The 109,695-nt window shown below is 67.1% G+C and carries 111 protein-coding genes and 2 pseudogenes (2 of these 113 cut by a window edge); 53 read left to right on the plus strand and 60 right to left on the minus strand.

Annotation, left to right across the window (positions count from 1 at the left end; genetic code table 11):
- Positions 1–1,073, minus strand: partial view of a heavy metal translocating P-type ATPase gene (locus ACSFBL_RS13005; protein WP_435516197.1) — the start only. The gene continues 1,174 nt to the left of window position 1, outside the view; only the first 1,073 of its 2,247 coding nucleotides appear in the window; its start codon is at positions 1,071–1,073; its stop codon lies beyond the left edge, outside the window.
- A gap of 144 nt (positions 1,074–1,217) precedes the next feature.
- Between ACSFBL_RS13005 and ACSFBL_RS13010 the strand changes: the two genes are divergently transcribed.
- Together ACSFBL_RS13010 and ACSFBL_RS13015 are read left to right on the plus strand one after the other, a co-directional pair.
- Complete coding sequence (locus tag ACSFBL_RS13010) at positions 1,218–1,688, plus strand: (2Fe-2S)-binding protein (RefSeq protein ID WP_435516198.1); 471 nt, start codon at positions 1,218–1,220, stop codon at positions 1,686–1,688.
- Between the two features lie 2 nt (positions 1,689–1,690).
- Positions 1,691–3,934 (plus strand): xanthine dehydrogenase family protein molybdopterin-binding subunit, encoded by a 2,244-nt coding sequence (locus ACSFBL_RS13015; protein ID WP_435516199.1) that lies wholly within the window; start codon positions 1,691–1,693, stop codon positions 3,932–3,934.
- Between the two features lie 9 nt (positions 3,935–3,943).
- On the opposite strand, the gene ACSFBL_RS13020 is transcribed toward ACSFBL_RS13015, so the two are convergent.
- Positions 3,944–4,216, minus strand: coding sequence for a hypothetical protein (locus ACSFBL_RS13020; protein ID WP_435516200.1), 273 nt, complete (start codon positions 4,214–4,216; stop codon positions 3,944–3,946).
- 140 nt (positions 4,217–4,356) lie between these two features.
- Here ACSFBL_RS13020 and ACSFBL_RS13025 point away from each other — a divergent pair, with 140 nt between their 5' ends.
- The gene (locus tag ACSFBL_RS13025) at positions 4,357–4,866 is read left to right on the plus strand and encodes a hypothetical protein (RefSeq protein WP_435516201.1); all 510 of its coding nucleotides are present in this window, start codon (positions 4,357–4,359) and stop codon (positions 4,864–4,866) included.
- Between the two features lie 177 nt (positions 4,867–5,043).
- Here ACSFBL_RS13025 and ureG read toward each other — a convergent pair whose 3' ends face one another.
- From ureG to ureE, 3 genes are read right to left on the minus strand one after another with little or no spacing between them, the layout of a single operon-like run.
- Positions 5,044–5,694: an urease accessory protein UreG gene (gene ureG / locus ACSFBL_RS13030; RefSeq protein ID WP_435516202.1), complete on the minus strand. Its 651-nt coding sequence runs from the start codon at positions 5,692–5,694 to the stop codon at positions 5,044–5,046.
- Between the two features lie 14 nt (positions 5,695–5,708).
- The gene (locus tag ACSFBL_RS13035) at positions 5,709–6,398 is read right to left on the minus strand and encodes an urease accessory protein UreF (protein ID WP_435516203.1); all 690 of its coding nucleotides are present in this window, start codon (positions 6,396–6,398) and stop codon (positions 5,709–5,711) included.
- The gene (ureE, locus tag ACSFBL_RS13040; protein ID WP_435516204.1) at positions 6,398–6,991 is read right to left on the minus strand and encodes an urease accessory protein UreE; all 594 of its coding nucleotides are present in this window, start codon (positions 6,989–6,991) and stop codon (positions 6,398–6,400) included. Before ureE ends, ACSFBL_RS13035 begins: the two co-directional genes overlap by 1 nt.
- A 72-nt stretch (positions 6,992–7,063) precedes the next feature.
- Here ureE and ACSFBL_RS13045 point away from each other — a divergent pair, with 72 nt between their 5' ends.
- Both ACSFBL_RS13045 and ACSFBL_RS13050 read left to right on the plus strand, forming a co-directional pair.
- A complete protein-coding gene (locus ACSFBL_RS13045; protein WP_435516205.1) occupies positions 7,064–7,291 on the plus strand; it encodes an AbrB/MazE/SpoVT family DNA-binding domain-containing protein in 228 nt (75 codons plus the stop codon).
- The gene (locus ACSFBL_RS13050; protein ID WP_435516206.1) at positions 7,288–7,689 is read left to right on the plus strand and encodes a type II toxin-antitoxin system death-on-curing family toxin; all 402 of its coding nucleotides are present in this window, start codon (positions 7,288–7,290) and stop codon (positions 7,687–7,689) included. The genes ACSFBL_RS13045 and ACSFBL_RS13050 overlap by 4 nt, the downstream gene beginning before the upstream one ends.
- A 2-nt stretch (positions 7,690–7,691) precedes the next feature.
- On the opposite strand, the gene ureC is transcribed toward ACSFBL_RS13050, so the two are convergent.
- The 4 genes from ureC to ACSFBL_RS13070 form a co-directional block, all read right to left on the minus strand.
- Entirely contained in the window at positions 7,692–9,410 is a 1,719-nt protein-coding gene (ureC, locus tag ACSFBL_RS13055) for an urease subunit alpha (protein WP_435516207.1), read from the minus strand.
- Positions 9,411–9,412: 2 nt separating this feature from the next.
- Positions 9,413–9,718, minus strand: a complete 306-nt coding sequence (locus tag ACSFBL_RS13060) for an urease subunit beta (protein WP_435516208.1) — start codon at positions 9,716–9,718, stop codon at positions 9,413–9,415.
- Between the two features lie 10 nt (positions 9,719–9,728).
- The gene (locus ACSFBL_RS13065) at positions 9,729–10,328 is read right to left on the minus strand and encodes a HupE/UreJ family protein (protein WP_435516209.1); all 600 of its coding nucleotides are present in this window, start codon (positions 10,326–10,328) and stop codon (positions 9,729–9,731) included.
- Positions 10,329–10,449: 121 nt separating this feature from the next.
- Positions 10,450–10,752: an urease subunit gamma gene (locus ACSFBL_RS13070; protein ID WP_435516210.1), complete on the minus strand. Its 303-nt coding sequence runs from the start codon at positions 10,750–10,752 to the stop codon at positions 10,450–10,452.
- 110 nt (positions 10,753–10,862) lie between these two features.
- Between ACSFBL_RS13070 and ACSFBL_RS13075 the strand changes: the two genes are divergently transcribed.
- The 3 genes from ACSFBL_RS13075 to ACSFBL_RS13085 all read left to right on the plus strand — a co-directional run bounded on the left by ACSFBL_RS13075 (position 10,863) and on the right by ACSFBL_RS13085 (position 16,150).
- Positions 10,863–14,405 carry a hybrid sensor histidine kinase/response regulator gene (locus ACSFBL_RS13075; protein ID WP_435516498.1) on the plus strand — a complete coding sequence of 1,181 codons (3,543 nt, stop codon included), beginning with the start codon at positions 10,863–10,865 and terminating at the stop codon, positions 14,403–14,405.
- The gene (locus ACSFBL_RS13080) at positions 14,402–15,409 is read left to right on the plus strand and encodes a response regulator (protein WP_435516211.1); all 1,008 of its coding nucleotides are present in this window, start codon (positions 14,402–14,404) and stop codon (positions 15,407–15,409) included. Before ACSFBL_RS13075 ends, ACSFBL_RS13080 begins: the two co-directional genes overlap by 4 nt.
- A 69-nt stretch (positions 15,410–15,478) precedes the next feature.
- Positions 15,479–16,150 carry a hypothetical protein gene (locus ACSFBL_RS13085; protein WP_435516212.1) on the plus strand — a complete coding sequence of 224 codons (672 nt, stop codon included), beginning with the start codon at positions 15,479–15,481 and terminating at the stop codon, positions 16,148–16,150.
- 3 nt (positions 16,151–16,153) lie between these two features.
- Here the strand turns inward: ACSFBL_RS13085 and recJ are convergent, their stop codons facing one another.
- Together recJ and ACSFBL_RS13095 are read right to left on the minus strand one after the other, a co-directional pair.
- Positions 16,154–17,863: a single-stranded-DNA-specific exonuclease RecJ gene (gene recJ, locus ACSFBL_RS13090; protein ID WP_435516213.1), complete on the minus strand. Its 1,710-nt coding sequence runs from the start codon at positions 17,861–17,863 to the stop codon at positions 16,154–16,156.
- Positions 17,864–17,865: 2 nt separating this feature from the next.
- Positions 17,866–18,834, minus strand: coding sequence for a hypothetical protein (locus tag ACSFBL_RS13095; protein WP_435516214.1), 969 nt, complete (start codon positions 18,832–18,834; stop codon positions 17,866–17,868).
- A 33-nt stretch (positions 18,835–18,867) separates the two neighbouring features.
- Here ACSFBL_RS13095 and ACSFBL_RS13100 point away from each other — a divergent pair, with 33 nt between their 5' ends.
- A complete protein-coding gene (locus ACSFBL_RS13100) occupies positions 18,868–20,124 on the plus strand; it encodes a lipoprotein-releasing ABC transporter permease subunit (protein WP_435516215.1) in 1,257 nt (418 codons plus the stop codon).
- The gene (gene lolD / locus ACSFBL_RS13105; protein ID WP_435516216.1) at positions 20,117–20,794 is read left to right on the plus strand and encodes a lipoprotein-releasing ABC transporter ATP-binding protein LolD; all 678 of its coding nucleotides are present in this window, start codon (positions 20,117–20,119) and stop codon (positions 20,792–20,794) included. The genes ACSFBL_RS13100 and lolD overlap by 8 nt, the downstream gene beginning before the upstream one ends.
- A gap of 6 nt (positions 20,795–20,800) precedes the next feature.
- Here lolD and ACSFBL_RS13110 read toward each other — a convergent pair whose 3' ends face one another.
- The 3 genes from ACSFBL_RS13110 to ACSFBL_RS13120 all read right to left on the minus strand — a co-directional run bounded on the left by ACSFBL_RS13110 (position 20,801) and on the right by ACSFBL_RS13120 (position 22,991).
- Positions 20,801–21,364, minus strand: coding sequence for a DUF4124 domain-containing protein (locus ACSFBL_RS13110; RefSeq protein WP_435516217.1), 564 nt, complete (start codon positions 21,362–21,364; stop codon positions 20,801–20,803).
- Between the two features lie 85 nt (positions 21,365–21,449).
- Positions 21,450–21,782, minus strand: coding sequence for an SH3 domain-containing protein (locus ACSFBL_RS13115; RefSeq protein ID WP_435516218.1), 333 nt, complete (start codon positions 21,780–21,782; stop codon positions 21,450–21,452).
- Between the two features lie 102 nt (positions 21,783–21,884).
- Positions 21,885–22,991: a calcium:cation antiporter gene (locus tag ACSFBL_RS13120; protein WP_435516219.1), complete on the minus strand. Its 1,107-nt coding sequence runs from the start codon at positions 22,989–22,991 to the stop codon at positions 21,885–21,887.
- Between the two features lie 370 nt (positions 22,992–23,361).
- On the opposite strand from ACSFBL_RS13120, the gene ACSFBL_RS13125 reads away from it, so the two are divergent.
- Positions 23,362–23,532 carry a hypothetical protein gene (locus ACSFBL_RS13125; protein ID WP_435516220.1) on the plus strand — a complete coding sequence of 57 codons (171 nt, stop codon included), beginning with the start codon at positions 23,362–23,364 and terminating at the stop codon, positions 23,530–23,532.
- Between the two features lie 8 nt (positions 23,533–23,540).
- Here the strand turns inward: ACSFBL_RS13125 and ACSFBL_RS13130 are convergent, their stop codons facing one another.
- Both ACSFBL_RS13130 and ACSFBL_RS13135 read right to left on the minus strand, forming a co-directional pair.
- Positions 23,541–23,948, minus strand: coding sequence for a DNA-binding transcriptional response regulator (locus ACSFBL_RS13130; RefSeq protein ID WP_435516221.1), 408 nt, complete (start codon positions 23,946–23,948; stop codon positions 23,541–23,543).
- Between the two features lie 122 nt (positions 23,949–24,070).
- On the minus strand, positions 24,071–25,084 hold the full coding sequence (locus ACSFBL_RS13135) for a fatty acid desaturase family protein (RefSeq protein ID WP_435516222.1): 1,014 nt from the start codon (positions 25,082–25,084) through the stop codon (positions 24,071–24,073).
- Between the two features lie 63 nt (positions 25,085–25,147).
- Between ACSFBL_RS13135 and ACSFBL_RS13140 the strand changes: the two genes are divergently transcribed.
- From ACSFBL_RS13140 to ACSFBL_RS13150, 3 genes are all read left to right on the plus strand, one after another.
- Positions 25,148–26,185, plus strand: coding sequence for a GlxA family transcriptional regulator (locus ACSFBL_RS13140; RefSeq protein ID WP_435516223.1), 1,038 nt, complete (start codon positions 25,148–25,150; stop codon positions 26,183–26,185).
- A 107-nt stretch (positions 26,186–26,292) separates the two neighbouring features.
- Positions 26,293–26,715 (plus strand): hypothetical protein, encoded by a 423-nt coding sequence (locus ACSFBL_RS13145; RefSeq protein ID WP_435516224.1) that lies wholly within the window; start codon positions 26,293–26,295, stop codon positions 26,713–26,715.
- Between the two features lie 216 nt (positions 26,716–26,931).
- Positions 26,932–27,255 carry a hypothetical protein gene (locus ACSFBL_RS13150; protein ID WP_435516499.1) on the plus strand — a complete coding sequence of 108 codons (324 nt, stop codon included), beginning with the start codon at positions 26,932–26,934 and terminating at the stop codon, positions 27,253–27,255.
- Positions 27,256–27,273: 18 nt separating this feature from the next.
- Here ACSFBL_RS13150 and ACSFBL_RS13155 read toward each other — a convergent pair whose 3' ends face one another.
- Positions 27,274–28,203, minus strand: a complete 930-nt coding sequence (locus ACSFBL_RS13155; protein WP_435516225.1) for a LysR substrate-binding domain-containing protein — start codon at positions 28,201–28,203, stop codon at positions 27,274–27,276.
- 117 nt (positions 28,204–28,320) lie between these two features.
- Here ACSFBL_RS13155 and ACSFBL_RS13160 point away from each other — a divergent pair, with 117 nt between their 5' ends.
- The 8 genes from ACSFBL_RS13160 (at position 28,321) to ACSFBL_RS13195 (ending at position 37,414) form a co-directional block, all read left to right on the plus strand.
- Positions 28,321–29,409, plus strand: a complete 1,089-nt coding sequence (locus ACSFBL_RS13160) for a tartrate dehydrogenase (protein ID WP_435516226.1) — start codon at positions 28,321–28,323, stop codon at positions 29,407–29,409.
- A 141-nt stretch (positions 29,410–29,550) separates the two neighbouring features.
- The gene (locus ACSFBL_RS13165; RefSeq protein WP_435516227.1) at positions 29,551–30,903 is read left to right on the plus strand and encodes a dicarboxylate/amino acid:cation symporter; all 1,353 of its coding nucleotides are present in this window, start codon (positions 29,551–29,553) and stop codon (positions 30,901–30,903) included.
- Positions 30,904–30,920: 17 nt separating this feature from the next.
- Positions 30,921–32,234 carry a glycerate kinase type-2 family protein gene (locus tag ACSFBL_RS13170; protein WP_435516228.1) on the plus strand — a complete coding sequence of 438 codons (1,314 nt, stop codon included), beginning with the start codon at positions 30,921–30,923 and terminating at the stop codon, positions 32,232–32,234.
- A 1-nt stretch (position 32,235) separates the two neighbouring features.
- Positions 32,236–33,651, plus strand: coding sequence for a pyruvate kinase (gene pyk / locus ACSFBL_RS13175; RefSeq protein ID WP_435516229.1), 1,416 nt, complete (start codon positions 32,236–32,238; stop codon positions 33,649–33,651).
- A 13-nt stretch (positions 33,652–33,664) separates the two neighbouring features.
- Positions 33,665–34,951: a phosphopyruvate hydratase gene (gene eno / locus ACSFBL_RS13180; protein WP_435516230.1), complete on the plus strand. Its 1,287-nt coding sequence runs from the start codon at positions 33,665–33,667 to the stop codon at positions 34,949–34,951.
- Positions 34,948–35,934, plus strand: coding sequence for a Bug family tripartite tricarboxylate transporter substrate binding protein (locus tag ACSFBL_RS13185; RefSeq protein ID WP_435516231.1), 987 nt, complete (start codon positions 34,948–34,950; stop codon positions 35,932–35,934). Before eno ends, ACSFBL_RS13185 begins: the two co-directional genes overlap by 4 nt.
- A gap of 36 nt (positions 35,935–35,970) precedes the next feature.
- Positions 35,971–36,123, plus strand: coding sequence for a hypothetical protein (locus ACSFBL_RS13190; RefSeq protein WP_435516232.1), 153 nt, complete (start codon positions 35,971–35,973; stop codon positions 36,121–36,123).
- A gap of 139 nt (positions 36,124–36,262) precedes the next feature.
- On the plus strand, positions 36,263–37,414 hold the full coding sequence (locus ACSFBL_RS13195; protein ID WP_435516233.1) for a serine hydrolase domain-containing protein: 1,152 nt from the start codon (positions 36,263–36,265) through the stop codon (positions 37,412–37,414).
- Between the two features lie 26 nt (positions 37,415–37,440).
- Here the strand turns inward: ACSFBL_RS13195 and ACSFBL_RS13200 are convergent, their stop codons facing one another.
- Positions 37,441–37,743: a high-potential iron-sulfur protein gene (locus ACSFBL_RS13200; protein WP_435516234.1), complete on the minus strand. Its 303-nt coding sequence runs from the start codon at positions 37,741–37,743 to the stop codon at positions 37,441–37,443.
- Between the two features lie 180 nt (positions 37,744–37,923).
- Between ACSFBL_RS13200 and ACSFBL_RS13205 the strand changes: the two genes are divergently transcribed.
- From ACSFBL_RS13205 to ACSFBL_RS13215, 3 genes are read left to right on the plus strand one after another with little or no spacing between them, the layout of a single operon-like run.
- Complete coding sequence (locus ACSFBL_RS13205) at positions 37,924–38,133, plus strand: hypothetical protein (RefSeq protein WP_435516235.1); 210 nt, start codon at positions 37,924–37,926, stop codon at positions 38,131–38,133.
- A complete protein-coding gene (locus ACSFBL_RS13210) occupies positions 38,134–39,141 on the plus strand; it encodes an extracellular catalytic domain type 1 short-chain-length polyhydroxyalkanoate depolymerase (RefSeq protein WP_435516236.1) in 1,008 nt (335 codons plus the stop codon).
- 58 nt (positions 39,142–39,199) lie between these two features.
- On the plus strand, positions 39,200–40,306 hold the full coding sequence (locus ACSFBL_RS13215) for a zinc-binding metallopeptidase family protein (RefSeq protein WP_435516237.1): 1,107 nt from the start codon (positions 39,200–39,202) through the stop codon (positions 40,304–40,306).
- Between the two features lie 24 nt (positions 40,307–40,330).
- Here the strand turns inward: ACSFBL_RS13215 and ACSFBL_RS13220 are convergent, their stop codons facing one another.
- The 3 genes from ACSFBL_RS13220 to msrA form a co-directional block, all read right to left on the minus strand.
- Complete coding sequence (locus ACSFBL_RS13220; protein ID WP_435516238.1) at positions 40,331–40,831, minus strand: hypothetical protein; 501 nt, start codon at positions 40,829–40,831, stop codon at positions 40,331–40,333.
- A gap of 22 nt (positions 40,832–40,853) precedes the next feature.
- Positions 40,854–41,102, minus strand: coding sequence for a hypothetical protein (locus ACSFBL_RS13225; protein WP_435516239.1), 249 nt, complete (start codon positions 41,100–41,102; stop codon positions 40,854–40,856).
- A 107-nt stretch (positions 41,103–41,209) separates the two neighbouring features.
- On the minus strand, positions 41,210–41,965 hold the full coding sequence (msrA, locus tag ACSFBL_RS13230) for a peptide-methionine (S)-S-oxide reductase MsrA (protein WP_435516240.1): 756 nt from the start codon (positions 41,963–41,965) through the stop codon (positions 41,210–41,212).
- Positions 41,966–42,155: 190 nt separating this feature from the next.
- Here msrA and msrB point away from each other — a divergent pair, with 190 nt between their 5' ends.
- Complete coding sequence (msrB, locus tag ACSFBL_RS13235) at positions 42,156–42,662, plus strand: peptide-methionine (R)-S-oxide reductase MsrB (RefSeq protein ID WP_435516241.1); 507 nt, start codon at positions 42,156–42,158, stop codon at positions 42,660–42,662.
- Positions 42,663–42,807: 145 nt separating this feature from the next.
- A complete protein-coding gene (gene fdhD / locus ACSFBL_RS13240) occupies positions 42,808–43,689 on the plus strand; it encodes a formate dehydrogenase accessory sulfurtransferase FdhD (protein ID WP_435516242.1) in 882 nt (293 codons plus the stop codon).
- A 39-nt stretch (positions 43,690–43,728) separates the two neighbouring features.
- Here fdhD and ACSFBL_RS13245 read toward each other — a convergent pair whose 3' ends face one another.
- Positions 43,729–44,430: a TetR/AcrR family transcriptional regulator gene (locus ACSFBL_RS13245; protein ID WP_435516243.1), complete on the minus strand. Its 702-nt coding sequence runs from the start codon at positions 44,428–44,430 to the stop codon at positions 43,729–43,731.
- 158 nt (positions 44,431–44,588) lie between these two features.
- Here ACSFBL_RS13245 and ACSFBL_RS13250 point away from each other — a divergent pair, with 158 nt between their 5' ends.
- Genes ACSFBL_RS13250 through ACSFBL_RS13260 form a run of 3 tightly spaced genes read left to right on the plus strand, consistent with a single transcriptional unit; the run spans position 44,589 to position 48,144 of the window.
- Positions 44,589–45,392 carry an SDR family NAD(P)-dependent oxidoreductase gene (locus ACSFBL_RS13250; RefSeq protein WP_435516244.1) on the plus strand — a complete coding sequence of 268 codons (804 nt, stop codon included), beginning with the start codon at positions 44,589–44,591 and terminating at the stop codon, positions 45,390–45,392.
- Between the two features lie 36 nt (positions 45,393–45,428).
- Complete coding sequence (locus ACSFBL_RS13255) at positions 45,429–46,562, plus strand: DUF5938 domain-containing protein (RefSeq protein ID WP_435516245.1); 1,134 nt, start codon at positions 45,429–45,431, stop codon at positions 46,560–46,562.
- A gap of 13 nt (positions 46,563–46,575) precedes the next feature.
- Entirely contained in the window at positions 46,576–48,144 is a 1,569-nt protein-coding gene (locus ACSFBL_RS13260; protein ID WP_435516246.1) for an AMP-binding protein, read from the plus strand.
- Positions 48,145–48,160: 16 nt separating this feature from the next.
- Here the strand turns inward: ACSFBL_RS13260 and ACSFBL_RS13265 are convergent, their stop codons facing one another.
- The 19 genes and pseudogenes from ACSFBL_RS13265 to ACSFBL_RS13355 form a co-directional block, all read right to left on the minus strand.
- Positions 48,161–49,639 carry an alpha-amylase family glycosyl hydrolase gene (locus ACSFBL_RS13265; protein WP_435516247.1) on the minus strand — a complete coding sequence of 493 codons (1,479 nt, stop codon included), beginning with the start codon at positions 49,637–49,639 and terminating at the stop codon, positions 48,161–48,163.
- A 4-nt stretch (positions 49,640–49,643) separates the two neighbouring features.
- A complete protein-coding gene (locus ACSFBL_RS13270) occupies positions 49,644–52,415 on the minus strand; it encodes an MGH1-like glycoside hydrolase domain-containing protein (RefSeq protein ID WP_435516248.1) in 2,772 nt (923 codons plus the stop codon).
- 105 nt (positions 52,416–52,520) lie between these two features.
- Complete coding sequence (locus ACSFBL_RS13275) at positions 52,521–52,928, minus strand: VOC family protein (RefSeq protein WP_435516249.1); 408 nt, start codon at positions 52,926–52,928, stop codon at positions 52,521–52,523.
- The gene (locus ACSFBL_RS13280; protein WP_435516250.1) at positions 52,925–53,416 is read right to left on the minus strand and encodes a helix-turn-helix transcriptional regulator; all 492 of its coding nucleotides are present in this window, start codon (positions 53,414–53,416) and stop codon (positions 52,925–52,927) included. The genes ACSFBL_RS13275 and ACSFBL_RS13280 overlap by 4 nt, the downstream gene beginning before the upstream one ends.
- A gap of 23 nt (positions 53,417–53,439) precedes the next feature.
- Positions 53,440–53,817, minus strand: a complete 378-nt coding sequence (locus ACSFBL_RS13285) for a VOC family protein (protein ID WP_435516251.1) — start codon at positions 53,815–53,817, stop codon at positions 53,440–53,442.
- A 31-nt stretch (positions 53,818–53,848) separates the two neighbouring features.
- A complete protein-coding gene (locus ACSFBL_RS13290) occupies positions 53,849–55,330 on the minus strand; it encodes an SRPBCC family protein (RefSeq protein WP_435516252.1) in 1,482 nt (493 codons plus the stop codon).
- Positions 55,330–55,770, minus strand: coding sequence for an SRPBCC family protein (locus ACSFBL_RS13295; RefSeq protein WP_435516253.1), 441 nt, complete (start codon positions 55,768–55,770; stop codon positions 55,330–55,332). The genes ACSFBL_RS13290 and ACSFBL_RS13295 overlap by 1 nt, the downstream gene beginning before the upstream one ends.
- Positions 55,771–55,773: 3 nt before the next feature.
- Positions 55,774–57,465 (minus strand): flotillin family protein, encoded by a 1,692-nt coding sequence (locus ACSFBL_RS13300; RefSeq protein WP_435516254.1) that lies wholly within the window; start codon positions 57,463–57,465, stop codon positions 55,774–55,776.
- 20 nt (positions 57,466–57,485) lie between these two features.
- Entirely contained in the window at positions 57,486–58,316 is an 831-nt protein-coding gene (locus tag ACSFBL_RS13305) for a phosphoenolpyruvate hydrolase family protein (RefSeq protein ID WP_435516255.1), read from the minus strand.
- Between the two features lie 28 nt (positions 58,317–58,344).
- Positions 58,345–59,577, minus strand: a complete 1,233-nt coding sequence (locus tag ACSFBL_RS13310; protein ID WP_435516500.1) for a Tm-1-like ATP-binding domain-containing protein — start codon at positions 59,575–59,577, stop codon at positions 58,345–58,347.
- A 519-nt stretch (positions 59,578–60,096) separates the two neighbouring features.
- A pseudogene (locus ACSFBL_RS13315) lies at positions 60,097–60,591 on the minus strand (ABC transporter ATP-binding protein); the annotation flags it as partial.
- On the minus strand, positions 60,591–61,409 hold the full coding sequence (locus ACSFBL_RS13320; RefSeq protein ID WP_435516256.1) for an ABC transporter ATP-binding protein: 819 nt from the start codon (positions 61,407–61,409) through the stop codon (positions 60,591–60,593). The gene ACSFBL_RS13320 and the pseudogene ACSFBL_RS13315, both read right to left, overlap by 1 nt.
- 112 nt (positions 61,410–61,521) lie before the next feature.
- Positions 61,522–62,775 carry an ABC transporter substrate-binding protein gene (locus ACSFBL_RS13325; RefSeq protein WP_435516257.1) on the minus strand — a complete coding sequence of 418 codons (1,254 nt, stop codon included), beginning with the start codon at positions 62,773–62,775 and terminating at the stop codon, positions 61,522–61,524.
- A 16-nt stretch (positions 62,776–62,791) separates the two neighbouring features.
- Complete coding sequence (locus ACSFBL_RS13330) at positions 62,792–63,934, minus strand: branched-chain amino acid ABC transporter permease (protein ID WP_435516258.1); 1,143 nt, start codon at positions 63,932–63,934, stop codon at positions 62,792–62,794.
- Between the two features lie 88 nt (positions 63,935–64,022).
- Positions 64,023–64,964, minus strand: coding sequence for a branched-chain amino acid ABC transporter permease (locus tag ACSFBL_RS13335; RefSeq protein ID WP_435516259.1), 942 nt, complete (start codon positions 64,962–64,964; stop codon positions 64,023–64,025).
- Positions 64,961–66,244, minus strand: coding sequence for a metal-dependent hydrolase family protein (locus ACSFBL_RS13340; RefSeq protein WP_435516260.1), 1,284 nt, complete (start codon positions 66,242–66,244; stop codon positions 64,961–64,963). The genes ACSFBL_RS13335 and ACSFBL_RS13340 overlap by 4 nt, the downstream gene beginning before the upstream one ends.
- Positions 66,245–66,254: 10 nt before the next feature.
- A complete protein-coding gene (locus ACSFBL_RS13345; protein ID WP_435516261.1) occupies positions 66,255–67,544 on the minus strand; it encodes a metal-dependent hydrolase family protein in 1,290 nt (429 codons plus the stop codon).
- A gap of 2 nt (positions 67,545–67,546) precedes the next feature.
- Positions 67,547–68,344 carry an alpha/beta fold hydrolase gene (locus ACSFBL_RS13350; protein WP_435516262.1) on the minus strand — a complete coding sequence of 266 codons (798 nt, stop codon included), beginning with the start codon at positions 68,342–68,344 and terminating at the stop codon, positions 67,547–67,549.
- On the minus strand, positions 68,341–69,213 hold the full coding sequence (locus tag ACSFBL_RS13355; RefSeq protein ID WP_435516263.1) for a fumarylacetoacetate hydrolase family protein: 873 nt from the start codon (positions 69,211–69,213) through the stop codon (positions 68,341–68,343). Before ACSFBL_RS13355 ends, ACSFBL_RS13350 begins: the two co-directional genes overlap by 4 nt.
- A 179-nt stretch (positions 69,214–69,392) precedes the next feature.
- On the opposite strand from ACSFBL_RS13355, the gene ACSFBL_RS13360 reads away from it, so the two are divergent.
- The 4 genes from ACSFBL_RS13360 to ACSFBL_RS13375 all read left to right on the plus strand — a co-directional run bounded on the left by ACSFBL_RS13360 (position 69,393) and on the right by ACSFBL_RS13375 (position 72,376).
- A complete protein-coding gene (locus ACSFBL_RS13360) occupies positions 69,393–70,058 on the plus strand; it encodes a TetR/AcrR family transcriptional regulator (protein ID WP_435516264.1) in 666 nt (221 codons plus the stop codon).
- A gap of 8 nt (positions 70,059–70,066) precedes the next feature.
- Positions 70,067–70,915 (plus strand): alpha/beta hydrolase, encoded by an 849-nt coding sequence (locus ACSFBL_RS13365; RefSeq protein WP_435516265.1) that lies wholly within the window; start codon positions 70,067–70,069, stop codon positions 70,913–70,915.
- 109 nt (positions 70,916–71,024) lie between these two features.
- Positions 71,025–71,645, plus strand: coding sequence for a murein L,D-transpeptidase catalytic domain-containing protein (locus tag ACSFBL_RS13370; RefSeq protein ID WP_435516266.1), 621 nt, complete (start codon positions 71,025–71,027; stop codon positions 71,643–71,645).
- Positions 71,646–71,722: 77 nt separating this feature from the next.
- Complete coding sequence (locus tag ACSFBL_RS13375; protein WP_435516267.1) at positions 71,723–72,376, plus strand: hypothetical protein; 654 nt, start codon at positions 71,723–71,725, stop codon at positions 72,374–72,376.
- A gap of 4 nt (positions 72,377–72,380) precedes the next feature.
- On the opposite strand, the gene ACSFBL_RS13380 is transcribed toward ACSFBL_RS13375, so the two are convergent.
- Positions 72,381–72,752: a hypothetical protein gene (locus ACSFBL_RS13380; protein ID WP_435516268.1), complete on the minus strand. Its 372-nt coding sequence runs from the start codon at positions 72,750–72,752 to the stop codon at positions 72,381–72,383.
- 50 nt (positions 72,753–72,802) lie between these two features.
- Positions 72,803–73,051 (minus strand): DUF3297 family protein, encoded by a 249-nt coding sequence (locus ACSFBL_RS13385; protein WP_435516269.1) that lies wholly within the window; start codon positions 73,049–73,051, stop codon positions 72,803–72,805.
- A 183-nt stretch (positions 73,052–73,234) separates the two neighbouring features.
- Here ACSFBL_RS13385 and ACSFBL_RS13390 point away from each other — a divergent pair, with 183 nt between their 5' ends.
- The 6 genes from ACSFBL_RS13390 to ACSFBL_RS13415 are packed head-to-tail and all read left to right on the plus strand — an operon-like array spanning position 73,235 to position 78,602.
- On the plus strand, positions 73,235–74,101 hold the full coding sequence (locus ACSFBL_RS13390) for a branched-chain amino acid ABC transporter permease (protein WP_435516270.1): 867 nt from the start codon (positions 73,235–73,237) through the stop codon (positions 74,099–74,101).
- Complete coding sequence (locus ACSFBL_RS13395) at positions 74,101–75,114, plus strand: branched-chain amino acid ABC transporter permease (protein ID WP_435516271.1); 1,014 nt, start codon at positions 74,101–74,103, stop codon at positions 75,112–75,114. Before ACSFBL_RS13390 ends, ACSFBL_RS13395 begins: the two co-directional genes overlap by 1 nt.
- A complete protein-coding gene (locus ACSFBL_RS13400) occupies positions 75,107–75,871 on the plus strand; it encodes an ABC transporter ATP-binding protein (RefSeq protein ID WP_435516272.1) in 765 nt (254 codons plus the stop codon). The genes ACSFBL_RS13395 and ACSFBL_RS13400 overlap by 8 nt, the downstream gene beginning before the upstream one ends.
- Positions 75,858–76,565, plus strand: coding sequence for an ABC transporter ATP-binding protein (locus tag ACSFBL_RS13405; RefSeq protein ID WP_435516273.1), 708 nt, complete (start codon positions 75,858–75,860; stop codon positions 76,563–76,565). Before ACSFBL_RS13400 ends, ACSFBL_RS13405 begins: the two co-directional genes overlap by 14 nt.
- A 41-nt stretch (positions 76,566–76,606) precedes the next feature.
- Positions 76,607–77,791 (plus strand): ABC transporter substrate-binding protein, encoded by a 1,185-nt coding sequence (locus tag ACSFBL_RS13410; protein WP_435516274.1) that lies wholly within the window; start codon positions 76,607–76,609, stop codon positions 77,789–77,791.
- A 43-nt stretch (positions 77,792–77,834) separates the two neighbouring features.
- A complete protein-coding gene (locus tag ACSFBL_RS13415; RefSeq protein WP_435516275.1) occupies positions 77,835–78,602 on the plus strand; it encodes a crotonase/enoyl-CoA hydratase family protein in 768 nt (255 codons plus the stop codon).
- A 16-nt stretch (positions 78,603–78,618) separates the two neighbouring features.
- Here ACSFBL_RS13415 and ACSFBL_RS13420 read toward each other — a convergent pair whose 3' ends face one another.
- The 11 genes and pseudogenes from ACSFBL_RS13420 to ACSFBL_RS13470 form a co-directional block, all read right to left on the minus strand.
- Complete coding sequence (locus ACSFBL_RS13420) at positions 78,619–79,854, minus strand: acyl-CoA dehydrogenase family protein (RefSeq protein WP_435516276.1); 1,236 nt, start codon at positions 79,852–79,854, stop codon at positions 78,619–78,621.
- A 38-nt stretch (positions 79,855–79,892) separates the two neighbouring features.
- On the minus strand, positions 79,893–80,657 hold the full coding sequence (locus tag ACSFBL_RS13425; RefSeq protein ID WP_435516277.1) for an SDR family NAD(P)-dependent oxidoreductase: 765 nt from the start codon (positions 80,655–80,657) through the stop codon (positions 79,893–79,895).
- A gap of 151 nt (positions 80,658–80,808) precedes the next feature.
- The gene (locus ACSFBL_RS13430; protein ID WP_435516278.1) at positions 80,809–81,204 is read right to left on the minus strand and encodes a hypothetical protein; all 396 of its coding nucleotides are present in this window, start codon (positions 81,202–81,204) and stop codon (positions 80,809–80,811) included.
- A gap of 17 nt (positions 81,205–81,221) precedes the next feature.
- Entirely contained in the window at positions 81,222–81,383 is a 162-nt protein-coding gene (locus ACSFBL_RS13435) for a hypothetical protein (RefSeq protein ID WP_435516279.1), read from the minus strand.
- Positions 81,384–81,512: 129 nt separating this feature from the next.
- A complete protein-coding gene (locus ACSFBL_RS13440) occupies positions 81,513–81,836 on the minus strand; it encodes a hypothetical protein (protein ID WP_435516280.1) in 324 nt (107 codons plus the stop codon).
- Between the two features lie 136 nt (positions 81,837–81,972).
- The gene (locus ACSFBL_RS13445) at positions 81,973–82,605 is read right to left on the minus strand and encodes a response regulator (protein ID WP_435516281.1); all 633 of its coding nucleotides are present in this window, start codon (positions 82,603–82,605) and stop codon (positions 81,973–81,975) included.
- Between the two features lie 98 nt (positions 82,606–82,703).
- Positions 82,704–84,359, minus strand: a complete 1,656-nt coding sequence (gene pgm, locus ACSFBL_RS13450; RefSeq protein WP_435516282.1) for a phosphoglucomutase (alpha-D-glucose-1,6-bisphosphate-dependent) — start codon at positions 84,357–84,359, stop codon at positions 82,704–82,706.
- A gap of 11 nt (positions 84,360–84,370) precedes the next feature.
- Positions 84,371–86,446 (minus strand): transketolase, encoded by a 2,076-nt coding sequence (tkt, locus tag ACSFBL_RS13455; protein ID WP_435516283.1) that lies wholly within the window; start codon positions 86,444–86,446, stop codon positions 84,371–84,373.
- The gene (gene gnd, locus ACSFBL_RS13460; protein ID WP_435516284.1) at positions 86,443–87,456 is read right to left on the minus strand and encodes a phosphogluconate dehydrogenase (NAD(+)-dependent, decarboxylating); all 1,014 of its coding nucleotides are present in this window, start codon (positions 87,454–87,456) and stop codon (positions 86,443–86,445) included. The genes tkt and gnd overlap by 4 nt, the downstream gene beginning before the upstream one ends.
- Before the next feature lie 127 nt (positions 87,457–87,583).
- Positions 87,584–88,192, minus strand: a complete 609-nt coding sequence (locus ACSFBL_RS13465) for a phospholipase D-like domain-containing protein (protein WP_435516285.1) — start codon at positions 88,190–88,192, stop codon at positions 87,584–87,586.
- A 335-nt stretch (positions 88,193–88,527) separates the two neighbouring features.
- A pseudogene (locus tag ACSFBL_RS13470) lies at positions 88,528–89,205 on the minus strand (phospholipase D-like domain-containing protein); the annotation flags it as partial.
- 133 nt (positions 89,206–89,338) lie between these two features.
- Here ACSFBL_RS13470 and ACSFBL_RS13475 point away from each other — a divergent pair.
- The 4 genes from ACSFBL_RS13475 to ACSFBL_RS13490 all read left to right on the plus strand — a co-directional run bounded on the left by ACSFBL_RS13475 (position 89,339) and on the right by ACSFBL_RS13490 (position 93,569).
- The gene (locus tag ACSFBL_RS13475) at positions 89,339–90,523 is read left to right on the plus strand and encodes a PepSY-associated TM helix domain-containing protein (protein WP_435516286.1); all 1,185 of its coding nucleotides are present in this window, start codon (positions 89,339–89,341) and stop codon (positions 90,521–90,523) included.
- Positions 90,520–90,723 carry a hypothetical protein gene (locus tag ACSFBL_RS13480; RefSeq protein WP_435516287.1) on the plus strand — a complete coding sequence of 68 codons (204 nt, stop codon included), beginning with the start codon at positions 90,520–90,522 and terminating at the stop codon, positions 90,721–90,723. Before ACSFBL_RS13475 ends, ACSFBL_RS13480 begins: the two co-directional genes overlap by 4 nt.
- A 75-nt stretch (positions 90,724–90,798) precedes the next feature.
- On the plus strand, positions 90,799–92,913 hold the full coding sequence (locus tag ACSFBL_RS13485) for a TonB-dependent receptor domain-containing protein (protein WP_435516288.1): 2,115 nt from the start codon (positions 90,799–90,801) through the stop codon (positions 92,911–92,913).
- Positions 92,914–92,936: 23 nt separating this feature from the next.
- Positions 92,937–93,569 (plus strand): phosphoribosyltransferase, encoded by a 633-nt coding sequence (locus ACSFBL_RS13490; protein ID WP_435516289.1) that lies wholly within the window; start codon positions 92,937–92,939, stop codon positions 93,567–93,569.
- An 18-nt stretch (positions 93,570–93,587) separates the two neighbouring features.
- Here ACSFBL_RS13490 and metK read toward each other — a convergent pair whose 3' ends face one another.
- Positions 93,588–94,769 (minus strand): methionine adenosyltransferase, encoded by a 1,182-nt coding sequence (metK, locus tag ACSFBL_RS13495; protein WP_028249298.1) that lies wholly within the window; start codon positions 94,767–94,769, stop codon positions 93,588–93,590.
- Between the two features lie 185 nt (positions 94,770–94,954).
- On the opposite strand from metK, the gene ACSFBL_RS13500 reads away from it, so the two are divergent.
- Together ACSFBL_RS13500 and ACSFBL_RS13505 are read left to right on the plus strand one after the other, a co-directional pair.
- Positions 94,955–95,833 (plus strand): lysophospholipid acyltransferase family protein, encoded by an 879-nt coding sequence (locus ACSFBL_RS13500; RefSeq protein ID WP_435516290.1) that lies wholly within the window; start codon positions 94,955–94,957, stop codon positions 95,831–95,833.
- A complete protein-coding gene (locus ACSFBL_RS13505) occupies positions 95,830–96,714 on the plus strand; it encodes an LpxL/LpxP family acyltransferase (RefSeq protein ID WP_435516291.1) in 885 nt (294 codons plus the stop codon). The genes ACSFBL_RS13500 and ACSFBL_RS13505 overlap by 4 nt, the downstream gene beginning before the upstream one ends.
- Before the next feature lie 144 nt (positions 96,715–96,858).
- Here ACSFBL_RS13505 and ACSFBL_RS13510 read toward each other — a convergent pair whose 3' ends face one another.
- Together ACSFBL_RS13510 and yihA are read right to left on the minus strand one after the other, a co-directional pair.
- Positions 96,859–97,773, minus strand: coding sequence for an alpha/beta fold hydrolase (locus ACSFBL_RS13510; RefSeq protein ID WP_435516292.1), 915 nt, complete (start codon positions 97,771–97,773; stop codon positions 96,859–96,861).
- 65 nt (positions 97,774–97,838) lie between these two features.
- Complete coding sequence (yihA, locus tag ACSFBL_RS13515; RefSeq protein WP_435516293.1) at positions 97,839–98,579, minus strand: ribosome biogenesis GTP-binding protein YihA/YsxC; 741 nt, start codon at positions 98,577–98,579, stop codon at positions 97,839–97,841.
- Between the two features lie 69 nt (positions 98,580–98,648).
- Between yihA and ACSFBL_RS13520 the strand changes: the two genes are divergently transcribed.
- The 5 genes from ACSFBL_RS13520 to ACSFBL_RS13540 all read left to right on the plus strand — a co-directional run bounded on the left by ACSFBL_RS13520 (position 98,649) and on the right by ACSFBL_RS13540 (position 104,657).
- Positions 98,649–99,323, plus strand: a complete 675-nt coding sequence (locus ACSFBL_RS13520) for a c-type cytochrome (RefSeq protein WP_435516294.1) — start codon at positions 98,649–98,651, stop codon at positions 99,321–99,323.
- Between the two features lie 105 nt (positions 99,324–99,428).
- Positions 99,429–101,570 carry a cytochrome c biogenesis protein ResB gene (locus ACSFBL_RS13525; protein WP_435516295.1) on the plus strand — a complete coding sequence of 714 codons (2,142 nt, stop codon included), beginning with the start codon at positions 99,429–99,431 and terminating at the stop codon, positions 101,568–101,570.
- Positions 101,567–102,883, plus strand: a complete 1,317-nt coding sequence (gene ccsB / locus ACSFBL_RS13530; protein ID WP_435516296.1) for a c-type cytochrome biogenesis protein CcsB — start codon at positions 101,567–101,569, stop codon at positions 102,881–102,883. The genes ACSFBL_RS13525 and ccsB overlap by 4 nt, the downstream gene beginning before the upstream one ends.
- Positions 102,884–103,000: 117 nt before the next feature.
- Positions 103,001–103,999: a protein-methionine-sulfoxide reductase catalytic subunit MsrP gene (msrP, locus tag ACSFBL_RS13535; protein ID WP_435516297.1), complete on the plus strand. Its 999-nt coding sequence runs from the start codon at positions 103,001–103,003 to the stop codon at positions 103,997–103,999.
- A 13-nt stretch (positions 104,000–104,012) separates the two neighbouring features.
- Positions 104,013–104,657, plus strand: a complete 645-nt coding sequence (locus tag ACSFBL_RS13540) for a protein-methionine-sulfoxide reductase heme-binding subunit MsrQ (RefSeq protein WP_435516298.1) — start codon at positions 104,013–104,015, stop codon at positions 104,655–104,657.
- 18 nt (positions 104,658–104,675) lie between these two features.
- Here ACSFBL_RS13540 and lysA read toward each other — a convergent pair whose 3' ends face one another.
- Complete coding sequence (gene lysA / locus ACSFBL_RS13545; protein WP_435516299.1) at positions 104,676–105,962, minus strand: diaminopimelate decarboxylase; 1,287 nt, start codon at positions 105,960–105,962, stop codon at positions 104,676–104,678.
- Positions 105,959–106,228, minus strand: a complete 270-nt coding sequence (lptM, locus tag ACSFBL_RS13550; protein ID WP_435516300.1) for an LPS translocon maturation chaperone LptM — start codon at positions 106,226–106,228, stop codon at positions 105,959–105,961. Before lptM ends, lysA begins: the two co-directional genes overlap by 4 nt.
- A gap of 12 nt (positions 106,229–106,240) precedes the next feature.
- Between lptM and cyaY the strand changes: the two genes are divergently transcribed.
- Complete coding sequence (cyaY, locus tag ACSFBL_RS13555) at positions 106,241–106,573, plus strand: iron donor protein CyaY (RefSeq protein ID WP_435516301.1); 333 nt, start codon at positions 106,241–106,243, stop codon at positions 106,571–106,573.
- Between the two features lie 4 nt (positions 106,574–106,577).
- Here the strand turns inward: cyaY and ACSFBL_RS13560 are convergent, their stop codons facing one another.
- On the minus strand, positions 106,578–108,980 hold the full coding sequence (locus tag ACSFBL_RS13560; protein WP_435516302.1) for a penicillin-binding protein 1A: 2,403 nt from the start codon (positions 108,978–108,980) through the stop codon (positions 106,578–106,580).
- 241 nt (positions 108,981–109,221) lie between these two features.
- Here ACSFBL_RS13560 and ACSFBL_RS13565 point away from each other — a divergent pair, with 241 nt between their 5' ends.
- Positions 109,222–109,695: the start of a pilus assembly protein PilM gene (locus ACSFBL_RS13565; protein WP_028249285.1), read on the plus strand. Its footprint extends 606 nt past the window's final position; only the first 474 of its 1,080 coding nucleotides appear in the window; its start codon is at positions 109,222–109,224; its stop codon lies off the right edge, out of view.

Raw genomic sequence — 109,695 nt, forward strand, 5'->3', positions numbered from 1 at the left:
AATCGATCGACGAAGCGCTGGGTCGGCGCGCGGGTGCCTTGCGCTTCCTCGACCGCGTGGATGATGCGTGCCAGTGTCGTGTCGTTGGCGCCCGCAGTGACCCGAAACTCGATCTCGCCGGCTTCGTTGATCGTGCCTGCGAAGACGGTGTCGCCCGGCCCCTTGTCGACCGGGATGCTCTCGCCGGTCACCGGCGCCTGGTTGATGGTGCTGTGGCCCTTGGTGGCGACCCCGTCCAGCGCGACGCGCTCGCCCGGCTTGATCCGCACGATGTCGCCCAGGGCAATCTCCGTGGCCCGCAAGCGCGCCCAGGTCCCATCGGCTTGCCGCACCTCCGCATCGGCCGGCGCAAGGTCGACGAGGCCCTTGATCGCATTCCGCGCACGGTCCACGGCGCGGGCCTCGATCAGCTCGGCGATGGCATAGAGCGCCATCACCATCGCCGCTTCGGGCCACTGGCCGATCAGGAACGCACCGGTGACGGCCACCGACATGAGCGCATTGATGTTGAGCCTGGCGTGCCGCAGAGCTTTCAGGCCCTTCGTGTAGGTCTCGAGGCCGGCGAGCCCGATGGCGGTGGCCGCGATGGCCATGCCCGCGGCCTTCCACGCCGAAGTGTCCGGCGCGAAGTACGAAACGCCTTCGGCCACCAGCGCCAATCCCAGCGCAGCACCGAGCCGTACATAGCTGCTGCCGGCGCCATGGTCATGTCCGTGCCCGTCGTCCTGGCTTCCAGGGCCCTGCGCGGCGAGTGCCTCCGGCACATAGCCGGCCTTGCGAATCGCATCCAGTGCCTGCGGAAGCGCCTCGGCGGAGCCATCGATCCTCAATGTCCGCTGGCCGAGCTGGAAGTGCAGGCCCCGGATGCCCGCGATGGGCTCGAGCGCGCGCCGGATGTCCGATTCCTCGGCGCTGCAATCCATCGTCGGAATGCGAAAGGTGTTGGCCGCGACCGGGCCGATCGACACGGGTTCGACGGCGTGGTCGTGCGCGCAGCACGCTGAATGCGCGTGTGCCTCGGTGTCCATTCCATGCAGTGCAACGATCGGTGTGTCAGGGATGCTTCTAGCCATGCGCCCGATTGGAAACCCTGAAGTGACTACAAGGTCAAGCGCGGGCGGGGCGCCGGCTTGATGCAATCGGGCCGGTGTGGCAATCTGCAACGCCGTCGATCCACCCATCCGCCTGTGGATGGGTTTCGATGCGAGGAGGCCCGAATGCCAACCGTCACGGTGATCGTCAATGGCGCGTCGCGGAATATCGATGCCTGGGACCCCGACATGCCCTTGCTCTACGCACTGCGCAACGACCTGGGCCTGCATGCGACCAAGTTCGGCTGCGGCCTCGGCCAATGCGGTGCCTGCACGGTGCTGCTCGATGGCGCGCCGGTGCGCTCGTGCACCGTTCGCGTGGGCGACGCGGGTGGTCGACGTGTCGTCACGGCCGAAGGGCTCGGCACGCTGGACAAGCCCCATCCCGTGCAGGCGGCCTTCATCGCCGAGCAGGCCGCGCAATGCGGCTACTGCACCAACGGCATGGTGATGAGTTCGGTGGCGCTGCTCCAGCGCGTGCCCAGGCCCAGCCGCGAGGAGGCGCAGCAGGCGCTCGCCGGCAACCTCTGTCGATGCGGGTCCCATGACCGCGTTCTGCGTGCCGTCGAACGCGCTGCCGGCACCACGAGGACCTGACCATGACGACGATGCATCTCGACGAAGCGCAGGCCGGCAGGCTCACCCGCCGCGCCCTGCTGGAAGCCGGCGCGCTGGTCGTCGGCTTCGCCCTGTTCCCGGCGAAGTCCGCGCTGGCGCAAGCCGCCGGCGCTCCGCAGACGGCCCAGCGCGCACTGGCGCTCGACCAGGTCGATTCCTTCCTCGCCATCCGCAGCGACGGATCGGTGGTGGTCTATTCCGGCAAGGTCGACCTGGGCACCGGCCACCGCATCGCCATGCGCCAGATGGTCGGCAAGGAACTCGGCGTGCCGGTCGAGCGCATCGACCTGATCGAAGGCGACACGGCGCTGACGCCCAACCAGGGGCCGACGGCCGGCAGCACCGGCGTGATGCGGGGAGGTGTCGAGCTCCGGCAAGCCGCTGCGACGGCGCGCGAGGCGCTGGTCGCGATGGCGGCGCAGCGCCTGCAAGTGCCCGCGGATCAACTCAGGCTGCTCGACGGCGCAGTGCGTGCGCCGGATGGCCGCAGCGTCCCCGTCGCAGCCCTGGTGGGCGGGCGCACCTTCGATGTCAAGATGAACCCCAAGGCGCCGCTGAAGCGCCCGGCGGAGTACACGCTGGTTGGCCGGCCCTTGCCGCGCCCCGACGTGCCCGCCAAGGTGACCGGACGCCATGTCTACGTGCACGACCACGTGGTGCCCGGCATGCTGCATGGGCGGGTGGTGCGGCCGCCGGCCGTCGGTGCGCGGGTGCTGTCGGTCGACGAGTCCTCGGTCGCGCGCCTGCCGGGCGTGCGCGTGGTGCGCATCGTCGATTTCGTCGGCGTCGTGAGTCCCGACGAATGGGCGGCGATACGGGCGGCGCGCGAACTCAAGGTCCAGTGGAGCGACAGCGCGCAGCTGATCGGCCACGAGGCGCTCGTCGACTGGGCGCGCAGCGGGCCCTTCGTGGCCGAGGAAGTCATCGCAACCAAGGGCGATGCGCAGCGCGTGGCCTCGCTGCGCGATGCGTCCGACCTGTTACGGGCCACCTATGTCTGGCCGATCCAGTCGCACGGCTCCATCGGCCCGTCATGCGCGGTGGCCGACGTGCGCGCCGACAGCGGCACCGTGTGGACGGCGTCGCAGGCGAGCCATCGCTTCCTGAACGTCTTCGCGGCGATGGTGGACATTCCGCGCGACAAGCTGCGTGTGATCTATCTCGACGGTGCGGGCTGCTATGGCATGAACGGCCACGACGATGCGGCCGCCGATGCGGTGCTGCTGTCCAGGGCGGTCGGCAAGCCGGTGCGCGTCCAGTGGAGCCGGCAGGACGAGCTGGGCTGGGATCCCAAGGGCCCGCCGCAGTTGCTGGAGATCAAGGCCACGCAAATGCCGGACGGCCGCATCGACGCGTGGGAAACCGACATGTGGGTGCCGCGGGCCACGGCCAACCTGGAGTGGATTCCGCTGCTGTCCCCGCTCGCCGCCGGCATGCGGCAGCCGGTCGGGCAGTCCACCGGCCTCGTTTCGCAGAACGGCGATCCGCCCTATGCCGCGAATGCCGTGAAAGTGACGGCCCACTGGCTCGGCCCGGCGCCGCTTCGACCGTCGAACATCCGGGCACCGGGCAAGGTCGCGAACTGTTTTGCGGTGGAAAGCTTCGTCGACGAATTGGCGTCGAAGGCACGCGTCGACCCGCTGGCCTTCCGCCTGCGCGACGTGTCGAACCCGCGCGGCGCCGAAGTGCTCCGGCGCATGGGGCAGATGATCGGCTGGCAGTCCAGGCCCTCGCCGATGGCTGCGGCGAGCAGCGGCAAGGTTGCAGTCGGGCGCGGCATGGCCTACATCCACTACAAGAACAACGAGACCTTCGTCGCCATGGCGATGGAGGTCGAGGTCGATCGATCGACCGGCGAGATCGCCGTGCGCCGGGTCTGCTGCGCCCACGATTGCGGGCTGATGATCAATCCCGATGCAGTGCGCGCACAGGTCGAGGGCAACATCCTGCAGACGCTCTCGCGCACCCTGTACGAGGAAACCACCTTCGACCGCTCGCGCGTCACGAGCGTCGACTGGGCCAGCTATCCACTGCTGCGTTTCACGGCGGTGCCGCGCCTGGAGATCGAACTGATCGACCGGCGCGACGAGCCGCCACTGGGCGCGGGCGAGGCCGCGTCGAGCCCGGTGCCCGCGGCGCTGGCGAATGCGGTGTTCGATGCGACCGGTGTGCGGTTGCGCAGCGTGCCCTTTACGGGCACCAGGCTGAAGGCGCTGATGGCCTGAGCCGGTTCCTCAGAAGTCGTTGCTGTGCAGGCAGATCGCGACGTTCGGGTTCTCGCGATAGCGCATGGTCGCCAGGGCGTCGATCGAGTCGGCGTTCCGCGCGTAGGCCTGCACCAATTCGGAATCCCCACCTTCGGGCGCCTGGAAGCGATCGTGCAGTGCTTCCTCGTCGATGCGGGCGATGATCCGGGCGCCGTCAAAGCCGTCGGGATAGATGGCAAACTGCACGCTGCCAGTCGCTGGATGGAAGATTGCTTCTGAAGCCATGATGGTTGAGGGCATTTCAACTTCGTTCCGGACAGTGTCTCGCTTCCTTGTTAACAAAAGCATCCGTCCGACGATGTATGCCTGACAGCAAGATGTGGACCATTTCACGGTCCCGGTAACAAATCGACGCGACCCCATCTCCATCTCGTTTTTCGATGCATTTCACGACATTGACGCGCGCGCTCGGCGCCGCCGTTTCCCTCATCGCCACGGTCGCCGCGCACGGCCAGGCCCTGCCGCCCGGCGTGCGCCTGGGCATGTCGGCCGAAGCCCTGCAGGCGGCGCTGCCCGGCGTCGAGCGTGTTCGGCGGCCGCAGCGGCTGGCGGGTGGACTTGCGGGCACCTGGCACGCCGCGCCGACGGCGCTGGCGGGCCTGTCCTTCGATCCCGTCTTCTTTTTCGCGGGCGACGCGTTGCGGCGCGTGGAATGGGCCGCGCCCGCGGAGGCGCAACCGGACCTCGGCGCAGCGGCCTTTGCCGAACTCGTCGCATGGGGGCGGAGCCGCTTCGGCGCCGAACTGGGTTCCAGCGATCCGGGGAGTGCCTATGCCGCCTGGGTGCAGGGCGACACCGATGTGTACGTGCAGCGCACCAGCGATCCGCGACACGCCAGCGTGCGGCTGGTCTACAAGGTGCGCCAGCTCAGGGACGCCGGGGAGCTTTGAGCTCGCCCCCAGGCTTCGCGCACTTCGTGTCGCTTCGCCTACCCCCTGCCGGGGGCAACACCTGCGGCCCGGCAAAGCCGGTTCCGCGGTGTTCCTGAGTTCGCCCCCCTTCCGGGGGCAACACCTGCGGCGCGCGAAACCGGTTTGGCGGTGTTTCTGGAAATGAGCGGCGGCGGGTCAGGCGGTGGTGAGCATGCCTCGCTCTTCGATGAAGGAGACCACCTCGGCCAAGCCAGTGCGTGTCTTCAGGTTGGTCATCACGAAAGGGCGCTGCTTGCGCATGCGCTTGGTGTCGGCCTCCATCACGCCGAGGTCGGCGCCGACGTAGGGGGCCAGGTCGGTCTTGTTGATCACGAAGAGGTCGCTCTTGGTGATGCCGGGGCCGCCCTTGCGCGGGATCTTCTCGCCGGCCGCGACGTCGATCACGTAGATCGTGAGGTCCGACAACTCGGGGCTGAAGGTGGCCGCGAGGTTGTCGCCGCCGGACTCGACGAACACCACGTCCGCATCGGGGAACTGCACCAGCATGCGGTCGATGGCTTCGAGGTTGATCGACGCGTCCTCCCGGATGGCCGTGTGCGGGCAGCCGCCCGTCTCCACGCCCATGATGCGTTCGGCCGGCAGCGCGCCGGCCACCGTCAGCAGGCGCTGGTCTTCCTTGGTGTAGATGTCGTTCGTGATGGCGACGAGGTCGTACTTGTCGCGCATCGTCTTGCAGAGCATCTCCAGCAGCGTGGTCTTGCCGGAGCCGACGGGGCCGCCGATGCCGACGCGCAGGGGCGGCAGTTTCTTGGTGCGATGGGCGATGTGATGGAGGGCGGAGGACATACGTGCTTGACTGCTTAGCTTCTGAAGAGACGCGAGTACTGGGTTTCATGCCGTGACGACAGGATGGCCAGCATGGGCGAGAAGGCCTGCCGGTCGTCATCCGCGAGTGTGATCGCAAGATCGACGGCCGTGGGGATTTCGACGGCCAGTCGGCCGAGCATGCGCTGGCCGGCGCTCTGGCCGAGCGGCACCGCCTTGACCGCGGCGCCCACCATGTTTTCGGCCCAGCCGAAAGCGAAGGCGAGGCAGGCATCGCGCACCGGCGCGTCGGTGCGGCTCGCGGCGAAGGCGAAGGCGACCGGGTAGCTGGCGGGGAGTGCCTCGAAGACGGTCGCCGCGTCGTCGTGGTGCAGCTTGAGCCATTCGACGAACGATCGGCCCATCTGCTCGGTCTGCAGGAGGAACTCGGCCGATTCGCGCGTCTGGAACACCCAGGCATTGAGCGCGTGAATGCGCGTCAAGTCGCCGTCGCGCCAGGCGGGGATCGCCTGGGCCAGCACGGCGAGGTCGGCGCGCGCGAGGCTCAGGTGGAGCTGGTCGAGGAGCCAGTCGGAGGCCGCCTGCTCGGTGCCGAGCCCGGCCCATTCGATGCCCGCCTCCAGCCCTTCGGAATAGGAGAAGCCGCCCACCGGCAGCGCGGGCGATGCAAGCCAGATCAGTTGAAGAAGGCTCGCCGCGGGGAGGGCGGCCGGCGGGTCATCCATCAATGCGAATGGCCGTGCGAGTGGTCATGGTCGTGATCGTGATCGTGATCGTCATGCGGGTGCGAACCTGCGTAGGCATCCGGATGCAGCACCGGCCCGACAGGCCCTGCGCCGTGCGAATGCCCATGCCCGGCGCCATGCGCGCCATAGGCGCCGCCTTCGGGCTCGAAGGCTTCTTCCGCTTCGCGCACGATCAGGTGCATCGATCGCAGCATGCCGGCCAGCACATGGTCCGGCTCGATCTTCAGGTGATCGGGCTTGAGCTCGATCGGCACATGCCGGTTGCCGAGGTGATAGGCCGCGCGCATGAGGTCGAAAGGCGTGCCGTGCTCGCTGCAGTGCGTGATGACCAGCACTGGCTGCGGCGCGGCAATCACCTTGATCAGCGAGCCGTCCTCGGCGACCAGCACGTCGCCCCCGCGCACGGCCGTGCCGCGCGGCAGGAACACGCCGATCTGGCGGCCTTGCGAATCGGTGACGTCGAAGCGACTCTTCTGGCGGACGTCCCAATCGAGTTCGATGGTGGCAGCGCGCTTGAGCAGGACCGGCGCGAGGCCGCCGCCCTGGGGCATGAGTTTGTTGGCGGTGAGCATGGGTACTTGCAGCGTTGAATGGCGTAGAGATAATATAACGCTTGTTATAACTTTGAATGCACGGAGCATCCGATGTCCGCTCTCAAACTGACCCAGATCGGCAACTCCGTCGGTGTGATCCTGCCCAAGGAAGTCCTTGCAAAACTGAATCTCGGCAAGGGCGACACGGTCTACCTCACCGAAGCCAGCAATGGTGGGGTGAATCTGTCGCCGTATGACGAAGAGTTCGAGCGGCAGATGGAGGCGGCACGACGCATCATGAAGAAGCGACGTAACGTGCTGCGCGAGCTGGCCAAGTGACGGCGGCCAACCAGCCATGGATCTGGCTCAGCATACGGACGGTCCATGCGGCGCACGAGGCGCAGTTGGTCGAGCACGGCGGGCCGGGCGGCGTCCGTGACGAGGGCCTTCTCGCTTCCGCCATGGCGCGTCCCCAGCACAGGGCGCTGTATGAAGCGCCCGACGCCGCGACGCTTGCAGCCAGCTACGCGTTCGCGATCGCACGCAATCATCCTTTCGTCGATGGCAACAAGCGGACGGCCTTCGTGGCGATGGAACTGTTCCTGGACCTCAATGGATTCGAACTCAACGCATCCGACGAGGACTGTGTCCTCGCGATGCTGAGCCTCGCAGCCGGCCAATTGAGCGAGGAATCCCTTGCCGAATGGATTCGCGAGCGGCTCTCGCGCTGCGTCTGACATCAGAACAGGAAATACCGCTGCGTCATCGGCAACGAAACCGCCGGATCGCAGGTCAGCAACTGCCCGTCGGCGCGCACCGCGTACGTCTGCGCATCGATCTCCATCTTCGGCGTGAACGCGTTGTGCACCATGTGCTGCTTGCGCACGCCGCGGATGTTCTTCACTGCGCTCAGGTTCTTCGCAAGCCCGTAGCGCCTGCCGATGTCCGCTGCGAGGCCGGCCTGCGAAACGAAGGTCAGCGAGCTCTTCGCCAGCGAGCCGCCGTAGGCGCCGAACATCGGGCGATAGTGCACGGGCTGCGGCGTCGGGATCGATGCGTTCGGGTCGCCCATCGCGGCCATGGCGATGGTGCCGCCCTTCAGGATCGCGAAGGGCTTGACGCCGAAGAAGGCTGGCTTCCACACCACGAGGTCGGCCCACTTGCCGACTTCGATGCTGCCGACTTCGTGCGAGATGCCATGCGAGATCGCGGGGTTGATCGTGTATTTGGCGACGTAGCGCTTGGCGCGGAAGTTGTCGTTGCGCGCATCGTCTTCCGGCAGCTTGCCGCGCTGCGCCTTCATCTTGTGCGCGGTCTGCCAGCAGCGGATGATGACTTCGCCCACCCGGCCCATCGCCTGGCTGTCGGAGCTGAACATGCTGATGGCACCCATGTCGTGCAGGATGTCCTCGGCCGCGATGGTTTCCTTGCGGATGCGGCTTTCCGCGAAGGCGAGGTCTTCCGGGATGCCGGCGTCGAGGTGATGGCACACCATGAGCATGTCGACGTGCTCGTCGAGCGTGTTCACGGTGTAGGGCATCGTGGGGTTGGTTGACGAGGGCAGGAAGTTCGCCTCGCCCACCACCCGCAGGATGTCCGGCGCGTGCCCTCCGCCCGCACCCTCGGTGTGGAAGGCGCAGATCGCGCGGCCCTTCACGGCGGCGATGGTGTTCTCGACGAAGCCCGACTCGTTCAGCGTGTCGCTGTGGATCGCGACCTGCGTGTCGGTCGCGTCGGCCACGTCCAGGCAGTTGCTGATGGCGGCGGGCGTGGTGCCCCAGTCCTCGTGGAGCTTGAGGCCGATGACGCCCGCGTCGATCTGCTCGTGCAGCGCGGCCGGCAGGCTCGCATTGCCCTTGCCGAGGAAGCCGAGGTTCATCGGGAACGCGTCGGCCGCCTGCAGCATGCGCTCGATGTGCCATGGGCCCGGCGTCGCGGTGGTCGCGAAGGTGCCGGTGGCCGGGCCGGTGCCGCCGCCGAGCATGGTGGTCACGCCCGAGGCCAGGGCTTCCTCGATCTGCTGCGGGCAGATGAAGTGGATGTGGCTGTCGATGCCGCCGGCGGTGACGATGTTGCCTTCGCAACTGATCACCTCCGTGCCCGGGCCGATGACGATGTCCACGCCGGGTTGCACGTCGGGATTGCCGGCCTTGCCGATGGCGACGATGCGCCCGTCCTTCAGGCCGATGTCGGCCTTCACGATGCCCCAGTGGTCGAGGATCAGCGCGTTGGTCATGACCGTGTCGACGGTGCCTTCGGCGCGCGTCCGCTGGCCTTGCGCCATGCCATCGCGGATGGTCTTGCCGCCGCCGAACTTGACTTCCTCGCCGTAGCCGCCGGCATGCAGCGTGTAGTCCTCCTCGACTTCGATCACCAGGTCGGTGTCGGCGAGTCGGACGCGGTCGCCCACGGTGGGGCCGAAGATTTCCGCGTAGGCGCGGCGGCCGATCGTTGCCATGTCTAGAGTTTTCCTTGCACGAGGCCACGGAAGCCGTAGACCACGCGGTCGCCGGCAAAGTCCACGAGTTCGACGGTGCGTTGCTGGCCGGGCTCGAAGCGCACGGCCGTGCCCGATGCGATGTTCAGGCGCATGCCGCGCCCCGCTTCACGGTCGAAGCCCAGCGCGCCATTGGTCTCGGCGAAGTGGTAGTGCGATCCGACCTGGATCGGGCGGTCGGCCGTGTTCTGGACCACCAGAGTCAGCGTGCGCCGTCCGGGGTTGAGGACGTGGTCACCTTCGTCGGTGATGAGTTCGCCGGGAATCATCGGGGCTGCCTCAGGCCAGTCCGCCGAGCAGCGCAACGCCGAACATCGCCACGGCCGCGCCGGCGAGGCGGCGCAGCCAGCGATGGCCGTTGCGCAGCGACCAGCCGAGCGCAATGCCTGCGGCGTGCAGCATGACGGTGGCAGCCAGCATGCCCGCGAGCGTCATTGCCGCGGCGGATTCACCGGCCAGTTCCTGGCCGTGCGCAATGCCGTGGAAGACGGCGAACACGCCGACCAGCGCGGCGGCGGCCAGCGCGGGCAGGCGCCGTTGCGTGGCGACCAGCAGCCCCAGCACCAGCAGCGACGCGGCGATCATCGGTTCGACGGCCGGCAGTTGCGCACCGGCCAGGCCTGCGACGGCGCCGACCAGCAACATCACGGCAAAGCCCAGCGGCGCCCACAGCAAGTCGGGCCACGCACGGCGCGCGGTGAGCGCGCTCCACAGGCCCACGGCCACCATCGCGGCCAGATGGTCGGCGCCGGTCAACGGATGAAGGAGCCCGGTAACGAAGCCATGGTGGTGTCCGCCGTCGAGGCCGGTGTGGGCGCTGGCTGCCAGCGGCAGAGCGGCGAGCAAGGCAAGTGCAGTCGCAAAACGATAAACGCGCATGAAGAATCCTCGGTTGCTATTCAGTTCCAGGAACACCGCGGAACCGGCTCCGCCGGGCTGCCGGTGTTGCCCCCTGCAAGGGGGTGGAGAGTGACACGAAGTGCACGAGCCTGGGGGTGAGTCATGGGATCGGCTGGTGCACGGTGACCAGCTTGGTGCCATCGGGGAAGGTTGCCTCGACCTGGATGTCCGGGATCATTTCCGGGACGCCGTCCATCACGTCGGCCCTCGTGAGTACCGCCCGGCCTTCGCTCATGAGTGCGGCCACGCTCTTGCCGTCGCGCGCGCCTTCCATCACGGCGGCCGAAATCAGCGCGATGGCTTCCGGATAGTTGAGTTTCAGGCCACGGGCGCGGCGCCGTTCGGCCAGCAGCGCTGCCGTGAAGATCAGCAGCTTGTCTTTTTCGCGCGGTGTGAGTTCCATGGATGCGGTGGCGTCTTGTCGGCCATTGTGGTCAGTTTTTACCCGTTGCAACAGTCGTGCCGCAGGGTCACTCCGGAGAGGCCGTGGCATGAAAGCTGCACCTGTTGCACGTGCACTCCACCGCCGTCCCACCCGCTCCGAGCGACGAAGCGCCGCAGCGCATCGTCAAGGTCCGGCGCGACTACAACAGCTGGGTCGCCAGCGAGACGCTGGAAGATTACGCGCTGCGCTACACGCCGCAGCGCTTCCGGCGCATGTCGGAGTGGCGCGTCGCGACGACGGCCTTTGGCGGTGCTGCTTCGTTCCTGATCCTGGAAGCGGTCGGGGCCACCTTGTTGGTGCAGTACGGGTTCGTCAACGCGTTCTGGGCCATCCTGGTGACGGGGCTCATCATCTTCCTGGCCGGGTTGCCGATCAGCGTCTATGCGGCGCGCTACGGCGTCGACATGGACCTCCTGACCCGCGGCGCGGGCTTCGGCTACATCGGCTCGACGCTCACGTCGCTGATCTACGCCTCCTTCACCTTCATCTTCTTCGCGCTCGAGGCGGCGGTGATGGCCTATGCGCTCGAACTCGCGCTCGGGATTCCGCCCGTCTGGGGCTACCTGGTGTGTGCGCTGGTGGTGATTCCGCTGGTCACGCACGGCGTGTCGGCGATCAGCCACTTGCAGGTCTGGACGCAGCCCATCTGGCTGATCATGCTGGTCGTGCCCTTCGGCTACGTGCTCGCGCGCGATCCTGGTGCGTTTTCCGGTATCTCGCACTATGTCGGGGTCAAGTCGGCATCCATCGATTTTGATCTGCACCTGTTTGGTGCTGCTTTGACCGTGGGCATTGCGCTGATCACCCAGATGGGCGAGCAGGCCGACTACCTGCGCTTCATGCCGGCGCGCACCTCTGCCAACAAGGGACGCTGGTGGGCCGGCGTGCTCGCGGGCGGGCCGGGGTGGGTCGTGCTCGGGGTGCTCAAGATGCTGGGTGGCGCGTTGCTGGCCTACCTCGCGATCAGCCATATGGTGCCGCCCGAGCGCGCGGTCGATCCGAACCAGATGTACCTGGCCGCCTACGAGTACGTCTTTCCCAACTTCGGGTGGGCGGTCGTGGCGACGGCGGTGTTCGTCGTGATCTCGCAGCTCAAGATCAACGTCACCAATGCCTATGCCGGCTCGCTCGCGTGGAGCAATTTCTTCTCGCGCGTGACGCACAGCCATCCGGGCCGCGTCGTGTGGGTGGTGTTCAACGCGCTCATCGCCTTCATGCTCATGGAGATGAACGTGTTCGAGGCCCTGGGCGACGTGCTCGGCCTCTACGCCAACATCGCCATCGCGTGGATGATGGCGGTGGTGGCCGACCTGGTCATCAACAAGCCGCTGGGGCTTTCGCCGCCGGGCATCGAGTTCAAGCGTGCGCACCTCTGGGACATCAACCCGGTCGGTGTCGGCGCGATGGCGCTGGCTTCGGTGCTGTCGATCACCGCGCACCTGGGCTTCTTCGGACCGCTGGCACAGGCTTTCTCGGCCCTGATCGCGCTGGGCACGGCCTTCGTCACGGCGCCGCTGATCGCCTGGGCCACGCGCGGCAAGTACTACATCGCCCGCATCTCCGACGAGCGCGGGGCCGCACCCTTCGTCCCGGCCGCTCGCCGCTCGACGGTGCGCCGGGCCCGCGTCGAATCCGATGCCGGCAGCTACCGGCGCCTCAGCACGCAGCGCTGCGTGATCTGCGAGCGCGAATACGAGGGCCCGGACATGGCGCACTGCCCGGCCTACCAGGGGCCGATCTGCTCGCTGTGCTGCACGCTCGATGCGCGCTGCGGCGACCTGTGCAAGCCCGAGGCAAGCCTGTCGGCGCAGTGGTCGGGCGCGTTGCGATGGCTGCTGCCGCGCCGCGTGTGGCCGTACCTCGACACGGGCCTCGGCCACTTCCTGCTGTTGATGCTGATCGTCGTGCCGCTGCTGGCCGCCGTCTTCGGCGTGCTGTACCAGCAGGAACTGCGCGCGTTTGGCGAAACCGCGCTGACCGAGAGCGCATTGGCCGACCTGCAGCCCGCTTCGTTGCGATCGGGATTCCTCAAGGCCTACATGGCGCTGCTCCTGATCGCCGGCATCGTCGCCTGGTGGCTGGTGCTCGCGCACCAGAGCCGCAAGGTCGCGCAGGAGGAATCGAACCGCCAGACGCACCTCCTGGTGCGCGAGATCGAACTGCACCGCGAGACCGACCGCGCCCTGCAGGCCGCCAAGCAGACCGCCGACCAGGCGCGCGAACAGGCCGACCAGGCCAACCAGGCCAAGAGCCGCTACATCAGCGCCATCAGCCACGAACTGCGCACGCCGCTCAACAGCATCCTCGGCTACGCGCAACTGATGGGCGAGGACGCCGCCGTGCCGGCGCATCGCAGGCAGGCGGTCGCGGTCATCAAGCGCGGGGGCGAACACTTGCTGTCGCTGATCGAAGGCACGCTCGACATCGCCCACATCGAAGCCGGCAAGCTCACGCTCAATGCCAAGCCGATGCAGTTCGCCGAACTCATGACCGAGCTCGCCGACATGTTCGAGCTCCAGGCTGAGGAGAAGGGCCTCGCCTTCCGATTCGAGCCGACCGGCACTTTGCCGCAGCTCGTGCGTGCCGACGAGAAGCGGGTTCGGCAGATCCTCATCAACCTGCTGGGCAACGCGATCAAGTTCACCGCAAGCGGGCAGGTCACGCTGCGCCTTCGCTATGCGCGCGAGTTCGCGGCGGTGGAGATCGAGGACACGGGGCCGGGCATGTCGGCCGAGGAACTGGGGCGCATCTTCGAACCCTTCGCGCGTGGCGCGATCGCAGGGCCCGCCGCGCCTGGCGCCGGCCTCGGATTGACGATCGCGAAGATGCTGATCGACCTGATGGGCGGCGAGATGACGGTGCAAAGCACGCCCGGCGTCGGATCGGTGTTTCGCCTGCGCCTCTTCCTGCCCCACGTGCACGAGGTGCCCGCCGCGAGCGTGCGCCGTGTCTCGGCACCCGTGGTGCGCGTGCGCAGGGGCTACGAAGGTCCGCGCCGCCGGCTGCTGGTGGTCGACAACGAGGAGGCCGATCGCGAGCTGCTCGCGCATGTGCTCTCGCCCTTGGGCTTCGAACTGCGGACGGCCGCGAGCGGCCACGATGCGCTCGACCTGATCGCCGCCGGCTGGCGACCCCATGCCATGTTCGTCGACCTCGCGATGCCGGGCATCGACGGGTGGGAGACGATCCGCCGTTCGCGTGCGCTCGGGCTGACGGAGGCTGCCGTCGCGATCGTGTCCGCCAATGCCTTCGACAAGCGGCTGGACAACGATGTCGGCATCACGCCAGAGGACTTCTTCGTCAAGCCGGTGCGCCACAGCGAACTGCTCGACTGGCTGGAACGCCGGCTGGAGCTGCGCTGGAACGACCAGGCCGCGGTGTTGCCCCCGTCCGAAGCCGCATCGGCCGCGGTGCCTTCCGCCGAGCGCCTGCGCGCGCTCGAAGAGGCCGTGGGCCTTGGTTACTTTCGCGGAATCATGAACCAGCTCGACGACATCGACGCGGCACAGCTCGAGTGCGCCGCCTGGACGGCGACACAGCGTGCCCTGGCACGGCAATTCCAGTTCGAGGCGATGAGCCGTGCGCTGACCGCCGCGGTGGGAACACCATGATTACCCCCACGCCACTCGTCAGCACCCTGCGCGGCAGCGCGGGCAACAGCGACCTGGTCCTGATCGTCGACGACGTGCCCGACAACCTCGCGGTGTTGCACGATGCGCTCGACGAATCCGGCTACACCGTGCTCGTCGCCACCAGCGGCGAACAGGCCTTGCAGCGCGCCGCGCAGGCGCGGCCCGACATCGTGCTGCTCGACGCGATGATGCCGGGGATCGACGGCTTCGAGGTGGCGCGACGGCTCAAGGCCGATGCCGCGACCGCGCACATCCCGATCGTCTTCATGACCGGCCTCACCGAGACCGAACACCTCGTCGCCGCGCTCGAAGCGGGCGGCGTGGACTACGTCACCAAGCCCATCAAGCCCAAGGAAGTGCTGGCGCGCATGAACGTGCACTTGCAGGGCGCCCGGCGCGCGCGGCAGGAGGCGCAGCAGGCCGGCCAGGCGCGCAATGCGCTCGATGCCTTCGGCTACGCGAGCTTCACCGTGCGCATGCCCGAGGGCAAGCTGATCTGGCAGACGGTGCTGGCGCGTGACCTGTTGCTGCGCTATTGCGGCACCAGCGCGCCGGTGACGCCGCCCGCCGTGCTCGCCTGGCTGCACCGCCACCTCCCCGATGCACAGGAGCGCCAGATCGAACCGCCCGTGCTGACCATCGAACAGGGCGCGACCAGCCTCAACCTGCGCCTGCACCAGCAGACCGGTCACGACGACGGCGGCGACGACTGGCTGATCATCATGCGCGAGGTGTCCGACACGGCGGTCATCGAGGCCATGAGCCTCAGCCTGAAGCTCACGGCGCGCGAGGCCGAGGTGCTCTACTGGGTCGTCAAGGGCAAGACCAACAAGGACATCGGCGAGATCCTGGGCAGCAGCCCCGCAACGGCAAAGAAGCATCTGGAACGCGTGTACGTCAAGCTCGGCGTCGAGACCCGCACGGCGGCGGCCGGCGTGGCGATGAAGCGCATCCGCGAACTGCAGCCCCAGTTCGAAATCTGAAGGGCGCCCCGCAGGGCGGGCGCATGATGGCCGCAGAACCGACATGCGTCGCTTCTAGAATCCGCCGCCATGCGTCGACACGTCCTCGTCCTCCTCCTGTGGCTGACCGCGGCCACCGCCCGGGCGGGCGGGCATTTCGACGTCGACGACGCCTTCACGCTGGATCCGGGTCAATGCCAGTACGAAGCCTGGTACGGCCGTTTCGGTACCGAGCCGCTCACGGACTTTCACCTGGGGCCTGCTTGCCGTGTCGGGCCGGTCGAGCTGGGCCTGAACATCGATCGCTATGCCATCCCGGACCTGTATGGCTGGGTGGTGGGGCCGCAGGTGAAGTGGACCTATTTCGGCCAGGGTGCGGATTCGAAGCTGGTCGCGGCGGTGTCCGCGGGCGTGGGCTTCGATGTCACGCACGGCGGGTACACGGGGCGGCAGTTCGTGCTGCCCGTGAGTTGGCGTGCGCTCGACAGCCTGTGGATTCACGCCAACCTCGGCTACGACTGGTCGACGGTGACCGGCGACCGCACGGGGCGAGGCGGCCTTCAGGGCGAGTGGGCGCTGAACGACAAGGTGAGCCTGATGTTCGAGCGATTCCGCGCCTTCGACCTTTGGACTTCACGCGTGGGCGCGCGATACAGCTTGACGCCCTTGATCAGCATCGATGTGAGCGCCGCCCGGACCACGGCTCCAGGCAGCCCATGGGTGTACGTGATCGGGCTGAATCACGAGTTCAAACGCCCCTGAGCCTCAAACCTCCGCGCCTTCCACCAGAAAGCGCACGCGCCGCACACCCTGCCATTCATCGGCGTCGAGTCGGTAGGCGATCACCACCTTCGGCGGCAGCGGCTCGGTGTGGCCGAACCAGATGCCGTCCACCGGCTTGCCGCGGTGCTTGAGCTTCAGCGCCAGGTGCTTCTCGCCGACGAGCCGCTGCGAGACCACTTCCACTTCCTCGCTGAAGGTCGGTGGCGCAAAGCCCTGGCCCCACACCTCGCGGTGCAGCGTGTCCACCAGGTCCACGCGCAGGTACTCGGGTGAGAGCGGGCCGTCGGTGTCCAGCCGCCGCGTGAGGGTTGCGGCGCCGAGCCATTCCTGGGCCACCTCGGCCAGCGCCTGTTCGAAGGCCGGGAAGCGCTCCCGCGCGACGGTGCAGCCGGCCGCCATGGCGTGGCCACCGAAGCGAAGCAGCACCCCCGGGTACCGCTTGGCGACGAGGTCGAGCGCATCGCGCAGATGAAAGCCGGGAATCGAGCGGCCCGAGCCCTTGAGCTCGTGCGACTTGCCGTCCGCGCCGCTGGCGGCAAAGACGAAGGTCGGCCGGTGAAAGCGCTCCTTGATGCGCGAAGCGACGATGCCGACCACGCCTTCGTGGAAGTCCGCGCCGAACACGCTGATCGCAGCGGGCGGTGCCTGCGTGTCTGCGAACAGCGATTCCGCGAGCACCAGCGCCTTGTCGCGCATGCCGCCTTCGATGTCGCGGCGTTCGCGGTTGATGCCGTCGAGCGTGCGGGCGAGTTCGTCCGCGCGACCGGCGTTGTCGGTCAGCAGGCATTCGATGCCGAGCGTCATGTCGGCGAGCCGGCCGGCCGCGTTGATGCGCGGGCCGAGCGCGAAGCCGAAGTCGAAGGTGGTCGCAACCGCTGCGTTGCGGCCTGCGGCCTTGAACAGCGCCGCGATGCCCGCAGGCATCGCGCCCGCGCGGATGCGGCGCAGCCCCTGCGCGACCAGGCGGCGGTTGTTGGCGTCGAGCCGGACCACGTCGGCCACCGTGCCGAGCGCGACCAGCGGCAGCAGCGTGTCCAGCTTCGGCTGGTTGGCCACGTCGAACACGCCGCGCGCACGCAGTTCGGACCGCAGCGCGAGCAACACGTAGAACATCACGCCGACGCCGGCGATGCTCTTGCTCTCGAAGGTGCAGTCGGGCTGGTTCGGGTTCACGAGCACGTCGGCTTCGGGCAGCGCCGGGCCCGGAAGATGGTGGTCCGTGACGAGCACCGACAGGTGGCGCGCCTTGGCGGCGGCCACGCCCTCGACGCTCGCGATGCCGTTGTCCACGGTGATGAGCATGTCCGCGCCGCTGTCCGCCACGCGCTCGGCGATCGGCGGCGTGAGGCCGTAGCCGTCGGTCACGCGGTCGGGAACGAGGTAGGCCGCGTGCTTCGCGCCGAGCAGGCGCAGTCCGCGCACGGCAACGGCACAGGCGGTCGCGCCGTCGCAGTCGTAGTCGGCGACGACGCACAGGCGTTTGTCGTCGCGGATCGCATCGGCCAGCAGGACGGCCGCTTCGCGTGTGCCGCGCAGGGTGTCCGGCGGCAGGAGACGCGCGAGGCCGTCGTCCAGCTCTTCCTTGGCAAGCACGCCGCGGGCCGCGTAGAGCCGTGCCAGCAGCGGATGCACGCCAGCCTGTTCGAGCGCCCAGGCGCTGCGCGGCGGGATGTCCCGGGCGATGATCTTCATGCTCACAGCGCCTCGAGTGCGGTGGCTGCATTCGGCCGGTTGAAGAGGCTCTTCGCCCACTGCAGCACGCCGCGCGACTGCACGCCGAAGCTTCGCGCCCCGCGGTCGCCGCACAGCGTCAGCATGACCGGTGTGCCGCGGGTATAGGCGTCGAGCAGTTCCGCGACCGGGCCGGCATCCAGTGCCTGCCAAGCGGCGGCCCATGCCACGCCGTCATCACGCAGCGCGGGCGTGCGCAGGGCATCGGCGACGGTGGGGGCCGGACCATTGGGCGCGAACGAACTCGGCAAGCTGCCCGAGCCGCTAAGCCAGAAGGAATTGATCGGCGGCACGCCGCGCGCGGTCCGCGCGTCGTTCACGCGTTCGGTATAGAGCAGCATCTGCATCTCGTTCTGAAGCCGGCGCAGTGGGCGGGCGCCGTCGGACAAGGGCGACCACTGCGAAATGGGGTAGCCGACCGCACGGTCGATCGATGCCGTGGGCAGGCCGTCGAACACCTTGCCACGCGCAAGCCAGCGGCCGGGCGTGCCGGAAGCATGCAGCGCGATTCCGTCTTCCTCGAAGAAGGGCTGGGCAGCCGCCTGAAGTGCGGCGGATTCGGATTCGCTGATCTGGATCGCGGCCGGGTCGCCCAGCGCCACGTCGTCGATGCCCACCTGCCAATGGCACAGCGTCGCCATGGCCCAGCTCTCGCCGCCGTCAGTGGCGGCGAGCCCGGCCTGCCTGGCCTCCAGCGCTGCCCAGGGAATGCAGCCGTCCGCCGCGGAGATGCCCAGGGCTGCGGCCAGCGCGCGCTCGTGCGGGGGGGAAAGGGTGCTGTCGTCCTGCACATCCTCGTGCACCAGCGCGAGCCGCGAAAGAAGGGCTTCGAGCTTCGGAAGGCGCAATCCCGCCAAGGCCTCGCGGCAGGCAGGCGAGCCGCGGCCGGCGAAGGGAATCAGGAGATGGCGGGAGATGGCAGGGGATGACATGGGCCTATTGTCCGGGATGCCACAATCCTCGCGATGCGACTCCCCTACGAACTGCAACTCGGCTGGCGCTACACGCGCGCGGGCCGGGCCACGCGGCGCAACGGCTTCATCTCCTTCATCTCCGGCGTCTCGATGTTCGGCATCGCGCTGGGCGTGGCGGCGCTGATCATCGTGCTGAGCGTGATGAACGGCTTCCAGAAGGAAGTGACCGACCGCATGCTCGGCGTGATCTCGCACATCGAGATCTTCTCCCGCGACGGCCAGGCCCTCGGTGACCTCGACGCGATCATGGCCGCGGCGCGCAAGAACCCCCAGGTGATCGGCGTGGCGCCTTTCGTTGCCGCGCAGGCGCTGATCGCGCGCGGCGAGGACATGAAGGGCGCGCTCGTGCGCGGCATCGAGCCGTCGCTGGAGCCGCAGGTGACCGACATCTCCACCACCGCGCAGCAGGGCGCGCTCGACAAGCTGGTGCCCGGCGAGTTCGGCATCGTGCTGGGCGTCGAACTGGCGCGCTCGCTGTTCGTTCGCGTCGGCGACCAGGTCACGCTGGTCGCGCCGGGCGGACAGGTCACGCCGGCCGGCGTGCTGCCGCGCTTCAAGCCCTTCACCGTGGTCGGCACCTTCGATTCGGGCCACTACGAATACGACTCGGCGCTCGCGATGATCCACGAGCAGGATGCCGCGCGCGTGTTCCGCCTCGAAGGCCCGACCGGCGTGCGCCTCAAGCTCAAGGACCTGCACCAGGCGCGCGAGGTGGCCGACGAACTGGCCGCGACGCTGCCGGGCTCCTTCCTCATCCGCGACTGGACGCGCGCGAACAAGACCTGGTTCGCCGCCGTCCAGGTCGAGAAACGCATGATGTTCATCATCCTTACGCTGATCGTCGCCGTCGCGGCCTTCAACCTCGTCTCGACGCTGGTGATGACGGTCACCGACAAGCGCGCCGACATCGCGATCCTGCGCACGCTCGGTTCGAGCCCGCGCAGCATCATGGGCATCTTCGTGGTGCAGGGCGCGATGGTGGGCGTCATCGGCACGCTGGGCGGCCTGCTGCTCGGCCTGGGCATCGCCTACAACATCGACGTGATCGTGCCGGCGCTGGAGCGGCTGTTCCACGCGAGCTTCCTGCCGAAGGACATCTACCTCATCAGCAAGATGCCGAGCGATCCGCAGCGGGCGGACATCCTGCCGATCACCGTGATTTCGCTGATCCTTGCCTTTGTCGCAACCCTCTACCCGAGCTGGCGCGCCAGTCGCGTCAATCCCGCGGAGGCGTTGCGTTATGAGTGAGGTGGTCCTGAAGGTTCGCGGGCTGACCAAGCGGTTTCATGAAGGGCGGATCGATCTCACGGTGCTGCACGGCGTCGACCTGGACGTGCATGCGGGCGAGACCCTGGCCATCGTCGGCGCCTCGGGCTCCGGCAAGAGCACGCTGCTGCACCTGATGGGCGGGCTCGACGCGCCCACGGCCGGCAGCGTCGAACTGCACGGCAAGAACATCGCGCACGTCGACGCGGCCGAGCAGGGGCGTCTGCGGAATCTGCACCTCGGCTTCGTCTACCAGTTTCACCATCTGCTGCCGGAGTTCAGTGCACTCGACAACGTGGCGATGCCGCTCAAGATCCGGCGCATGCCGCCTTCGCAGGCGTCCGACGCCGCCGTCTCGATCTTGAAGGCCGTGGGGCTGGGCGAAAGAGTGCAGCATCGTCCGGCGGAACTGTCCGGTGGCGAGCGTCAGCGTGTCGCCATCGCGCGCGCGCTGGTGACACAGCCGGATTGCGTGCTCGCCGACGAGCCGACCGGCAACCTGGATCGCGCGACCGCCGACAGCGTCTTTGCGCTGATGCTGCAACTGGCCCACGACCGTGGTACCGCGTTCGTGATGGTCACCCACGACGAAACCCTGGCCTCACGCTGCGATCGTGTCCTGCGTCTAACGGCAGGAAGATTGGCCAACTGACGCCGCTCAGCGGCAGACCGTCGTCGTACCGATCGGCTGACAAGTCTTCCCGTCGACGCTCTGGTAGCGGTCGAGCTGGCCGGATCGGTTGTAGTGATTGCCTTGCTTGTCCTGGCAGCCCTGTGCGTCGCAGTTTCGGATTCGCGGCCGCATGTCGCGAGGCCGCTGGGGCTGGCCGTAGGCGGCGCCGTAGGGATAGGGGTAGCCGTAGTCGAAAATCGCCGGGTCGTCGCCGCGGTCGCTGTTCCAGCGTGAATCGCTGGTTCTGTCGTCTCCGTTGCTTCCGCGGGAGTCGATGATGGCGGGCCCCGATGGTCCTGGCACGGGCCGGAGCGAGGCTTCACTCGCATCGCGTGGCGGGGCGGGCGGCTGGAGGTAGGCGCCGTCCGGTGGCGGTCTGGTCGGCTCCGGGACGGATACGCGACCGACCGGCCTGGCGCCTGGGGAGCACGCGCCGTCGGTGTAGCTGACATTGCCGGCCGCGTCCGCGCAGCGGATCACTTCGGCGCCGGCCGTGAGGCTGAGCGTGGTCGTGATCGCGAGGATGAGCAACGGGCGCATGGTGTCCATTCTCGTCCTGGCCCGTGCGCCTGGCAAAGAGCGCTTGCGCCGGCCCCACCTGCGCAACGGTCGTTCGCCGGGCCGCCCGGCGGCATCAACCGGCCGGACGGCCGGGTCCGGGGCGTGACGGCGGCCGGCCCCTGTCGTTGATGATCGGCACCCGGCCTCGAACCGAGTGCTGCAGGTAGCTCGAATCCACCCATCCGCGGTGCCGCCTCGAATCGATGCGGCACCAGCGCCAGGTACTGATGCAGCCATTGACGCGGACGGCCGTCCGCGCGGGGAGCACGGCTACCACCTCGAAGGACCGGTCGGGTCCGCCGCGCACGTTGAGCGAACGCGTGGTGGTGGTGTTGAGAGCGAGCGCGGAAAGCGGCACGCAGAGGAGCAGCGCGAGAAGGCACGATTTCGATTTCGCAAGCGACATGGCCAGGAACTCCGGAGGGCGGACCACGGTCCGATCGCCCTCACTATAGGTGCACCCCTGTCGACGCCGCCACAGCTTCGAACAAGCTCGGGACGGACGCATTCAAGGGCTGAAGATCAGGACCACGTACACGAAGAACACGACCAGGTGCACGGCGCCTTCGAGCACGGTCGTGCGCGGCCCGGAGAAGGTGAGCGTGCTGAGAATCAAGGTGAGGGCCAGCAAGGTGATGCCGGTCGGGTCGAGACCCAGGATCATGGTCTTGCCCGTCACGAGCCCGATGACGAGGATCGCCGGCACGGTGAGCCCGATGGTGGAGGCCGCGGCGCCGAGGCACACGTTGATCGAGCGCTGCAATTGGTTCGCCCGCGCCGCAACCAGCGCGGTGATGCCTTCGGGCGCGAAGACGATCACCGCGATGAGCACGCCGCCCAGGGCGGGCGGCGCGCCGAGCGCAGCGGTGCCGTGGTCGATCAACGTGGCGAGACGCCCCGACAGAAGCACGATCGGCAGCAGCGTGATCAGCAGCAGGACGGTATGGCGCACGATCGCGGCGCCGGCAGCACTTCGCTTCGCGGACGCCGGTGTCGGGCCATGTGCGATGCGTTCCGCACGCGCCTCGGTGAAGAACCCCCGGTGTCGCCGCGTCTGTATCAGCAGGAAGATGCCGTACAGCAGGATCGTGAACAACGAGAAGAAGCCCGCCTGCAGCGTCGTGAGGCTCCCGGACGGCACGGCCTGCGTGAAGTTGGGCAGGATCAGCGCGATCGACGACAGCGGGATGATCACTGCGAGGTACGCCACGGCGCCCTGCAGGTTGTAGTCCTGTTCGCGATGCCGCAGCCCACCCAGCAGCAGGGCCAGCCCGACACCGGCGTTCAGGGCAATCATCACCACGGCAAACATGGTGTCGCGGCCCAATGTCGGCGTGGCCTCGCTGCCAAGCGCCACAGCGGCGATCAGCACGACTTCGATGATCACGATGGACAGGGTGAGCACCAGCGAGCCCAGCGGCTCGCCGAGGATCCCGGCGAGGTGGTCCGCCCGCGCCACCACGCCGAACGCACACCAGAGGATCAGCGCGAACAGCCAGACAAAGAGCGCGGCCGCGCGCAGGCCCGAGCCGGGCTCGGCCAGCCATGCATCGCCAAGGACGAAGAACAGCGCCACCGTAGCCCATGCAATGGCAAGACGCGCGATCAGGATCATGGCTCGCTCCGCATGCGTTGCCTCGCGCAGGGTGCGGGGCCCATGGCTTTTACCGGCGCCGCGCGTGCCTGTAAACCTGAGCGATTCCTGACTGATCGCGCCGGCATCTCTGCCCCAAAGGGCAATTGCACCAAGAACGGCGAAGCAGGAGACTCTGACCGCTTGGGATCGCGATGATGTGCACCGAAGCCGGCGGGGCGCGTTGAAGCCAAACTGATTAAAGTTGCGACAAGCAACAACCAAGAGGAAGCTCGTGGGGTTTCTTGAAAGCCTGAATGACTTTGCGGCTTGCATCGTCGTGGCAGTTGGCACTTCCCCGGACGCGTACCCCGCGTGGAGCGACGGATTCAGGGCCCACTTCGCGGAAATCATGCTGCTGTGGGCCGAAATTCGTCCGCAGCTCCGCGTTGACCTCGAACAGGTGCGTCGGATCGACGTGACGTTGCAGAACATGGCCGCGGCGATCGAAGTCGACGACACGTGTGCCTTTCAGGAGGCCGCCCAGACGCTCCAAGGGCTGGACGTTTCGGCGCTCCGATGATGCAAGCCCTATGAACAGGCCCGGCGTACGGCCGCACGCAACTGTCGCACGCTGATAGGCCGTTCGAGAAAGTCCGTCGCCGCCAGCCGTGCGATCTCCACCGCGGTCCGGAACGCACTGTGCGGACCCAGCACGATGATCGGAAGCGCATTGCCGATCTGCCTGAGTTCGCGCACCAGTTGCAGCGTCGCGGCTCCGTCCTGGTCGGCCGTGAGGATCAGGCAGTGGCCCGGCCCGACCGGCAACTTCGCAAGCTCCGCGACCTCATCGTTCGGGAAGGTCACGGCGTCCACCAGGTCACACGCGAGCGCCGATGCGATCCATGCGCGGTCATGCGGATCGTCGACAACGACGTAGGCGGTGGTCGGTATCAGCTTCGACAAGAAGGCACGCTGTGTCCGACGCAAGGATGCCATCGGCACGTCGCCGGGCGTGCCACCTTGTCGGCCCTTTCCACTGCAGATGGTGAGCGTGCGTCGACTTGACGTCCATCCCGGCGGACACGCACCGCCACGTACGTACCCGTCGCGGGGCTCGCTCAGGAGCGAGTCACAAAGTCGGTCCGGCGCTTGCCGACGAGGCTGCGGACGACCTGCACGTAGCCGCTGGCGATGTGGGCCGACTGCAGGGCGCCCTTGTCCCGGAGCAGCCGATGCATGCGGCGCAGGTTGTACGAGGGCACCGTGGGCGCGAGGTGGTGCTCCACGTGGTAGTTGACGAAGTTCGGTGCAAACAGGAGCCGCTCCCACCAGGCCGCACGCACCGTGCGGGTGTTCGACCAGATGTCCTGACTCATGGTGCCGGGCAGCGCGCCATGCTCGGCGGCATTGCGGATGCGGCTGATCAGCATGTAGGTGGTCAGCCAGGTCGCAGGCCACAACAGATAGGCCATGGGGTGGCCACAAGCCCACAGCAGCGCGAGCGCGAGTGCGTGCACCAGCAGGATGCGGCGGGCGTTTCGCAGCAGATGGCGCAGGCCTCGCTGGCCCGGCGCGCCGCCGCCCGTCGTCGCGGATTCGGCCCCCAGCTTCTTGTAGGCGTAGCCGAAGCGCAGCTTCTCCGGCTCCGCATGGGCATACAGCACGGCCAGCGTGGCAGCAGCCTTCAGGCCCGTGAGGCCGAGCAGGTCGCGCAGGACCTTGCGACCCAGCGAAGCCGCGCTCACCGGGTAGCCACGGTAGTTCGGCAGGTCCGGGTCATCCGCCGTGCCGGTTTTTACGTGGTGGGTCATGTGATAGCTGCGATAGATCGTCAGGTCGGCGAACACCGGCGCGGCGCACAGCCACTGGCCGATCCAGTCGTTCAGCGGTCGCGAAGGTGTGAAGGAGCGATGCGCGCACTCGTGCATGAGGATGCCGAGCCCCAACTGGCGCCCTGCCAGCACCAGCATGGCAAGTGCGACGGTCGCGACGCCGGGCCACACGATGACCAGGCCGAAACTGGCCACGATCAGGCTCCAGTTAACCGCCAGCATCCAGGCGGCCTTCCAGCTGGACTTGCGCTGCAGCAGCAACAACTCTTCGCGGTCCAGCAGTTTGCGTACGTCATTCATTGGAAACATCCAGTGCGGTTTCGATGATCCGATTGAATCAGGGAGCGCGCAGAATCTGTTGTCATGAAGCGCCAGATTGATGACATGAACGCAGGAGCCTCTGCCCCGGTGCGCGTGGCCATCCTGCTCCCCGACCGGCCATGGGCAGGATCGGTGCTGCTGGTGCGCGACCTGCTCCAGGCGGCCGGGACCCTGGTGGCGCGCAACGACGACATTGCCGCGAACGCGCTGTTCGACGTACGGCTGGTGGCGCGCAGCAAGGCCCGCGTCATCAGCTTAGGCGGCCTGCCGCTGACGCCGGACCTGACGCTGGGCAGGGCAGGGGACTTCCGCGTCGTCGTCGTGCCCGCCCAGTTCGCACCGGCCGCCGAGACGACCGAAGACGATGCGGCGTACGGCGACTGGCTGCGCCGGCAACACGCCGCCGGCGCACTGCTGGTGAGCTTCGGGGGCGCACTGCTGCTGGCCAAGTCGGGGTTGCTCGACGGGCGCGAGGCCACCGGGCTGCTGAGCGAGCGATCGATCATCCAGCGGCGCTTTCCGGAAGTTCGCTACCAGTCCACCCGCCGGATCGTGGCCGCGGCCGACATCGTCACGGTGTGCGGCATCGGCCCCACGGTCGATGCCTGCGCCCACCTGATCGAGCGATTCTTCGGCGTGCAGCGCGCACGCCGCTTCCTGCGCCACACCAGCACCGAGGTGCTGCCTGCCGACAACAAGCTCGCGCTGTGGAGCGCCCCGTACAAGGGCCACGGTGACCCCCAGGTGCTCGCGGTGCAGGAAATACTCGAACGGGAAATGGATCCGGTGCCAAGCCTCGCCGCACTGGCGCAGCACGCCGGCCTGAGCGAACGCAGCCTGTCCCGCCGCTTCGTGGCGGCCGTCGGCTTCAACCTGCGGCAGTACGTGGCGAATCTGCGACTGGAGCGCGCGGACCATCTGCTCACCACAAGCCGCCTGCCCCTGGCCCACGTCGCACGCGAGTGCGGCTATGCGAGCGCCAGCGCCCTGAGCCGCGCCTTTGCGGCGGCGCGCGGCAAGGCGCCCCGTCGCCATCGGCTGGAGCATGCGGTCGGGCAGCGGCGGCCCGTACGGCCCTGAATCCGACGGCGCGGGGCAGGGCTGCCACCAGTGACTGCCAGCAAACCGGCGTCGATAATTCGCCGACCGGCGGGGTTCCAAGTCCCACGCCTGGAGGAAAAATCAAGATGTCTGCTGCCATGTTTGCAGCCCTGGGCTTTACCGTGGCACTCCTCGTCACGACGGCCTACTTCATCATGGGCTCCATCCCGCTTCTCATCCTGAAGCACGACACGCCGCTCGACGCCCGATTCGTGCGAGGCTTCTTCAACATCTACTACGTCGCCGCGTTCATCACCGCCACTGCAACGGGGATCAGCTATGCGGTGGCGGGCCGGTTGGCCCTCGCCGGGGGTGCCGGGGCGCTGGCACTGATTGCCGTCGTCCTGCGCAGGAAGGTCATTCCCAAGATGGACGCGCTCGGCGCGCAGATCCAGTCCAACTACATGGACGCCATCCCGGGATTCCGCCGGACGCACGTCACCGCGATCCTGATCAACCTCGCGCAGCTCGTGGCGATCGTGTGGAGCCTCATCGGCCTGGGCCGGTAGACGTTCGGCACCCGCCGGATGGTGGATGCGGCCGATGAACGAGTGGCGTAGCCTGAAGCCGGTATGGCACAGATCGCCCGGGAGGCGCTGCCGAAGGCGATGATGCCCATCCTGGCAAAGTCGCTGTACGGCCGGCCTTCAGGGGGCGGCGGTGTTTCCGATACGCTGTGGAAAAAACGACTGGGACAAAGCACCGCTGTCAGAAGGAAATGGATCGTGCATGAGCTGACCTTCCGTACTCTCCTTTACCGCTACTTCTTTTTCGAGTGGCTCTTCATGGACGTCTCGCGAGGCAGCCTGCTGGAGCGCTCGGCCGCCTTTCGTCACAACCAGACCCAGGCTCATTGGCTGCTCACCTACATGCGACGCTGGCTGTGGTGCGCCGTGCTGTTGTACGGATTGGGCGGCATTGTCGAAATCCAGATGGCCGCGCCGGCGGTCTCGGCGCTGTTCTACGTGCCGAGCGCCTTGAGCGTGTCGGTGAATGCGGTGATCGCCACGGCCTGGCTGGGGCTCAAGATGCTGTCGAAGCCGCTCTGAGGGCGCGTTGCGCCTGCGCTAGGGTCTGGCGGCCGCCGCCCGCTGGGTGAACGTCAACGCCAGGAAGTCCACGAAGGCGCGGACCCGGGCGGCGAGCTGGTGCCGTTGCGGGTACACCGCGTAGATGTCCGCATCGGGCGTGAAGTACTGCGGCAGCACCTGCACCAGCCGGCCGTTGCGCAGGAAGCGTTCGATGTCCCACTCGGCCCGCATCAGGATGCCGTGGCCGTCGAGCGCCCAGTTGACCGCGATCTCGCCGTCGTTGGTCGCCAGGTTCCCGCGTGTCTTGACGGCCTCGGTATGCGCGCTGCGGCCCCGCCCGCTGGCCAGTCGCCAGACGCCGTAGGCTTCCTCACCCTGGCGGATGCCGATGCAGTTGTGCTTCGTCAGGTCGTTCGGCACCCTGGGCGTGCCATGCTTCTCCAGGTAGGCCGGCGCCGCGCACAGCAGGCGACGGTTCGCCGCGACGTGCCGCGCGATGACCCGGCTGTCCGGCGGCGCGCCGAAGCGCACGCAGACATCGAAAAGGTCTTCGGTCAGCGCCGGCGGGTTGACCGACAACTGGAACTGCACCTCCACGTCCGGGTACTTGCGAACGAACCGGGAGATCAGCGGCGCGACGTGACTGCGCCCGAAGCCGAGCGTGGCGTTGACCCGCAGCAGGCCCTTCGGGGTCGCCCTCGACACCCCGAGAAGCTCCTCCATGCCGTCGATGTCGCCCAGGATCCTTCGTGCGTGCTCGAGGTACACCTCGCCTTCGGGCGTCAGGCTCATGCGGCGCGTCGACCGGTTGATCAGCGACACGCCGACGCGCGACTCCATCAGCGCCAGGTGCTTGCTCACCGCGGGCGTGGTGACGCCGAGTTCACGCGCCGCCGCGCTGAGGCTTCCGGCGCTGGCCAGCGTCGAGAAAAAGCCAAGGTCCGCCGGCAGGATCGCAGAAGTCATGGCCGCTCCACTGTTGAATCCAGGTTAACAATGGATTCACTTTAGCGCCGAGCCGAAGGGGCGTCGAGTTTCTACAGTACCCATACCCCTTCACCACCACCCCTCGGAGACAAAGCCATGAAGACGTACAAGATCGCAACCATTCCCGGCGACGGCATCGGCAAGGAAGTCGTGCCCGCCGGCCAGCAAGTGCTCGAAGCCCTGGCTTCGGCCAGCAACAGCTTCAAGTTCGAGTTCGAGAACTTCGACTGGGGCGGCGACTACTTCCGCCAGCACGGCGTGATGATGCCCGACGACGGCCTGAACGCCATCCGCGACAAGGACGCGATCCTGTTCGGTTCCGCCGGCGACCCGCACATCCCCGACCACATCACGCTCTGGGGCCTGCGCCTGAAGATCTGCCAGGGCTTCGACCAGTACGCCAACGTGCGCCCGACGCGCATCCTTCCCGGCATCGACGGCCCGCTCAAGCGCTGCGGCCCGGACGACCTGAACTGGGTCATCGTTCGCGAGAACTCGGAAGGCGAATACTCCGGCGTCGGCGGCCGCGTGCACCAAGGCCATCCGATCGAAGCCGCGACCGACGTGTCGATGATGACCCGCGCCGGTGTCGAGCGCATCATGCGATTCGCCTTCAAGCTGGCCCAGTCGCGGCCCCGCAAGCTGCTGACCGTCATTACGAAGAGCAACGCCCAGCGCCACGCGATGGTCATGTGGGACGAGATCGCGGTGCAGATCGCCAAGGAGTTCCCGGACGTCAAGTGGGACAAGGAACTGGTCGACGCCTCGACGGCCCGCATGATCAACAACCCGGCATCGCTCGACACCATCGTCGCGACCAACCTGCACGCCGACATCCTGAGCGATCTTGCCGCCGCGCTGGCCGGCAGCCTGGGCATCGCGCCCACCGGCAACATCGATCCCGAGCACCGCTATCCGTCGATGTTCGAGCCGATCCATGGCTCGGCCTTCGACATCATGGGCAAGGGCCTCGCCAACCCGGTCGGCACCTTCTGGTCGGTTGTGATGCTGCTGGAGCACCTCGGCGAGGCCGATGCCGCCCGCCGCGTCATGCAGGCCATCGAGCGGGTCACGGCCGACAAGTCGCTGCACACCCGCGACCTCGGCGGCAAGGCCACCACCGCCGACGTCACCAGGGCCGTGTGCGAGCAGGTCGCCGGCACCGCGCAACGCAAGGCCGCCTGACTGCGCCCGAGCCCGGCCGGCCCAGAGCGGCCGGGCCTTTTCCCTGAACCAGGGGACGGCACGCGCCGCCTCTCATCGCGAAGCAGCCGCCAAGCGCTGCAGGGGCGAACTCGTGCCCACACATCCACCAGGAGACAAATCATGCGCCGCTTCTTCGGAAAGTTGTACGTCCAGGTCCTCGTCGGCGTGTTCGCCGGTGCGGCCCTCGGCTTCTTCGCACCCCACATCGCCGGCGACTTCAAGCCGCTGGGCGACATCTTCATCAAGCTGATCAAGATGGTGTTCGCACCGATCATCTTCGCCACCGTGGTGCTCGGCATTGCGCGGATGGAGAACATGAAGGAGCTCGGCCGCGTCGGCGTGCGGGCCCTGATCTATTTCGAGGTCCTGTCGACCTTCGCCCTGGCGCTCGGCCTGCTGGTCGTCAACGTCGTCGGCCCCGGCAACGGCATGAACATCGATCCCGCGCGGCTCGACACCAAGGCCATCGCCAGCTACACCGCGGCGGGCGCCAAGTCCGAGGGCTTCATCGACTTCGTGATGCACCTGGTGCCGACCAGCGTCATCGACGCGCTGGCCCGCAACGACATCCTGCAGATCCTGGTGTTCTCGACCCTGTTCGGCATCGCGCTCTCACACATCGGGCCGCGCGCCAAGCCGGTGGTGGACTTTCTCGACTCGTTCACGCACGGCGTGTTCTCGATCGTCGGGATGATCATGCGGCTGGCCCCGCTGGCGGCCTTCGGTGCGATGGCATTCACGGTGGGCGCCTACGGACTGGGCTCGATCGTGGCGCTCGGCAAGCTGATGGGCACGATGTACATCACCTGCTTCCTGTTCGTGGCGGTCGTGCTGGGCTTCATCGCGCGGCTGTCGGGCTTCAGCCTGTGGAAGTTCCTGAAGTACATCAAGGACGAACTCTTCACCGTGCTCGGCACCAGCTCGTCCGAGTCCGTGGTGCCGCAGCTGATGCGCAAGCTGGAGCATGCCGGCGTCTCGAAGCCGGTGGTGGGCCTGGTCGTGCCGGCCGGACTGACCTTCAACCCGGACGGCCAGTGCATCTACTACACGATGGCCGCGATCTTCATCGCCCAGGCCACCAACACGCCCCTGACCATGATGGACCAGCTCGTCGTCCTGGGCGTGCTGCTGCTCACGTCCAAGGGGTCGGCCGGCGTCACCGGCTCCGGCTTCATCACGCTGGCGGCGACGCTCGCCTCGATGGGCAAGATTCCGGTCGCCGGCATGGTGCTGCTGCTGGGCGTGGACCGCTTCATGTCGGAGGCGCGGTCGATCACCAACACGATCGGCAACGCGGTGGGCACCATCGCCATCGCCCGCTGGGTCGGTGCGGTGGACCGCCAGCGCCTGACGCAGGTGCTCGACGGCAAGAGCGATCCGGAGGACCTGGACGGGCTCTATGAAAGCGACGACGAGGCCAGCAACATCAAGCCGATTCGCGTCGAGCTGGCCGATGCGCGGATCGCGGCCTGAGCCGGAGGACTGCCGCCATGAACCCCGCAGACCCCCGCAGCGTGCTGCGCGCGATGTTCGACGCCGCGATCGCCGCCGCGCAACCCGCGCTGTGCGTCCCCCGCCACCTGCCGGCGCCGCCCAAGGGACGGCTGGTCGTGATCGGCGCGGGCAAGGCCTCGGCAGCGATGGCCCGCGCCGTCGAGGATCACTGGCCCGGCAAGCTCTCGGGGCTGGTGGTGACCCGCTACGGCTATGCGGTGCCCTGCGAACGCGTCGAGGTCGTCGAGACGGCCCACCCCGTACCCGACGCTGCCGGAGAACTTGCGGCCCGCCGGCTGCTCGCGACCGTCGAAGGACTGACCGCCGACGACCTGGTGCTGTGCCTGATCTCGGGTGGCGGCTCCTCGCTGCTTCCTCTGGCGTTGCCCGGGCTCACCCTGGCCGACGAGCAGGCCCTTAACCGCGCGCTGCTGGCGAGCGGCGCAAGCATCAGCGAGATGAACTGCGTGCGCCGACACCTGTCGGCCATCAAGGGCGGGCGGCTGGCAGCGGCCTGCCGGCCGGCGCGCGTCCTAAACCTGTTGCTGTCGGACGTTCCCGGCGACAACGCGGTCGACATCGCCTCGGGGCCGACCGTCCCCGATCCGAGCACCTGCGCCGACGCGCTCGACATCCTGCATCGCTATGCGATCGACGTGCCGCCACGGGCGCGCGCGCTGCTCGAAAGCGGCGAGGGTGAAACCCTGAAGGCGGGCGATGCGCGGCTGCCCGAGATCGAAACCCGCTTCATCGCGACACCGCAGATGGCGCTCGAAGCGGCCGCCGCCGTCGCCCGGGATGCCGGCCTGCATCCGTACATCCTGGGCGACGCCATCGAGGGCGAGGCCCGCGACGTGGCCAAGACGATGGCCGGCATCGCACTGCAGGTGGCGCGGCGTGGCCAGCCGATGCCGGGGCCGTGCGTGCTGCTCTCCGGCGGCGAAACCACGGTCACCGTGCGCGGCAGCGGACGCGGTGGCCGGAACGTCGAGTTCCTGTTGTCGCTCGGCATCGCACTGAATGGCGAGCCGCGCATTTATGCACTGGCCGGCGACACGGACGGCGTCGACGGCCAGGAAGAGATTGCCGGCGCGCTGCTGGCGCCCGACACGCTGCACCGCGCATGGAAGCAGGGCCTGAGGCCCCGATCGCACCTCGACGACAACGACGGCCATGGCTTCTTCGGGGCGCTCGGCGACTCGGTCGTGACCGGCCCGACCCTCACCAACGTGAACGACTTTCGCGCGATCGTGATCACCGCCGGCACATCCGCTGCGGGCGGGACCGATGGCGCATCCAGGAGAAACTGACATGCGACGCAGCAAGCAAGCGAAGATCGTGGCGACCCTCGGGCCAGCCAGCGACGACCGCAAGACCATCCAGGCGCTCTTCGACGCCGGCGCGGATGTGTTCCGGCTGAACTTCAGCCACGGCAAGCACGAGGACCACAAGCGCCGGCTCGACCTCATCCGCGAGATCGAGCGCGACAGCGGCAGGCCCATCGGCGTGCTGCTCGACCTGCAGGGGCCGAAGCTGCGCATCGGTACCTTTCCCGGCGGTCCGGTCACCCTGGTCGAGGGCACGCCGTTCAGGCTCGATCTCGACACGAAGTCACCGGGCAACATCGAGCGCGTCGCCCTGCCGCACCCCGAGATCTTCGCGGCGCTGGAGACCGGCACGGAATTGCTGCTGGACGACGGCCGGCTTCGCCTGCGCGTCGAAGGCTTCGGCAAGGACTACGCCGACACCCGCGTGGTGAACGGCGGCACCTTGTCGGACCGCAAGGGCGTCAACGTGCCCGGCGTCGTGCTGCCGCTCTCCGCGATGACCGAGAAGGACCGCACCGACCTCGCCTACGGCCTGACGCTCGGCATCGACTGGGTGGCGCTGTCCTTCGTGCAGCGGCCCGAGGACGTCATCGAAGTCCGGAACATCGTCGCCGGCCGCGCGGGCATCGTCGCCAAGCTCGAGAAGCCGGCCGCCATCGCCTCGCTGGACGCCATCGTCGCCGAAACCGACGCCGTGATGGTCGCGCGCGGCGACCTGGGCGTCGAGATGCCGGCCGAGCAGGTGCCGTCGATCCAGAAGCGGATCATTCGCGCATGCCGACGTGCCGGCAAACCGGTGATCGTCGCCACGCAGATGCTCGAATCGATGGTCACCGCGCCGGTCCCCACGCGGGCCGAAGCCTCGGACGTGGCGACCGCGATCTACGAAGGCGCCGACGCGGTCATGCTGTCGGCGGAGTCGGCCAGCGGGCGCTATCCGGTAGAGGCGGTGAAGATGATGAGCAGCATCATCACGCACACCGAGAGCGATCCGAACTACCGCGCCGCGATCGACTCCTCGCGTGCCGAACCGCTCGCGCGCACCGCCGATGCCATCGGCTCCGCGATGCGGGACATCACGGGCCTGCTCAATGCGGCGGCCAGCGTCGCCTACACCAGCTCCGGCTACTCGGCACTGCGCATGGCGCGCGAGCGCCCGCGCGCTCCCATCATCGGCATGACGCCCCGGCTCGCCACGGCACGCCGGCTGGCGCTTGCGTGGGGTGTGCACGCGGTGCTATGCCATGAAGTCGTGGACGTGCCGGAGATGAGCGAGCTCGCCTGCCGCACCGCGCTCAAGGAAGGCTTCGGGGCTTCCGGGCAAACCATCGTGATCTCGGCCGGCATGCCCTTCGGCACCTCCGGCACCACCAACCTCCTGCGCATCGCGCAGATCTGAAACGGGAGCAGACATGGCATCCATCCAACACGTCCGGGGCTTCGAGATCCTGGACTCCCGCGGCAATCCCACCGTGGCGGCCGAGGTCGTCCTGTCGGACGGCGCGAAAGGCTTCGCCGCGTCGCCCTCGGGCGCTTCCACCGGTGCGCGGGAAGCGATCGAACTGCGCGACGGCGATCCGAAACGGTACTTCGGCAAAGGCGTCATGCGGGCGGTAGGTCATGTGAACGGCGAGCTTGGCCAGGCCTTGATCGGCCGGGCGGCCGAAGACCAGGCGGCCATCGATCGCGTGATGATCGATCTCGACGGGACCCCGACGAAGTCGCGGCTGGGCGCGAATGCCATCCTCGCGGTCTCGCTTGCGGCGGCCAAGGCGGCTTCGGCTTCCAGAGGGGAGCCGCTCTACCGCTCCATCGGCGGCGATCGCAAGCCGGTGCTGCCGCTGCCCATGATGAACATCATCAACGGCGGTGCCCACGCCGACAACAACGTCGACATGCAGGAATTCATGATCGTGCCGGTCGGTGCGCCGCGCTTCTCCGAAGCGATGCGTTGGGGCGTCGAGGTCTTCCATTCGCTGAAGAGCCTGCTCAAGGGTCGCGGCATGTCGACCGCGGTCGGCGACGAAGGCGGTTTCGCGCCGGACTTGCCGTCGAACGAGGCGGCCATCGAGGTCATTCTTGCCGCGATCGAACGGGCCGGCTTCAAGGCCGGGACGGACATCGCCCTGGGACTGGACGTCGCGAGTTCGGAGTTCCACAAGGGTGGCCTGTACGAACTCGCCTCCGAAGGAAAACGTTTCGATTCGTCGCAGTTCGTCGACTACCTGGCGCGCTGGGTCGATGCCTATCCCATCGTCACCATCGAGGACGGCATGGCAGAGGACGACTGGGACGGCTGGGAGCTGCTGACCGCCCGGCTCGGCCGTCGCGTGCAGCTGGTGGGCGACGACCTGTTCGTCACCAACACCGAGATCCTGCAGCACGGCATTGCGCGCGGCGCGGCCAACTCGATCCTCATCAAGCCGAACCAGATCGGCACCCTGACCGAGACGCTCGCCGCCATCGCGATGGCGGACAAGGCCGGTTATTCCGCGGTCGTCTCGCACCGCTCGGGCGAGACCGAGGACACCACCATCGCCGACTTGAGCGTGTGCACGGCCGCGACGCAGATCAAGACCGGCTCGCTGTGCCGTTCCGACCGCATGGCCAAGTACAACCGCCTCCTGCTCATCGAGGCCGAGCTGGGCGCCGCGGCGGTTTTCGCAGGTTGCACCACACCCATGAGGAGACAAGCATGAAGACATCGACATCCCGCCCCTTCGGTCCACGCAATGCCTTGACGGCGATCGCCCTCGGACTTGCCGCGTCGCTTGCAGCGGCGCAGACGTGGCCTTCCAAGCCGATCACGCTCGTCGTGCCGTTTCCACCGGGGGGCAGCTCGGATGCGCTCGCGCGTGCCATCACCACGCCGCTGTCACAGAGTCTCGGCCAACCCGTGATCGTCGAGAGCAAACCGGGCGCCGGCGCGACGGTCGGCGCCGACTACGTGTCGAAGGCCAGGCCGGACGGCTACACGCTGCTCATGGGCGCGGTGCACCACACCATCGCCACCAGCGTCTACAAGAAGCTGCCGTACGACTTCGAGAAGAGCTTCGCGCCGATCACCACGGTCGCGATGGTGCCCAATGTGCTGGTGGTCGGTGCCAAGTCGCCTGCCACCGACGTCAAGAGCCTGGTGGCGCTGGCGAAGGCCTCCCCCGGAAAGCTGTCGTACGGATCGAACGGCAACGGCACGGTGCAGCACCTGATCGGGACGCAGTTCTCCAGCATCGCGGGCGTCGAGCTTCTGCACGTGCCTTACAAGGGCAGCGCGCCGCTCACTACCGACCTGCTGGGCGGCCAGGTCGACATGTCGTTCGACACGCTGACGCCGCTGGTACAGCACATCAAGGGCGGCAAGCTGCGTGCACTGGCGGTGACCACCGCCAGGAGATCGAGCACCTTGCCCGATGTGCCGACGCTGGCCGAAGCCGGAATCAAGGATTTCAACCAGGGCACGTGGTTCGGGATCCTGGCACCGGCCGCCACGCCCAAGGAGGTGATCGCGAAGCTCAACGCCGAGATGGTGAAGATCATCCAGTCGCCGGAATTCAGGAAGCGGATGGAAGAGATCGGCGCGGAGCCGGTCGGTGACACGCCGCTCCGCATGGCGACTCAGATCAAGGACGACACGACCAAATACGGCAAGCTGGTGAAGGAAGCCAAGGTAGCCATCGAGTGACTCACGATCGCGCGCCGCAAGGACATGCGGCCGCCCATGCCCTGTTTCACGCTGCGGGCGATGAAGGAGGAAGACCTGCGCGGCGCCTACCTCTATATCCGGACGCTTGGGCCCAAGGGCGCTCCGGCACCGGACTATGTGCCGCCAGGGAAGCTTCCCCATCCGCCCGTCGTCACGTTCCCCGATTGAAGCCTTCGGCACGACGGCGATGGAAGCCGGCACGACGCCGGCCGCAGGTAGCTCCGTCCTGCCTGTTAGGCGCAGAATCTCCCGTCCGTGCCAGCGGGATGCCGCGCGCGGCCCATCACCTCGAACAACGGAGACGATCATGGCATTCAATGGTTCGGCCATCGTGGCATTGCTGGACGGCGCTGTCGCGAAGGGCGCCTTGCATGGTGTGTCGGCGGTCGTGGTCGACCGCAACGGGCAGCTGTTCCACCATGCTGCCGGCGAAGCGCGCGAAGGCACGCTGTTCCGCAACGCGTCGATGACCAAGGCAGTGGCCACGACGGCGGCGCTGCAGCTCGTCGAACAAGGGCGGCTGGGCCTCGATGCCACGGTCGAATCCATCCTGCCGGCGTTCGGCGAGTTGTCCGTGCTGGACGGCTTCGACGGCGACAAGCCACGCCTTCGACCCCCCGCCAGCAAGGCCACCGTCCGCCAGTTGATGACGCACTCGGCGGGCCTGGGCTACTTCTTCCTCAACGAGAAGCTGCTCCGCTACCACACGCTGACGGGCGAGCCGAATCCCCTGTCGGGCCTGAAGCGCAGCCTGTCGGTACCGCTGGTCAACGATCCGGGCACCGCCTGGGAGTACGGCGTCAACACCGACTGGCTGGGACTCATTGTCGAGAAGCTCTCGGGCCACAGCCTCGGCAGCTACCTGCGGGAATTCGTCTACGGGCCGCTGGGCATGAACGACTCGACCTTCGCGCCAAGCGCCGAGCAGCGCGCACGGCTGCTGCGCGTGATGCAGCGTCAAGGCGACGGCACGCTCGCGCCATCGCAGCTCGACTTGCCGCCCACCTCGGAATGGGATGCGGCCGGCCACGGCTCGTACGGAACGGTGCAGGACTATGGCCGCTTCGTGCAGGCATGGCTGAACGACGGCGCCGGCATCCTCAAGCCCGCCACCGTGCAGATGGCGCTGCAGAACCACCTGGGCGAGATCCAGCTACCGGCGCTGCTGAAGTCGACGTTGCCCGAACTCTCGAACGACGTGCCCGCGCTTCCGGTGCCGCAATCGTGGGGGCTGGGCTTCCATCTCACGTTGGCCGACCTGCCGGGCATGCGAAGCAATGGAACCGGCGACTGGGCGGGCGTCTTCAACTCGTTCTACTGGATCGATCGCTCGAAAGGCATCGGCGGCGTGTTGATGACGCAACTGCTGCCCTTCTTCGACATGCCCGTCATCGAGACACTCATCGGATTCGAGATGGCCGTCTACCAGCAGGTCGGCTCGGCTGTACCCGCGGCTTGAATCGCCACAGGGCGGCAGTCCGGGAACTAAGCCTTCTTCACGAAAGCGCTGCACCAGCCCTTCGCCGCCACATTCTTGCCCGCGAACAGCGGACACGGCCCGCTGGCTTCGCCGGGCTTGCCCTGGTAGAGCTGGCAGGACGCGCAGTCCTGTCCGGCAGCGAACTTCGGGAACTTGGCCTTGTCCACCTTCGACGCATCGGGGACGTAGCCCAGCGCCGCGGCCTGTGGATCCTTCGGGTCGAGATCTGCGGCAAGGGCGAGTCGGGTGCCCAGAAGGGCGGCGCCGGCGACGGGGACAACCTGCAGGAACGAACGACGTGAGGTCATGTGGCACCTTCTTCGTGTAGTGGGAACCGTGGGGCCTTTGATTATCCGCGTGAGCCCGCCGCGCGGCGCCTCGCACGACGTAGGACACGGGCGACCTCCGATTGCGCCAAATGCTGCACCGCCGCAATGGGCCCGCTGCCACACTGGATTGCAACGGCCGACAGGTCACCGAGAGGCACCATGAGCAACCCCTGGACCAAGAAAAACCCGCTGATGAGCATGTGGCTCAGTTCCGCCAACAAGGCGATGAGCGCGAGCCGTGGTCAGGTGGCCGGTGCTGCAAAGCGCCAGGTTGCCGCGACCCAGGCCGATGCGGTCAAGCAGATCGTCGATTTCTGGAGCGGCAAGACGGCCGTCAAGGCGCCGGCCAAGAAGCGAAGGCGTCGCTGAATGGCGAGGCGCAAGAAGGTCACGTGGACTGGAATCTTTGCAAAGAACGTCGCGGCGCTTTCGCGCACCGGCTTGCGCATGAACGCGCGGGTCGTGGACGGCGCTGTCAAGCTGGCGATCGACAAGGCCCGCCCGCCGGCCGGCGCGGGGCAATGGATTTCCGGCGTGGCAATGGGCGCTGCGGGCATGCGTCGCTTCCGGCTCTACCGACCGCCCGGCGTCAAGTTCGGGGAGCGGCTGCCGCTGATGGTCATGCTGCACGGTTGCCTGCAGGACGCCAAGAGCTTCGCGACCAGCACCCGGATGAACGGCGTGGCGGCGCGCGAGCGATTCCTCGTGCTCTATCCGGAGCAGGACCGGGTATCCAACGCCCAGGGCTGCTGGAACTGGTACGACACTTCCGCGGGTCGCGCCTATGGCGAGGTCGCGCTCATCATGAAAGCCATCGATCAGGTCTGCCTGATGTACCCGGTGGACCGCACGCGCGTGGCGGTCGCAGGACTCTCCGCCGGCGCCAGCATGGCTGCGCTGCTGGCGAGCAGGCACCCGGAGCGATTCAAGGCGGTCGTGATGCATTCGGGCATCCCGCCGGGGACGGCCCATTCGACGCTCTCCGCGATGGGCGCGATGGTGGGCCATCGAACGACAAAGCCGCTGGTCGCGACGCCGGCGACCATGGCCGCATCGTGGCCCCCGCTGATGGTGATCCACGGCGGACTGGACCGCGTGGTGGCCACGAGCAATGGTCACGCGGCGGTACAGGCATGGGCCGACGCGGCGGGTGCCACGGACGTCAAGGCGCGCAGCGTGCAGAGGGGCAACCGGTATCCGACGAACATCACCGAGTTCAAGCGCAGGGGGCACGCCGTGGCCACGCTCGTAGAGATCGCGCGCCTCGGACATGCGTGGAGTGGCGGCGCTGCCAAGCAGCCCTACAGCGATGGAAAGGGACCCGACGCGTCCCGCATGGCCTGGGCGTTCGCGGCCCGGCAGTTTCGGGCTGGATGAAGTCCAGCGATGCGGCGAGCGCGCTCCCGCCAGTTTGAATGAATACGACAAGGACACCATGAAGCAAATGACCTGCTCGAAATGCGGCAACCGCGTTTTCTTCGAGAACCTGACCTGCGAGACGTGCGGCTCGACACTGGGCTATGCACCCGAGGAGCAGCGCATGCTCGCCTTCGACGCCTCGGAGGAAGACGCGTGGCTGAGGCTGGGCGAGTCGGGCGGCGAGTACAGGCCTTGCGTGAACCGCAAGCAGAACGTGTGCAACTGGATGGTGCCTGCCGAGAGCTCGCACCACCATTGCCTGTCGTGTCAGACGACCCACACCATTCCCGAACTCACCAAGCCAGAGAACCATGGCTACTGGGCCGCGCTCGAACAGGCCAAGCGGCGTCTCTTCTACACGCTGGTCGAACTCGTCCTGCCGACGCCCAACAAGCTGGACGACCCCGACAACGGGCTGTCCTTCGAGTTTCTCGAGCAGGTGAACCCCAAGCAACGGGTGCTCACCGGCCACGACGAGGGCGTCATCACGCTCAACATCGCCGAAGCCGACGATGCGCGTCGCGAGCACATCCGAATGTCGATGCACGAACCCTACCGAACCTTGCTGGGTCATTTCAGGCACGAGATCGGCCACTACTACTGGGACAGGCTGGTGCGCGGCACGCAGTGGATCGACGAGTACCGGTCACTGTTCGGCGACGAGCGCGCGAGCTACGAGGAAGCGTTGAAGAAGCACTACGCCTCGCCGGTGGCGGATTGGCCGCAGCGCTTCATCAGCGTCTATGCCAGTTCGCACCCGTGGGAAGACTGGGCGGAGACGTGGGCCCACTACCTGCACATGGTGGACGGCCTGGAGACCGCTGCCGCGTGGGGCGCGCGACTCGATCTCGCCCTGCCGGCCGGGCCCGCCCTGAAGGTGAACAAGCTCGACCTGAACGCCGAGTCCATCCGGCATACGGTGGTCGAGCAATGGCTGCCGGTCTCCCAGTTCATCAATGCGATGGATCGCAGCCTCGGGGCGCACGACAGCTATCCCTTCATCGTGGTCCCGCCGGTGATCGAGAAGCTCGACTTCATTCATCGCGTCGTGCGTGCGGGAAGTTCCGGGAGCGTTCCCATGAACTTCCTGCCGCGTCGGGCGGTCGAGGCGACAGTGGCATAGCGATCGACGACTCGCCGGCCTGGCCTATTTCAGCTTGGCGTCTTCCCGCTTTGCTTCGGCCATCGCCTCCGGCTCCAGTTCTTCCGCGTAGCGGTTGAGCCGCACGAAGAGTCCCCAGCCGGCAAGGATCACGCCGACAGCGCACAGCAACGCAGCGGCATAGAGGAGCAGCGACGGCGCTTGACGCGCCTTGAAGGTGGCCACGAGCCCCTCGACCGCGACCGCCACGACGATCACGACCATGAAGCGCGAAAGAAAGCGTCGCACGCGAGTAGGTGCGCTGATATGCGCGTCGCGGATGACTTCCTCCTCCGCGATGGTCTGGGAGATCTGCAAGGCGACCACCGCAGCGGCCAGCAGGCCCATGGCCTCGATGATGGTTTCAGCCGACGAGGCGTCCAGCTCGTTGACGAACGCCGCCCAGGCCATGCGCGCCGCGATGGCAATCAGCATGATCGCAGCCATTGCGAAGAGCGCCGCCATGAAGGCGTGAATCGCCGAATAGGCGCCAAGCAGCAGCTTCATGGATGCGGATCAGGCGTTGCGGTCAGCCGGCATCCTTCAAGGCCTGCTTGGCCTTGTCGGCAGAGCTCTTCGACCTGTTCTTGTGGTAGCCGGACTTGACGTTGTTGACCGCCTTGCCGACCGGGCCGCTCTTCTTGGCCTCGCTGTCCGCGCGCTTCTCGTCGATCTTGTGCTTCGTCGCGTCTGTGGCTTCGGAGGCAGCCTTGCCGATCTGGGCGCCAGCGGTCATGACGGTGAGGGAGGCGGCGAGCGCGAACAGGATCTTGTGCATCGGGGTTTCCAGACGTTGAATGAACAACGCCGATGGTTGCCGCGTTGCCGATGCGGCCGTGTCAGCGGTGGCCTCGCCTGTCTTTGGCTGCCGACCTATACGTTGTGTCAGGTTTTCGGTGCGCTGCCGACCAGCACCGGCTCGGCGCGGTAGCGGTCGGGGAACACCTTGTTGAGGTTCTCGATCTTGGGCAGGTCGTTGAAGACGATGTAGGGCTGCGACGGGTTGTGCGTCAGATAGTCCTGGTGGTACGCCTCCGCCGGGAAGAAGCGCTTCTGCAGTTCGATGGTCGTCACGATCGGCTGGCCGAAGCTCTTGGCCTTGCCGAGTTGATCGATGTAGGCCTTGGCGATGCGGGCCTGTTCCGCATTCTGTGCGAAGACGGTGGAGCGGTATTGCGTGCCGTGGTCGGGCCCTTGCCGGTTGAGCTCGGTCGGGTTGTGCGCGACGGAGAAATAGATCTGGAGGATGCGCCCGTAGCTGATCTGCTTGGGGTCGAAAGTGATCGACACCGCTTCGGCATGGCCTGTCCTGCCGGAGCTCACGGTTTCGTACTGGGCGGTCTTTTCATCGCCGCCCGCGTAGCCGGAGACGGCGTTCGTCACGCCCTTCACGTGCTGGAAGACCCCTTGCACACCCCAGAAGCAACCGCCGGCAACGACGGCCGTCTCGGTGGCCGCGCTCGATGCGGCGGCATCTTCGGCGGGCGCGGGAATCACGACCGCGTTCTCCGCCGCCATGGAAGGAAGGACACGCAAAGCGCCTGCGCCCGCCAGGAGGGCCAGTGCGCTCAGCGCTGCGCGGCGGGAGAAGAGGGCGCTGGCCGGGGATGAATGGACGCGGGCTGCGGAGGACTTGATCATCTGTCGTCTTTCGTTGATGGAGCCAGGGCGCGATCTTCCGATGCGCCCGCGCCTTGCGCTTGCCGCGCTCCGAAAGGCCATGGCAGGAGTCGGGGTCGGAAGCAGGGCTGTAACCGGCCGGCGGTTTGAAACGAACTACATCGCGAATACAGATTCACAACCTTCAATCAACCCAAGCAGGGGAATTGCCATGACCGTTCAAGGAAGACGCTTCGCCCTCGTTGCGGGAACATCCACGCTTGGCCTGGCGATTGCCAATGCCCTCGGCTGGAGCCCCCGGCCCGCGGAGGCCGCGGAAGGCAAGTTCGAAGTGACCCACACGGACGAGGAATGGCGCAAGCGCCTGACACCCAACCAGTACGCGGTGCTGCGCAAGGAAGGGACCGAGCGCCCCTTTTCCAGCCCATTGAACGACGAGCATCGCGAGGGCGTCTTCGCGTGCGCGGGCTGCGACCTCGACGCGTTCTCGTCGAAGACGAAGTTCGACAGCAGGACCGGCTGGCCGAGCTTCTGGCAGCCCTTGCCGAACGCTGTCGGCCAGACCGAGGACAAGACCTTCGGCATGGTTCGCACGGAGGTGCATTGCCGCCGCTGCGGCGGGCACCTGGGTCATGTCTTCGACGACGGGCCGAAGCCGACCGGCCTGCGCTATTGCATGAATGGGGTGGCGCTCAAGTTCACGCCGGGCGCGGCCTGAGGGTTTGTCGAAACAGGACCTCCGTAGGGCCGGGATCGTTCGGCCTTGTCGTTTACGAACGGATCACGGAGTCTTTCGCCGGCGAGCCGGTCCGGCTGGGCGAAGTGGCACAGGACGCGGGAGAATCGATTCCTGCCAAAGGAGCATGCCCGTGACCGACGAAGCCATCACCGCCAAAGCCGAGAAGAAGGGGCCCGCCTTCTGCGAGGGCGCGCTTTCACTTCCGGTGCGCGGCGTGCGCGCCGGAAGGGAATTCGCGGCGCAGGACTGGGTTGCCGACGAAGTGCCCGTTGCGCTCGAGTACAACGGCATCTCGCATGCCGTGATGCTCGCGACCCCGCTCGATCTCGAGGACTTCGCCCTGGGTTTCTCGCTGAGCGAAGGGATCCTCGGCGCACCGCACGAGCTGTTCTCCGTGGAGGAGGAACGCTCCGACATCGGCATCACGCTCCATCTGCAGGTGGCCAGCGGTCCCTTCGCGCGCCTGAAGGAACGCCGGCGCTCGCTGACGGGCCGTACCGGATGCGGCCTTTGCGGAACGGAAAGCCTCGGGCAAGTCTGCCGGAACCTGCCTGAGCTGCCCGACAGTCCACCATGGCGCCGCGAGGCCATCAGCCATGCGATGTCCCAGTTCTTCCAATTGCAGGCGCTGCAGCAGGCGACCGGCGCGGTCCACGCCGCCGCCTGGTGTTCGGCCGAAGGCGAAGTACTGTGGCTGCGCGAGGACGTCGGTCGCCACAACGCGCTCGACAAGCTGATCGGCGCGCTGGCCACCAACGACATCGACGCTTCAGCCGGCTTCATCGCCGTCACGAGCCGTGCCAGCTTCGAGATGGTGCAGAAGACGGCCATGGCCCGCGTCTCGCTCCTGGCCGCTGTTTCGGCGCCCACGTCGCTCGCGGTCGCGACGGCGCAGAGCGCCGGCATGACGCTGGTCGGCTTCGCGCGGAAGCAGGACCTAGTCGTCTACTGCCACGACGACCGGTTGGAGTTCGACCCCGTCAGCGGGGATCGCGCTGCACACTGACGCCCTGGTCCGGATGGCCAATCAGATCGGGCGGTTCTTCTATAGGGCAGGCCGCGCGGCCTCCTTACGCATGCGGGTCGGCGCGCGACGTACCGAAGGCGAGCGCGGGCCCCGTTGAACGGGCGCGCTCTCGACGACACCGACCAGTTGACCCACCACCAGCCGCACCTGCGACTGCAGCGCGGCGACGGCGCGACGGTCGCCCGCCAGGTGCTTCAGCAGGCACTGCTGGAACAGGCCGTCGAACATGGCGTAGGCGACGCTGCTCGGCACGCGCACCGGCGTGCCGGTGAGTTCGGCAAAGCGCGACATCACACGCCAGATCATCCGCTCGAGGCTCTTGTCGATCTCCGCGACGTCGTCCCGGAAGGCCGCCTCGAACAGGGATTGCGCCCGCAGGTCGTACCAGAGCCGGTGCATCGTCGCGTCCTTGCGGACGGTTTCAGCCAGGCCTGCGGTGAACCCTTCCAGCAGTTCCTCGTACGAGCTTGCCTCGGTCGTGACCTCGTCGTAGCGCGTCACGCAGCGCGCCTTGTACTGGCGCACGCTGCACAGGATCAGATCGAGCTTGTCGGTGAAGTAGTAGTGCAGCACCCCGTGCGAGAAGGCGGAGTTCTGCGCGATCTCGCGCAGGCTGGTGCGGGCATAGCCGAGTTCGGCGAGGGTCTGCATCGCCGCTTCGCCGAGCTCGGCGCGGCGCTCGTTGAACTTGTCGTCGGGGGCGCGAGGAGTCTTGAGCATGCGCCCATTGTAGAGAGCGATGACCGCATCCGAGCCCACTCATCAGTGCAAACCCGCGTGTCTTGACAACTGTCCTGATAAATCTTGACAGCCGTCAAGGCCACTTCTAGCATCGACTCGCGTTCCTTGACGATCGTCCAAAACAAACAGGAGACAACATGCAGAAGTTCGACTTGTCGGGCCGCAAGGCCCTGGTGACTGGCGGGGCGCGCGGCCTCGGCGAAGGCATGGCACAGGCGCTCGCAGCGGCTGGTGCCTCGGTGATGATCGGCGACGTGCTCGCCTCGCTCGGCCGTGACACGGCCGGCAAACTGTCGGCGGGCGGTGCCAAGGTGGGCTTCGTCCAGCTCGACGTCACCAAGGAAGAGGACTGGGCCGCTGCGGTCCAGGCGACCGTCGACACGCTCGGCGGCTTCGACATCCTCGTCAACAACGCGGGCATCGAAATCACGGCGCTCGTGACCGAGATCGAAGCGGCCGACCTCCGCCGCATGCTCGACGTGAACATCGTCGGCACCGCGCTCGGCATGAAGCACGCATTCCGCGCGATGCGCCCCGGGGGCGTTGCCGGCAAGGGCGGCGCCGTCGTCAACATTTCCTCGGTCGCGGCGACCATCGCCTTCCCCGCGATCGCCGGCTACTCGGCCACCAAGTCCGCGGTCGATCGCCTGACGCGCGTCGGCGCGATGGAGGCCGGCAAGCTCGGCTACGGCGTGCGCGTGAACTGCATCTACCCGGGGCTCGTCCCCACCGAGATGGGCATGAAGCTGGCAGGCGACGTGGTCGCGGCCGGGCTCTTTGCATCGCCCGAAGCGGCGGTGGGCGCGATCATCGAACAGACCCCGGCTGGGCGCCTGGGCGAAGTCGGCGACATGGCCGATGCGGTCGTGTTCCTCTGCTCCGACGCCGCGCGCTTCATCACCGGTGCCGGATTGCCGGTGGACGGCGGCATGGGCACCTGAGCGGCGGTTTCCGCAATCCACCAATAAGGACGAGACATGAGCACCAGCAAGAAACCCGTCGTGGTCTACGGCGCCTCCGGCTACACCGGCCGGCTCATCTGCGAGTACCTGCGCGAGTACAACATCCCCTTCATCGCCGCGGGCCGCAGCAAGGACAAGGTCCTCGATGCGATGAAATCCAACGTCCCGGGCATCGAGACCGCGAGCTACGAGGTGGTCGAGGTCGCGCACAACGTCGACGCGCTGACCGAGCTCTTCACCGGCGCCTCCGTGGTGCTGAACACCGTGGGCCCGTTCGCAAAGTTCGGTCCGGAAGTCGTGCAGGCCTGCCTGGCGGCCAAGACGCACTACACCGACACCACCGGTGAGCAGGACTGGCTGATCACGCTCGACGAGCAGTACGGCGCCAAGTTCGCCGCCGCCGGGCTGCTGCTTTCGCCCGGCCTCGCGCAGATGTACACCACCGGCGAGATCGCCGCGCAGCTGTGCCTGGAGACGCACGGCCTCGATACGCTCGACATCGCGGTGTTCTGGGGCGGGAGCCCGACGATCGCCTCGACGCAGACGATCCTGGTCAACGCCGCGATGGCCAAGGCCTACTTCCTCGAGCAGAACAACTATGTCGAATGGCAGCCGGACGCGGGTCTGTACCACCTGTCGATTCCCGGCCAGCACGAGGCCGCGCTGGCGCTGCCCTGGGGCGGCACATCGCACCCGGTGTGGTTCAAGAAGGACCCGCGCGTCGCCAACGTGAAGGTGCTGGGTGGCGTGTTCAACAAGCCGCTGATGCTGGGCGTGCCGCAGATCGTTGCCGCGGCCCTCAAGGCGACCGAGGGAATGAACCCCGACGACCGTTACGCCGCACTGGCCAAGACGGCAGCGGGCGTCATGAACAGCATGCCGCCGCGAGAGAACCCGCGGATCAACAAGTCGGTGGATTCGGTCCACGCGTCGGGGCCGCTGGGGCGCGCGCACTGCGTCATCTACGGCAACTGCAATTACAAGCAGACCGGCATGCTGCAGGCCTTCGCCGCGGCTTCGCTGCTGCAGCATGCGCCCAAGCGGGTGGGTTTCGCCTCGGGATGCCAGGCCTTCGGCCATCACGAGCTGTTGGGTGCGTTGCGCAGCTTCGGCCTCGTGCAGCCGCCGGTGCTGACCGTTCACCATTGACCGGGCGCACGCCATGCGCCTGATCGACTATCTCGACAAGGGCGCCCAGTTGGGCGGGGGCGCGCCGTGCTTCACGATGGGCGACGCCGACCTGTCCTATGCCGAGGTGCAGGCGCTCAGCCACCGGGTGGGGCGCGCGCTGCAGCGGTCCGGGATTGTTCCGGGCCAGAAGGTCGCCGTGCTCTCCAGCAACGATGCGATCGCCTTCGCCTGCGTGTTCGGCATCTCCCGCGCGGGCGCCGTCTGGTGCCCCATCAACCCGCGCAACGAGGCGAGCGAGAACCGCTTCGTGCTCGATGCCTTCGACTGCGCCTGCCTGATCTTCCACAGCAACTACGCGCCGATGGTCGAGCAGATCCGCGAGGCCTGCCCGAAGCTCGCGACGCTGGTCTGCCTCGACAAGGCGCAGCCCTATGCGCGCTCCTGGGCGCAATGGGTCGAGGAGGCGAGCGACGAGCCGCTGGACGTGGCACCGCCGGACGATCTCGCGATGATCGCGGGCACGGGCGGCACGACCGGCCAGCCAAAGGGCGTCATGCTGTCGGGCCGCAACCTGGAGACCATGTCGGCGCTGACGCTGATGGGCTATCCCTTCGATGGCCGGCCGACCTATCTCGCGCTCGCGCCGCTGACGCATGCGGCCGGCGTCCTGTGCCTTCCTGTGATGGCATTGGGCGGGCGCGTCGTGATCATGCCCAAGCCCGACCTCGGTGACTTCCTCGCGCTGATCGAACGGCACCGCGTGACACACACCTTCCTGCCGCCGACCCTGATCTACATGCTGCTCCAGCACGAGCGGCTCGCGGCCACGCGGCTCGACTCGCTGCAATGCTTCTGGTACGGCGCGGCCCCGATCTCCGCTGCGCGGCTGGAGGAAGCGCTCGGCAAGATCGGCCCGGTGATGGCCCAGCTGTTCGGCCAGACCGAGGCGCCGATGATGATCTCGATGATGTCGCCGCGCGAGCACTTCAACGCCGATGGTTCGGTGGCGCGCGAGCGGCTCACGTCCGCCGGGCGGCCCGGTCCGCTCGTTCAAGTCGCGACGATGAACGCCGACGGCGCGCTGCTGCCCACCGGCGAGACCGGCGAGATCGTGATCCGAAGTTCACTGGTGATGATGGGCTACTACAAGGACCTCGCCGCCACCGAAGCGGCAGGGCGCCACGGCTGGCACCACACCGGCGACATCGGACGGCTCGACGCCGACGGCTTCCTCTACATCGTCGACCGCGCGAAGGACATGATCATCACGGGCGGGTTCAACGTCTACTCGGTCGAGGTCGAGCAGGCGCTGATGCAGCACCCCGATGTGCAGGACAGCGCAGTGGTCGGCCTGCCCGACGAGAAGTGGGGCGAGCGCGTCGTCGCGGTGCTGCAGCTGCACGCCAATCGCAGCAACGACATCGAGCGGACCGCGCAGGAGATCCAGGCCTTCGTGAAGGCGCGCATCGGCAGCGTGAAGACGCCGAAGCAGGTCGAGATCTGGCCGGACCTGCCGCGCTCGAAGGTCGGGAAGGTGCTCAAGAAGGACATTCGCGCCACCCTCATCGAACGGCTCGGTGACGCTGCCGGCAGACCGTGAGCAGGACAGGCACGCATCAGGCGGCGTGAACCTCGAAGGCGTGGCGGCCCCACGGCGGCATGTCGAGGAACAGCCCGCGGGCGAGCAGGTCGTCGCCTGGCCGATCGAAGACAGCCGGGCCGAGCAGATCCTGAAGCCTCAGGGTGCCTTGCGCGATCTCCGGAAAGGGGAGCCGCACGAAGCATTGGGATTGCTGCGGCGAGTAGTTCACGGCCACCAGCATCCACGGTTGACCCGGTGATTCCCAGCGGAAGGCGATGAAGTTGTCCGACGTGGGATTGCCGGCCCATGTCGGAACGCAATCCAGCAAGGACCAACGGCCATCGCGAAACACCGGTCTGCGCAGTACGGCGAGCAGGCCGGCATAGAACTGCGCCAGGTTGTCGTCAACGGCTTCGTCCGGCGCCCGCACCAGATGCGGCGAGATGCGAATGCGCCGCCCCTCGAACTGCCCCTGGTGGAAGAAGCGCAGGCCCGGCGAGAGAAAGGTCAGCACGGCAGCCGCGGGATGGACTTCAGGCGCAAAGGCCGATGCGGCGCGCGGCTCGTCGTGGTTCTCCAGGAAGCGCGCCAGCTTGTCCTGGTAGCCCATGTCCGCGCACAGGTGCTCTCGCACGGGACGCGCACGCCGTTCGTGCAGGCGGTCGTACAGGCGCTTGTCATAGGCGTAGTCGAATCCCTCCTGCTGCAGCGTCCATTCCATGTCCCAGTAGGCCTCCGCCATGAACAGGAAGGCCGGATGCTCGCGCCGCACCGCATCGACCGCCTTGCGCCAAAACGGCTCGGCCCGGATGCCCCAGGTTCGCTCGAACACTTCGGGCAGCACGAGCATCGCCATGTCGCAACGCACGCCGTCGCATTGGCCGGCGATGCGTTCCAGCTCGCCGACCATCGCCGCCTGCAACTTGGGGTTTCCGTAGTTGAGTTGAAGTGTGTCGGGCCAGCCGTCGAAGTACGGGTCGCGGCCATAGGCGAACACCGACAGTCCGCTTTTCGTGGCCAGACGGCAGAAGTTTTGCGGTGAACGCCCCAGGTCTTCTTCCTTGCCGTGCACGAAGTAGCCCGGGTGATCGTCTTTCCATGGGTGATCGGGCGCCATGTGGTTGGGCACGAAGTCGAGCATCAGGCGCAATCCCCGCTGGCGCATGCGCTCGCGAAGTCGAGCGAGCGCCGCGTCGCCGCCGAGGCGCTGGTGCACGGTGTAGCCCGTGATGGCAAAGCCGGAGCCCTCGATGTCGTCCTCGCGGAGGTCGGGCAAGGTCTGCTCGAATTCGCGCCGCCACTGCGGATTGCTGCGCGAGATCCGCTGCGCGGCGGTGCCCGTCTGCCAGACGCTCAACAGCCAGAGCCAGTCGAATCCCGCCGCCGCGAGGCGATCGAGTTCATCGTCCGCAATGTCGTCCAGGGTCGCCGCGCGGCCGAGCGAACGCGACAGGCCCGTCAGCGTGACGCGCGTGTTGATCTGGTACAGCGCCGGGTAGCGAGGCGTGTCCACGGCATCACCGTACCGGGCCGTCAGGACCTGGCGCACCACGCAGCGCGCGGACCGCGGCCGCCTCGGCGCCCGGCATCAGCAGCAGTTCCTTCGTCGCCACCGGGTTCATCTGGATGATGCGCGCCACGCAGCCGGTCCAGCCGGTCTGGTGGCTCGCGCCGATGCCCGCGCCGCTGTCGCCGTGGAAGTACTCGTAGAACAGCAGCAGATCGCGCCAGTGGGGATCGTCGCGGAACCGCAGCGTCGCGCCATGCGCCGGTCGCCGGCCCTCGCTGTCGCGCAGGAAGATCCGGCTCAGGCGCTCGCCGAGTTCCTTGGCCACTTCGAGAAGGGTCATCATCTGCCCCGATCCCGTCGGGCACTCGACCTTGAAGTCCTCGCCGTAGTACGCGTAGAGGCGAAGCAGCGATGTGTAGAGCAGGAAGTTGATCGGCATCCAGACCGGACCGCGCCAGTTGGAGTTGCCGCCGAACATGCCCGAGTCCGAATCGCCCGGCACATAGGCGACGCGATACGACTGGCCCGCATGCTCGAAGACGTAGGGCTGGTCGAGGTGCACGCGGGACAGCGCGCGAATGCCGTACGGACTGAAGAATTCCTTCTCGTCGAGCATGTGCGCGAGGATGCGGCGCAGTTTCTCTTCGTTGACGATCGACAGCATCCGGCGATTGGCCACGCCGGGCTGCTGCGGCAGGTGCATGTTCGCCGCGAGTTCGGGATGCCGCATCAGGAACAGGCGCGCGCGGTCGCGGAACTTCGGCATTCGCGCGGCGATGTCTTCCTCGAAAACCGCGACGCCGGCCAGCGGCAGCAGCCCGACGATCGAGCGCACCTTCAGGCGCCTGGCAGTGCCGTCCGGCAGGCGCAGCACGTCGTAGTAAAAGCCATCTTCTTCATCCCACATCTCGTCCTGGCGTTCGCCGACCCGGTCCATCGCGCCGGCGATGAACAGCGTGTGCTGGAAGAACTTCTCGACGAACTCCTCGTACAGCGGCTCGCTCAAGGCCAGTTCGACCGCGATCCGAAGCATCTGCTGGCTGAAGAACACCATCCAGGCTGTCCCGTCGGCCTGGTCGAGGTAGCCGCCCGTGGGCAGCGGCGCGGAGCGGTCGAACACCCCGATGTTGTCGAGCCCGAGAAAGCCTCCTTCGAACACGTTGGCGCCGGTGCGGTCCTTCCTGTTGACCCACCAGGTGAAGTTGACCAGCAGCTTGGAGAAGGCGTACTTGAGGAACTCGATGTCGCCGCCGTCGCCGCGGCGTTCCTTGTCGACCAGGAAGAGCTGCATCGTCGCCCAGGCGTGCACCGGCGGATTCACGTCGCCGAAGTTCCACTCGTAGGCGGGGAGCTGGCCGTTCGGATGCAGATAGTCGTTGCGCAGCATCAGGTCGAGCTGCTGCTTGGCGAAATCGGGGTCGACCATGCCCAGCGGGATCATGTGGAAGGCCAGGTCCCAGGCGGCGTACCACGGGTACTCCCACTTGTCGGGCATCGAGATGATGTCGTCGTTGAACATGTGGGACCAGTTGATGTTGCGCACGTTGCGGCGCTCCGACTGCGGCAGCTGGCTGCCCGCGCCGTGCTCGTCGAGCCAGAGATCGAGGTCGTAGTAGAAGTACTGCTTGGTCCACAGCATGCCGGCCAGCGCCTGTCGCAGCACATTCGCGCGGTCCGGGTCGTCCCGGACGGCCGGCGGCGCGACGGATGCGTAGAACGCGTCGGCCTCCTTCAGGCGGTCGGCGAAGACGGCATCGAAATCGTCGAAGGGCGCGGGCGATGTGCCGGGCTTCCGGGTCGTCAGTCGCAGCCGCACAGCCTGCGACTGGCCGGGTCCGATGTCGAACTGGTAGTGCGACGCCACCTTGGTGCCCCGGCTCGCGGGATTGATCGCAGCGGCTTCCCCGTGAATGATGAAGTTGTGGAAGGCGTCCTTCACGTAGGGGGAGGCGTTGTTTCCGCCGAACAGCCGGGCATTGTTCGTTTCGTTCTCGGTGAACAGCAGCGGCACGTCGGCGTCGCAATAGAGGTGGTACTCGTCCAGCGATTCCAGGAACAGCGGATCGGTGTGGCGGGCACGGACGGTCGCCGTCCCGCCGGAGGCCACGCGTTCGAGGATCGGCTTCGAGCCGCCGCCCGACTGCGTCCACGTGTTCCGGAACCAAAGCGTCGGCAGCAGGTGCAGCGGCGCCGCATCGGGCCCGCGATTGAAGGCGGTGATCCGCACCAGCACGTCGTCGGGCGCCGCCTTCGCGTATTCGACGAAGACATCGAAATAGCGGTTGTCGTCGAACACGCCCGTGTCGAGCAGTTCGTACTCCAATTCGTTCTTGCCGCGGTTGCGGTTGGTGGTGACGATGTCGTTGTACGGGTAGGCCGCCTGCGGATACTTGTACAGGTACTTCATGTACGAGTGCGTCGGCGTCGAGTCGAGGTAGAAGTAGTACTCCTTGACGTCCTCGCCATGGTTGCCTTCGCTGTTGGCCAGGCCGAAGGCGCGCTCCTTCAGGATCGGGTCGCGACTGTTCCACAGCGCCAGCGCGAAACACAGGATCTGATGGTCGTCGCTGATGCCGGCGAGCCCGTCTTCGCCCCAGCGATAGGCGCGCGAGCGGGCCTGGTCGTGAGTGAAGTAGTTCCAGGCATCGCCGTTGTCGCTGTAGTCCTCTCGGACCGTGCCCCATTGCCGCTCGCTGAGGTACGGCCCCCACTTCTTCCAGGCCGCGCGGTTCGCATATGCTTCGTCGAGCCGTTGCCTTTCTGCGCCTTCGGTGCCCATGGATGTGCTCCTCGGAGCGGATCCGCCCCGTCGCAACATTGGGCCCCATCCCGGCGGGTTAGTTCAAGTCCCGTTACCAGGAACCCGGCGCGATCGGCGCAGGCCTCAGCGGCGCGCCTCGATCAGCTTCCACCCGTTGCCGGACGGATCGCGGAAGCCGGCGTCCACGGTGCCGTAGCGGTCCGTGGGCTCCTGCGTGAACTCGACGCCGTGGGCGCGCATCCGCTCGCAGGCGGCGCGGCAGTCGTCCACCACCAGCACCAGCGGCGGCATCGCGCCCTTGGCCACGAGCGCACGCAGCGCCTGCGCCGTCTCCGCATCGAGCATGGGCGGCCCCGGCGTGAACAGGCCGAGCTGGAACGACGGCTGGTCCGGGTGCTGGACCGTCAGCCAGCGGTAGTCGCCGTTCCGAACGTCCGTGTGAACGCGGAACCCGAGTTTCTCGACGTAGAACGTGAGCGCTTCCTGCTGGTCCCGCACGTACAGGCCAGCCACTTCGACACCTTGAGTCATGGAATCTCCTTTGCTTGGGCGTCGTTTGTAACGTCCGTGAGACGGCGGCGCTTCTCCAAAACTGCGGTCTTGAGGTCGGGCCGGTGCGCGGCGCTGAGAAAGCACGCCGGCACGCGGTCGAGCTGCTGCGCGGCAGCCCGCGCGCGCTCGCGGACCGCGCCCGGGTTCTCGCCGGTGATGTCGCGGAAAGTCCGCCCGAAGGTGCCCAGGCTCGCCCAGCCGGTGACGAAGGCGATGTCGGTCACGGACAGGTCGGTGTCGCGCAGCAGCGCCGTCGCCCGCTCGATGCGGCGCGTGAGCAGGTAGCGGTGCGGCGGCGTGCCGAAGGCCTGCTTGAAGGATCGGGCGAAGTGGGCTTCGGAGACGCCGCTTACCTCCGCCAGCCGGCGGACGGGCCAGTCCTCGTGCGAGGCGGCGTCCATGCGGTCCTTCGCGCGCAGCAGGCGGCGCAACAACCTGGGTTCCTGGCTTGCTGGGACGTCACTCATCCCGGACGACTCGCCTCTGGCCGCTACGGCTTCTCCGATGCATCGAAATCAAGCTCCACTTTGGCCCCATTGGGGTCCAGGCAAAACAACTGCCAGGTTCCGGCCCCGGCCTGCTGCCGCAAATCGTACTTCACGCCACTTTCGTCGAAGCGCTTCTTCACGGCACTCAGGCCTTGCGCCGTGAAAGCCATGTGGTCGATGACCCCCGTGCGCTGCTCAGGCACCGGCCGTCCGAAGTACAGGTGCAGCACCGCCTGCGGCCCGCTGCCGTAGAGCCACGCGCCAGGGAAGCCCAGGTCCGGCCGGTGTCCGACCTTCAGGCCGAGCAGGCCGGTGTAGAAGTCCAGCGTCTTCTTCTCGTCTTCCGCGGTCACGGTGAAATGGTTCATGCCGACGATCATGGGGAGTCTCCTGTTCGGGGTTCGAGCTGCGCTAGGGCAACAGCACCAGTGCGCCGGTGCTGGCGCGCGATTCGAGCCGAGTGTGCGCCTGCGCGGCGGATTCGAGGGAAAAGCGTTCGATCGGCGGCAGCCTGATAGCACCGTCGGCCAGTGCGTTCCACACGCGCTGCGCCCGCTCGGCGAGCGACGCCTGTGTCGACACGTAATCGAACACGACGGGGCGCGAGAAGCTCAGCGACTTGGCCACCAGCGCATCGGGCGCAAGCGGCGTCAGCGGGCCGCTCGCCTGGCCGAGGCTGATCCAGTGGCCGCGGCGGGCGAGGGCGGCGAGGTTCTCCTCGCGGGCCGCATCGCCCAGGCCGTCGATCACCACGTCGGCGCCGCCGCAGGCGCGCTGCACGGCGTCGGCGAAGCGGTAGTCGCGCGTCACGATCACATGCTCGCAGCCGTACTCGCGCGCGATGCGGGCCTTCGCCTCGCTCGACACCGTGCCGATCACCACGGCACCGAGCCGGCGCGCCCAGGCACAGACCAGCAGGCCGACGCCGCCGGCCGCGGCGTGAACCAGCAGGCGCGTACCCCGCTGGATGCGCCCCAGGTCGTGCAGCAGGTAGTCGGCGGTGATGCCCTTGAGCAGCAGCGCGGCGGCCACGTCGTCCTCGATCGCGGCAGGCAGCCGGACCACCCATTCGGCCGGCACGCTGCGCACGCTGCAGTAGGCGCCGGGCGCCGGTCCCAGGTAGGCCACCCGGTCGCCGGGCAGGAAGCCCGACACCTGCGCACCGACATCGACCACGGCGCCGGCCGCCTCCATGCCGGGCACCCCCGGCGACGCGGCGGACACCGGCAGCATCTGCGGCACCCAGCCGCGGCGCAGGTACACGTCGATGAAGTTGACGCCGATCGCGCGCTGCCGGATTCGGATCTCGCCCTCGCGCGGTGCCGCGGCCTCGCCGTCTCGCGGCCGGAGTTCCTCCGGGCCGCCGTAGTGCTCGACGCCGATGCGCCGCGTGGGCAACGGCATGGCCGTCGGCATCGCTGCGGCACCCGGCGCCCGCTGGTCGCTGCCCAGCCGAAGATGCCGCCGCAGGTTCTCGAAGCCGGCCTCGTAGACGCCCTGCGCCACCGTGTCGCGCAGCTCGCGCTCCATGCCGGGCGGCGTCGCGAAGGTCGATTCCCAGTGCCAGAAGGTGCGGTTGCCGTCGGTCACCGGCTTCAGCGTCACGGTAGCCACATAGCGCTGCAGCGGCAAGGTCGCCTCGACGATGCAGTAGGTGCTCTTGTGTTCGCTGTCCGACAGCGTCAGCAGCTGCTCGCGGATGCGGTTGCCGTCGCGGAGCGTGAAGCTGCGCACGCAGCCGACCTGGTCGCTGCGCTCGTTGCCTTCGATGCGGCTGCGCTCCACCACGTCGTGCCACTGGTCGTGGCTGTTGAAATCACGCAGCACCGCCCACACACGCTCGATCGGCGCATCGATGACGGTCGAGCGGACGACGCGTTGCAGGCCCGGCATCAGCGTCCGCCGAAGTGCAGCTTCAGCGCATTGAAGCCGCCCTGGAACACGCCGTGGCTGATGGACTGCGTGAGTTCTCCTTCGCGGCCGGCATCGCAGTCGAACTCCGCGCTCCATTCGGCGAAGCAGCGCGTGCCATCGGTCACCGGCGTGAGCTTGAGCGTCGCGACGTAGTTGGTCACGCCCATCGGGCTTTCGAGGATCTCGTAGGTGCAGCTGTATTCGTAGTCCGAGAGCGCCAGCAGCTTCTCGCGGATCATGCCGCCGTCACGGGTGTGGAAGTGCCGGATGCACCCGACCCGGTCGGACGGCTGCCCGTTCTCGATGCGACTGTCCGCGATCATCGGGTGCCATTGCGGCATGCCGTTGAAGTCGCGCACGCGCGACCACACGTTGTCCGCACTGGCGTCGATGACGCTGGAGACATAGACGCTGACCATGCGCTATTCCTTCGACGTGTCGCTCGACGAAGGCAGTGCGGCATGGGCGCCGCTGGCATCGCCCACCAGCCGCTGGATGTCGCCACCCTGGATGCCGATCTCGCGCAAGAGCTGGTCCACCAGCGGTGCCTGCGCGCGGAAGCGCAGCGCGGAGTTGACCAGCCCGTCGGCGAAGTTGCCATCCCCGTTGCGGGTGCCGTCGCCCGACGATCCGCCGAGCCCCTCCACGTGCAGGATCTTGATGCCCTCGATGTTCTCCAGTGGTCGCACCGACTCGCGGATGATCGCCTCGGCCTTCTCGACGAGCTTCATGCGCAGCGCGGACATTCGCGCCTCGGGCGAGAGCATGTTGTGCGATTCGTTCATCAAGCGCGCCGCGTCGGCCTCGATCTCCGCGCGCAGCTTCATCGCCATCGAGCGGATTTTGTCGGCGTCCGCATCGGCCTCGGCCTGCGCACGCACGGCCGCGCCGCGGGCCGTGCTCGCATCGCTCTCGGCCTGCGCCGCGGAAGTGAGGCGCAGCGCGTCGCGCTCGGCGATCTGGGCGGCGGCGATCAGCTCGATGGCCTTCTTGCGCTCGGCCATCTCGACTTCGCGTGCGGTGAAGACCTTCTCTTCCGCGGACACCGCCGTGGCGCGTGCCAGTTCGGCCTCGGCCTGCGCTTCGCTCTGCGCCTTGCTTTCGCGGGCAATCGATATCGCGCGCTGCTGCTCCGCGAGTTCGAGGGAGAGGCGACGTTCGATCTCGGCACTCTGGATGGCGCGCTCCTTGGTGATGCGGCCTTCCTCGATGGTCTGCTCCGAACGGATGCGGGCCGTGTCGATGCTCTCCTTGGCTGCGATCAGCGCGCCTTCGGCCTGCTGCTCGCGCTGTGCGCGTTCGGTCGACACCTCGGCGCGCTGGCGGGCGCGTGCCATCTCCAGCTCGCGCTGCTGTGCGAGGCGCGCGTGCTCACTCTCGCGGTCGATGTCGAGCGAGAGCTTCTCGGCTTCCAGATTCTTGTTGCGGATGGCGATCAGCGTGTCCTGCTCGACGTCGTTGCGCTGCTTCTTGCGGTGCTCGATCTGCTCGGTGAGGCGGGTCAGGCCCTCGGCGTCGAAGGCGTTGCTTGGATTGAAGAACTCCATGCCGGTCTGGTCGAGCTGGGTGAGCGAGGCGGCTTCGAGTTCGAGGCCGTTCTTGGTCAGGTCCTCGGCCACGGCGTCGCGCACCCGGCGCACATAGGCGCCGCGCTTCTCGTGCAGTTCTTCCATCGTCATTTCGGCTGCTGCTGTGCGCAGGGCGTCGACGAACTTGCCTTCGACCAGCTCCTTGAGCTGCTCCGGTTCCATGGTGCGCAGGCCGAGGGTCTGGGCCGCTGCGGCGACGGCATCCTCGTTGGTGGCGACGCGCACGTAGAACTCGGCGATCACGTCGACGCGCATGCGGTCCTTGGTGATGAGCGCCTTGTCGCGGCCGCGGCTCACTTCGAGGCGCAGCGTGTTCATGTTGACGGGGATCACGTCGTGCACGATGGGCAGCACGAAGGCGCCGCCGCCCAGCACCACCTTCTGCCCGCCGAGCCCGGTGCGCACGAAGGCGCGTTCCTTCGAGCTGCGCAGGTAGAGCCAGTGCAGCAGCCACACCGCGATCGCCACGACGATCGCGACGACGATCAGCCCGAGGATGAAACTTCCGAATTGAGCGCCTGGCATGGGTGTCGTCTCCTGTTGGTCTATCGCGTGATTTGGACGAAGCGTCGCGTGGTGTCGGTGAGCGCCTTCTCTGTCGGCAGGCGCTCCATCGAACTGGCGCCGTAAAAGCCGGCGCACGAAGGGCAATGCGCCAGGACGTACTGGGCGTCTTCCGGTGTCGCGATCGGCCCGCCGTGGCAGAGCACGATGGCATCGGGCTTGACCGCGTGCGCGGCGGCGGCCCACTTGTTGATGCGCGGCACGCAGTCGGCCAGCGTGACGGCGGTTTCCGCGCCGATGGTGCCGCCCGTCGTCAGGCCGAGGTGGCAGACGACGATGTCCGCACCGGCGCCGGCCATCGCGCGCGCGTCGGCTTCGCAGAAGACGTAGGGCGTGGTCAGCAGGTCGAGCTCACGGGCGCGGGCCATCAACTCGACCTCCAGCGCGTAGCCCATGCCGGTTTCCTCCAGGTTCGCGCGGAACACGCCGTCGATCAGGCCGACCGTCGGGAAGTTCTGCACGCCGGAGAAGCCGAGCGAGATGAGCCGGTTCAGGAATTCGTCGGGAATCATGAACGGGTCGGTGCCGTTCACGCCGGCCAGCACCGGCGTGTTGCGCACCACCGGCAGCACCTCGTGCGCCATCTCGCAGACGATCTCGTTGGCATTGCCGTAGGCCATCAGGCCTGCGAGGGAGCCGCGCCCGGCCATCCGGTAGCGGCCCGAGTTGTAGATGACGATGAGGTCGATGCCGCCGGCTTCCTCGCACTTGGCGGACAGGCCGGTGCCGGCGCCGCCACCGATGAGCGGCCGGCCAGCCGCGATCTTGGCGCGGAAGCGTTCGAGCAATGTCGATCGGGCGATGCGGGGCATGGGGGTCTGTCTCCTCGCTTGTTGTTCTTCAGGCGCGCCGCGCGCCGGGTGTCGTGCGCGCCACTTCATGCCATGCGCCGAACAGTGCGTCGGCAAAGGCTTCGTCGTTGATGTGCAGCGGCAGGCGCTGCAGCCTGCGATCCGGCCCCGCGCGGAAGCCGCCTTCGATGGCCGCGAAGAGCGCCCGGTCGGCGTCCGGGTCGTGGAAGGGCTGGCCGGGGCGGTCGATGGCGGACACGCCGCCTTCGGGGATGAGGAAGCGCACCGGCCCGCGCATCGCATTGAGCTTGGCGGCGATGAATTCGCCGATGGCGCGGCATTCGTCGGCCGTGGTGCGCATGAGCGTCACCGTCGGGTTGTGGCGGTAGAGCCTGCGCCCCTTGAAGCGCTCGGGCACCGTGTCCCAGGCGCCGAAGTTCACCATGTCGAGCGCGCCGCAGGAACCGACGTAAGGGACGGCATGTCGCGCGAAGACGTCCAGCCGCGTTGGCCCGGCGGAGAGGGTGCCGCCGGCGATCTCGTCCGCGATCTCCGTGGTCGAGACGTCGATCACGCCCGCCACCAGGCCGGAATCGACCAGCTTCTCCATCGACTGGCCGCCGACGCCGGTCGCGTGGAACACCAGGCAGTCGTACGCGTCTTCGAGGCGCTTGGTGACGGCCTGCACGCAGGGCGTCGTCACGCCGAACATCGTGAGACCGATCGCCGGCTTGGTGACGGTCGAGATGACGGGCGGGTGCGCAATCATCCCGGCCAGCGCGTTGGCGGCATTCGCCAGCACGAGTTCGCTGATGCGGTGGATGCCTTGCACGTCGGTGACCGAATACATCATGCAGATGTCGCTCGGCCCCACGTAGGGGCGCGTGTCGCCGCTGGCCATGGTCGACACCATCAGCTTGGGCACGCCGATGGGCAGCGCCCGCATGCCCTGCGTCGCCATCGAGGTGCCGCCGGAACCGCCCGCCGAGATGATGCCGCCGAGGTCGCGCCGCGTGACGAGGAAGGCCTCGAACGCGGTCGCCATCGCGGCGGTCGCGCTGCCGCGGTCGTCGCTGAAGACGGCCGATTCCCCTTGCGGGTGATGACGGGCCACTTCGCGCGGGTGCACGCTGGCGGGCGAGGGCTTGCCAGAGGTCGCGAGATCGACGGTGACCACGCGCATGCCCAGCTTTTCGAGGCATTGGCGCAGGAAGAAAAGCTCGCGGCCCTTGGTGTCGAAGGTGCCCGCGACGTAGGCGGAGCGTGCGCTGCTGGCGGCCACGGGGAATTCGAAGACCCGGGGTGCCGTGGAAGCCGGTGCGGCCGTTGTCGATGCCGGGCTGGTCGGTGCGGGCGCCGGCGCGACGCGTGCGATGTCTGCCACCGGCGCGGCAGTGCCGCCCGCGTTCCATCGCGTGAAGCCGCGCACCGTGGCGGGCGGCAGGTCGTCGAGCGACGGCGCGCCATCGCCATGGGCGCGACGGACGGTGAAGACCTGCGTGGAGGCCGGCGCGTCGGCCGCGGGCAATGCGCCCAGGCTCTCGACCTCATCCTCGGGGCCGCCGGAGCGCACACCGAGCAGGCGCTCCTGCAGCTCGCGGTCGGCCGCCAGCTGTGACGCCGGCATCTCCTGCGCGATGCGTCCGTTGACCATCAGGCCGATCCGGTCGGCCACCGACACCGCGACGCCGAGGTTCTGCTCGATCAGCAGCACGGCGATGCTGCCTTCCGCCGCCAGGTCGCGCAGGGCCTGCGCCACCTGGTCGACGATCACCGGCGCCAGCCCTTCGGTCGGCTCGTCCATCACCAGCAGCTTGGGGTTGAGCAGCAGCGCGCGCCCGATCGCCAGCATCTGCTGCTCGCCGCCCGACAACTGCGCGCCGCCATGGCCGCGCCGCTCCGCCAGCCGCGGGAACATCGCATAGACGCGATCGACTTCCCGCCTGCGACCAGCCACGAGCCGCAAGGTCTCGTCGACCGACAGCGAAGCCCACACCCGACGCCCCTGGGGCACGTAGGCGATGCCGCGCTTCGTGATCTCGTTCGGCGACAGGCCGAGGATCTCCTCGCCCGAGAGCCGGATGCTCCCCCGCGCCGGCACGAGGCCGGTGATGGCGTTGCACAGCGTGGTCTTGCCCATGCCGTTGCGTCCGACGATGCCGAGCACGCCGCGTTCCAGCGCGAGGCTCACGCCCTGCAGCGCATGCGCGCGGCCATAGAACACGTCGAGCGCCTCGATGACGAGCACCGGCGCGCCGCTGGCCGTGGCCTTGCGATCGGAGCCGAACCATGCCATCAGTGTTTGCTCCCCATGTAGATCGCCTGCACCTGCGCGTCGTTCTCGATCTCGTCCGGCGTGCCGGTGCGCAGCGTGCGCCCGTTGTGCATGACGGTGACGCGGTCGACCACGCGCAGCGCGATGTCGAGGTCGTGCTCGATCAGCACGAAGCTCATGTGCGCCGGCAGCGAGCCCAGCAGCGCGACCAGTTCGCGCCGCTCGACGGGCGACAAGCCGGCGGCCGGCTCGTCGAACAGGATCAGGCGCGGCGCACCGGCGAGCGCCATGCCGATCTCCAGCTGCCGCTGCTGCCCATGCGCGAGATTGGCGACACGCTCGTCGGCGATGTGGCTCAGCCGCGTGCGCTCCAGCAGGTCGTTGGTGGCACGCGTGGAGGCATTGCCCGCGCGCGCCCTCAGGAAACTGAAGCGGCCGCTGGCCACGCCGCGAACCGCGAGAAAGAGGTTGTCCCGCACCGTGAGGTCGCGGAACAGCAGCGAGGACTGGTACGTGCGCCGAAGGCCCTTGCGGATGCGATCGTGCGGCGGCAGGTCGGTAATGTCCTCGCCGAAGAAATGGATGCGACCGGCCGTCGGCGGGAAGTCGCCCGTGATCGCATTGAACAGCGTGGTCTTGCCCGCGCCGTTGGAGCCGAGGATGGCGTACTTCTGTCCGGCCGTGACCGTGATCGATACGTCATCCACCGCGCGCAGCGCACCGAAGGCGCGCGTCACCCCGTCCAGCCGCAGCGCGTCGCCGGAGAGCAACTGCCCGCCGACGCCGCTGGCCATATGCCCGCGCGCAGCAGCAGGCCGGAGCGGGGTGATCGTGGCCACTATGCGCGCCCCATTTGAGAAACACCGCGGAACCGGCTTCGCCGGCCCGCTGGTGTTGCCCCCTCAAGGGGGGAGGCGGCTACACGCAGTGAGCAAGCAACGGGGGTGCTCTTCATTTCCGGCAATCGGGCACGTCGCGCGTGCCGAGGCCCATCTTCTTGAATTCCTCTTCTGGGAGACCGAGCGTCTGCGTGATGTTGGGCACCGACTTGACCACCTTGTTGTAGAAGGAACCATCCGGCGCCTTCGTCACTTCGGTGATGTAGGTGGTGCCGACACCATTGCGATTGCCGTCGATCTTCACCACACCGGCCGGCCCGTTGAAGTTGGTCTTCTGCAGCGCATCGCGATAGGCCTTCTGCCCGTTCGACAGATCGCCCTTGACCGCATCGAGACCGTCGAGCGCCGCCTTGGTGTTGATGTAGTACAGGTAGGCGAAGAGCGAAGGGCTCGGGAAGCCGTCCTTGAAGTTGGCCTTGTAGTCGGCCACGAACTTCTTCCACTCCGGCGTGTCGATCGAATCGGCCATCGGCCCCGCGGACGCGGTGCCCAGCAGCGACTCGCGGCGCTTGCCCTTGAAGTTCAGCACGGTCTGGTCGACGGTGATCGAGCCGCCCACCATCGGCTTGTCGCCGCCGGCCTGTTCATACTGCGTGAGGAAGTTCACCGCGTCCGAGCCGCCGAGCACCACCACCAGCGCATCGACATCCTTCGGGATCTTCGCGATCACCGAGGCGTAGTCCTTGGTGCCCAGCGGCACCCATGCCTTGTCGACCACCTTGCCGCCCTTGGCGCAGTAGCTGGCCATGAAGCCCTGCACCTGCGAATACGGGAAGCCATAGTCTTCGGCGATCAGGAAGGTCTTCTTGTAGCCCTTGGAGAGCGCATGCTCGCCGAGGCCTACCATCCACTGCGCGCCCTCGGTGTTGAAGCGGTAGAAGTTCGGTGCCGGATCGCCCCACGTCGCGGCCTGCGCGCCCGACGATCCGTTGATGAAGGTGATGTTCGGTTGCGTCTTCGCGTAGTTCTTGACGGCGATGCCTTCGTCGCCCGACAGCGGGCCGATCATGATCTGCACCTTGTCCTGCTCGACCGCCTTGCGCGTGGAGTTCACGGCCTTGTCGGGCGTCGCGTCGGACGAGACCTTGACGAACTCGACCTTCTTGCCGCCGGCCATGCCGTTCTTCTCTTTCAGCGCCATGTCCGCGCCACGCATGCCATCCTGTCCGGGCGCCGCAAACGGTCCTTCGAGGGATGCCAGCAGCCCGATCTTGATCGTCTCCTGGGCGTATGCGACGCCGCCCAGGGCGACCAAAGCTGCCGCAGCCACGATGCTGCGCCCGAACGATTTCTTGCCTTTGCTCATGTCTCGCTCCTTCTTGTCATCGATGAATGCGGCCTTGGCCGCGGTGGGTGAAAGCGGAGTCCAGGCGGTTGCGGAGGCCCTGCCACAAGCCGAGCAACCCGTCGGGTGAAAACAGCACGATCGCGAGGAAGACCCCGCCGATCACGAGATTGAAGCGTTCGCGGTCGACCAGGTCGATGGCGAAGTTCTGCAGCAGCACGAAGACGATCGCGCCGACGAAGGCACCGATGGGGTGCTTCATGCCGCCGAGCACGGCGATGATGAGGATGTTGATCATCGCGCCGACACCGACCGTGCCGGGCGAAATCCGGCCGTTGTACCAGACCATCAGGATGCCGCCCACCGCAGCGAGAAAGCCGGCCACAGCGTAGGCGCCGACGCGGTGCGCCGTCACGTTGTAGCCCAGCGCCTGCATGCGGCGCGGGTTGTCGCGGATGCCTTGCAGCGCGATGCCGAAGGGCGCGCGGATCAGGTGCTTGACGAAGAAGTAGCCGGCCAGCGAGCAGGCGAGCACCAGGAAGTAGAAGGGCATCGGCTCGCCGAGGTTCAGGTCGAAGACCGTCGGCGCCGCGATGCGGCTGAAACCCTGGAAGCCGTTGAAGACGGTGTAGTTCTGCTGCGCCAGGTAGAAGAAGGCGACGCCCACCGCCAGCGTGATCATGATGGTGTAGATGCCTTCCGTGCGCACCGACAGCCAGCCGATGCCCGCGGCAACCAGCGTCCCCAGGGAGACCGCGACGATGAGCGCGAGCCACCACGGCCAGCCCAGGCTGATGGCCAGGTTGCTGCTGGTGCCGAAGATCGCCAGCATGTAGGCCGCGAAGCCTGCGACCGTCATCTGCGCCAGCGACACCATGCCGCCGTAGCCGCCGAGGAAGATCAGCGACAGTGCGATGAGGCCGAGCGCCAGCGACTGCGCGCCGATCTGGAAGGTGAAGAAGGGCGTGGCGAAGAAGGGGTAGGCGAAGACGAAGACGAGGACGGCGATGTGGCGCCACTTCACGGCGCGCACGACGGAGCGCCACCAGCTGGAGAGGCGCGCCTCCGTTGCGACGCTGCGCAGAGGGAGCGCCTGCGCAGTCGAATGCACGACCGTCGGCCGGCTCGTATCGCGCGCGCCGCGTGCAGCCTCTGCCGCGGCGGCGGAGGAAGAGTTCATGGCCCGCCGCCACTTCGCCGCGCTCATTCGGAGACCTCCGTGCTTCGCACTGCGGTGCGAGCTCCCTTCGGAGCGGCCGGGCGTGCGCTCACGTGTTTTTCCCCATCAGGCCGCGCGGCTTGAACGCCAGCGCAACCACCATGATCACGAAGGTGAAGACCACGCTGTAGGTCGGCGCGTAGGCGAGACCGAACTGCTCGGCCAGCCCGATCAGCAATGCGCCGATCGCCGCGCCCACCACGCTGCCCATGCCGCCGACGATCACCACGACGAGCGATGCGAGCAGGTAGCGCGTGTCCTCGCCCGGCGAGATCGAAAGCGCCGTACCGCCGACAACGCCTGCCAGCCCGGCCAAGCCGGCACCGATCGCGAAGGTCAGCGCGAAGACGCGCTGCACGTTGACCCCGGACGCGGCCAGCATGCCGCGGTCGTCCACGCCGGCGCGGATCATCATCCCGATGCGCGTGCGCGCGAGCAGCAGCCACAGTCCGACACCGATCACGATGGAGGCGATCAGCACGAAGATGCGATAGGTCGGGAACTTGTTGACCAGCGGCAGCGTGGTCGAACCGTAGATCCACGATGGCGGATCGAAGGTGTAGATCTCCGCACCCCAGGCCCACAGCATCAGGTCGGCGAGCACGATCGACAGGCCGATGGTGACGAGCGTTTGCCGCAGGTCCTGCCCCTGCATGTGGCGGAACACCAGCACCTGCATCAGCAGGCCCAGCACGGCAGCCGACAGGAAGCCGGCGATCACCGCCAGCACCCAGGAGCCGGTGTGCTCGCCCACGTACCACCCGATGTAGGCCCCGAACAGATAGAGCGAGCCATGCGCCAGGTTGACGTTGCGCATCAGCCCGAACACTAGCGTGAACCCGCTCGCGACGAGGAAGTAGAGCGATGCGAGCGTGAGCCCGTTCAGCAGCGTCTTGAAGAACAGCGAGGCGTTGTCGACGATCGCCCAGACGGCGAACACCGCGACCGGAACGGCGAACAGCAGCAGGAGCGCCCAGTTCTTTCGACTCACGCGGCGCGCTCCCAGCTGCGTTGCGACGCGATCTCCGGCGTCTTGGCGAACTCGCCGTCCTTCATCACCGCGAGGATGCGCTTCGGGTCGCGCAGGATCGACAGGTTGGCCAGCGGGTCCCCGTCGACCAGCAGCATGTCGGCGAGGTAGCCGTCCTTGATGACGCCCAGCTCGTCCGGCTTCATCATGATCTGGCCGCCGTAGAACGTGGTCGAGCGGATCGCCTCCATCGGCGTGAAGCCCAGGTACTTGACGAAGAACTCCAGGTCGCGCGCGTTCTGGCAGTGCGGAGTGAAGGCGAAGCCGTAGTCGCCACCCGGCAGCACGCGGATGCCGCGCTTGTGCATCTTCGACAGCGACACGCAGGCGGCTTCCCATTCCGTCTCGTAGCCCATGTCGACGGCCATGGCGTGCGTGACGCCGTAGGGCTCGGCCTCGTAGAGCATGGCGTAGAGGATCGCGATGCCGGGTGCGACAAAGACGCGGTCCTTCGCGGCTTCGAGCATGTCGATCGCCTCGTCATCGACGAAGCTCGCGTGGTAGATCAGGTCGATGCCGTGGCGCAGCGCCTGCTTCACGCTGTCCGACGAGCGCGCATGCGCGATGCCGCGCTTGCCGCGGATGCGCACCTCGCGCATGGCCGCCTCGACCTCCTCGTCCATCATCCATGTCGTCTCGGACGGCGACTGGGGCGTGAAGTTGTCGCCTGACAGGTTGAGCTTGACCGAGTCCACGCCGTACTTGAGGAAGGTGCGGACGGCCTTGCGCATCTCTTCGGGGCCGGAGATGTTCACGCCGAAGCTGAACTCCGGGAAGGGCAGGTGCGGCAGGGTCTCGTCACCCAGTCCGCCCAGCACCGTGATCTCCTGGCTCGCCGCCAGGTAGCGCGGTCCCGGGATCTGCCCGGCGTTGATGGCGTTGCGGATCACCACGTCGAGCCGCGGCTTGGCGCAGGCGGCGCCGACGCAGGAGGTGAAGCCCGCTTCGAGGTAGCGCCGGGCCACCTTGCTGCACCACAGCACGTGCTCTTCGAGCGGCATGGTCTGGATGGCCGCGAGCGTGGCCGCATCGTTCCACGAGAAGTGCGTGTGGGCCTCGCACATGCCGGGCATCAGCGTGGCGCCCGCGCCGTCGATCACCGTCGCGCCGCCGGGGGCGATCGGCGCCGAACTGCGCCCGACCTGCCGGATGCGGTTGCCCCGCACGAGCACGCTGCCGCTGTAGGGGTTCTGCCCCGTGCCGTCGAGGATGCGGACGTTGGTGAAGACGACATCAGCCATGACGTATCTCCTATGCTGCCCAGCGGGTGGTACGTTGTGAACGCACCGGGGGCGCGCGATGAAACTCGCCGTCCTTCATGACGGCCATGATCCGGGACTTGTCCTGCAGCACGGTGATGTCGGCGAGTGGGTCGCCGTCGATCAGCAGGATGTCGGCCAGGTAGCCCTCGCGGATGTAGCCGAGCACCTTTCCCATGCGCATCATCGGGCCGCCCCAGGCGGTGGCCGACAGCAAGGCTTCCATCGTGCTCATGCCGACGTACTTGACGAAGTACTCCAGGTCCTTCGCGTTGGTGCCGTGGGGCGTCCATGCGAAGCCGTAGTCCCCGCCCGGCAGGATGCGGATGCCGCGCCTGCGCATGGCGCGCATGCTCTCGACGGCGGCCTCCAGCTCGCGGTGGTAGCCCATCTTGCGCGTCACCTCGGGGGTCAGTCCCCATTGGCTCGCGTGATGGCAGGTGTTGATGAGCCAGGCCAGGCCGGGCGCGATGAAGTGCTCGGTCTTCTTCGCCTCCAGCATGTCGAGCGCTTCCTCGTCGGTGAAGCTCGCGTGGTAGATCACCTCGATGCCCTGCTTCACGCATTGCTTGATTGACCAGGTGGAGCGCGCATGGGCGGCCACGCGCTTGCCCCATGCCTTGGCCTCCTGCACGCAGACGGTGATCTCCTCCTCGGTGAACTGGCTCATCTCGCTCGGCATGCCCGTGATCGATTCGCCGGAGAGATTGATCTTGAGCGAGTCGACGCCGTACTTGGCGAACATGCGCACGCACCGCCGCATCTCCTCCGCGCCGCTGACGATCGCGCCGAAGGCGAACTCCGGCTGCGGCAGGTGCGGCTGCGTGGTGTCGCCGAGCCCGCCCGGCACGGTGATCTCCTGGCTCGCGGCCAGGTAGCGCGGGCCGATGATGGTGCCGTCGTTGATCGCATTGCGGATGACCACGTCGAGCCGCGGCTTGGCCGTGGCCGCGCCGACGCAGCTCGTCCAGCCCATGTCGAGATAGCGCTTCGCGACCTCGGCGCACCACAGGATGTGCTCCTCCGGCGGCATGCGCTGGATCGCGTCGAGGCTGGGTTGGTCGTTCCAGGAGAAATGGGTGTGCGCCTCGACCATGCCCGGCATCAGGAAGGCGCCCGCGCCGTCGATGACTTGCGCGCCGCTGATGAGTGCGGGCCGCGCGCCGTAGGCCGTCTTGACCACGCGGGCGATGCGGTTGCCCTGCACCAGCACGTCACCGGTGAAGGGCGCTTCGCCGCCACCGTCGAAGATCCGCACGTTCGTGAAGAGCACGTCGGCCATGGTCAGATCCTTGCGTGGGTTGCGAGAAAGTCGCGCAGTTCGCGCTGGCATTCTTCCGGACGCTCGACCGGCGTCCAGTGCCCGCAGCGCGGCAGCACGACCACGCGTTTGCTGGCGGCGCGGTGCAGCCGGTCCGCCATGGCGCGCACGGATTGCGGCGGCGCCACGCCGTCCTCGTCACCCGTCACCAGCAGGAAGGGCGCCTCGATGTTCTCGACCGCCGCGGGTTGCGCGCCGGCCAGTGCTTCGCAACTGCGCGCGTAGCCGTCGCCGTCCTGCCGCATCAGGCTCTCGCGCACGAAGGCCACCGCGACCGGAAGGCGCTCGCGCGTGTCGCGGGAGATCGCGGCCTGGAGCAGGCCCTGGGTGATCTCATGCATGCCGGCCGCGCCTTCGCGGGCCTTGCCGGCCCGGGCCTTCATCGCTGTGCGGGCCGCATCGGGTGGCGCGATGAGCGGCCCGAAGAGCGCGACGCTCGCCACGCGCTTCGGATGCGCCGCCGCGATGTGCTGGCAGACGATGGTGCCCATCGAATGCCCGAGCCAGTGCGCGCGCGGGACGTTGAGCCGGTCGCAGATGTTCAGCATCGTGTCGACGTAGCGTTCGATCGACAACGGGCCTTCCGCGCGCTGCGAGCGCCCGCTGCCCGGCAGGTCGACGCGGATCACGCGATGCCGCGCCAGGGCGGGCATCAGCGGGGTAAAGCTGTTGGAGCTGCCGCCCAGGCCATGCACGCAGACGACGGCAGGGCCTTCGCCTTCCTCTTCCACCGCGATGCGATCGATCAGCTGAAAGCTCATGATGACTGGAACCTGTTCTCGATGACGCCCACGCCGTCGATCTCGATGCGCACCACGTCGCCCGACTTCAGCCATTGCGGCGGCTTCAGTCCCATGCCCACGCCGGAGGGCGTGCCGGTCGCAATCACGTCGCCGGGATGCAGCGTGATGCCGCGCGAGCAGGTCTCGATCAGCGTGGGGATGTCGAAGATCATGTCGCGCGTCTGGCCGTCCTGCCGCAGTGCGCCGTTGACCCATCCGCGCACGCGCGTGGCGCGGCCATCGAGTTCGTCTGCAGTGACGATCCACGGGCCCATCGGGCAGAAGGTGTCGAAGCTCTTGCCCAGGTCCCACTGCTGGTGCCGCATCTGCACGTCGCGGGCGGTCACGTCGTTGACGATCGTGTAGCCGAACACGTGGTCCATGGCGCGCGACGCGGGAATGTCGCGTCCGCCGCGGCCGATGACGACGGCGAGTTCGGATTCGTAGTCGATCTGCACCGATGCGGCCGGCGAGGGCAGGCGCACGGCATCGTGCGGACCGACCACGCATTCGCCCAGCTTGCCGAAGACGATGGGCCAGGGGTCGCTCTCAGGCATGGCCGCGCGGAACACCGAGCCGGCGAGTTCCTCCGCATGCGCCCGGTAGTTGCGTCCGACGCAGAACAGGCTCCGAAGGGGGCGCGGCAGGGGGGCGCGTAGGGTGATGACTTCGACCGGCAGGCGCGTGCCCGAAGGCTGCGGCAGCGGCTCGTCGCGGGCCAGCGCCTGGACGAGGGGGAGAACGCCGAGCAATGCGTCGCGCACGCCCAGGGGCGTGGCTTCACGCCCGTCCGGCGAGATCGTGCCCACGTGGTCGCGACCGCCCCAATTCCAGCTGGCCAAACGCATCGACTTTGTCTCCATGGGGTCCCGCGGTCTTGCTGGTGTGCACCAGTCGCCATGGGATCTCGGAAGTCTCGGAGTTCAGGTTTGAGACTTGCGTCTCAAATCGGGATCGCTGCATCATACGGTCCGGCCACAGCTGTTCACAATAGATTCCGGACCCTTCCGAGCCCCGTACAAACCCCATGGCCCGACTGAAGCACAAGCTGAGCGAACCCCCGACGCCCCCGGAGCGTGGCGTCAGGGCCGCGACCTTCCACTTGCTGCTCGACACCGCCATGACCATCATCCAGGAGAGCGGTCACATCCCGTCGGTGGCGGAGTGCGCCGCGCGGTCGAAGGTCTCGCGGGCCACGGCGTACCGCTACTTTCCCAGCCGCAGCGCGCTGGTGACGGCGGTGATCGACAGCTCGCTCGGCCCGGTGCGGAAGCTCGCTTCGGACAACCCCAACGGCCGCGAGCGCGTGCACGAGCTGTTCCTGCAGACCTTTCCGCGCTTCAAGGAATTCGAGGCGCAACTGCGCGCCGCCGCGCAACTGTCGCTGGAGCAATGGGGCCTGGAGCGTGCCGGGCTGCTGGAGGAAGAACCCTATCGGCGCGGCCATCGCGTGCGCATCCTCGAACACGCCATCGAGCCGCTCGCGCCGCTGATGCGTCCGGCCGTTCGCGACCGGCTGCATCACGCCCTGTCGGTCGTCTACGGCATCGAGCCCTATGTGATCCTCAAGGACATCTGGGGCCTGCGCGATCGCGAAGTCGAGCGCACCGCACTCTGGATGGCCGACGCCCTGATCGATGCGGCGCTGCGCGAATCCGAACAGAAGCCCCATCCGAAGCGCAAGACCCCCTGAGGAGTTCCATGCCCCGTCCCTCGCCAGCCTGGTACGACGCCCAGTACAACGCCCGCGCCCGCATTCCCGAGCATCCGGCCATCCTCCAGCATTGGGCGGATGCGTCGACCCGCGCGCTGTCGCGGCCCGGCTGGGTGCTCGACGTGGCCTACGGGGACGATGCGAGCGAGCGGCTCGACATTCTTCCGGCGGGCCGCGATGCGCCGGTGTTCGTCTACATCCACGGCGGCTACTGGCGCGCGCTCGACAAGCTCGATCACGCCTTTGTCCTGCCGCCTCTCGTGGATGCGGGCGCGATGGTCGTGAACCTCAACTACGCGCTGTGCCCGGCGGTGAGCATCGAGCACATCGTGATGCAGCTCGTGCGGGCGCTGGCGTGGGTCTGGCGGCATGCGGCCGACTTTGGCGGCGACCCCGCGCGCATCGTCCTCGCGGGCCATTCCGCGGGCGGTCACCTGGCCACCATGCTCCTGGCCTGCGACTGGCAGGCCGTGGCATCGGAGCTGCCGCCCGACCTCGTGAAGTCGACCCTGGCCATCTCGGGCCTGTACGAGCTGGAGCCGCTTCGGCATGCGCCGTTCCTCGCAGCTGACATCGGCTTGACTGCTGCGTCTGCCCTGCGCCTCAGTCCCGCGGCCATGCCCGCGCCCTCGCGCGGATCGCTGGTGACCGTGGTGGGCGGCGAGGAGAGCGAGGAGTTTCACCGGCAGGCCGCGCTGATCTCCGAAGCCTGGGGCCCGCGCGTCGTCATCGCGTCCGAAAGCGAAGCGGGGCGCAACCACATGGACGTGGTCCACGAACTCGCCAACCCCGGGTCGACGACGCACCGGCGGGCCCTGCAGCTGCTGGGTCTCTGAGTTCGCTTCCAGCCGCCCTGCCTGCACCAAAGGGCAATTCAAAGCCGACGAGGAAGGGGGTAGGCTGCGCATCGTCTTCAAATGGCGATTGAGCACAGGAGATTGCTGTGTGAGCAGGCGACGGTGGCTTCGGACGGGGCTCGGCGTCATCCTGGGGTGGAATGCCCTGGGCGTGACGCTGGCGCTCGCCCAGCCGGCCGACGAGGTCCAGCCGACGCGTTCGGCCTTGCTGTCCTCGGCCATCGCGTATGTGCTGGCGCAGCCCTCCGAGCATCCCTATGCGGCAGTGCTCGACTTCTCGGTCCCGTCGCGACTGCCACGCTTCCATGTGATCGAACGTTCGACCGGCACGATCGTCCACAGCTTCGCGGTGGCGCACGGCATCGGCTCGGAGCCGGAAGACAACGACGGGATCCCCGAAGTCTTTCTCGACGTCGTCGACAGCTTCGCGAGCAGCCTCGGGCTGTATCGCACGGACGAGGTCTACATGAGTCCGACGGAAAGCAACGGGCTTTCCATGCGGCTGCGCGGGCTGTCCCCGGCCAACAGCAACGCCTACAAGCGCCTGATCGTCATCCACGCGCAGTGGTACGTCGAACCGGAGTTCATCGCGCTCTTCGGCAAGGCGGGCCGGAGCGACGGGTGCATGGTCTTCTCGTCGGCCGACCGCGACACGGTGATCGAGCTGTTGCGTGGCGGCGCGCTCATCTACGCGGTGGCCGGCTCCTGACGCTGGATGTGCCAAAGCGCACATCCAGGTCGCGTGTCCCGCGGCCAGAATGCGGCGACGCACCCGAGGAGAACACCATGCAATGGCCCTCCGCCGCCGACATCGCCCTGCGCGCCCCATTGCCGGCAGGCTACCGCTACGAACTGCTCGACCGGCGGCAGATCCCGTTCCTGATCCCGGCGCTGGAAGCCTGGTATCCGGGCATCGCGGTCGGCAACGCGAGCTGCCACCTGCGGGAAGACTTCTACCTGCAGAAGGTGACCCTGGCGGGTGAGCCCGACCGGGACTTCATCGTGGTCCTGATCAAGCAAGGCGATGAGTTGGCGGGCGTGTTCTCGGGCGAGCGGGATGCCGACAGCGAGGTCCTCTACGGGCGCATCTTCGCGATTTCCCCCAGGCACCGCGGCGCGCGCCTGAGCAGGATCGTCCCACCTCTCGAAGAGGCGCTGGGCCGCGCCATGGGCTTGGGGATGGCTTACGGTCTGGCCACGATGCACTACCCGCACATGCAGGCGACCTTCGAGCGCATGGGGTGGCGGCTGGTCGGCATCACGCCCGGCTTCGACCGGGAACTGGTGGCGCCGGGCGTCGTCAAGCGCGTGTACGAAGCCGTCTATGCCAAGGTGCTGGTCGCGGACGAAGCGCTGCTGCGACCGCACGCCCGCAGCATGACGCCGGCGGTGAGGGCCCTGTTCGGATTTCTCTTTCCGGGCCAGTGCGACACCGCCTGATGCGTCAGATCCAGCGCTGGACGGCTTCCGCCGTATCGCTTGGTTTGGTGTTGAAGCAGAGCCGGGCAGCGGGTGCGTGTCGGTGCACCGCGTTCACAAGCTGCTCGAAAAGCAGGAAATGGACCGGCAGCGTTCGGATGCCGGCGCCGATCACGACGCAGTCGAACGCCTTCTCGGAGAGCCTTCGGGTGACCACGGCTTCCGCCGTGCTGCCGAGGTCGGTCAGGCAGAGTTTGGCGTCGTAGCCGAGCCCGGCGAGCTTCACCTTGTCCGCCTCGAGGCCCGCGTGGACCTTTGCCGCGTTCATGTCCGGCATCGCGCTGAAGTCGACGAGTTCCGGCTGCAGGCCGATCACCAGTACCTGTTTGTTCGCCATGGGTATCTCCAGTCGGAATTCGCGGTTGACGTGACGCCGTCGGGGCGTCCTCAGCGGTAGAACGCCTCGACCTTCCCCTTGAGCTTGATCAGCAGCGGCTTGCCCTTGCGGTCGAGCGTCTTGCCGGCGGGCACCTTGATCCAGCCTTCGCTGATGCAGTATTCCTCGACGTCGGCGCGCTCCTTGTCGTTGAAGCGGATGCCGATGTCGTGATCGAAGATGGCGGCCACGTGGTGCGGGCTTCGTGGATCGACCGACAGGTGGTCGGGCAGGGGTGGCTTGGGGGTGGTTTCGGTCATGGAATTGGGATTCGTCAAGACCTCCATTTTGAAGTACCTACCGGCCGGTAGGAGCAGGTGTCTCAAACGTGACCCGCCCTCAGGTGAAACCTTGAGCCCGCCGAGGCACCGCCACTTCCACAATGGGCGTTTCGCCTCGATGCCGCACCGGCGTCGTTCCCCCCGAGTCAATCCGAGGAACACGTGGAGCTCTTTTTTCAGCAATTCCTGAATGGCCTCACCATCGGCGGCGTCTACAGCCTGGTGGCCCTGGGCCTCACACTGGTCTACGGCATCCTGCACGTGCCCAATTTCGCGCATGGCGCGTTCTACATGACCGGCGCGTTCGCGGGTTACTACCTGATGGCGAAATTGGGCGTGAACTACTGGCTTTCCATGGCCGGGGCCGCAGCGATCGTCGCGGTGATCGCGATGCTCGCGCAGCGGCTGGTATTCCATCCATTGCGCAATGCGCCCGAGCTGCACGACATGATCGCGGCGATCGGCATCCTGCTGTTCCTCGAGGCGAGCGCACAGGCCTTGTTCGGTGCGGACTTCCACCGCATGCCGACGCCCTACGGGCAGGTCGTCGAGATCTTCGGGCTCACCGCACCGCTGCAACGCCTGCTGATCATCGCCGGCGCGTTCGGGCTGATGGTGCTGCTGCACCTGTTCCTCAACCACACCGTGCTCGGCTCGACCATCATCGCGATGGCGCAGAACCGCGACGGCGCCGCGCTCGTGGGCATCGACGCCACGCGGGTGACGCTGTTGGTCTTCGCCATCTCGGGCGCGCTGGCGGCGATCGCCGCCGTGCTCTATGCGCCCATCAACCTCGTCTACCCGGCGATGGGCAACCTGGTCATCACCAAGGCCTTCGTGATCATCATCCTTGGCGGCATGGGCAGCTTTCCGGGGGCGATCGTCGGCGGGCTGATCATCGGCATGGCCGAGAGCTTCGGCGGCTTCTATTTCTCGACGGACTACAAGGACATCATCGCCTTCGTGCTGCTGGTCGTGATCCTGTCCTTCCGGCCGCAGGGCCTCTTCACGGCCAGGGGAGCGCGCTGATGAACTGGCTTCAAGGCAGGACCGGCTGGGCGCTGCTCGCCGCCGTGGCGCTCGCGTTTCCCTTCTTCGCGCACAACAACTACCTGATCTCGGTGGCGACGCAGGCCTTCATCATGGCCATCGCCGCGCTGGGGCTGAACCTGATCACCGGCTACACCGGCCAGTTCAATCTCGCGCATGGCGCCTTCATGGCGGTGGGCGCGTACACGGTTGGCATCCTGACGGTCGATCACCATGTGCCGTTCTGGATCGCGTTCGTGCTGGCCGGCGTTGTGACCGGCGTGCTCGGCTTCTTCATCGGCCTGCTGTCGCTGCGGCTCAAGGGCCACTACTTCTCGATCTTCACGCTGTGCGTGAGCTACATCATGTTCCTGCTGATCGAGAAGTGGGAAAGCCTGACCCACGGGCCGGTGGGGATCATGGGCATCCCCTCGCCGACGGGCATCGGGCCCCTTCAGTTCGGCACCCCGATGTCGCAGTACTACCTGGTGCTGGCCTTCCTGGCGCTGGGCATCTGGGTCATGTCGCGCATCGTGCATTCGCTGCTCGGCCGAAGCTTCATGGCGGTGCGCAACAGCGACGACCTGGCCGAGGCGCTGGGCATCGACCTGATGCGCACCAAGACCCTGTCCTTCGTGCTGTCGGTGGTGTATGCCGGCTTCGCGGGTGCGCTGTATGCCGGGCAGGTCCGCTTTCTCGGGCCGGACCTGGCGAGCGAAGCGGTCACCTTCGACCTGATCATGTTCGTGCTGGTCGGCGGCGTCGGCACCCTGCTCGGGCCGCTGGTCGGCACCTTCCTCGTGACCTGGCTCACGCAGAGCCTGCAGTTCCTGCAGGACTACCGCATGGTCGTGTTCGGCCCCGTGCTGATCCTGCTGATCATCTTCCTGCCCGACGGCATCGTCGGAACGTGGCTCAAGCGGCGTGCGCAGCGCGCGGACGCGAAGGCGGCGCGGCAGTCCGACACGAAAGTCGGCGACGCCGGCACGAGGGAGGCACAGGGCAATGCTTGAGATCAACGACCTGACGAAGCAGTTCTTCGGCCTCACCGCGGTCGACCACGTGTCGACGAGCTTCGAGCGCGGGCAGGTCAGCGCCATCATCGGGCCCAACGGTGCCGGAAAGACCACCTTCTTCAACCTGGTGGCGGGCACGCACAAGCCGACGTCGGGGCGCATCACCTTCAAGGGGCAGGACGTCACCGGCATGCGGCCCGACCACGTAGCCAGGCTGGGCATCGCGCGGACCTTCCAGACCACGCACCTGTTCGACAACGCGACCGTGCTCGACAACCTGATCGTCGGCCACCGTCTGCGCACGAAGTCGGGCCTGTGGGACGTGCTCGCGAACACCAGCCGGCTCAAGGAAGAAGAGCGCCTCTGCCGCGAGAAGGCCCGCGAGGCACTCGACTTCGTCGGCCTCTCGCACATCGCCAACCGCATTGCGGCCGACATCACCCAGGAAGAGCGCAAGCGCGTGGCCTTTGCGCTGGCACTCGCCACCGACCCCGAACTGCTGCTGCTCGACGAGCCGGCCGGCGGCGTGAATCCGGAGGAGACGGTCGGCCTCGCGGCCCTGATCCGCAAGTTGGTGGCCCACGGCAAGACGGTGTGCCTGATCGAGCACAAGATGGACATGATCATGCGACTCGCCGACAAGATCGTCGTGCTGAACAACGGCGCCAAGATCGCCGAGGGCACGCCCGCCGAGATCCGGCGCGATCCGCACGTCATCGAGGCCTACCTTGGAGCCGACCATGCTGCGGTTTGAAGGGGTCGACCTGCACTACGGCAGCTTTCGCGCGCTGAGCGGCGTCAGCCTGCATGCGGCGCCCGGCGAGCTGGTGGTGCTGCTGGGTGCCAACGGCGCCGGCAAGACGTCGATATTCATGGCGGCGAGCGGCATCCAGAAGCCGAGCGCCGGCAGCATCCGTTTCGGCGATCGCGAACTCGTCGGCCAGCGCCCGGCGCAGATCGTCGCATCGGGCCTCGTGCATTGCCCGGAAGGACGCAAGCTGTTCCCGATGATGTCGGTGAAGAAGAATCTCACGCTCGGCGCCTATGTGCACCGGCGCGACAAGGCGGGCATCCAGCGTTCGCTCGACGAGGTGTTCGAACTGTTCCCGATCCTCGAGAAGAAGCAGGACCACCCGGCCGGCTCGCTGTCGGGCGGCCAGCAGCAGATGGTCGCCATCGGGCGCGCCATGCTGGGCCGGCCCAAACTGCTGCTGCTCGACGAGCCCTCGCTTGGTCTCGCACCGCTGATCGTCAAGCAGGTGTTCGAGGTCATCCAGCGCATCAACCAGTCCGGCACGACCGTGCTGCTGGCCGAGCAGAACGCCTATTCGGCACTGGCCATCGCCCATCGCGCCTACGTGATCGAGCGCGGCCACATCACGCTGGAGGGCGACCGCGAATCGCTGCTCCACAACGAGGCCGTGCGCGCCGCCTACATCGGCGCCTGAACCCGAAGCCATTCACCCATCCATCAACCGGAGACTTCCTCATGAAAAGAACCGCAATTTCCCGTCGCCGCATGAACCTGCTGCCCGTCGCCGTGGCGCTCCTGGGTGCGTTCGGCGCCGGCAGCGTGCTCGCGCAGGACACCGTCAAGATCGGCTTCACCGGACCGCTGAGCGGCGGCGCCGCCCTCTACGGCAAGAACGTCGTGAACGGAATGGAGATGGCGATCAAGGAGATCAACGCCGCGGGTCTGGAAGTCGGCGGCAAGAAGGTCACGCTCGAACTGGTGGCGCTGGACGACAAGTACTCGCCGGCCGATGCCGCGATCAACGCGCGCCGCCTCGTGCAGCAGTACCAGAGCCCGGCGGTGTTCGTGCCGCATTCGGGCGGTATCTACGCGATGCAGGCCTTCAACGAGCAGGAGAAGTTCATCGTGATGGCGTACTCCAGCACGCCGAAGATCACCGAGACGGGCAACAAGCTCACCATCCGCATTCCGCCCACCTTCAATTCGTACATCGAGCCCTTCACGAACTACGAGATGAAGAAGTTCGGCAAGAAGGTGGGCATGCTGCCGGGCGACCACGAGTACGCGAAGAACTGGAGCGCGCTCTTCGCACCGGCGTGGGAGAAGGCGGGCGGAACGGTCGTATCGAACAACCCGATGTCCTACAACCGCTCGGCCGACTTCTACAGCGGCGTGAGCCGCGTGCTGGCGGAGAAGCCGGACGTGCTGTTCGTCGGCGGCCCGTCGGAGCCGACGGCGCTGGTCGCCAAGCAGGCGCGTGAGCTGGGCTTCAAGGGCGGCTTCCTGATCATGGACCAGGCCAAGCTCGACGAGATGGCGAAGGTCACGGGCGGCCTGGCGCCGCTTGAAGGATCGATCGGCGTGCTGCCGGTGTCGTACGACGATCGCGTGGGCCCGAAGACCTTCGCGGCGGCCTATCGCAAGGCCTACGGCGCGGACAAGGACCCGACCACCGAGTCCTCGTACAACTACGCACTGGTGCACGCGCTGGCCGGCGCGATGAAGCTGGCCGGCACGACGACCGACGCGGCGGCCATCCGCGCCAAGATTGGCGAGGCGCTGACCAAGCTGCCGAAGGAAACGAATGCGGGCAACTTCAACGGCGTGGACGCGGTCGGTGGCACCATCGTCGACCCGCTGGTCGCCACGGTCGAAGGTGGCAAGATCAAGCCGGTCAACCTGAGCGACCTGGCGAAGTGACGGTGGGCCGCGCCGGGTCCGCGCGAAGGAAGAGAGGCATGCCATGTCCCATGTTTCGTTCGAAGCCGACCAGGCGGTCTGCACCATCACCCTGAACCGGCCGGACAAGCGCAACGCCGTCAACGGCGTGGTCGCCGCCGAGCTGCTTGCCGCGTTCGAGCGCTTCGAGGCCGACGACGCATTGCGCGTCGCCGTGCTGACGGGCGCAGGCGGCCACTTCTGTGGTGGCGCCGACTTGGGCGCGGTCGGAAATCCGGCCGAGCGCAACAAGCTCGATCCTGAAGGCCGTGGCAGCGGTCCGATGGGGCCGACGCGCATGGCACTGTCCAAGCCGCTGATCGCCGCGGTCAATGGCTACGCGGTGGCGGGCGGACTGGAGTTGGCCTTGCTCGCGGACCTTCGGGTGGCGGACGAGGACGCGACCTTCGGCGTGTTCTGCCGCCGCTGGGGCGTGCCGCTGATCGACGGCGGGACCGTGCGGCTGCCGCGCATCGTCGGGATGGGGCGTGCGCTCGACCTGATCCTGACGGGGCGGCCGGTGCCGGCGCCCGAGGCGCACGCGATGGGTCTGGTCAACCGGCTCACGCCACCGGGCGGTGCGCTGGCAGCGGCGCAGGAACTGGCCCGGCAACTCGCCGCCTTCCCGCAGCAATGCATGCTGGCGGATCGCCGGTCGGCCTACGAACAGTGGGATCTGCCGCTCGACCTGGCGCTGCGCCGCGAGGGCGCGCAGGGTGTGCCGATCGTGCTTGCGGAAGGTGAGGCCGGCGCGGCGCGCTTCGTCGCGGGCGCCGGCCGGCACGGCCAGTAGAAGGGAATCCGCAGGCTCAGGCCACGCGGTACTTGCCGTACTCCATTCGCGCGATCGCGCGGTTGTGCACTTCGTCCGGTCCATCGGCCAGCCGCATCGTGCGCATGCTCGCGTACTGCTTGGCGAGGCCGAAGTCGGTCGTCACGCCGCCCGCACCGTGTGCCTGGATGGCATCGTCGATGATCTTCAGCGCCATGCGCGGCGCAGCGACCTTGATCATCGCGATCTCGAGGCGCGCGACCTTGTTGCCCACCCGATCCATCATGTCGGCCGCCTTCAGGCAGAGCAGGCGTGTCATCTCGATGTCGATGCGGGCCTCGGCGACGCGTTGCTCCCACACGGACTGCTCCGAGATCCGCTTGCCAAAGGCCACGCGCGATTGCAGGCGCTTGACCATCTTCTCCAGCGCGACCTCTGCGCTGCCAATGGTGCGCATGCAATGGTGGATGCGCCCGGGGCCGAGGCGTCCCTGCGCGATCTCGAAGCCGCGGCCTTCGCCCAACAGCAGGTTCGACACCGGCACGCGCACGTCGCGGAACACCACCTCGGCATGGCCGTGCGGCGCATCGTCGAAGCCGAACACCGGCAGCATGCGAACGATCTCGATGCCGGGCGTGTCCAGCGGCACGAGGATCTGCGACTGCTGCGAATGCCGCGGTGCGTCGGGATCGGTCTTGCCCATCACGATCGCGATCGCGCAGCGCGGATCACCCACGCCCGACGACCACCACTTGCGGCCGTTGATGACGTAGTGGTCGCCGTCGCGGCGGATCTCGGTCTGGATGTTGGTCGCGTCGGAGGACGCCACGTCGGGCTCGGTCATCAGGAAGGCCGAGCGGATTTCGCCGGCCAGGAGCGGCTGCAGCCAGCGGGCCTTGTGCGCATCGCTGCCATAGCGGATCAGCACTTCCATGTTGCCGGTATCGGGCGCCGAGCAGTTGAAGACTTCGGAGGCAAAGCCGACCTTGCCCATCTCTTCGGCGCACACCGCGTATTCGAGATTGGTGAGCCCCGCACCGCGATAGGGGCTGCCTTCGGGCACCGAATCGCGCGGCAGGAAGAGGTTCCAAAGGCCCTCGGCCTTGGCCTTCGCCTTGAGTTCCTCCACGATGGGAACGACCTGCCAGCGGTTCTCGCCGAAGTCCTTCATCTGCTGCATGTACACCGGCACCGCCGGATAGACATGCTGGTTCATGAAGGCCACGACGCGGTCTCGCCAGTGCAGCTGCGTTTCGGAAAGTGTGAAGTCCATAGGGGAGCTTTCGAGAGGGGGATGTCAATCGGGGCGAGTCAACAGGTGACTCCCCCGTCGATGACGAGACTTTGGCCTGTCATGAAAGCGCCTGCCTGCGAGGCGAGGAAGATGGCGGCGCCGGCGATCTCGTCGGGCTCGCCGATTCTGCGCAGAGGCGTATTGGCGGTTCGATGTTTAAGGTTCTCGGGATCTTCCCAGAGTGCGCGCGCGAAGTCCGTCTTGATGAGACCCGGCGCGATGCAGTTCACCCGCACGTTGTGCGGACCGTACTCGACGGCCAGGTTGCGCGCGAGCTGGAAGTCCGCGGCCTTCGACACGTTGTAGGCGCCGATGACGGGCGAACCGCGCAGGCCGCCGATCGAGGAGACGATGATGATCGAACCCTCCTTGCGCTCGATCATCTGCGGCACCGCGAAGTTGATCAGCCAGTGGTTGGCGATCACGTTGTTCTCGAGGATCTTGCGGAACTGGTCGTCCTCGATGCCGCCGAGCGGGCCGTAGTAGGGGTTGGAGGCCGCGTTGCAGACCACGATGTCCACCTTGCCGAGCTGCCGCGTGGTTTCCTCGACCAGATGCCGCAGCTCCTGCTTCGAGGAAATGTTGGCCGGAATCGAGATCGCGCTGCCCTCGCCGTAGGCGCGGTTGATGTCGTCGCGCACTTCGGCGCAGGCCTCGGGCTTGCGCGACGAGATGACGACCTTGGCCCCGTGCTCGGCCATGCGTTCGGCAATGGCACGGCCGATGCCGCGCGTGGAACCCGTGATGATGGCCACCTTGCCGGCCAGTGAAAACAAGTTCATTGGATGTCTCCTGGATCTGCCAGAAATGCAAAGAGCGGATCTTCGAAGATCGGACGGAAAACGTCGGTCCTCTACGTGACTGGATTGGTGCCGCGGCGCGCCCGGCGGCCCGGCGGATCGCGAAGAGGCCGGTTGCCGGTGCCTTGGTGCTTCAGCGCGCGCTTCGGCGGCGCGGGCGCTTCAGGTAGGCGTCTCGTACCACCAGCGCCATGGTCTCGACCGGCGTGAAGACCAGAGAGGCGCCGGCCAGCACGGCGCAGCAGAAATCGCCCAGCTGGAAGATCGCTGGCGGATGCGGTTGGCTCAGGGAGGGGCTGATCACCACGGCGTGGGCCAGGAAAAGAAGGAAATTAGCGATCACCACCGCGATCAGCAGGCGGCTGCGGAACATCGCCGAGCAGATGAGGGCTTGCAGCGTGGCCGCTGCAAGGAGCGACATGCCCATCGGATAGCCGGCTGCGTACGCCTCCAGGCCGAGCGCCGCGAGCACGAGCGAGGCGGCGGCCAGCAGCGCCGACTTCCGGCGCACGGCCGCCATCGCGGCCACGGGCCGCACCGGCTCCATCAGTCGAGCGGCGCGCCGCGGATCGTATCGGCGGACTTCTGGAGCTGGCGTTGCATCTCCTCGGAGACGTGCGACCGGCCCCACCAGCCGAGGTGATCGATGAGCCATCCGCCCACCAGGACCGCCGCCAGGACACTGAGGGTGTAAAGGTCTGAATCCATGATCCGCTTCCCTGTCGATTCAACGGCCCCAGTCTGTACGGATGCGGCTCCTGTGGGAATCGGCCAATTGGCAGGTGTTGTAAATCTTCGGCGTAGAGCTTTTGACATTGCGCTCGATGCCGCCGGTCGCTACCCTCTGGCCGCCTTGCGCTGGCCTCCGAGCAATTTGGCGCGCTCTTTCTGCACATCCCTCAGCCGCGCGACCTGGTCCGGGCAATCCGCCTGCGTGCCGATCAGCACGACCGGATTCCGGCGGAGGGCGGTCACCGTCTTCTCGACCTGGGCCGGATCCCGGTGCTTGACCACCAGCCCGGCAGCCACCGCCGCCTTCGATTGCTTGTAGAAGCCCTTCTCGAAGGCCGGCGTGCCGCAGCGCGCGGCAATGACCCGGTAATCAGCCTCCTGCTGCTCGCCCGAAAGGTCCGGGCCGGCGATCGCGGTGGGCTGTGACATCGCGTTCCAGGGAAGGCAGAGAGGCAACGTCCCCAGCAAGATTCCAACGTTCAGGCGCGCAGTCATTTCACCCTCACTTCCACATCCGGCGGATGGGAGTGAGAGTGATTTTGCGCCGATCCGTTGCAGTCGGCGATCAACTGATCAGCTGGTTTTTCAGCGCGTAATAGGTCAGGTCGCTGTTGGAGGCGAGGTTCATCTTTTCCATCAGACGGCTGCGGTAGGTGCTGACGGTCTTGACGGACAGCGACAGGTGTTCCGCGATGGTGCCGGCCGTTTCACCGGTGGCCAGTTTCAGGAACACCTGGAACTCGCGCTCCGAGAGCTGCTCGTGGGGCGCGGCGTCGTTCTTGCGATCGAGTTGGCGCGCCAGCAGTTCGGCCACGGCCGGCGTGATGTAGCGACGGCCCAGCGAGATCGTGCGGATGGCCTCCACGATTTCCTTCGGGTCGCATTCCTTGTTGAGGTAGCCGCTGGCACCCTGGCGGATCAGGCTCATCGCGTAGTGCTCCTCGGGGTAGCCGCTCAGGATCAGGATGCCGGTGTCGGGCGCCTTGGCGCGCACCATCGCGATCGCGTCGATGCCGCTCTGGCCGGGCATGGAAAGGTCCATGACCAGCACGTCGATCTCGTTGGATCGCACGAGGTCGATGGCTTCGCGTCCGCTGGCCGCCTCGCCGACGACGCGCAGGTCGACGTGTTGGGAAAAGAAGTCCTTCAGGCCCGAACGCACGATCGCATGGTCGTCCACGATTCCGATCTTGATCATCACTTGCTCCTCGAGTTATTGGCTCGACAGAGCATGAGGCCGGGCGCCCCCTTCGCATGTCTGGAAGCGGCCCGACCGCGCGTAGGACAAGCCGCGAATCAGCGTGCAGGAGAGATGGCCGCGTCGACGATCGTCTGGGCTTCGTCGAGGATGCGGCGCAAATGGTCGGCGCCGCGGAAGCTCTCGCCGTAGATCTTGTAGATGTCCTCGGTGCCGGAGGGCCGGGCCGCGAACCACCCGCCCTGCGAAGTCACCTTGATGCCGCCGATCGCCGCGCCGTTGCCGGGCGCGTGGCTCAGCACACTCTCGATCTTCTCTCCGGCGAGTTCGGTGGCGCCGAGCTGTCGCGGCGACAGCGCGGACAGCTGCCGCTTCTGCTGCGGCGTCGCGGGCGCATCGATGCGGCTGGCCACCGGATTGCCGAACTCGTTGGCGAGGTCGACGTAGAGCGCGCCCGGGTCGCGGCCCGTGCGCGCAGTGATTTCCGCCGAGAGCAGGGCGGCGGTGATGCCGTCCTTGTCGGTGGTCCACACCGTGCCGTCGCGCCTGAGGAAGGTGGCTCCCGCGCTTTCCTCCCCGACCAGGCCGAGGGAAGCGTCCAGCAGGCCCTCCACGAACCACTTGAAGCCGACCGGCACTTCGTACAGACCCCGGCCGAGCCGGGCGGCGAGGCGGTCGATGAGTTCCGTCGAGACGACCGTCTTGCCGATGGCGACCTGCGAGCCCCATTGCGGGCGATGCTGGAACAGGTAGTCGACGACGACCGAGAGGTAGTGGTTCGGCGGCAGCAGCCCTGCGCTGGGGGTCACGATGCCGTGCCGGTCGTGGTCGGTGTCGCAGGCAAAGCCGACGTCGAAGCTGTCCTTGATGTCGAGCAGGCGCTGCATCGCATAGCCGGACGAGGGGTCCATGCGGATCTGCCCGTCCCAGTCGAGCGTCATGAAGCCGAAACGCGGATCGACCGTATCGCTGACGACGGTCAGATCCAGCTTGTAGCGGTCGGCGATGGCTGCCCAGTAGTGCACGCCCGCGCCGCCCAGGGGGTCGACGCCCATCCGGACCTTGGCGCCGCGGATCACGTCCATGTCGATCACATGGCCGAGGTCGCCCACGTAGGTGCCGAGAAAATCGTGGCGGTGCGTGGTGCCGGCCTTCAACGCAGCCGCATGCGGCATCCGCTTGACGCCGTCGAGCCGCTGCTGGATGTACCGATTGGCAGCGGCCTCGACGCCGCCGGTGATGTCCTGTCCCGCCGGCCCGCCGTTGGGCGGGTTGTATTTGAAGCCACCGTCGCGCGGCGGGTTGTGCGAAGGCGTGACGACGATGCCGTCGGCCAGGCCGCCCTGGCGGCCGCGGTTGTAGGTCAGGATCGCGTGCGACAGGGCCGGCGTCGGCGTGTATTCGTCATTCGCCGCCAGCATCACCTCGACGCCGTTCGCCGCCAGCACCTCGAGCGCGCTGGCGCACGCCGGCTGCGACAGCGCGTGCGTGTCGATGCCGAGAAACAGCGGCCCGTCGATGCCCTTCGCCTTGCGGTAGTCGCAGATGGCCTGCGTGACCGCGAGCACATGCCATTCGTTGAAAGACCGCTCGAAGGCCGATCCCCGGTGGCCCGAAGTCCCGAACGCGACGCGCTGCGACGCGACGCCGGGATCGGGGACATCCGCGTAGTACGCCGCGATGAGCGCGTCCACGTCGATGAGCGACTCGGGCGGTGCCGGCTTGCCGGCGAGGGGGCTGATGCGTTCGGCCATGGCAGTGAACCTCAGGCTGGGCGCGCATGCCTTGCCAACTGCTCCTTCGCGGCAGCGACGACATGCGCAGCGTCGAAGCCGAAATGCGCCTCGGCGACCTTGCCGGGCGCGGAGAGACCGAAGGAGCGCATGCCGATGATGGCACCTGCGCGCCCGACATAGCGCTCCCAACCCAGCGGCGAAGCGGCTTCCACGGAGACGCGTGCGGCCACCGATGGCGGGAGCACGCTGTCGCGGTATGCCTCGCTCTGACTTTCGAAGAGATCCCATGACGGCATGCTGACCACGCGCGCGGCAACGCCCTGGCTCTGGAGTTGCTCGTAGGCGGCGATGCAGAGTGCGACCTCGCTGCCGCTCGCCAGCAGCAGCACATCGGGCTTGCCGTCCGGCGCGTCGGCGAGCACGTAGGCGCCGCGGGCGACACCGCTCGCGCTCGCGAAGCGGCTGCGGTCGAGCGTCGGCAGCGCCTGGCGCGACAGGACCAGGCTCGCCGGACGGTCCGTCATCTGCATCACGACGCGCCACGCTTCGACGACTTCGTTCGCGTCGGCCGGGCGCAGCAGGGTCATGCCAGGCATCGCGCGAAACGACGCGAGCTGCTCGACCGGCTGGTGCGTGGGCCCGTCTTCTCCCATGCTGATCGAATCGTGGGTCCAGACGTAGATGACGGGGAGGCCCATCATCGCGGCGAGCCGGACTGAACCCCGGCAGTAGTCGGTGAAGATGAAGAAGGTCGCGGCATAGGCGCGCAGCTTCGACAGCGTCATGCCGCTGGCGATCGCGCACATCGCGTGCTCGCGAATGCCGAAGTGGAAGTTGCGGCCCTGGTAGTTGCCGCGCTTGAATTCGCCGGCCTGTTCGAAGCCCAGTGCCGTCTTCGTCGATGGCGAAAGGTCGGCCGCGCCGCCCAGGAGCCACGGGACATTCTTTGCGATGGCGTTCAGCACCTTGCCGGAGGACTCGCGCGTGGCGATGCCCTTGGCGTCGGCCGGGAAGACGGGCAGGTCGCTGTCCCAGCCTTCGGGCAGTTCGCGACCTTCCAAGCGGTCGATCTGCGCTGCCAGTTCCGGGTACTGCGTCTTGTAGGCGGCATGCATCGCATCCCATGCGCCGCGGGCACTCGCGCCGCGCTGGCCGAACTGCGCCTCGAAATGAGCGCGCACGCCGTCGGGCACGGCGAATTGCGCGTCGGGATCGAAGCCGAAGAATTTCTTCGCGAGGCGGACTTCCTCGACGCCGAGCGGTTCCCCGTGCGCCTCCTTGGTGTCCTGCTTGTTGGGTGCGCCATAGCCGATGTGGCTTCGCACGACGATGAGCGTCGGCCTGTCCTGGGTGGCGTTGAATTCACGCAGGCTTTGCGTGAGCGCGTCGAGATCGTTCGCATCGGCGACGTGAAGGACCCTCCAGCCATACGCTTCGAAGCGCTTGCCCACGTCTTCGTCGGAAGTGATCGACGTCGAGCCTTCGATGCTGATCTGGTTGTCGTCGTAGATCCAGCACAGGTTGGAAAGCTTCAGGTGGCCGGCGAGCGATGCGGCTTCGGCGCTGACGCCCTCCATCATGTCGCCGTCGCCGCACAGGGCGTAGACCTTGTAGTCAAAGAGATCGTGGTCGGGCCGGTTGTAGGTCGCTGCCAGCCAGCGCTGCGCGATGGCCATGCCGACGCTGGTCGCGACGCCCTGGCCGAGCGGGCCGGTGGTGGTCTCGACGCCGGAGGTCCATGCGTATTCGGGGTGGCCGGTGCAGCGGCTGCCTTCCTGGCGAAAGCTCTGCAGGTCGGCCATCGACACCGCGAGGCTGTCCTGCGTCGCGTAGTGCGGCCCCTTGCCCTTGACGCCACACAGGTGCAGCAGGCTGTAGAGCAGCGCCGAGGCGTGGCCTGCCGACAGCACGAAGCGGTCGCGGTTCGGCCAATCGGGGTCCTTCGGGTCGTAGCGGAGGAAACGCTGCCACAGGCAGTAGGCGACGGGTGCCGCGCCCATCGGCGTGCCGGGGTGGCCGGAGTTGGCCTTCTGCACCGCATCGATGGACAGGGTGCGCAGCGTGTTGATGCACAGAAGGTCGAGGGCCGGCGCGTCGCTGCTCATGATTTCTTCTCCGAATGGCCGCCGAACTGGGCCCGCAGGGCGGACAGCACGCGATTCGAAAAGTCGGCTTCGCCGCGCGAGCTGAAGCGGGCGTACACCGCTGAACTGAGCACGGGCGCCGGCACGCCCTCGTCGATCGCAGCCTGCAGTGTCCAGCGGCCCTCGCCGGAATCGGAAACGCGGCCCTGGAAGTTCGAGAGGTCCGGATCGGCGGCCAGCGCGGATGCCGTCAGGTCGAGCAACCAGGAGCCGATCACGCTGCCGCGCCGCCAGAGCTCGGTGATCTCGGGCAGGTTCATGTCGTACTGGTAGGCCGTGGGGTCGCGCAGCGGTGTCGTCTCGGCGTCAACGTCATGCGAGCGTTTGCCGATGTTCGCGCCGCGCAGGATGTTCAGTCCCTCCGCATAGGCGGCCATGATTCCGTACTCGATGCCGTTGTGGACCATCTTGACGAAGTGCCCGGCGCCGTGCGGTCCGCAGTGCAGGTAGCCCTGGTCGGCGGTGCCGCTGCCGGGGGCGCGGCCGGGGGTCGGCGGGTGGTCGCCCGCGCCGGGCGCCAGCGTGGCGAAGATCGGCGAGAGGTGCTGCACGGTCTCGGTTTCGCCGCCGATCATCAGGCAGTAGCCGCGATCGAAGCCGGCAATGCCGCCACTGGTCCCCACGTCGACATAGTGCAGGCCCAGGGCACGCAGTTCGCCGGCGCGGCGGATGTCGTCGCGGTAGTAGGAGTTGCCACCGTCGATGACGATGTCGCCGGGTTCGAGCAGCGGGGTCAGCGTTGCCAGCGCGGAATCCACGACCGCGGCGGGCACCATGAGCCAGACCGCGCGTGGCCGCGTGAGCTTGGCGACGAAATCCTTCAGCGTGGCCGCGCCGGTGGCGCCCTGAGCGACCAGGCGCTCGATGGAGGCGGGGGCGTTGTCATGCACGACGCATTGGTGGCCTCCACGCATCAGGCGGCTGGTCATGTTGGCGCCCATGCGTCCGAGTCCGATCATGCCGAGTTGCATCGTGTTGCTCCTGTGTCCTGTTGGGTTGATGTGTGAGCGTACGCCTGTCGTCGAGTTCCGGCGACGGCAGACCGCGGCCGGGGATCATCTTCCCGCCCACCGGAAAAGTCGAGTGCGCCTTCGGCTCTCAGAGCAGGTCGCTCGGCACGAACCACGAGAAAAGGAGCAGCTTCAGTCGCACCAGTGCATTCGCGTCCGGCTCCTCGTCGAGGACGATGTTCTCGCCGTCGGTGGTCACCCACTGGATCTGGCTGGTCTCCGGCTTGAGGCGAACTTCGTAGACGCTTTCGACGTTGTCGATCTGGAACGCATCGACCAGCCGGTGCGCGACTTCATAGCTTTCGAAGCGCACGCCCAGTTCGGTGTTGATGTTGGCCGAGCGCGGATCGAAGTTCAGCGAACCGACGAGCGCCCATTCGCGGTCGATGAGCGCGAGCTTGGCATGCAGGCGTCCGCGCGACTGGCGGAACACCTTGCGCAGGTTGATGCTGCGCTTGATCTGCTCGGAACTCACCTCGTAGAGCTGGACGCCCATCTGGAGCATCTCGACGCGGAAGCGGTTGTAGTTGATGTTGACGAGCGGTTCGTCGGTGTCGGCCAGCGAGTTCGTGGCGACGGTGATCCGGATGCCGCGCGCGCGCAGGCGCGCGATGTGGTCCATGCCTTCGTCCCCCGGCAGGAAGTACGGCGTGATGATGTTGATGTCGGACTTCGCGAGGTCGAGCAGGGCGCGCATGCGTTCCGCCACGGTGGGCGGGCGGCCCTGGAGTCCACGCGCAGCGCCTTGGACGGAGAGTCGGCCACCGCGTTGGCGCGCGTCGGAATCAGCTCCAGCTTGCCCTGTGCGATGGCAGCGCTGACCGGCACGTCGCCGAACATGTCGGCGTCGGGTGGGGGATCCGGCGGTGGCGCCTCCGATGCGGAGGTCCGGGCGTCGAATTGCGCCCGCAGCGCTTCGGGCGGCTCCGTGGATGCAACGATGTCGTGCAGCGGGAAGACGACTTCGCTGTTCCAGTAGTTGTCGAAGATGGTCTCGAGTTCGTTGACGACGGGACCGGCGGCCAGCATGTCCAGGTCGATGAAATTGGCGCCCGTGCTGCGCAGGAAATACTCGTCCGCGAGGTTGCGCCCGCCGACGACGGCCACCGCGCCGTCGGCCACGAAGAGCTTGTTGTGCATCCGGTGATTGAGCCGGCTGAAATCGGCCGCGAAGCTGACCCACCGGGTGGCCATCTGGTCCCTGCCGCTGACGAACGGGTTGAACAGGCGGATCTCGACGTTCGGGTAGGCGGCCAGGCCGAGGAGCAGGGGGTCGAGCCCGGCCGTGTAGAAGTCGTCCAGGAGCAATCGCACGCGAACGCCGCGCCGGGCCGCGTCGCGCAATTCGCGGAGGATCAGCTTGCCGGTCTTGTCGTTGCCCAGCAGGTAGTACTGCAGGTCGAGCGAGGTCTGGGCGTGGCGCATCAGCGCGAGTCGCGCATCGAGCGCTATGGCGCCCTGCGGCATCACCCGCGCGCCCGAAACGCCGCCGCGCTCCTCGTAGAAACCGGCCGTGAGCCTGCCCAGTTCGGTGGCCGGCGATGCCGAAGCGGCCGGGCTGTAGGGCGTGACCGTGCGAGACGGCAGGCTGGTGCAGGCGGAAACCAGGCAGACGAAGGCCATCGCCGCCCAACGAATCAGGGATGCGGGCAGGGCGGAGGGTCTTGGCATGGAGCGGGGTTTGCCTGCGCGGCGACGCGGGCAGCGCATCGTAGCCGGCCCATGAAATGCACCCGGATTCGGCGCGGACTTCGGGTTCGCCCATGATTTAGATGAGAATCGCTTTCAATTGCAATGAAGAAATCCAGCCGATGCCTATGACCTCCGGAAACGCGAGGCCGCTTTGAACAGCCGACGAATCAAGACCTGGGCCTGGGTCCACAAGTGGAGCAGCCTCGTCTGCACCGTGTTCATGCTGCTCCTGTGCATCACGGGGCTGCCGCTGATCTTTCACCACGAGATCGGCCATCTGCTGGGCACCGAGGTCGAGGCGCCGAGCATGCCGGCGGGTACGCCGCGGGTGAGCCTCGACCGCGTGCTCGAGGTGGCGAAGGCGCAGTACCCGGACCGCATCGTGCAGTTCGTGTCGCAGGAAGAGGACGACGACGCCGTCTGGTTCGTCACGCTCACGCCGACGCCCGAACCGACCGACAACTTCAAGCAGGTCGCTGTCGATGCGCGCACGGGAGACGTGCTGGCGCATCCGAAGACGGACGAAGGCTTCATGTATGTGGTGCTGAAGCTGCATGTCGACCTGTTCGCGGGGCTGCCGGGCAAGCTCTTCCTTGGCTTCATGGGCCTGCTGCTGCTGGTGGCGATCGTCTCCGGCGTGGTGCTGTATTCGCCCTTCATGCGCAAGCTGGAGTTCGGCACGGTGCGGCGCGAGCGGCGCCCGCGCCTCAAGTGGCTGGACCTGCACAACCTGCTCGGCATCGTGACGCTGGTGTGGGCCTTCACGGTGGGGGCGACCGGGATGATCAATACCTGGGCCGATCTCATCGTCAAGTACTGGCAGTACGACCAGCTCAGCGCCTTGCTCAAGCCCTATCAAGGGCAGCCGACAGTGCCCATGGCGGAGCGCAGTTCGGTCCAGCGTTCGCTGGATGTCGCACTCCAGAGCGCGCCGGGGATGAAGCTGGCGTTCATCGCCTTTCCGGGGACTTCATTCTCGAGTCCGCACCACAACACGATCTTCCTGCGCGGCAACGAGCCCTTCACGTCGCGCCTGCTGCAACCGGTGCTGGTCGATGCGCAGAGCAACGAGATCACCGCCAGTCCCAGGCTCCCGTGGTACCTCACGGGACTGCTCGTGTCGCAACCGCTGCATTTCGGCGACTACGGCGGCATGCCGATGCAGATCCTGTGGGCGCTGCTCGACATCGCCACCATCATCGTGCTGGGCAGCGGCCTCTACCTGTGGCTCAAGCGGGGCAACACCGTGCCGGCGGCGGCGCGCGAGCACGGCCCTGCGCACGAGCAACCCGCGACGCTGCCGCAGCCGAATGCGGCAGCGAAGGCGGGGACATGAGCGGGCACGCGAAGCCTCACGGTCATTTCTGGCGCCTGTGGGGCTGGCCGATCGTGCTGGGCCTGCTGACGATCGTCGGCCTCGTCTCGGCGCTGTTCAGCGACGGCGGGTTCGGCGATGCGCTGGCATGGGTCGCGCTCGGCATTCCGGTCGCGGTCGGCATCTGGTACGGCTGGTGTAGGCGCTCGCCACATCCCTAGCGGCGGCGCGGCTTGTGGCGCCATAGGGTCTTGCCCTTCAACGGCGAGGCTGCGCCGCCAAGCAGAATCGCCCGCATGAAATCTCCCGTCGCCGTCGCCTGTCTGCTGATCGCAGCATCGTCTTCCACCCAGGCGCAGGATGTCGGGACCGTACCGACCTTGGGCGAAGTCACGGTGACTACGCCGCGCGGTGCGGAGCCGGTGTTCGACGTCGCCGGTTCGGTCACCCGCGTGGAGGGCGCCGACATCCGCGACATGCGCCTGCAGTCGCAACTCTCCGAGGGCCTGAGCGCCGTGCCCGGGCTGCAGATCCAGAACCGGCAGAACATGGCGCAGGACCTGCAGCTGTCGATCCGCGGCTTCGGTGCGCGCTCCACCTTCGGCGTGCGCGGCATACGCATCTACATCGACGGCATTCCGGCGACCTTGCCGGACGGGCAGGGGCAGACTTCCAACATCGACATCGGCTCGCTCGACCGCGTCGAGGTGCTTCGCGGGCCGTTCTCCGCGCTCTACGGCAATTCGTCCGGCGGCGTGGTGCAGTCCTTCACAGAGACGGGCGAAGGGCCGCCGAAGCTGGGCTTCTCGCTGGCCGCGGGCAGCTTCGGCACGACGCGCATCGGCTCGACGGTGGGTGGATCCTCCGGTGCCGTCGACTACCTGCTGAGCGGCAGCCACTTCGAGACCGACGGCTACCGCGATCACAGCGCGGCGGAGCGCAACATCGTCAACGGCAAGCTGGGCATCAACCTGGAGGATGGTGGCCGGCTGACCTTCATCGTCAACGGCGTGCACCTGAGCGCGCAGGACCCGCTGGGTCTCACGGTGGAGCAGTACGCGCTCGATCCGCGCAGCGCCGCGGTCGCCACCCAGTTCAACACCCGCAAGACCGTGGACCAGTCGCAGGCCGGCCTGCTGTACGAGCGTCCCATCGACGCCAGCAACGCGTTGCGCCTGATGGTCTACGGAGGCGAGCGCAAGACCACGCAGTACCAGGCCATTCCGCCATCGGCGCAGGTGAATCCGTTGAGCGCGGGCGGCGTGATCGGCCTGTCGCGCGACTACGGCGGCCTCGACCTGCGCTGGATCTCCCAGATGCAACTGGCGGGCCGCCCCTTCGAACTCGTGGCCGGCCTGGCCTACGACGATCTTCGCGAGCAACGCACCGGCTACGAGAACTTCATCGGCCCGGTGGCAAACCCCATCCTGGGCGTGCAGGGCCGGTTGCGCCGCAACGAGACCAACAAGGTCGACAACCTCGATCCCTACCTGCAGGCCACCTGGCGGCTTGCGGAGCAATGGACCCTCGAAGCCGGCGTGCGCCGCAGCAATGTCGACTTCCGTTCGACGGACCACTACATCGTCGGCGCGAACCGCAACGACAGCGGCAGCGCCAGCTATGGCGAGACGCTGCCGGTCGCCTCGTTGCGCTACCAGGCGACACAGGACCTCGCCCTCTATACGTCCGTGGGCCGCGGCTTCGAGACGCCGACGCTGAACGAACTCTCGTACCGTCCCGACGGGCAAGGAGGTCTCAATTTCGCGCTGCAGCCCGCGACCAACGACAGCGTGGAAGTCGGCGCCAAGGCGCGGCTGGCGGGCGGCCTGCTCACGGCGGCGCTGTTCGAGACGCGCACGGACGACGAGATCGTGACCGCCACCAACGTGGGCGGCCGCGCCACCTTCCAGAACGCGGGACGCACGAAGCGCGAAGGCTTCGAACTGGCCTGGCAGCACGAGACCGTCAACCACTGGCGCACGCAGCTTGCCTACACGTGGCTCAATGCGCGTTACAGCGACCCCTTCTGCTCGACGGTGCCGTGCAACCCGAGCAGTTTCGTGCCCGCGGGCAATCGCATCCCGGGGATCGCACCCCAGTCCTTCTTCGCCTCTTATGGTTGGGCGCCGCCCGAAGGATGGCGCGCGGGCGCGGAACTGCGCGCGCTCGGGAGCATCCAGGCGAACGACCGCAACACCGTCAGCGTGCCGGGCTACGGGGTGGTTGCGCTGTTCGCGGGCTACGTGAAGCGCTGGGAGCGATGGGAATTCAACGCCTTCGCGCGCATCGACAACCTGTTCGACAAGCAATACATCGGCTCGGTCATCGTCAACGAAGGCAATGCCCGTTACTTCGAGCCGGCGCCCGGGCGCAACTGGACGGTGGGCATGGGAGCGGCGTATCGTTTCTGAATTTCCGGCTTCAAGGAGCGCGGATGGAATTCAAGGATCGACGCGATGCGGGCCGCAAGCTCGCGAAGGCGCTCGGCGCCTGGCGCGGGCGCCCCGAAGTGCTCGTGCTCGGACTGCCGCGTGGCGGTGTCCCGGTTGCCTGGGAAGTGGCCGAGGCGCTGGGTGCGCCGCTCGATGTGCTGGTCGTGCGGAAGCTCGGCTTTCCGGGGCAGGAGGAATTCGCGATGGGCGCGATCGCCTCGGGAGGCGTGCGCGTCATGGGCGAGCATTTCGACGCGTGGCCGGTTTCGGAGAAGGCCGTCGAGGCCGTGGTGGCGCGCGAGCAGGTCGAGTTGGCGCGTCGCGAGCGCCTGTACCGCGGCGAGCGGCCGACCTTGTCGCTTGCCGACCGCGTGCTGCTGCTGATCGATGACGGCCTCGCCACCGGCGCCACCATGTGCGCGGCCGTCAAGGCGGCGCGAGCGGGAGGACCTCGGCGCATCGTGGTGGCCGTGCCCGTGGCCTCGCGGGAGGCCGTGCAGAGCGTGGGCGCGTTGGCGGACGAGGTCGTCTACGTCTACACGCCCGAACATTTCCGCGCGGTCGGCCTCTGGTACGAGGACTTCGGCCAGACCAGCGACGAGGAGGTCTGCGCCTTGCTGCGCAGACCGTCCTGATTCAGCGCCGGAGAATGCTCAGAGGCCGGCCGCTGCGCGCAGGGCGGCGGCATTGGCGGTGCTTTCCCACGTGAACTCGGGCTCTTCGCGCCCGAAGTGGCCGTAGGCCGCGGTCTTGCCGTAGATCGGGCGCAGCAGGTCGAGCATCTGGATGATGCCCTTGGGACGCAGGTCGAAGTGCTCCTGGACCAGCGCGGCGATCTTGTCGTCCGGGATCACGCCGGTGCCTTCGGTGTAGACCGTCACGTTCATCGGCTTGGCCACGCCGATCGCATAAGCGACCTGGATCTGGCACTGGCGGGCAAGGCCGGCGGCGACGATGTTCTTGGCCACGTAGCGGGCGGCATAGGCGGCCGAGCGGTCCACCTTGCTCGGGTCCTTGCCCGAGAACGCGCCGCCGCCGTGCGGGCAGGCGCCGCCGTAGGTGTCGACGATGATCTTGCGGCCGGTCAGGCCGCAGTCGCCCTGCGGGCCGCCGATGACGAAGCGGCCGGTCGGGTTGATCAGGTAGCGCGTTTCCTTGAGCCACTCCTTGGGCAGCACGGGCTTGATGATCTCCTCGATGATGGCCTCGTTGAACGATGCCTTCATCTTGGTCGGCGTCTCGCTCTGGTCGGGGTGGTGCTGCGTGGAGAGCACGACGGTGTCGATGCTGTGCGGCTTGCCGTCGACGTAGCGCATCGTGACCTGGCTCTTGGCATCCGGGCGCAGGAAGGGCAGGCGACCGTCCTTGCGCAGTTGGGCCTGGCGTTCGACGAGGCGGTGCGCGTAGTAGATCGGCGCGGGCATGAGCTCGGGCGTCTCGTCGCAGGCGTAGCCGAACATCAGGCCCTGGTCACCGGCGCCGGTGTTGAGGTGGTCGTCGCTCGCGTGGTCCACGCCCTGCGCGATGTCGTTGGACTGCTTGTCATAGCAGACCATGACGGCGCAGCCCTTGTAGTCGATGCCGTAGTCGGTGTTGTCGTAGCCGATGCGCTTGATGGTGTCGCGGGCGACCTGGATGTAGTCGACGTGCGCGTTGGTCGTGATCTCGCCGGCGAGCACGACGAGGCCGGTGTTGGTCAGCGTCTCGGCCGCGACGCGCGAGCGCGGGTCCTGGGCAAAGATCGCATCGAGGATCGCGTCGGAGATCTGGTCCGCCACCTTGTCGGGATGGCCTTCGGACACGGATTCGGAAGTGAAGAGGAAGTCGTTCGCCATTAGATGAAACTCCATGAAGGTGCGATTGGCGCGTTGCCAACCCGGATGGAGCTTTGGCGAACGCTTTAGCAGTGGTGTTTAACGTCGCCCTGCAAGTAGTTCCATAACTCAGCGACAATTTGCATTCTATTCGAGCCGCGCTGTACGCTGCGCGCGCGTCCTGATTTGACCCCTCCCTCGTCTTGATGATTTCTCTGTTCCGTTGGCTTGCCCGTTTGCCGCTGCCCCTGATGCACGCGGTCGGTGGATGCCTGGGTTGGCTGGTCTGGTGGATGGCGCCGGACTACCGTCGGCGCTTCCGGGAAAACGCCGAAGCCGCCGGATTCACGCCTGCGCAATACCGACCCGCGATCACCGCCGCCGGCGCCATGGTGGGCGAGCTTCCCTGGGTATGGGCCCGTCCGCAGGGCGAAAGCCTGCTGCCGAAGATCGTCCGCTGGGACGGCGTGGAGGAATTCGAAGCCGCGCTGGCTGCGCGCAAGGGCGTGATCCTCGTGTCGCCGCATCTGGGAAGCTGGGAGACCTTCGGCCAGGCCGTCGGTGAGCGCTTCTTCGAGGCCTACGGCCCGATCACCGCGCTGTTCAGGCCGGCGCGCAAGAAATTCATGGCGGAGCTGATCGCCGGCTCACGCGACCGGCCCGGCCTGCGGACCCTGCCGACCACCGTGGCCGGGGTGCGCGGGCTGATCCGCACGCTGCGCAATGGCGGCTACACCGGCTTGCTGCCGGACCAGGTGCCGCCGCTGGGGCAGGGCGTCTGGGCGCCGTTCTTCGGCCGGCCGGCCTACACCATGACCTTGCTGCCCCGCCTCGCGCAGCAGACCGGGGCCCGCGTGTTCCTCGGCGTGTGCGAGCGGCTGCCGCGCGGCGCCGGCTACGCCATCCGCTTCGAGGCCTTCGACGGCACCGCGATGAGCGATTCAAAAGCCACGCCAGAAGCTGCGGCCACGGCCATGAACGAAGGCATCGAAAGACTGATTCGCCGTCTGCCGGGCCAGTACGTTTGGGACTACGCGCGCTACAAGCAGCCGCGCGCCGAAGCGGAAGCCGAGGTGGCCTCGTGAGCCTGACCTCGAGACTCGGCATCGCCTTCATGCGGACGCTGGCGCATGTGCCGCTGCCATTGGTGCGGGGCTTCGGTGCGCTGCTCGGCCCGGTGCTTCACCTGGCGGCCGTGCCTCGCCGGCGCGTGGTGGATGCGAACCTGGCTGTGTGCTTCCCCGAGAAATCGGCCGCCGAGCGGCGCCGGATCGCACGGGAGACTTTCGTCTATGTCGCGCAATCCTGGCTCGACCGCAGCTGGCTCTGGCATGCGCCGGAAGAGGTCGTGGGAAGGCGGCTGAAGGTCGTCGGCGCCGCCAGGGAAATCGACGAGATCGCCAACGGTCATGAACCGATGATCCTGTTCGCGCCGCATTTCTACGGCCTCGATGCCGCAGCGACCGGGCTGACCATGCACACCGCGCGGCCGTCGACGACCATCTACACCACCCAGCGCGATCCCATGATCGACGAGTGGATCCGCGAGGGCCGGAAGCGCTTCGGCAACGTGATCACGCTGAACCGCGTCGACGGCATCAAGCCGATCGTCGCGGGGCTGCGCAAGGGCGGCTTGCTGTACTTGCTGCCCGACATGGATTTCGGGCGCGACCAGACCGTTTTCGTGCCGTTCTACGGGGTGCAGGCCGCCACTGTTCCGTCGCTGTCGCGCTTTGCCCGGCTGGGCCGGGCCAAGGTGGTGCCGGTGGTGTCGAAGCTCACGAAGGATGGCTACGAGATCGAGGTGCTTGCAGCCTGGCAGAACTTCCCGACGGACGATGTGATTGCCGACACCACGTTGATGAACCAGCGCCTGCAGGGCTACATCGACACGATGCCCTCGCAGTACTACTGGGTCCATCGGCGCTTCAAGACGCGCCCTGAAGGCGACCCCTCGATTTACTGAGGCCCCCCGGCTTTTCACTTCGCTTCGCTGCGTGTAACTCCACCCCCCGAGGGGGAGGCGCGGCTCGCCTTGGGGCGGCCCGGCGGCGGCCGCATCTCGCTTGGGGCGTCCGCTGCGGTGGTCGCTAGCGGTCTGCTGCAGGTCCTATGGGGTACGTTGGAGGAAGGCTTCGATCTCGCGGGCAACGAACTGCGGCTGCTCGTGGATCATCCAGTGCGTCGCACCAGGCACCTTCTTCAGATCCAGCTTCGGTACGTAGTCTTCGAGACCTTCCAGCAAGCCCGGCAGCAGTGCCGCGTCGTCAAGCGCCCACAGGACGAAGGTGGGCGCCGCGACCGTGAGCCGTTCGCGTGGCAACGTGGGAATCTGCGGTGCCGGCCCGCCCGACACGGCCGGCTTCATCGGCGTCACGCGGTAAAGGTTGCAGGCACCCGTCAGGCCCGCATTCCAGACCTCCCGGTACTTGTTCTTGACGTCTTCCGTGAGCCAGCCGAAGCCGTCGGCGCCTGCCTTCATCAAGGTGAAGAAGGGCCACATGCGCCGGTAGTCGTCGGCCGAGAGCAGGGCCTCGGCGTCGGGCCGGGCAAGGAAGTTCATGTAGGCGCTCGCGGCCTGCTGCGCCGGGCTGTTCAGCAACTCGCGCGTGAAGGTGCCGGGGTGCGGCGAGTTGATGATGACCAGGCGTCCGAGCTTGTCCGCGTGATGGTTGGCAAAGCCCCAGCCGAAGGCGCCGCCCCAGTCGTGCGCCACCAGGACTTCGATCCGGCCGTCCGGGTTCTCGCTCGCCGCGAGTTCGGCGACGTCCTGGACGAGCAGGTGGGCGCGGTAGGCCGAGACTTCGGTGGGCGAACTCGACTTCTCGAAGCCGCGCAGGTTGGGCGCGATGCAGCGAAAGCCGCCATGCTCGGGCTGAGCGAAGTATTCGAGCAGTTCGTCCCAGATGAACGCGGCCTCGGGGAACCCGTGCAGGAAGACCATCAAGGGGCGTCCCGGCGTGCCGGTGGCGCGACAGCTGAGGGTCGTGCCGTTGGGAAGCTGGCGGGCGAAAGTCTCGATCACGGGTTGTCTCCTTCTTGGTCTTGGTTGGATGGCTCGAGTTCGGGAGAGTCGCCGCTGTCGCTCTCTCAGCCCTGCTCGTCGACTTGTTCCGGCGGCTGTGCGGGGTGTGCACCCTCCGGATGCGCCCAGCGCCAGAGCAGTTCGGCGGCCTCGTCCACGCCCTGCAGTTTCAGGGCGGAGAACAGTTTGACCTCGCCGCCGCCGGCCTGGAGTCGCGCAATGGACAGCGCCTTGGCGCCGTCCGACCGCGTGAGCTTGTCCGCCTTGGTGAGCAGCACCAGGAACTTGAGTCCCTGTTCGACCCGTGGACGGATGACGTTCAGCAGGATGTCGTCCAGCTCCGTCAGTCCGTGGCGCGGGTCGCACATCAGCACGACGCCGCGAAGGTTCTCGCGCGTCATCAGGTAGTTGCCCATCACGCGCTGCCAGCGCAGCTTGGCCTCGCGCGGCACGGCGGCGTAGCCGTAACCGGGGAGGTCGGCCAGCACGGCATCGTCGACCTTCTGCTTGCCGACGCCGAACAGGTTGATGTGCTGCGTGCGGCCGGGCGTCTTCGATGCGAAGGCCAGGCGGGTCTGCTGCGTGAGCGTGTTGATCGCAGTCGACTTGCCGGCGTTCGAGCGGCCGACGAAGGCGATCTCGGGCAAGTCGAGCGTTGGCAGGTGCTCCAGCTGGGGCGCGCTGGTGAGGAAATGGGCGGTGTGCAGCCAGCCTCTGGCGATGCGGACGCGTTCGGCGGCCGCGGCGTCCACGGCGGGCGCCGGGCGGGAGGAGGGTGCGGCCGGCTTGCGCGGCGGGGTGGTCATCTATGAGCTTTCGGAACGGGGCGCCATTGTAGAATCGCCGGGTTTTGCGCCATAAATCCACCCCCCGATATGAAGTTGTTTGCCCATTTTCTGCTTGCAGCCCTTTTGGGCGTCGCCGCCAGTGCCAGCTTCGCAGCCGACGAGCATGCCGCCAAGCCGGCAGCCGAAGCACCCCCCAAGGCGGCCAAGCCTGATCCGGCCAAGGGCGACACTCTCTTCAATACGGCGCCGGCCAACAGCGTCAGCTGTGCCTCCTGCCACAACGCCGACGGCAACTCGGCCATCGCGACGAATCCCAAGCTGGCGCAACAGCATCCCGAATACATCCTCAAGCAACTTCAGGACTTTCAGTCCGGCAAGCGCAAGAGCGCGATCATGAAGCCGATGGTCGCCGGCCTGTCCGAGGAAGACATGCGCAACATCGCCTGGTTCGTCGGCTCCAAGAAGGTCAAGACCGGCTATTCGAAGGACAAGGACCTGGTCGCGCTTGGCGAGCGCATCTTCCGCGGCGGCATTGCGGATCGGCAGGTTCCGGCCTGCGCCGGCTGCCACAGCCCAACCGGCGCCGGCATCCCCGCGCAGTACCCGCGTATCGGCGGCCAGCATGCCGACTACACGGCCGCGCAACTGGTCCAGTTCCGCGACGATGTGCGCATGAACTCCCCGCAGATGCACGGCGTCGCGGCCAAGCTCAACGATCGCGAAATCAAGGCGGTGGCCGACTACATTGCCGGCCTGCGCTGATTCACGGCGGTTCAGCATGAACTAACCGCCAATAACAAACCCCAAGCAAGGCGGGCCGATCCAGGAAGGATGGCCCGCCTTTTTGCTTCCCACGATCCGCTCCTCATGTCAGTTTCCACCCACGGCCTTCGAGTCCGTCGCGGTCCCCACGTGGTCCGCGCGGCGGTGGAGCTCTTCTCGTCGATGCGCTTCGCGATTGCGCTGCTGACGATCATCTGCATCGCATCGATCATCGGCACCGTGCTCAAGCAGCACGAGCCCATCAACAACTACATCAACCAGTTCGGTCCCTTCTGGGCCGATGTGTTTCGCGCGGCAAGGCTCGATTCGATCTACAGCGCCTGGTGGTTCCTGCTGATCCTGGTCTTCCTGGTGATCAGCACGTCCTTGTGCATCGCCCGCAACACGCCGCACATCCTCTCGGACCTGAAGAACTACAAGGAAGGCATCCGCGCCCAGAGCCTCAAGGCCTTCGGCCAGCGGGCCGCGACCGTGCTGGCTGAAACGCCGGACGCCGCGGCCAACCGCATCGGCCAGTTGCTGGCGACCGGCGGATGGAAGGTCAAGCTCCAGCACCGCGACGGCGACGGCTGGATGGTGGCCGCACGTGCCGGCGGGGCGCACAAGCTGGGCTACATCGCCGCGCACAGCGCGATCGTGCTGGTGTGCATCGGCGGGCTGCTGGACGGCGACCTGGTCGTTCGCGCGCAGACCTGGTTCAACGGCAAGAGCGTGTACACAGGCGGCGGACTCATTGCCGACGTGCCGCCGCAGCATCGCCTGTCGCTCGGCAACCCGACCTTCCGCGGCAACATCCTGGTGCCCGAAGGCGCGCAGGCGAACGTTGCCATCCTCAACCAGTCGGACGGCGTGCTGCTGCAGGAGCTTCCGTTCTCCATCGAGCTCAAGAAGTTCATCGTCGACTACTACTCGACCGGCATGCCCAAGCTGTTCGCGAGCGAGGTCGTGCTGCACGATCGCGAGACCGGCAAGGAGATTCCGGCGCGCATCGAGGTCAACCATCCGGCGAGCTACAAGGGGATCGAGATCTACCAGTCCAGCTTCGACGACGGCGGATCGAGCGTGAAGCTCAAGGCGGTGCCGATGGCGGCCGCGGCCAAGCCTTTCGAGATCGAGGGCACGATCGGCGGCACCTCGGAGATCACCAACGGCAAGGACAAACTCACGCTGGAATACACCGCGTTGCGTGTGATCAATGTCGAGAACTTCGGCGAAAGCGCCGGCGGTCCCCAGACCAGCGGTGCCGACGTGCGCAAGGTCGACCTGCACAGCAGCCTCGAATCGCGCCTGGGCGCGGCCAACAAGACCAACAAGCCCAAGGTGCTGCGTAACATCGGCCCGAGCATCGGCTACAAGCTCCGCGACGCGGCCGGCCAGGCACGCGAGTACCAGAACTACATGGTGCCGGTCGACACGGGCGACGGCCAACCGGTCTTCCTGCTCGGCATGCGCGAACGGCCGGAGGAGCCGTTCCGCTACCTGCGCGTGCCGGCTGACGAGCAGGGGTCGATGGACGGCTTCGTTCGCATGCGGGCGACGCTGGCGGATGCCGATGCGCGTGCGCGCGCGGTCGATCGCTACGTTGCGCGCGCGGCCGATCCGAAGCGCCCCGAACTGGCCAACCAGCTTCGTGCCTCGGCCTCGCGCGCCCTCGCCCTGTTCGCGGGCACGGAACGCGCCAAGGCGGATGCCGTGAGCACGGGCGGCTGGCAGGCCATTGCGGAATTCATGGAGGCCAATGTCCCCGAAGCCGAGCGCGAGCGCGCGGGCTCGGTGCTGGTGCGGATCCTCAACGACGTGCTGTTCGAGGTGCTCAACGTGAGCCGCGAGAAAGCCGGCCTGGCGGCGCTGCCGCCGGACGAGAAGTCGCAGGCCTTCCTCACCCTGTCGGTGCTGGCCATCAGCGACGCCCATTTCTACCCGGCGCCGGTGGCGCTGATGATGACGGACTTCAAGCAGGTGCAGGCCAGCGTGTTCCAGGTGGCCCGCGCGCCCGGCAAGAACATCGTCTACCTGGGCTGCCTGTTGCTGATCACCGGCATTTTTGCGATGCTGTACGTCCGTGAGCGCAGGTTGTGGGTCTGGCTGGCCAAGGACGACACCCAGCCGCCCGGCACGACGGCCACCATGGCCTTTTCGGTCAATCGCAAGACCATCGACAGCGACCGCGAATTCGAGCACCTCAAGGACAAGCTGCTCGCCATCAGGAAAGATACGGCGTCATGACCACCACCACCCTCACGCTCAACGACAGCTGGCTTTCACGCCGGAACGCCTTCGACTGGGTCTTCGCGGCCCTGGTGGTGGCCGGCGGGCTTTTCGCCTTCTCGCGCTACGCCGCGTCGATGGACTACTACGAGAAGACCATCCTGCTCGCGGCCATGCCTGTGGCGATCTGGCTCGGCTGGTTCTGGCGCCCACTGCGGGTGCTGGCGATCGTCGTCGCCTGCGCGGCGCTGCTGGCGATCGCGTCCTACCAGGGCGACCTGGCGCGTGCCGACTCGGTGTTCTGGCTCAAGTACTTCCTGTCGAGCCAGTCGGCCATCCTCTGGATGAGCGTGCTTTTCTTCATGAGCACGCTGTTCTACTGGATCGGTTTCTTCGGCGGCAGGCAGGGCGATGCGATGGACCTGATCGGCTCCCGGCTGGCCTGGGCCGCCGTCACCATGGCCCTGATCGGCACGATGGTGCGCTGGTACGAAAGCCACCAACTCGGGCCGGACATCGGCCACATCCCTGTCAGCAATCTCTACGAAGTGTTCGTCCTGTTCTGCTGGCTGACCGCGACCTTCTACCTCTACTTCGAATCGCGCTACGGCACGCGCGCGCTAGGCGCATTCGTGATGCTGGTGGTGAGCGCGGCGGTCGGCTTCCTGCTCTGGTACACGCTGGTGCGCGAAGCCCACGAGATCCAGCCGCTGGTGCCGGCGCTGCAAAGCTGGTGGATGAAGCTGCACGTGCCGGCCAACTTCATCGGCTACGGCACGTTCTCGCTGGCCGCGATGGTGGCGTTCGCCTACCTCATCAAGGAACAGGCGAGCGAGACGCGCTGGTACAAGCTCACGCCGATCTGGCTGCTGGGCGTGGCGCTTTGCTTCGTGCCGGTGGCGTTCCGCCAGCGCGTGCAGGAAGCCGGCGGCAGCTACTGGGTCGTCTACGCGGCGATCTCGGCATTCATCGCGGCAGGCATCCTGCTGGGGCGCAAGCGGATTGCCGCCCGGCTCCCGGCCAACGAGGTGCTGGATGACGTGATGTACAAGTCGATCACGGTCGGCTTCGCCTTCTTCACGATCGCCACGGTTCTCGGCGCGCTGTGGGCGGCCGATGCATGGGGTGGCTACTGGAGCTGGGATCCCAAGGAAACCTGGGCGCTCATCGTGTGGCTCAACTACGCGGCCTGGCTGCACATGCGGCTCGTGAAGGGTCTGCGCGGCACGGTGGCGGCCTGGTGGGCCCTGGGCGGCCTGGCGGTGACGACCTTTGCCTTCCTGGGGGTGAACATGTTCCTCAGCGGGCTGCACAGCTACGGCACCCTGTAACGCGTCGTGCGCTGAAAATCTCGCGCCGAAATGAACCGACGGCGTGGTTTTCGCGTAACCGAATCATCGTTGGCAACGAATTCATCTACGCAAGGCAATTCATGCGAAAGGAACCCGATGTTGATTCGATCCCGTGACGACGGCTTCATTCACCCGCATTCGAGCGAGATCACGCCGCGGAGTGTCTACGAGGGGCGTCGCGACATGCTCAAGTGGCTGGCCAGCGGCGCGGCCGGTGCGGCGATGGCGTCCTGGGCGGGACGCGAAGCGTTGGCACAGACAGCGGCGCCGGGCAAGCTCGCGCCGCTGCCAGGGGCGAAGTCCGCCGTGCCTGGTGCGCAGACCATGGAAAAGGTCAGCGACTACAAGGACGTGACCACCTACAACAACTACTACGAGTTCGGCACCGACAAGGCCGACCCGGCCAAGAACGCCGGCACGCTCAAGACGAAGCCATGGACGGTCGAGGTCGAAGGCCTGGTCAAGAAGCCCGGCAAGTACACCATCGAGGACCTCGTCAAGCTGAGCGCGCAGGAAGAGCGCATCTACCGGCTGCGCTGCGTCGAAGGCTGGTCGATGGTCATCCCGTGGGTGGGCTATTCGCTGGCCGAGCTCATCAAGAAGGTCGAGCCGCAGGGCAACGCCAAGTACGTCGAGTTCGTCACGCTGGCCGACCCCAAGACCATGCCCTTCGTCGGATCCCGCATCCTCGATTGGCCCTATACCGAGGGATTGCGCATGGACGAGGCGATGCATCCGCTCACGCTGCTGACCTTCGGCATGTATGGGGAAGTGCTGCCCAACCAGAACGGCGCGCCGGTGCGCATCGTCGTGCCGTGGAAATACGGCTTCAAGAGCGGCAAGTCGATCGTCAAGATCCGCTTCGTCGAGAAGGAGCCCGGCACGGCCTGGAACAAGTCGGCTGCGCAGGAGTACGGCTTCTATTCCAACGTGAACCCGAACGTCGATCATCCGCGCTGGAGCCAGGCGACCGAACGCCGCATCGGCGATGGCGGTGGCCTGTTCGCCAAGCGCACCAAGACGCAGATCTTCAACGGCTACGAAGCGCAGGTCGGCCAGCTCTACGCGGGCATGGACCTCAAGAAGTTCTACTGATCCGGGGCCTGTCGTGAACAAGCTCCTGATGCACCCGGCGGCCAAGCCGGTCGTGTTCCTGTTGTGTCTCCTGCCGTTTGCGTGGCTGCTTTATGCCGCGCTCACCGATGGCCTGGGCGCCAACCCGGCCGAGCATCTGATCCGCTCGACTGGCGACTGGACGCTCCGCTTCATCTGCATCGTGCTGGCCGTCACGCCCCTGCGGGTGATCACCAACACCAATGGATTGGCGCGCTTCAGGCGAATGCTCGGCCTGTTCGCCTACTTCTACGTCGTGGTGCACCTTCTGAGCTACAGCTGGTTCGACATGGGCTTCGACGTGCAGGACATCGCCAAGGACATCGCCAAGCGCCCGTTCATCCTCGTCGGCTTCTCGGCCTTCGTGCTGCTGACGCCGCTGGCTGCGACCTCGTTCAACCGCGCCATCAAGGCGATGGGCGCGAAGCGCTGGCAGGCGCTTCACAAGCTGGTGTATGTCATCGCCGGACTGGGCCTGCTGCACTTCTTCTGGATGCGCGCGGGCAAGAACAACTTCGCCGAAGTGTTCGTCTACGCAGCGATCGTTGCGGTGCTGCTGGGCTGGCGCGTCTGGAACTTTGCCGCCGGAAAGCGGAAGTCCACGCCGCCACTCGGCGCCCGGACGCAAGCGATCAAGTGACGGCGCGCGGGAAGGTGCTCAGTCGCCGAACCGCTCGCTGAGCAACTGATCGTCGATGCTCTCTCGGCGACGAATCAGGGTGGCGCGCTCGCCGCTCACCAGCACTTCGGCGGCACGGCCGCGCGTGTTGTAGTTGCTGGCCATGGCCATGCAGTAGGCGCCTGCGGAGAGAACCGCCAGGAGATCGCCCGAAGCAACCTTGAGCTCACGGTCGCGGCCGATCCAGTCGCCGCTTTCGCAGATGGGGCCCACGACATCGTAGGTGACGGCATCCGCACCGGTCCGCTCCGCAGCGACCGGGACGATCTGATGAAAAGCCTGGTACATCGCCGGCCTCGGCAGGTCGTTCATCGCCGCGTCGACGATGCAGAAATTCTTGTCCTCGCCCGGCTTGGTGTAGAGCACCTCGGTCACGCACACGCCCGCATTGCCGACGAGCGAGCGACCGGGCTCCACGATCAGGCGGCGTTGGCCGAATCCCCGCGCATCGAGGCGGGCGAGCAACTGGTGCCAGAGCGCATCGGCAGCAGGCGGCGTGTCGCCGTTGTAGTCGATGCCGAGACCGCCGCCGAAATCGAGGTGGTGCAGGGGGACGCCAGCCTTCTCGATGGCTTCGACCAGGTCGAGCACGCGTTCCAGCGCTTCGAGGTAAGGCGAGGCGTCGGTGATCTGCGAGCCGATATGGCAGTCGATGCCGACTACTTTCAGGCCCTTCAGCGAGGCGGCATGCAGATAGATGGCCACCGCGCGGTCGTGCGCGATGCCGAACTTGTTGCCCTTCAGGCCGGTCGAGATGTACGGGTGCGTCTTTGGATCGACGTTGGGGTTGATGCGCACGCTGATCGATGCGACCTGGCCTTCTTCTAGCGCGACCGCGTTGAGCACGTCGATCTCGGCTTCGCTCTCCACATTGAAGCACGCGATGCCTGCCGCCAGCGCCTGGCGCATCTCCGCGCGCGTCTTGCCGACGCCGGAAAAGATGACCTTGGCCGGATCGGCGCCCGCTGCCAGCACGCGCGCGAGTTCACCGCCGGAGACGATGTCGAAGCCGCAGCCGGCTTCGGCAAAGACGCGAAGCACGCCCAACGAGGAGTTCGCCTTGATCGCGTAGCAGACCACGGCGTCCCGACCTTCGAATCCACGCTGGTAGGCGGCCAGCGCATCGAGCATCCACTGCTTCGAATAGACGAACAGAGGCGTGCCGTGCTCGCGGGCGAGCGAGGAAAGCGACTGGCCCTCGACGTGCAGGACGCCGTCCTTGCGAACGATATGCGGGTGGCCGGGAAGACGGGCAGTGGTGTTCATTTCGCGTCCCCGTTCTTGGCGGGCGCAGTGTTGGCGTTGGAGGGAGTCGTGGAGGAGTTCGTCGACGGCCCAGGCTGCGCGGGCGCGGCTGCGGCATCGGAGGCGGGTTTGCCGCCGGGGATCAACAGTTCGGGAAGCGTTGCGCGATCTTTCGCCGCAGGGCCGGTCGGCAGGTAGAGCGCGCCCCGCTGGCCACAGGCCGTCAGGCCGACCCCAACGAGCGCGAGGCCAACGGCGCTCACTAGAATTTGGCGAACATTCAACATGGCGAAATTGTAATGACCGACCCCGAGTACATGGACCGCGCCGAAGCAGCGCTTGCAGCGATCGAACGAAGCTGCGACCGCATCAACGACGCGACCGACGTCGACATCGACAACCAGCGCGTGGGCGGCATGATCACCATCACCTTCGTCAACGGCAGCCAGTTGATCGTCAACCTCCAGAAGCCGCTGCATGAAATCTGGCTGGCCGCCCGTTCCGGCGGCTACCACTATCGGCACGATGGCCGAACGTGGGTCGACACCAAGACGAGCGAGGAATTCTTCGGCAACCTGTCGCGGGAGGCTTCGTTGCAGGCCGGCCAGCCGCTCGATTTCGCGGCCGACTGACCCGCTAGTTGCGGAAGAGGTCGAGGATCTTGTTGCGCTCCTCGGGCGGTGGCGGCGCACTGATCGGTGCACCCGAGACCGCTTCCGCCGACGGCGTCGGTCCGGCTTCGACGCCCAGCACCGCGACGCCGCGGCCCGGCGCGTAGTCGTCGTAGTACCACTCGCCGCCGACGTTGACCACGCCGGCAGGCGCTGGCACCTCGGCCACGGGAACGCCCTTGATGGCCGTTTCCATGTAGGTGATCCAGATAGGCAGGCTCAGGCCGCCACCCGTCTCCTTGTCGCCGAGCTTGCGTGGCGTGTCGTAGCCCATCCAGGCCACCGCGGTCATGGTCGGCTGGAAGCCTGCGAACCACGCGTCCAGCGAATCGTTGGTGGTGCCGGTCTTGCCGTAGATGTCGGTGCGCTTGAGCGTGGCCTGCGCCTTGGCCGCCGTGCCGCCGCTCGCGACGGATTGCAGCAGGCTGTCCATGATGTAGGCGTTGCGTTGCGGGATCGCACGCAGCGTTTCGTTGAGCAGTGGCGGCTGCTTGTCGACGAGCACCTTGTCCTTGTGGTCGGTCACGCGGGTCACGAGGTAGGGATTGACGCGGTAGCCGCCGTTGGCGAACACCGAGTACGCGGTCGCCATCTGCATTGGCGTCACCGATCCGGCACCCAGCGCCATCGGCAGGTAGGCAGGATGCTTTTCACGCTCGAAGCCGAAGTTGGTGATCCAGTCCTGCGCATAGCGCGTGCCGATCGATTGCAGGATCCGGATCGAGACCATGTTCTTCGACTTCATCAGGGCACGTCGCACCGACATGGGGCCCTCGAAGGTGCCGTCGTAGTTCTTCGGCTCCCACGGCTGCCCGCCGGTCGTGCCCGCATCGAAGAACAGGGGCGCGTCGTTGATCACCGTTCCGGGAGTGAAGCCCTTTTCGAGGGCCGCCGAATAGATGAAGGGCTTGAAGCTCGACCCGGGCTGGCGCCATGCCTGCGTGACGTGGTTGAACTTGTTCTTGTCGAAGTCGAAGCCGCCGATCATCGCCTTCACGGCGCCGTCGCGCGGGTCCATGGCGACGAACGCGCCTTCGACCTCGGGGAGCTGCGTGATCTCCCAGGTGCCCTTTGGCGTCTTGGCGACGCGAATCACTGCGCCGCGGCGGATCCGGATGTTGGGTGGTGCCTTGTCCGAGAGCCCCGATTGGGCTGGCTTGAGGCCATCGCCGACGATCTGGATCGTGTCGCCGTTGGCGCGAACCGCATTGATCTCTTTGGCGGTCGCCTTGAGCACCACCGCCGACATCACGTCGCCGTTGTCGGGGTGTTCCGCCAGCGCGTCATCCACCGCCTCGTCGAGTTCCTTCGGGTTGGTGGGCAGGTCGACGAACTTCTCGGGGCCGCGATAGATCTGCCGGCGCTCGTAATCCATGATGCCCTTGCGCAGAGCCTTGTACGCCGCAGCCTGATCGGCGGCGACGAGCGTGGTGTAGACCTTGAGCCCGCGCGTATAGGTGCTGTCGCCGTACTGCGCATACATGAGCTGTCGCACGGTCTCGGCCACGTACTCGGCGTGCAGCCGGGTCGGGTCCGCGGCGTCGCGCAAGTGAAGGTCTTCCTTCTTGGCTTCCGCCGCCTGTTCGGCCGTAATGAAGCCGGCTTCCTGCATGCGGTCGATCACGTAGAGCTGCCGCCCGCGGGCGCGCGCAGGATTGTTGACCGGGTTGTTGGCACCGGGCGCCTTGGGCAGCCCCGCCAGCATTGCGGCCTGCGCGATCGTGATGTCCGACAGCGGTTTGCCGAAATACGCGTCTGATGCAGCCGCGAAGCCATAGGCGCGATTGCCCAGGTAGATCTGGTTCAGGTAGATCTCGAAGATCTGGTCCTTTGTGAGAAGGTGCTCCAGCTTGAAGGTGAGCAGGACTTCGTAGATCTTGCGCGTCAGGGTCTTCTCGGAACTCAGGTAGACGTTCCGCGCCACCTGCATCGTGATGGTGGAGGCGCCCTGGCTCTTGACGCGATTCATGTTCGCGAGGCCCGCGCGCAGCATGCCCTTGTAGTCGACGCCGCCGTGGTCGTAGAAGCGCGCATCCTCCGCGGCGAGGACGGCGTCCTTCATCACCTTCGGAATGGTCGAGATGGGCGTGAGATTGCGGCGCTCTTCGCCGAACTCGCCGATCAGGATGCCTTCGGACGAGAACACCCGCAACGGCAGCTTGGGGCGGTAGTCCGAGAGCTCGGAGATGTCAGGGAGGTTCGGGTAGGCAACGGCCAGCGCAACCGCGATCACGCAAATGACCGCGATGACGCCCGCGGCGGCGATCCCGAGACCCCACAATACGATGCGCATCAGCCATGTCAGCAAGCCGGAGCGTTTGGGAGGGGCGGCCTTGGATGGCCCTTTGGGTTGAGTTGTTTCGGGCATTGAGGCTGTTGGAGTCTTCGGCCATTATAAAAACGCCGGTCTTGAAGACCGGCCGTTCGTAGCAGTTAGGACCCAAGTACTCTTATTTGTGACGTAAGTTGCAGATCGGAACCGTTACGTCGACTTTTGACAACGATTGGCGCTGGACTGGGGATTCGCCGCTTGGTTGGCGTTGTGCCTTGCTGCTAGCATGCAACCACTCGCATATTTTTCCAATCGTTACAAACGGATGGGATCGAACTTGACTGCTCTGGGATCGTTGTTTCGCCGTCAGCCCGCGCCTCTGCTCGGGTTGGACGTCAGTTCGTCCAGCGTCAAGCTGGTCGAACTGGGCCGTGACGCGAGCGGCAAGCTGGTACTCGAGCGGTGTGCGATCGAGCCTCTCGAGCGTGGCTGGATCACCGACGGCAACGTCGAGAAGTTCGACGAGGTTGCCGAAGCGGTCCGTCGTGTCGTCCGCAAGAGCGGGACGCGCACCAAGAACGTCGCGCTGGCCCTGCCGCCGTCCGCCGTCATCACCAAGAAGATCGTGCTGCCGGGCGGCATGAGCGAGCAGGAACTCGAAATCCAGGTCGAGTCCGAAGCCAATCAATACATCCCGTTCTCGCTGGACGAAGTCAGCCTCGATTTCTGCGTGATCGGGCAGAGCGCCAATTCGGCGGGCGACGTCGAGGTCCTGATTGCCGCGTCCCGCAAGGAAAAGGTCCAGGATCGA

Source organism: Variovorax glacialis, assembly GCF_051216375.1.
Taxonomy (GTDB): domain Bacteria; phylum Pseudomonadota; class Gammaproteobacteria; order Burkholderiales; family Burkholderiaceae_C; genus Variovorax.

Bases quoted from the DNA above. Each gene is read 5' to 3' on its own strand.
- ACSFBL_RS13205 (WP_435516235.1), top strand. From the start codon at position 37,924: ATGAGCAACCCCTGGACCAAGAAAAACCCGCTGATGAGCATGTGGCTC.
- gnd (WP_435516284.1), bottom strand. From the start codon at position 87,456: ATGCAACTCGGCATGATCGGACTCGGACGCATGGGCGCCAACATGACC.
- ACSFBL_RS13245 (WP_435516243.1), bottom strand. From the start codon at position 44,430: ATGCTCAAGACTCCTCGCGCCCCCGACGACAAGTTCAACGAGCGCCGC.
- ACSFBL_RS13140 (WP_435516223.1), top strand. From the start codon at position 25,148: ATGAAGCGCCAGATTGATGACATGAACGCAGGAGCCTCTGCCCCGGTG.
- ACSFBL_RS13380 (WP_435516268.1), bottom strand. From the start codon at position 72,752: ATGGCGAACAAACAGGTACTGGTGATCGGCCTGCAGCCGGAACTCGTC.
- ACSFBL_RS13255 (WP_435516245.1), top strand. From the start codon at position 45,429: ATGAGCACCAGCAAGAAACCCGTCGTGGTCTACGGCGCCTCCGGCTAC.
- ACSFBL_RS13275 (WP_435516249.1), bottom strand. From the start codon at position 52,928: ATGACTCAAGGTGTCGAAGTGGCTGGCCTGTACGTGCGGGACCAGCAG.
- ACSFBL_RS13385 (WP_435516269.1), bottom strand. From the start codon at position 73,051: ATGACCGAAACCACCCCCAAGCCACCCCTGCCCGACCACCTGTCGGTC.
- ACSFBL_RS13195 (WP_435516233.1), top strand. From the start codon at position 36,263: ATGGCATTCAATGGTTCGGCCATCGTGGCATTGCTGGACGGCGCTGTC.
- ACSFBL_RS13250 (WP_435516244.1), top strand. From the start codon at position 44,589: ATGCAGAAGTTCGACTTGTCGGGCCGCAAGGCCCTGGTGACTGGCGGG.
- ACSFBL_RS13560 (WP_435516302.1), bottom strand. From the start codon at position 108,980: ATGCCCGAAACAACTCAACCCAAAGGGCCATCCAAGGCCGCCCCTCCC.
- ACSFBL_RS13435 (WP_435516279.1), bottom strand. From the start codon at position 81,383: ATGGATTCAGACCTTTACACCCTCAGTGTCCTGGCGGCGGTCCTGGTG.
- ACSFBL_RS13340 (WP_435516260.1), bottom strand. From the start codon at position 66,244: ATGGCTGATGTCGTCTTCACCAACGTCCGCATCCTCGACGGCACGGGG.
- ACSFBL_RS13145 (WP_435516224.1), top strand. From the start codon at position 26,293: ATGTCTGCTGCCATGTTTGCAGCCCTGGGCTTTACCGTGGCACTCCTC.
- ACSFBL_RS13400 (WP_435516272.1), top strand. From the start codon at position 75,107: ATGCTTGAGATCAACGACCTGACGAAGCAGTTCTTCGGCCTCACCGCG.
- ACSFBL_RS13280 (WP_435516250.1), bottom strand. From the start codon at position 53,416: ATGAGTGACGTCCCAGCAAGCCAGGAACCCAGGTTGTTGCGCCGCCTG.
- ACSFBL_RS13415 (WP_435516275.1), top strand. From the start codon at position 77,835: ATGTCCCATGTTTCGTTCGAAGCCGACCAGGCGGTCTGCACCATCACC.
- lolD (WP_435516216.1), top strand. From the start codon at position 20,117: ATGAGTGAGGTGGTCCTGAAGGTTCGCGGGCTGACCAAGCGGTTTCAT.
- ACSFBL_RS13465 (WP_435516285.1), bottom strand. From the start codon at position 88,192: ATGCGCGCCCTGCTCGACCTCGCGAAGTCCGACATCAACATCATCACG.
- ACSFBL_RS13260 (WP_435516246.1), top strand. From the start codon at position 46,576: ATGCGCCTGATCGACTATCTCGACAAGGGCGCCCAGTTGGGCGGGGGC.
- ACSFBL_RS13375 (WP_435516267.1), top strand. From the start codon at position 71,723: ATGCAATGGCCCTCCGCCGCCGACATCGCCCTGCGCGCCCCATTGCCG.
- ureG (WP_435516202.1), bottom strand. From the start codon at position 5,694: ATGTCCTCCGCCCTCCATCACATCGCCCATCGCACCAAGAAACTGCCG.
- ACSFBL_RS13125 (WP_435516220.1), top strand. From the start codon at position 23,362: ATGCTGCTGTGGGCCGAAATTCGTCCGCAGCTCCGCGTTGACCTCGAA.
- ACSFBL_RS13440 (WP_435516280.1), bottom strand. From the start codon at position 81,836: ATGTCACAGCCCACCGCGATCGCCGGCCCGGACCTTTCGGGCGAGCAG.
- ACSFBL_RS13345 (WP_435516261.1), bottom strand. From the start codon at position 67,544: ATGGCCGACGTGCTCTTCACGAACGTGCGGATCTTCGACGGTGGCGGC.
- ACSFBL_RS13410 (WP_435516274.1), top strand. From the start codon at position 76,607: ATGAAAAGAACCGCAATTTCCCGTCGCCGCATGAACCTGCTGCCCGTC.
- ACSFBL_RS13365 (WP_435516265.1), top strand. From the start codon at position 70,067: ATGCCCCGTCCCTCGCCAGCCTGGTACGACGCCCAGTACAACGCCCGC.
- pgm (WP_435516282.1), bottom strand. From the start codon at position 84,359: ATGGCCGAACGCATCAGCCCCCTCGCCGGCAAGCCGGCACCGCCCGAG.
- ACSFBL_RS13270 (WP_435516248.1), bottom strand. From the start codon at position 52,415: ATGGGCACCGAAGGCGCAGAAAGGCAACGGCTCGACGAAGCATATGCG.
- ureC (WP_435516207.1), bottom strand. From the start codon at position 9,410: ATGGCAACGATCGGCCGCCGCGCCTACGCGGAAATCTTCGGCCCCACC.
- ACSFBL_RS13215 (WP_435516237.1), top strand. From the start codon at position 39,200: ATGAAGCAAATGACCTGCTCGAAATGCGGCAACCGCGTTTTCTTCGAG.
- ACSFBL_RS13225 (WP_435516239.1), bottom strand. From the start codon at position 41,102: ATGCACAAGATCCTGTTCGCGCTCGCCGCCTCCCTCACCGTCATGACC.
- ACSFBL_RS13120 (WP_435516219.1), bottom strand. From the start codon at position 22,991: ATGATCCTGATCGCGCGTCTTGCCATTGCATGGGCTACGGTGGCGCTG.
- ACSFBL_RS13485 (WP_435516288.1), top strand. From the start codon at position 90,799: ATGAAATCTCCCGTCGCCGTCGCCTGTCTGCTGATCGCAGCATCGTCT.
- ACSFBL_RS13420 (WP_435516276.1), bottom strand. From the start codon at position 79,854: ATGGACTTCACACTTTCCGAAACGCAGCTGCACTGGCGAGACCGCGTC.
- ACSFBL_RS13165 (WP_435516227.1), top strand. From the start codon at position 29,551: ATGCGCCGCTTCTTCGGAAAGTTGTACGTCCAGGTCCTCGTCGGCGTG.
- ACSFBL_RS13065 (WP_435516209.1), bottom strand. From the start codon at position 10,328: ATGCGCGTTTATCGTTTTGCGACTGCACTTGCCTTGCTCGCCGCTCTG.
- ACSFBL_RS13095 (WP_435516214.1), bottom strand. From the start codon at position 18,834: ATGTCATCCCCTGCCATCTCCCGCCATCTCCTGATTCCCTTCGCCGGC.
- ACSFBL_RS13525 (WP_435516295.1), top strand. From the start codon at position 99,429: ATGTCAGTTTCCACCCACGGCCTTCGAGTCCGTCGCGGTCCCCACGTG.
- ACSFBL_RS13355 (WP_435516263.1), bottom strand. From the start codon at position 69,213: ATGCGTTTGGCCAGCTGGAATTGGGGCGGTCGCGACCACGTGGGCACG.
- ACSFBL_RS13170 (WP_435516228.1), top strand. From the start codon at position 30,921: ATGAACCCCGCAGACCCCCGCAGCGTGCTGCGCGCGATGTTCGACGCC.
- ACSFBL_RS13395 (WP_435516271.1), top strand. From the start codon at position 74,101: ATGAACTGGCTTCAAGGCAGGACCGGCTGGGCGCTGCTCGCCGCCGTG.
- ACSFBL_RS13500 (WP_435516290.1), top strand. From the start codon at position 94,955: ATGATTTCTCTGTTCCGTTGGCTTGCCCGTTTGCCGCTGCCCCTGATG.
- ACSFBL_RS13160 (WP_435516226.1), top strand. From the start codon at position 28,321: ATGAAGACGTACAAGATCGCAACCATTCCCGGCGACGGCATCGGCAAG.
- ACSFBL_RS13080 (WP_435516211.1), top strand. From the start codon at position 14,402: ATGATTACCCCCACGCCACTCGTCAGCACCCTGCGCGGCAGCGCGGGC.
- ACSFBL_RS13290 (WP_435516252.1), bottom strand. From the start codon at position 55,330: ATGCCGGGCCTGCAACGCGTCGTCCGCTCGACCGTCATCGATGCGCCG.
- ACSFBL_RS13480 (WP_435516287.1), top strand. From the start codon at position 90,520: ATGAGCGGGCACGCGAAGCCTCACGGTCATTTCTGGCGCCTGTGGGGC.
- ACSFBL_RS13015 (WP_435516199.1), top strand. From the start codon at position 1,691: ATGACGACGATGCATCTCGACGAAGCGCAGGCCGGCAGGCTCACCCGC.
- ccsB (WP_435516296.1), top strand. From the start codon at position 101,567: ATGACCACCACCACCCTCACGCTCAACGACAGCTGGCTTTCACGCCGG.
- ACSFBL_RS13110 (WP_435516217.1), bottom strand. From the start codon at position 21,364: ATGGACACCATGCGCCCGTTGCTCATCCTCGCGATCACGACCACGCTC.
- ureE (WP_435516204.1), bottom strand. From the start codon at position 6,991: ATGCTCACCGCCAACAAACTCATGCCCCAGGGCGGCGGCCTCGCGCCG.
- ACSFBL_RS13330 (WP_435516258.1), bottom strand. From the start codon at position 63,934: ATGAACTCTTCCTCCGCCGCCGCGGCAGAGGCTGCACGCGGCGCGCGC.
- ACSFBL_RS13070 (WP_435516210.1), bottom strand. From the start codon at position 10,752: ATGGAACTCACACCGCGCGAAAAAGACAAGCTGCTGATCTTCACGGCA.
- cyaY (WP_435516301.1), top strand. From the start codon at position 106,241: ATGACCGACCCCGAGTACATGGACCGCGCCGAAGCAGCGCTTGCAGCG.
- ACSFBL_RS13190 (WP_435516232.1), top strand. From the start codon at position 35,971: ATGCCCTGTTTCACGCTGCGGGCGATGAAGGAGGAAGACCTGCGCGGC.
- ACSFBL_RS13100 (WP_435516215.1), top strand. From the start codon at position 18,868: ATGCGACTCCCCTACGAACTGCAACTCGGCTGGCGCTACACGCGCGCG.
- ACSFBL_RS13285 (WP_435516251.1), bottom strand. From the start codon at position 53,817: ATGATCGTCGGCATGAACCATTTCACCGTGACCGCGGAAGACGAGAAG.
- fdhD (WP_435516242.1), top strand. From the start codon at position 42,808: ATGCCCGTGACCGACGAAGCCATCACCGCCAAAGCCGAGAAGAAGGGG.
- ACSFBL_RS13425 (WP_435516277.1), bottom strand. From the start codon at position 80,657: ATGAACTTGTTTTCACTGGCCGGCAAGGTGGCCATCATCACGGGTTCC.
- ACSFBL_RS13445 (WP_435516281.1), bottom strand. From the start codon at position 82,605: ATGATCAAGATCGGAATCGTGGACGACCATGCGATCGTGCGTTCGGGC.
- ACSFBL_RS13155 (WP_435516225.1), bottom strand. From the start codon at position 28,203: ATGACTTCTGCGATCCTGCCGGCGGACCTTGGCTTTTTCTCGACGCTG.
- ACSFBL_RS13185 (WP_435516231.1), top strand. From the start codon at position 34,948: ATGAAGACATCGACATCCCGCCCCTTCGGTCCACGCAATGCCTTGACG.
- ACSFBL_RS13490 (WP_435516289.1), top strand. From the start codon at position 92,937: ATGGAATTCAAGGATCGACGCGATGCGGGCCGCAAGCTCGCGAAGGCG.
- ACSFBL_RS13035 (WP_435516203.1), bottom strand. From the start codon at position 6,398: ATGGATGACCCGCCGGCCGCCCTCCCCGCGGCGAGCCTTCTTCAACTG.
- ACSFBL_RS13350 (WP_435516262.1), bottom strand. From the start codon at position 68,344: ATGAGCTTTCAGCTGATCGATCGCATCGCGGTGGAAGAGGAAGGCGAA.
- recJ (WP_435516213.1), bottom strand. From the start codon at position 17,863: ATGAAGATCATCGCCCGGGACATCCCGCCGCGCAGCGCCTGGGCGCTC.
- ACSFBL_RS13045 (WP_435516205.1), top strand. From the start codon at position 7,064: ATGTCCGCTCTCAAACTGACCCAGATCGGCAACTCCGTCGGTGTGATC.
- ACSFBL_RS13200 (WP_435516234.1), bottom strand. From the start codon at position 37,743: ATGACCTCACGTCGTTCGTTCCTGCAGGTTGTCCCCGTCGCCGGCGCC.
- tkt (WP_435516283.1), bottom strand. From the start codon at position 86,446: ATGAGCAGCGACGCGCCGGCCCTCGACCTTCTGTGCATCAACACGCTG.
- msrA (WP_435516240.1), bottom strand. From the start codon at position 41,965: ATGATCAAGTCCTCCGCAGCCCGCGTCCATTCATCCCCGGCCAGCGCC.
- ACSFBL_RS13020 (WP_435516200.1), bottom strand. From the start codon at position 4,216: ATGCCCTCAACCATCATGGCTTCAGAAGCAATCTTCCATCCAGCGACT.
- ACSFBL_RS13520 (WP_435516294.1), top strand. From the start codon at position 98,649: ATGAAGTTGTTTGCCCATTTTCTGCTTGCAGCCCTTTTGGGCGTCGCC.
- msrP (WP_435516297.1), top strand. From the start codon at position 103,001: ATGTTGATTCGATCCCGTGACGACGGCTTCATTCACCCGCATTCGAGC.
- ACSFBL_RS13295 (WP_435516253.1), bottom strand. From the start codon at position 55,770: ATGGTCAGCGTCTATGTCTCCAGCGTCATCGACGCCAGTGCGGACAAC.
- pyk (WP_435516229.1), top strand. From the start codon at position 32,236: ATGCGACGCAGCAAGCAAGCGAAGATCGTGGCGACCCTCGGGCCAGCC.
- ACSFBL_RS13010 (WP_435516198.1), top strand. From the start codon at position 1,218: ATGCCAACCGTCACGGTGATCGTCAATGGCGCGTCGCGGAATATCGAT.
- yihA (WP_435516293.1), bottom strand. From the start codon at position 98,579: ATGACCACCCCGCCGCGCAAGCCGGCCGCACCCTCCTCCCGCCCGGCG.
- ACSFBL_RS13060 (WP_435516208.1), bottom strand. From the start codon at position 9,718: ATGATTCCCGGCGAACTCATCACCGACGAAGGTGACCACGTCCTCAAC.
- ACSFBL_RS13305 (WP_435516255.1), bottom strand. From the start codon at position 58,316: ATGCCCCGCATCGCCCGATCGACATTGCTCGAACGCTTCCGCGCCAAG.
- lptM (WP_435516300.1), bottom strand. From the start codon at position 106,228: ATGTTGAATGTTCGCCAAATTCTAGTGAGCGCCGTTGGCCTCGCGCTC.
- metK (WP_028249298.1), bottom strand. From the start codon at position 94,769: ATGGCGAACGACTTCCTCTTCACTTCCGAATCCGTGTCCGAAGGCCAT.
- lysA (WP_435516299.1), bottom strand. From the start codon at position 105,962: ATGAACACCACTGCCCGTCTTCCCGGCCACCCGCATATCGTTCGCAAG.
- ACSFBL_RS13085 (WP_435516212.1), top strand. From the start codon at position 15,479: ATGCGTCGACACGTCCTCGTCCTCCTCCTGTGGCTGACCGCGGCCACC.
- ACSFBL_RS13210 (WP_435516236.1), top strand. From the start codon at position 38,134: ATGGCGAGGCGCAAGAAGGTCACGTGGACTGGAATCTTTGCAAAGAAC.
- ACSFBL_RS13405 (WP_435516273.1), top strand. From the start codon at position 75,858: ATGCTGCGGTTTGAAGGGGTCGACCTGCACTACGGCAGCTTTCGCGCG.
- ACSFBL_RS13115 (WP_435516218.1), bottom strand. From the start codon at position 21,782: ATGTCGCTTGCGAAATCGAAATCGTGCCTTCTCGCGCTGCTCCTCTGC.
- ACSFBL_RS13130 (WP_435516221.1), bottom strand. From the start codon at position 23,948: ATGGCATCCTTGCGTCGGACACAGCGTGCCTTCTTGTCGAAGCTGATA.
- ACSFBL_RS13025 (WP_435516201.1), top strand. From the start codon at position 4,357: ATGCATTTCACGACATTGACGCGCGCGCTCGGCGCCGCCGTTTCCCTC.
- ACSFBL_RS13360 (WP_435516264.1), top strand. From the start codon at position 69,393: ATGGCCCGACTGAAGCACAAGCTGAGCGAACCCCCGACGCCCCCGGAG.
- ACSFBL_RS13300 (WP_435516254.1), bottom strand. From the start codon at position 57,465: ATGCCAGGCGCTCAATTCGGAAGTTTCATCCTCGGGCTGATCGTCGTC.
- ACSFBL_RS13325 (WP_435516257.1), bottom strand. From the start codon at position 62,775: ATGAGCAAAGGCAAGAAATCGTTCGGGCGCAGCATCGTGGCTGCGGCA.
- ACSFBL_RS13220 (WP_435516238.1), bottom strand. From the start codon at position 40,831: ATGAAGCTGCTGCTTGGCGCCTATTCGGCGATTCACGCCTTCATGGCG.
- msrB (WP_435516241.1), top strand. From the start codon at position 42,156: ATGACCGTTCAAGGAAGACGCTTCGCCCTCGTTGCGGGAACATCCACG.
- ACSFBL_RS13135 (WP_435516222.1), bottom strand. From the start codon at position 25,084: ATGAATGACGTACGCAAACTGCTGGACCGCGAAGAGTTGTTGCTGCTG.
- eno (WP_435516230.1), top strand. From the start codon at position 33,665: ATGGCATCCATCCAACACGTCCGGGGCTTCGAGATCCTGGACTCCCGC.